This window comes from Pseudomonas sp. GW821-FHT03E01 (genome assembly GCF_059420765.1).
Window position 1 is genome coordinate 168,364 of record NZ_JBWKUI010000010.1, and the last position, 112,501, is coordinate 280,864.

General features: G+C 59.9%; 104 protein-coding genes and 2 tRNA genes (1 of these 106 cut by a window edge). 63 read left to right on the forward strand and 43 right to left on the reverse strand.

The features are described 5' to 3' along the window. The 4 genes from AC07VO_RS18325 to AC07VO_RS18340 all read left to right on the forward strand — a co-directional run. Positions 1–627, forward strand: the 3' end of a protein-coding gene (locus tag AC07VO_RS18325) for a hybrid sensor histidine kinase/response regulator (RefSeq protein WP_086945933.1). It extends 1,755 nt beyond the left edge of the window; the window shows 627 of its 2,382 coding nt (coding positions 1,756–2,382); its start codon lies beyond the left edge, outside the window; its stop codon occupies positions 625–627. 73 nt (positions 628–700) lie between these two features. Then, positions 701–2,350, forward strand: coding sequence for an acyl-CoA dehydrogenase family protein (locus AC07VO_RS18330; protein WP_086945932.1), 1,650 nt, complete (start codon positions 701–703; stop codon positions 2,348–2,350). Between the two features lie 118 nt (positions 2,351–2,468). Next, on the forward strand, positions 2,469–3,968 hold the full coding sequence (amn, locus tag AC07VO_RS18335) for an AMP nucleosidase (protein WP_168206186.1): 1,500 nt from the start codon (positions 2,469–2,471) through the stop codon (positions 3,966–3,968). Positions 3,969–4,114: 146 nt separating this feature from the next. Next, entirely contained in the window at positions 4,115–4,681 is a 567-nt protein-coding gene (locus AC07VO_RS18340) for a pseudouridine synthase (RefSeq protein ID WP_173861150.1), read from the forward strand. Here AC07VO_RS18340 and AC07VO_RS18345 read toward each other — a convergent pair. Beyond that, the gene (locus AC07VO_RS18345) at positions 4,676–4,885 is read right to left on the reverse strand and encodes a DUF2788 domain-containing protein (protein WP_007937369.1); all 210 of its coding nucleotides are present in this window, start codon (positions 4,883–4,885) and stop codon (positions 4,676–4,678) included. The two genes, AC07VO_RS18340 and AC07VO_RS18345, sit on opposite strands and share 6 nt — an antisense overlap. A 226-nt stretch (positions 4,886–5,111) precedes the next feature. Next, positions 5,112–5,591: an Lrp/AsnC family transcriptional regulator gene (locus AC07VO_RS18350; protein WP_007937367.1), complete on the reverse strand. Its 480-nt coding sequence runs from the start codon at positions 5,589–5,591 to the stop codon at positions 5,112–5,114. A gap of 448 nt (positions 5,592–6,039) precedes the next feature. Here AC07VO_RS18350 and AC07VO_RS18355 point away from each other — a divergent pair, with 448 nt between their 5' ends. After that, positions 6,040–7,137: a DUF6515 family protein gene (locus AC07VO_RS18355; protein ID WP_086945931.1), complete on the forward strand. Its 1,098-nt coding sequence runs from the start codon at positions 6,040–6,042 to the stop codon at positions 7,135–7,137. Here AC07VO_RS18355 and AC07VO_RS18360 read toward each other — a convergent pair. Further along, entirely contained in the window at positions 7,131–8,027 is an 897-nt protein-coding gene (locus AC07VO_RS18360; protein WP_018925777.1) for a cation diffusion facilitator family transporter, read from the reverse strand. The genes AC07VO_RS18355 and AC07VO_RS18360 overlap by 7 nt on opposite strands. Positions 8,028–8,056: 29 nt before the next feature. Then, positions 8,057–8,476 carry a periplasmic Zn2+ metallochaperone PmcY gene (gene pmcY, locus AC07VO_RS18365; RefSeq protein WP_018925778.1) on the reverse strand — a complete coding sequence of 140 codons (420 nt, stop codon included), beginning with the start codon at positions 8,474–8,476 and terminating at the stop codon, positions 8,057–8,059. Between the two features lie 97 nt (positions 8,477–8,573). On the opposite strand from pmcY, the gene hrpB reads away from it, so the two are divergent. After that, positions 8,574–11,090 carry an ATP-dependent helicase HrpB gene (hrpB, locus tag AC07VO_RS18370; RefSeq protein ID WP_086945930.1) on the forward strand — a complete coding sequence of 839 codons (2,517 nt, stop codon included), beginning with the start codon at positions 8,574–8,576 and terminating at the stop codon, positions 11,088–11,090. A gap of 149 nt (positions 11,091–11,239) precedes the next feature. Here hrpB and AC07VO_RS18375 read toward each other — a convergent pair whose 3' ends face one another. Both AC07VO_RS18375 and AC07VO_RS18380 read right to left on the reverse strand, forming a co-directional pair. Next, on the reverse strand, positions 11,240–12,319 hold the full coding sequence (locus AC07VO_RS18375) for an endonuclease/exonuclease/phosphatase family protein (protein ID WP_086945929.1): 1,080 nt from the start codon (positions 12,317–12,319) through the stop codon (positions 11,240–11,242). Positions 12,320–12,393: 74 nt separating this feature from the next. Continuing rightward, entirely contained in the window at positions 12,394–13,068 is a 675-nt protein-coding gene (locus AC07VO_RS18380; RefSeq protein ID WP_064620561.1) for a YciC family protein, read from the reverse strand. Between the two features lie 177 nt (positions 13,069–13,245). On the opposite strand from AC07VO_RS18380, the gene AC07VO_RS18385 reads away from it, so the two are divergent. The 3 genes from AC07VO_RS18385 (at position 13,246) to AC07VO_RS18395 (ending at position 15,385) form a co-directional block, all read left to right on the forward strand. Next, complete coding sequence (locus AC07VO_RS18385) at positions 13,246–14,019, forward strand: DUF2076 domain-containing protein (protein ID WP_028938848.1); 774 nt, start codon at positions 13,246–13,248, stop codon at positions 14,017–14,019. Between the two features lie 252 nt (positions 14,020–14,271). Beyond that, complete coding sequence (locus tag AC07VO_RS18390; RefSeq protein ID WP_018925783.1) at positions 14,272–14,751, forward strand: LabA-like NYN domain-containing protein; 480 nt, start codon at positions 14,272–14,274, stop codon at positions 14,749–14,751. Between the two features lie 22 nt (positions 14,752–14,773). Beyond that, positions 14,774–15,385, forward strand: coding sequence for a 3'-5' exonuclease (locus AC07VO_RS18395; RefSeq protein ID WP_018925784.1), 612 nt, complete (start codon positions 14,774–14,776; stop codon positions 15,383–15,385). Between the two features lie 131 nt (positions 15,386–15,516). Here AC07VO_RS18395 and AC07VO_RS18400 read toward each other — a convergent pair whose 3' ends face one another. Further along, the gene (locus AC07VO_RS18400; protein WP_018925785.1) at positions 15,517–15,963 is read right to left on the reverse strand and encodes an Lrp/AsnC family transcriptional regulator; all 447 of its coding nucleotides are present in this window, start codon (positions 15,961–15,963) and stop codon (positions 15,517–15,519) included. A gap of 164 nt (positions 15,964–16,127) precedes the next feature. On the opposite strand from AC07VO_RS18400, the gene yedA reads away from it, so the two are divergent. Beyond that, complete coding sequence (gene yedA / locus AC07VO_RS18405; RefSeq protein WP_086945928.1) at positions 16,128–17,060, forward strand: drug/metabolite exporter YedA; 933 nt, start codon at positions 16,128–16,130, stop codon at positions 17,058–17,060. A 65-nt stretch (positions 17,061–17,125) separates the two neighbouring features. After that, positions 17,126–18,460 (forward strand): RNA helicase RhlE1, encoded by a 1,335-nt coding sequence (rhlE1, locus tag AC07VO_RS18410; RefSeq protein WP_086945927.1) that lies wholly within the window; start codon positions 17,126–17,128, stop codon positions 18,458–18,460. A 36-nt stretch (positions 18,461–18,496) separates the two neighbouring features. On the opposite strand, the gene AC07VO_RS18415 is transcribed toward rhlE1, so the two are convergent. Both AC07VO_RS18415 and AC07VO_RS18420 read right to left on the reverse strand, forming a co-directional pair. Further along, positions 18,497–19,738 carry a TIGR03862 family flavoprotein gene (locus AC07VO_RS18415; protein ID WP_176393362.1) on the reverse strand — a complete coding sequence of 414 codons (1,242 nt, stop codon included), beginning with the start codon at positions 19,736–19,738 and terminating at the stop codon, positions 18,497–18,499. 185 nt (positions 19,739–19,923) lie between these two features. Then, the gene (locus AC07VO_RS18420; RefSeq protein ID WP_018925789.1) at positions 19,924–20,844 is read right to left on the reverse strand and encodes a histone deacetylase family protein; all 921 of its coding nucleotides are present in this window, start codon (positions 20,842–20,844) and stop codon (positions 19,924–19,926) included. A 90-nt stretch (positions 20,845–20,934) separates the two neighbouring features. On the opposite strand from AC07VO_RS18420, the gene AC07VO_RS18425 reads away from it, so the two are divergent. The 3 genes from AC07VO_RS18425 to AC07VO_RS18435 all read left to right on the forward strand — a co-directional run bounded on the left by AC07VO_RS18425 (position 20,935) and on the right by AC07VO_RS18435 (position 23,073). Then, positions 20,935–21,504 (forward strand): GNAT family N-acetyltransferase, encoded by a 570-nt coding sequence (locus AC07VO_RS18425; RefSeq protein ID WP_019581317.1) that lies wholly within the window; start codon positions 20,935–20,937, stop codon positions 21,502–21,504. 109 nt (positions 21,505–21,613) lie between these two features. Further along, the gene (gene tesB, locus AC07VO_RS18430) at positions 21,614–22,483 is read left to right on the forward strand and encodes an acyl-CoA thioesterase II (protein WP_086945925.1); all 870 of its coding nucleotides are present in this window, start codon (positions 21,614–21,616) and stop codon (positions 22,481–22,483) included. Beyond that, on the forward strand, positions 22,480–23,073 hold the full coding sequence (locus AC07VO_RS18435; RefSeq protein WP_086945924.1) for an HAD family hydrolase: 594 nt from the start codon (positions 22,480–22,482) through the stop codon (positions 23,071–23,073). Before tesB ends, AC07VO_RS18435 begins: the two co-directional genes overlap by 4 nt. A gap of 32 nt (positions 23,074–23,105) precedes the next feature. Here the strand turns inward: AC07VO_RS18435 and AC07VO_RS18440 are convergent, their stop codons facing one another. The 3 genes from AC07VO_RS18440 to AC07VO_RS18450 all read right to left on the reverse strand — a co-directional run bounded on the left by AC07VO_RS18440 (position 23,106) and on the right by AC07VO_RS18450 (position 26,869). Next, positions 23,106–24,068: an alpha/beta fold hydrolase gene (locus AC07VO_RS18440; protein ID WP_086945923.1), complete on the reverse strand. Its 963-nt coding sequence runs from the start codon at positions 24,066–24,068 to the stop codon at positions 23,106–23,108. After that, positions 24,068–24,961 (reverse strand): KPN_02809 family neutral zinc metallopeptidase, encoded by an 894-nt coding sequence (ypfJ, locus tag AC07VO_RS18445; RefSeq protein WP_018925794.1) that lies wholly within the window; start codon positions 24,959–24,961, stop codon positions 24,068–24,070. Before ypfJ ends, AC07VO_RS18440 begins: the two co-directional genes overlap by 1 nt. Positions 24,962–25,156: 195 nt before the next feature. Next, positions 25,157–26,869: an FAD-dependent oxidoreductase gene (locus AC07VO_RS18450; protein WP_086945922.1), complete on the reverse strand. Its 1,713-nt coding sequence runs from the start codon at positions 26,867–26,869 to the stop codon at positions 25,157–25,159. A 172-nt stretch (positions 26,870–27,041) separates the two neighbouring features. Here AC07VO_RS18450 and AC07VO_RS18455 point away from each other — a divergent pair, with 172 nt between their 5' ends. The 4 genes from AC07VO_RS18455 to AC07VO_RS18470 all read left to right on the forward strand — a co-directional run bounded on the left by AC07VO_RS18455 (position 27,042) and on the right by AC07VO_RS18470 (position 30,890). Next, positions 27,042–27,818, forward strand: a complete 777-nt coding sequence (locus tag AC07VO_RS18455) for an IclR family transcriptional regulator (RefSeq protein WP_018925796.1) — start codon at positions 27,042–27,044, stop codon at positions 27,816–27,818. A 145-nt stretch (positions 27,819–27,963) separates the two neighbouring features. Then, the gene (locus AC07VO_RS18460) at positions 27,964–29,019 is read left to right on the forward strand and encodes a Gfo/Idh/MocA family protein (protein ID WP_064620539.1); all 1,056 of its coding nucleotides are present in this window, start codon (positions 27,964–27,966) and stop codon (positions 29,017–29,019) included. A 2-nt stretch (positions 29,020–29,021) separates the two neighbouring features. After that, complete coding sequence (locus AC07VO_RS18465) at positions 29,022–29,837, forward strand: sugar phosphate isomerase/epimerase family protein (RefSeq protein ID WP_064620536.1); 816 nt, start codon at positions 29,022–29,024, stop codon at positions 29,835–29,837. Between the two features lie 174 nt (positions 29,838–30,011). Then, a complete protein-coding gene (locus AC07VO_RS18470) occupies positions 30,012–30,890 on the forward strand; it encodes a DMT family transporter (RefSeq protein ID WP_018925799.1) in 879 nt (292 codons plus the stop codon). A 6-nt stretch (positions 30,891–30,896) separates the two neighbouring features. Here AC07VO_RS18470 and AC07VO_RS18475 read toward each other — a convergent pair whose 3' ends face one another. Then, positions 30,897–32,519, reverse strand: coding sequence for a methyl-accepting chemotaxis protein (locus AC07VO_RS18475; protein ID WP_086945921.1), 1,623 nt, complete (start codon positions 32,517–32,519; stop codon positions 30,897–30,899). Positions 32,520–32,616: 97 nt separating this feature from the next. Further along, on the reverse strand, positions 32,617–33,954 hold the full coding sequence (locus tag AC07VO_RS18480; protein ID WP_018925801.1) for an MFS transporter: 1,338 nt from the start codon (positions 33,952–33,954) through the stop codon (positions 32,617–32,619). 490 nt (positions 33,955–34,444) lie between these two features. Here AC07VO_RS18480 and quiC point away from each other — a divergent pair, with 490 nt between their 5' ends. Beyond that, positions 34,445–36,346, forward strand: coding sequence for a 3-dehydroshikimate dehydratase QuiC (gene quiC, locus AC07VO_RS18485; protein WP_064620527.1), 1,902 nt, complete (start codon positions 34,445–34,447; stop codon positions 36,344–36,346). A 103-nt stretch (positions 36,347–36,449) separates the two neighbouring features. Beyond that, entirely contained in the window at positions 36,450–37,127 is a 678-nt protein-coding gene (locus AC07VO_RS18490; protein ID WP_018925803.1) for a TetR/AcrR family transcriptional regulator, read from the forward strand. Between the two features lie 109 nt (positions 37,128–37,236). On the opposite strand, the gene AC07VO_RS18495 is transcribed toward AC07VO_RS18490, so the two are convergent. From AC07VO_RS18495 to AC07VO_RS18505, 3 genes are all read right to left on the reverse strand, one after another. Next, on the reverse strand, positions 37,237–38,091 hold the full coding sequence (locus AC07VO_RS18495; protein WP_019581304.1) for a shikimate dehydrogenase: 855 nt from the start codon (positions 38,089–38,091) through the stop codon (positions 37,237–37,239). A 5-nt stretch (positions 38,092–38,096) separates the two neighbouring features. Further along, positions 38,097–38,537 (reverse strand): type II 3-dehydroquinate dehydratase, encoded by a 441-nt coding sequence (aroQ, locus tag AC07VO_RS18500; RefSeq protein ID WP_086945920.1) that lies wholly within the window; start codon positions 38,535–38,537, stop codon positions 38,097–38,099. A 130-nt stretch (positions 38,538–38,667) separates the two neighbouring features. Then, positions 38,668–39,579, reverse strand: coding sequence for a LysR family transcriptional regulator (locus AC07VO_RS18505; RefSeq protein ID WP_018925805.1), 912 nt, complete (start codon positions 39,577–39,579; stop codon positions 38,668–38,670). Positions 39,580–39,864: 285 nt separating this feature from the next. Between AC07VO_RS18505 and AC07VO_RS18510 the strand changes: the two genes are divergently transcribed. Together AC07VO_RS18510 and AC07VO_RS18515 are read left to right on the forward strand one after the other, a co-directional pair. After that, a complete protein-coding gene (locus AC07VO_RS18510) occupies positions 39,865–40,293 on the forward strand; it encodes a hypothetical protein (RefSeq protein ID WP_026346000.1) in 429 nt (142 codons plus the stop codon). Then, positions 40,290–40,736, forward strand: a complete 447-nt coding sequence (locus AC07VO_RS18515; RefSeq protein WP_086945919.1) for a DUF2442 domain-containing protein — start codon at positions 40,290–40,292, stop codon at positions 40,734–40,736. The genes AC07VO_RS18510 and AC07VO_RS18515 overlap by 4 nt, the downstream gene beginning before the upstream one ends. Before the next feature lie 51 nt (positions 40,737–40,787). Here the strand turns inward: AC07VO_RS18515 and trmA are convergent, their stop codons facing one another. Beyond that, complete coding sequence (trmA, locus tag AC07VO_RS18520) at positions 40,788–41,867, reverse strand: tRNA (uridine(54)-C5)-methyltransferase TrmA (protein ID WP_064620515.1); 1,080 nt, start codon at positions 41,865–41,867, stop codon at positions 40,788–40,790. Further along, positions 41,864–43,159 carry an NCS2 family permease gene (locus tag AC07VO_RS18525; RefSeq protein WP_018925809.1) on the reverse strand — a complete coding sequence of 432 codons (1,296 nt, stop codon included), beginning with the start codon at positions 43,157–43,159 and terminating at the stop codon, positions 41,864–41,866. Before AC07VO_RS18525 ends, trmA begins: the two co-directional genes overlap by 4 nt. Before the next feature lie 226 nt (positions 43,160–43,385). On the opposite strand from AC07VO_RS18525, the gene AC07VO_RS18530 reads away from it, so the two are divergent. Further along, entirely contained in the window at positions 43,386–43,841 is a 456-nt protein-coding gene (locus AC07VO_RS18530) for a DUF4879 domain-containing protein (protein WP_086945918.1), read from the forward strand. A 67-nt stretch (positions 43,842–43,908) separates the two neighbouring features. Further along, positions 43,909–44,460 (forward strand): DJ-1 family glyoxalase III, encoded by a 552-nt coding sequence (locus AC07VO_RS18535; RefSeq protein ID WP_086945917.1) that lies wholly within the window; start codon positions 43,909–43,911, stop codon positions 44,458–44,460. A 9-nt stretch (positions 44,461–44,469) separates the two neighbouring features. On the opposite strand, the gene AC07VO_RS18540 is transcribed toward AC07VO_RS18535, so the two are convergent. Next, positions 44,470–45,708, reverse strand: coding sequence for an MFS transporter (locus AC07VO_RS18540; protein ID WP_019650936.1), 1,239 nt, complete (start codon positions 45,706–45,708; stop codon positions 44,470–44,472). Positions 45,709–46,234: 526 nt separating this feature from the next. Here AC07VO_RS18540 and AC07VO_RS18545 point away from each other — a divergent pair. Genes AC07VO_RS18545 through AC07VO_RS18555 form a run of 3 tightly spaced genes read left to right on the forward strand, consistent with a single transcriptional unit; the run spans position 46,235 to position 48,910 of the window. Further along, positions 46,235–47,674 carry a cytochrome ubiquinol oxidase subunit I gene (locus tag AC07VO_RS18545; protein WP_018925813.1) on the forward strand — a complete coding sequence of 480 codons (1,440 nt, stop codon included), beginning with the start codon at positions 46,235–46,237 and terminating at the stop codon, positions 47,672–47,674. A gap of 3 nt (positions 47,675–47,677) precedes the next feature. After that, positions 47,678–48,685 (forward strand): cytochrome d ubiquinol oxidase subunit II, encoded by a 1,008-nt coding sequence (gene cydB, locus AC07VO_RS18550; protein WP_018925814.1) that lies wholly within the window; start codon positions 47,678–47,680, stop codon positions 48,683–48,685. 57 nt (positions 48,686–48,742) lie between these two features. After that, the gene (locus AC07VO_RS18555) at positions 48,743–48,910 is read left to right on the forward strand and encodes a DUF2474 domain-containing protein (RefSeq protein ID WP_081625770.1); all 168 of its coding nucleotides are present in this window, start codon (positions 48,743–48,745) and stop codon (positions 48,908–48,910) included. Between the two features lie 70 nt (positions 48,911–48,980). On the opposite strand, the gene AC07VO_RS18560 is transcribed toward AC07VO_RS18555, so the two are convergent. Both AC07VO_RS18560 and AC07VO_RS18565 read right to left on the reverse strand, forming a co-directional pair. After that, positions 48,981–50,105 carry a methyltransferase gene (locus tag AC07VO_RS18560; RefSeq protein WP_086945916.1) on the reverse strand — a complete coding sequence of 375 codons (1,125 nt, stop codon included), beginning with the start codon at positions 50,103–50,105 and terminating at the stop codon, positions 48,981–48,983. A gap of 184 nt (positions 50,106–50,289) precedes the next feature. After that, positions 50,290–51,000 (reverse strand): autoinducer binding domain-containing protein, encoded by a 711-nt coding sequence (locus AC07VO_RS18565; RefSeq protein ID WP_064620506.1) that lies wholly within the window; start codon positions 50,998–51,000, stop codon positions 50,290–50,292. 291 nt (positions 51,001–51,291) lie between these two features. Between AC07VO_RS18565 and AC07VO_RS18570 the strand changes: the two genes are divergently transcribed. After that, on the forward strand, positions 51,292–52,068 hold the full coding sequence (locus tag AC07VO_RS18570) for a ferredoxin--NADP reductase (RefSeq protein ID WP_086945915.1): 777 nt from the start codon (positions 51,292–51,294) through the stop codon (positions 52,066–52,068). A gap of 44 nt (positions 52,069–52,112) precedes the next feature. Here the strand turns inward: AC07VO_RS18570 and mscL are convergent, their stop codons facing one another. After that, the gene (gene mscL / locus AC07VO_RS18575; RefSeq protein ID WP_018925819.1) at positions 52,113–52,526 is read right to left on the reverse strand and encodes a large-conductance mechanosensitive channel protein MscL; all 414 of its coding nucleotides are present in this window, start codon (positions 52,524–52,526) and stop codon (positions 52,113–52,115) included. 285 nt (positions 52,527–52,811) lie between these two features. Between mscL and katB the strand changes: the two genes are divergently transcribed. From katB to radA, 3 genes are read left to right on the forward strand one after another with little or no spacing between them, the layout of a single operon-like run. Next, positions 52,812–54,353, forward strand: a complete 1,542-nt coding sequence (katB, locus tag AC07VO_RS18580) for a catalase KatB (RefSeq protein ID WP_018925820.1) — start codon at positions 52,812–52,814, stop codon at positions 54,351–54,353. A gap of 57 nt (positions 54,354–54,410) precedes the next feature. Further along, the gene (locus AC07VO_RS18585) at positions 54,411–54,965 is read left to right on the forward strand and encodes an ankyrin repeat domain-containing protein (RefSeq protein WP_018925821.1); all 555 of its coding nucleotides are present in this window, start codon (positions 54,411–54,413) and stop codon (positions 54,963–54,965) included. A 45-nt stretch (positions 54,966–55,010) separates the two neighbouring features. Further along, positions 55,011–56,378 (forward strand): DNA repair protein RadA, encoded by a 1,368-nt coding sequence (radA, locus tag AC07VO_RS18590; RefSeq protein ID WP_019581287.1) that lies wholly within the window; start codon positions 55,011–55,013, stop codon positions 56,376–56,378. Positions 56,379–56,441: 63 nt separating this feature from the next. On the opposite strand, the gene AC07VO_RS18595 is transcribed toward radA, so the two are convergent. Continuing rightward, entirely contained in the window at positions 56,442–56,810 is a 369-nt protein-coding gene (locus AC07VO_RS18595; protein WP_064620492.1) for a PilZ domain-containing protein, read from the reverse strand. Between the two features lie 160 nt (positions 56,811–56,970). Between AC07VO_RS18595 and AC07VO_RS18600 the strand changes: the two genes are divergently transcribed. From AC07VO_RS18600 to yjiA, 3 genes are all read left to right on the forward strand, one after another. Then, positions 56,971–59,037, forward strand: coding sequence for a carbon starvation CstA family protein (locus AC07VO_RS18600; RefSeq protein WP_086945914.1), 2,067 nt, complete (start codon positions 56,971–56,973; stop codon positions 59,035–59,037). Positions 59,038–59,052: 15 nt separating this feature from the next. Next, on the forward strand, positions 59,053–59,250 hold the full coding sequence (locus AC07VO_RS18605) for a YbdD/YjiX family protein (RefSeq protein WP_007937254.1): 198 nt from the start codon (positions 59,053–59,055) through the stop codon (positions 59,248–59,250). Between the two features lie 121 nt (positions 59,251–59,371). Then, on the forward strand, positions 59,372–60,343 hold the full coding sequence (yjiA, locus tag AC07VO_RS18610; protein WP_026286390.1) for a GTPase: 972 nt from the start codon (positions 59,372–59,374) through the stop codon (positions 60,341–60,343). Between the two features lie 118 nt (positions 60,344–60,461). Here yjiA and AC07VO_RS18615 read toward each other — a convergent pair whose 3' ends face one another. The 5 genes from AC07VO_RS18615 to AC07VO_RS18635 all read right to left on the reverse strand — a co-directional run bounded on the left by AC07VO_RS18615 (position 60,462) and on the right by AC07VO_RS18635 (position 68,872). Then, positions 60,462–61,151, reverse strand: a complete 690-nt coding sequence (locus AC07VO_RS18615) for a GntR family transcriptional regulator (protein WP_086945913.1) — start codon at positions 61,149–61,151, stop codon at positions 60,462–60,464. Between the two features lie 26 nt (positions 61,152–61,177). Continuing rightward, positions 61,178–61,882: a FadR/GntR family transcriptional regulator gene (locus tag AC07VO_RS18620; protein WP_018925864.1), complete on the reverse strand. Its 705-nt coding sequence runs from the start codon at positions 61,880–61,882 to the stop codon at positions 61,178–61,180. Positions 61,883–61,935: 53 nt separating this feature from the next. Next, on the reverse strand, positions 61,936–63,249 hold the full coding sequence (locus AC07VO_RS18625) for a C4-dicarboxylate transporter DctA (RefSeq protein ID WP_495007656.1): 1,314 nt from the start codon (positions 63,247–63,249) through the stop codon (positions 61,936–61,938). A gap of 255 nt (positions 63,250–63,504) precedes the next feature. Next, positions 63,505–64,758 (reverse strand): serine hydroxymethyltransferase, encoded by a 1,254-nt coding sequence (glyA, locus tag AC07VO_RS18630; protein ID WP_018925867.1) that lies wholly within the window; start codon positions 64,756–64,758, stop codon positions 63,505–63,507. 265 nt (positions 64,759–65,023) lie between these two features. Beyond that, positions 65,024–68,872, reverse strand: coding sequence for a sensor domain-containing protein (locus AC07VO_RS18635; RefSeq protein ID WP_064620477.1), 3,849 nt, complete (start codon positions 68,870–68,872; stop codon positions 65,024–65,026). 286 nt (positions 68,873–69,158) lie between these two features. On the opposite strand from AC07VO_RS18635, the gene ettA reads away from it, so the two are divergent. Continuing rightward, on the forward strand, positions 69,159–70,823 hold the full coding sequence (gene ettA / locus AC07VO_RS18640) for an energy-dependent translational throttle protein EttA (protein ID WP_018925869.1): 1,665 nt from the start codon (positions 69,159–69,161) through the stop codon (positions 70,821–70,823). Positions 70,824–70,952: 129 nt separating this feature from the next. On the opposite strand, the gene AC07VO_RS18645 is transcribed toward ettA, so the two are convergent. From AC07VO_RS18645 to AC07VO_RS18660, 4 genes are all read right to left on the reverse strand, one after another. Next, a complete protein-coding gene (locus AC07VO_RS18645) occupies positions 70,953–71,447 on the reverse strand; it encodes a GreA/GreB family elongation factor (RefSeq protein ID WP_018925870.1) in 495 nt (164 codons plus the stop codon). Positions 71,448–71,517: 70 nt separating this feature from the next. Next, positions 71,518–71,874 carry a hypothetical protein gene (locus AC07VO_RS18650; protein ID WP_018925871.1) on the reverse strand — a complete coding sequence of 119 codons (357 nt, stop codon included), beginning with the start codon at positions 71,872–71,874 and terminating at the stop codon, positions 71,518–71,520. A gap of 84 nt (positions 71,875–71,958) precedes the next feature. Continuing rightward, a complete protein-coding gene (locus tag AC07VO_RS18655) occupies positions 71,959–73,812 on the reverse strand; it encodes an Lnb N-terminal periplasmic domain-containing protein (RefSeq protein WP_086945912.1) in 1,854 nt (617 codons plus the stop codon). Between the two features lie 105 nt (positions 73,813–73,917). After that, positions 73,918–74,406: a DUF3015 domain-containing protein gene (locus AC07VO_RS18660; RefSeq protein WP_018925873.1), complete on the reverse strand. Its 489-nt coding sequence runs from the start codon at positions 74,404–74,406 to the stop codon at positions 73,918–73,920. A gap of 275 nt (positions 74,407–74,681) precedes the next feature. Here AC07VO_RS18660 and AC07VO_RS18665 point away from each other — a divergent pair, with 275 nt between their 5' ends. Both AC07VO_RS18665 and AC07VO_RS18670 read left to right on the forward strand, forming a co-directional pair. Next, positions 74,682–77,120 carry a Lon protease family protein gene (locus AC07VO_RS18665; protein ID WP_018925874.1) on the forward strand — a complete coding sequence of 813 codons (2,439 nt, stop codon included), beginning with the start codon at positions 74,682–74,684 and terminating at the stop codon, positions 77,118–77,120. Positions 77,121–77,448: 328 nt separating this feature from the next. Then, the gene (locus AC07VO_RS18670) at positions 77,449–77,790 is read left to right on the forward strand and encodes a PA4575 family protein (RefSeq protein ID WP_019581273.1); all 342 of its coding nucleotides are present in this window, start codon (positions 77,449–77,451) and stop codon (positions 77,788–77,790) included. Positions 77,791–77,796: 6 nt separating this feature from the next. Here the strand turns inward: AC07VO_RS18670 and AC07VO_RS18675 are convergent, their stop codons facing one another. Beyond that, positions 77,797–79,626: a hypothetical protein gene (locus AC07VO_RS18675; RefSeq protein WP_086945911.1), complete on the reverse strand. Its 1,830-nt coding sequence runs from the start codon at positions 79,624–79,626 to the stop codon at positions 77,797–77,799. A gap of 160 nt (positions 79,627–79,786) precedes the next feature. Here AC07VO_RS18675 and AC07VO_RS18680 point away from each other — a divergent pair, with 160 nt between their 5' ends. The 3 genes from AC07VO_RS18680 (at position 79,787) to bamJ (ending at position 81,451) form a co-directional block, all read left to right on the forward strand. Then, complete coding sequence (locus AC07VO_RS18680; protein WP_007938436.1) at positions 79,787–80,275, forward strand: TIGR00645 family protein; 489 nt, start codon at positions 79,787–79,789, stop codon at positions 80,273–80,275. Between the two features lie 134 nt (positions 80,276–80,409). Next, the gene (locus AC07VO_RS18685; RefSeq protein WP_018925878.1) at positions 80,410–80,703 is read left to right on the forward strand and encodes a DUF6482 family protein; all 294 of its coding nucleotides are present in this window, start codon (positions 80,410–80,412) and stop codon (positions 80,701–80,703) included. 130 nt (positions 80,704–80,833) lie between these two features. After that, entirely contained in the window at positions 80,834–81,451 is a 618-nt protein-coding gene (gene bamJ / locus AC07VO_RS18690; RefSeq protein WP_007938433.1) for a BamJ family beta-barrel-assembly machinery protein, read from the forward strand. A gap of 61 nt (positions 81,452–81,512) precedes the next feature. On the opposite strand, the gene AC07VO_RS18695 is transcribed toward bamJ, so the two are convergent. The 3 genes from AC07VO_RS18695 to AC07VO_RS18705 form a co-directional block, all read right to left on the reverse strand. After that, positions 81,513–81,770 (reverse strand): PA4570 family protein, encoded by a 258-nt coding sequence (locus AC07VO_RS18695; protein WP_018925879.1) that lies wholly within the window; start codon positions 81,768–81,770, stop codon positions 81,513–81,515. Between the two features lie 204 nt (positions 81,771–81,974). Further along, the gene (locus tag AC07VO_RS18700) at positions 81,975–82,316 is read right to left on the reverse strand and encodes a zinc ribbon domain-containing protein YjdM (RefSeq protein ID WP_018925880.1); all 342 of its coding nucleotides are present in this window, start codon (positions 82,314–82,316) and stop codon (positions 81,975–81,977) included. Positions 82,317–82,473: 157 nt separating this feature from the next. After that, positions 82,474–83,442, reverse strand: a complete 969-nt coding sequence (locus AC07VO_RS18705; protein WP_018925881.1) for a polyprenyl synthetase family protein — start codon at positions 83,440–83,442, stop codon at positions 82,474–82,476. Between the two features lie 240 nt (positions 83,443–83,682). On the opposite strand from AC07VO_RS18705, the gene rplU reads away from it, so the two are divergent. From rplU to AC07VO_RS18730, 5 genes are all read left to right on the forward strand, one after another. Then, positions 83,683–83,997: a 50S ribosomal protein L21 gene (gene rplU, locus AC07VO_RS18710; RefSeq protein WP_007901869.1), complete on the forward strand. Its 315-nt coding sequence runs from the start codon at positions 83,683–83,685 to the stop codon at positions 83,995–83,997. A gap of 33 nt (positions 83,998–84,030) precedes the next feature. After that, positions 84,031–84,288, forward strand: a complete 258-nt coding sequence (rpmA, locus tag AC07VO_RS18715) for a 50S ribosomal protein L27 (RefSeq protein WP_003228360.1) — start codon at positions 84,031–84,033, stop codon at positions 84,286–84,288. A gap of 195 nt (positions 84,289–84,483) precedes the next feature. Further along, the gene (gene cgtA, locus AC07VO_RS18720) at positions 84,484–85,707 is read left to right on the forward strand and encodes an Obg family GTPase CgtA (RefSeq protein ID WP_018925882.1); all 1,224 of its coding nucleotides are present in this window, start codon (positions 84,484–84,486) and stop codon (positions 85,705–85,707) included. A 137-nt stretch (positions 85,708–85,844) separates the two neighbouring features. After that, on the forward strand, positions 85,845–86,963 hold the full coding sequence (gene proB, locus AC07VO_RS18725) for a glutamate 5-kinase (protein WP_007938428.1): 1,119 nt from the start codon (positions 85,845–85,847) through the stop codon (positions 86,961–86,963). Positions 86,964–86,975: 12 nt separating this feature from the next. Beyond that, positions 86,976–87,440: a CreA family protein gene (locus tag AC07VO_RS18730; protein WP_018925883.1), complete on the forward strand. Its 465-nt coding sequence runs from the start codon at positions 86,976–86,978 to the stop codon at positions 87,438–87,440. A gap of 123 nt (positions 87,441–87,563) precedes the next feature. On the opposite strand, the gene rpsT is transcribed toward AC07VO_RS18730, so the two are convergent. Further along, on the reverse strand, positions 87,564–87,842 hold the full coding sequence (gene rpsT / locus AC07VO_RS18735) for a 30S ribosomal protein S20 (RefSeq protein WP_007901883.1): 279 nt from the start codon (positions 87,840–87,842) through the stop codon (positions 87,564–87,566). A gap of 387 nt (positions 87,843–88,229) precedes the next feature. On the opposite strand from rpsT, the gene murJ reads away from it, so the two are divergent. The 6 genes from murJ (at position 88,230) to ispH (ending at position 95,727) form a co-directional block, all read left to right on the forward strand. Continuing rightward, positions 88,230–89,768, forward strand: coding sequence for a murein biosynthesis integral membrane protein MurJ (gene murJ / locus AC07VO_RS18740; protein ID WP_086945910.1), 1,539 nt, complete (start codon positions 88,230–88,232; stop codon positions 89,766–89,768). A 129-nt stretch (positions 89,769–89,897) separates the two neighbouring features. Next, complete coding sequence (gene ribF, locus AC07VO_RS18745; RefSeq protein ID WP_018925885.1) at positions 89,898–90,848, forward strand: bifunctional riboflavin kinase/FAD synthetase; 951 nt, start codon at positions 89,898–89,900, stop codon at positions 90,846–90,848. Beyond that, positions 90,849–93,680, forward strand: coding sequence for an isoleucine--tRNA ligase (ileS, locus tag AC07VO_RS18750; protein WP_086945908.1), 2,832 nt, complete (start codon positions 90,849–90,851; stop codon positions 93,678–93,680). It begins immediately after the preceding gene. Further along, the gene (gene lspA / locus AC07VO_RS18755; RefSeq protein ID WP_019581266.1) at positions 93,673–94,185 is read left to right on the forward strand and encodes a signal peptidase II; all 513 of its coding nucleotides are present in this window, start codon (positions 93,673–93,675) and stop codon (positions 94,183–94,185) included. The genes ileS and lspA overlap by 8 nt, the downstream gene beginning before the upstream one ends. 7 nt (positions 94,186–94,192) lie before the next feature. After that, positions 94,193–94,630, forward strand: coding sequence for an FKBP-type peptidyl-prolyl cis-trans isomerase (gene fkpB / locus AC07VO_RS18760; RefSeq protein ID WP_173861149.1), 438 nt, complete (start codon positions 94,193–94,195; stop codon positions 94,628–94,630). A gap of 149 nt (positions 94,631–94,779) precedes the next feature. After that, entirely contained in the window at positions 94,780–95,727 is a 948-nt protein-coding gene (gene ispH, locus AC07VO_RS18765) for a 4-hydroxy-3-methylbut-2-enyl diphosphate reductase (RefSeq protein WP_064620456.1), read from the forward strand. Here the strand turns inward: ispH and AC07VO_RS18770 are convergent. Beyond that, positions 95,696–96,253: a GspH/FimT family pseudopilin gene (locus AC07VO_RS18770; protein ID WP_064620453.1), complete on the reverse strand. Its 558-nt coding sequence runs from the start codon at positions 96,251–96,253 to the stop codon at positions 95,696–95,698. The genes ispH and AC07VO_RS18770 overlap by 32 nt on opposite strands. A gap of 131 nt (positions 96,254–96,384) precedes the next feature. On the opposite strand from AC07VO_RS18770, the gene AC07VO_RS18775 reads away from it, so the two are divergent. Genes AC07VO_RS18775 through thiO form a run of 7 tightly spaced genes read left to right on the forward strand, consistent with a single transcriptional unit; the run spans position 96,385 to position 103,186 of the window. Then, the gene (locus AC07VO_RS18775) at positions 96,385–96,858 is read left to right on the forward strand and encodes a GspH/FimT family pseudopilin (protein WP_064620450.1); all 474 of its coding nucleotides are present in this window, start codon (positions 96,385–96,387) and stop codon (positions 96,856–96,858) included. Beyond that, on the forward strand, positions 96,855–97,304 hold the full coding sequence (gene pilV, locus AC07VO_RS18780; RefSeq protein WP_086945906.1) for a type IV pilus modification protein PilV: 450 nt from the start codon (positions 96,855–96,857) through the stop codon (positions 97,302–97,304). Before AC07VO_RS18775 ends, pilV begins: the two co-directional genes overlap by 4 nt. Beyond that, a complete protein-coding gene (locus AC07VO_RS18785) occupies positions 97,301–98,014 on the forward strand; it encodes a PilW family protein (protein ID WP_019650968.1) in 714 nt (237 codons plus the stop codon). The genes pilV and AC07VO_RS18785 overlap by 4 nt, the downstream gene beginning before the upstream one ends. An 11-nt stretch (positions 98,015–98,025) precedes the next feature. Beyond that, complete coding sequence (locus tag AC07VO_RS18790) at positions 98,026–98,505, forward strand: pilus assembly PilX family protein (protein WP_086945905.1); 480 nt, start codon at positions 98,026–98,028, stop codon at positions 98,503–98,505. Continuing rightward, entirely contained in the window at positions 98,492–101,614 is a 3,123-nt protein-coding gene (locus tag AC07VO_RS18795) for a pilus assembly protein (protein WP_086945904.1), read from the forward strand. Before AC07VO_RS18790 ends, AC07VO_RS18795 begins: the two co-directional genes overlap by 14 nt. Positions 101,615–101,627: 13 nt before the next feature. Further along, a complete protein-coding gene (locus AC07VO_RS18800) occupies positions 101,628–102,029 on the forward strand; it encodes a type IV pilin protein (protein WP_018925895.1) in 402 nt (133 codons plus the stop codon). 56 nt (positions 102,030–102,085) lie between these two features. After that, positions 102,086–103,186, forward strand: a complete 1,101-nt coding sequence (gene thiO / locus AC07VO_RS18805) for a glycine oxidase ThiO (RefSeq protein ID WP_064620442.1) — start codon at positions 102,086–102,088, stop codon at positions 103,184–103,186. A 19-nt stretch (positions 103,187–103,205) separates the two neighbouring features. Here thiO and AC07VO_RS18810 read toward each other — a convergent pair whose 3' ends face one another. From AC07VO_RS18810 to AC07VO_RS18825, 4 genes are all read right to left on the reverse strand, one after another. Beyond that, entirely contained in the window at positions 103,206–104,552 is a 1,347-nt protein-coding gene (locus AC07VO_RS18810; protein WP_018925897.1) for a sigma-54-dependent transcriptional regulator, read from the reverse strand. Then, the gene (locus AC07VO_RS18815; protein ID WP_064620435.1) at positions 104,549–106,138 is read right to left on the reverse strand and encodes a sensor histidine kinase; all 1,590 of its coding nucleotides are present in this window, start codon (positions 106,136–106,138) and stop codon (positions 104,549–104,551) included. The genes AC07VO_RS18810 and AC07VO_RS18815 overlap by 4 nt, the downstream gene beginning before the upstream one ends. Next, the gene (locus AC07VO_RS18820) at positions 106,128–106,361 is read right to left on the reverse strand and encodes a PP0621 family protein (protein WP_064620433.1); all 234 of its coding nucleotides are present in this window, start codon (positions 106,359–106,361) and stop codon (positions 106,128–106,130) included. The genes AC07VO_RS18815 and AC07VO_RS18820 overlap by 11 nt, the downstream gene beginning before the upstream one ends. Positions 106,362–106,497: 136 nt before the next feature. After that, positions 106,498–107,514, reverse strand: coding sequence for an outer membrane protein assembly factor BamD (locus AC07VO_RS18825; protein WP_086945903.1), 1,017 nt, complete (start codon positions 107,512–107,514; stop codon positions 106,498–106,500). A gap of 151 nt (positions 107,515–107,665) precedes the next feature. Between AC07VO_RS18825 and rluD the strand changes: the two genes are divergently transcribed. The 5 genes from rluD (at position 107,666) to AC07VO_RS18850 (ending at position 112,500) form a co-directional block, all read left to right on the forward strand. Then, positions 107,666–108,628, forward strand: coding sequence for a 23S rRNA pseudouridine(1911/1915/1917) synthase RluD (gene rluD, locus AC07VO_RS18830; RefSeq protein ID WP_007901932.1), 963 nt, complete (start codon positions 107,666–107,668; stop codon positions 108,626–108,628). Then, positions 108,625–109,347 (forward strand): peptidoglycan editing factor PgeF, encoded by a 723-nt coding sequence (gene pgeF / locus AC07VO_RS18835; RefSeq protein ID WP_086945902.1) that lies wholly within the window; start codon positions 108,625–108,627, stop codon positions 109,345–109,347. Before rluD ends, pgeF begins: the two co-directional genes overlap by 4 nt. 130 nt (positions 109,348–109,477) lie before the next feature. Then, a complete protein-coding gene (clpB, locus tag AC07VO_RS18840) occupies positions 109,478–112,042 on the forward strand; it encodes an ATP-dependent chaperone ClpB (protein WP_086945901.1) in 2,565 nt (854 codons plus the stop codon). Between the two features lie 299 nt (positions 112,043–112,341). Beyond that, positions 112,342–112,417, forward strand: a tRNA-Asn gene (locus AC07VO_RS18845). Positions 112,418–112,426: 9 nt separating this feature from the next. Beyond that, a tRNA-Pro gene (locus AC07VO_RS18850) sits at positions 112,427–112,500 on the forward strand. Position 112,501: the final 1 nt, after the last annotated feature.

Sequence of the window (112,501 nt, forward strand, 5' to 3'; positions counted from 1 at the left end):
GGGGAGGCGACGCTGTACCAGCGCTTCTTCCAGCTCGACGGCTCGATGACCCGTGAATATGGCGGTCTTGGCGTTGGCCTGGCGATCTGTCGGCAGTTGGTCGAATTGCTCGGGGGGCGCCTGAGCCACCGTTCCGAACCAGGCCGTGGAAGCCGCTTCCAGCTGGACGTCGAATTCGAGCTGTCGTTGGTGGAGCCTGCTCCCTCGATCACCCGGCAGACCACCGGCCTGCGCTTGCCCCAGGAGTGCACGGTATTGCTGGTCGATGACAACAGCATCAATCAATTGGTGATGCGCGGCATGTTGCTCAAGCTCGGGTTCCGGGTACGCACCGCTGACAATGGCCTTGCTGCGCTCGATCAATTGCAATGTGAAGCCGTTGACGCTGTATTGCTCGATTGCCAGTTGCCGCCAGTGGACAGCGCCTCCATCTGCCGCCGGATCCGTGCGTTGCCGGGTTGCGCCGAATTACCCGTGTTCATGATTGCCCTGAGTGCGGACCGAGTGCACTGCCCGAGCGACACCGTGGTCGACTACCTGAACAAACCGGTGAAATTCGAGGACTTGCAGGCCGCGCTCTATCGACGGGTGCTCTGTTCTGGACAAGGCGAAAGCGCCGACATTTAGGCAGATATGCCACTTTGTTCAGCCTCGGGGCGGTGCTTAACTGAAGCCCTTGGCTGACCAAAGGAGTCCCGTCATGAACCTGCATCAGTTCGCCGAAACCCACGAAGTCACCAACCAGCCACCGTCGCTGGATGGCATCAACCTCTATCGCATCGACCTGCCTTTGCAGGAATGGTCGCGACGGTTCGATGCCGGTTGGGCCGAGTCGCGGATCGACGCTTACGGCGCATTGGCCGGCGGGCCGCTGATGGAGGCCGGGTTTGCGGCCAATCAAAACAAACCCGTGTTCGTCAGCCATGACCGTTACGGCCATCGCATCGACCTGGTGGAGTTTCACCCGGCTTATCACCAGTTGATGCACACGGCGGTGGAGCATGGCCTGACAGGGTTGCCCTGGACCGATCCGCAACCGGGCGCTCATGTGGCTCGCGCGTCCATGACGTATTTGCACAGTCAGGCAGAGGCCGGTAGCGGTTGCCCGTTGACCATGACTTTCGCCAGCGTCCCGGCGATGCGCCTGCAACCGGATCTGGCCCGGCAATGGCTGCCGAAAATCCTCGCCACCGAGTACGACCCGCGCAATGTCGGTATGGCCCATAAGGCCGGAGTCACCATCGGCATGGCGATGACCGAGAAACAGGGCGGCACCGATGTGCGGGCCAACACCACCAAGGCGTTTCCGGTGGGGGGCGGTGGGCCGGGCCAGGCGTATGAACTGGTGGGCCACAAGTGGTTCTGCTCGGCGCCAATGTGTGACGCCTTCCTGACCCTGGCCCAGACCGACAAAGGGCTGACCTGTTTCCTGCTGCCGCGTCATCGTCCGGATGACACGCGCAATCAGTTCTACATACAGCGGCTGAAAAACAAACTCGGCAACTGGTCCAACGCCTCCAGCGAGGTGGAGTTCCGTGGCGCCCTGGCCTGGATGGTCGGCGAAGAGGGCCGGGGCGTTCCGACCATTATCGAAATGGTCGCCATGACCCGTTTCGATTGCATGGTCGGCTCCAGCGCGCTGATGCGCCAGGCCCTGACCCAGGCCAGCCATCACTGCGCCCACCGCCAGGTCGGTGGCAAGTTGCTCAGCGAACAACCCTTGATGCAAAACGTGCTGGCCGACCTGGCCCTGGAAAGCGAAGCCGCCCTGGCGTTGAGCCTGCGCATGGGGCGAGCGCTGGATCATCTGGATGACGACCACGAAGCGAAATTCGCTCGATTGGTGACGGCAGTGGGCAAGTACTGGATCTGCAAACGCGCGCCCGCGATGATCAACGAAGCGGCCGAATGCATGGGCGGCGCCGGTTACGTCGAAGAAAGCATCTTGCCGCGACTGTACCGTGAGGCACCGGTCAACTCGACGTGGGAAGGTTCCGGCAACGTGCAATGTCTCGACGTGTTGCGCGCGTTGTCGAAAGAACCGGGCGTGCTCGATGTGCTGTTCAACGAGTTGGGCGATGGCCATGGCGACAAACGCCTGGCCACACACATCGGCCAGTTGCAGAAGGCGTTCAAGGACACCGACGACATTCAATACCGCGCCCGCCAGCTCACCGAAGACATCGCCTTGGGGCTTCAGGCCAGGCTGTTGCTGGAGGCGGGTAATGCGGCGGTCAGTGATGCGTTCATCGCCAGCCGCCTCGGTTCGGCCGGTCGGGTGTATGGAACGTTGCCGCGAGGGCTGGATGTGGAAGCGATTGTGGCCCGCTCGACACCGCAGGGCTTCTGAAGGGCGAAAAGATCGCAGCCTTCGGCAGCCTCTTACAGGTGTACGACGACCCTCTGTAGGAGTTGCCGAAGGCTACGATCTTTTTTCACTGTTCCCGTGAAGCGATGATGCAGGCAAGATGAAGGTCTGCAAGCCAGAACACAGGAAGCTGATCGTGACCGAAGCGTTTATTGTCGTTCAAACCGCCGAGCAAGCCGTTGATCGGCTTGCTGTCTTGCACGAGCGTGCAACCACAGCGCTGAATCAAGCGCTCAAGCGTTATCTCAAGGATCGCGTCGAGCCGGACGCTGAACAGCGTGCCCTGTTTCGTTATCCCGAGTTGCGTCTGACCTACCTCTGCCAGGGCGAAGTCCCACAGACCACTCGCGCCTATGCCAAGGTTCAATTGCCGGGGACCTACAGCGTCACCGTCACTCATCCGGCAGCCTTTCGCAAATACCTGCTGGAGCAACTCGTTCCGTTGATGCACGACTTCACCGTGACCGTGGAAGTCGGCGTCAGCCAGCAAAACATTCCTTATCCGTATGTGGTCGAGCAGGGCGATGAACTGGCCGGCTCTGGCGTTACGGCGGCGGTACTGGCGCGGGTGTTCCCGAGTACGGATCTGTCGGCCGCCACCGATGGCATCGCTGATGGCTTGTACGATTGGGAAAACACCGATCCGCTGCCATTGGCCCTGTTCGATGCCGCGCGGGTGGACTTCTCCCTGCGCCGACTGGTGCACTACACCGGCAGCGACTGGCGGCATGTGCAGCCGTGGATTCTGCTGACCAACTACCACCGTTACGTCGACCAGTTCATCGTTCATGGCCTGGAACAACTGCGCAAAGACCCGCGTTTTGTACGCATGGTGTTGCCGGGCAACGTGATCATCGAAAAGGGCATGGACCACGGCGAAGCCTCGGCGATTGCCGCTGGCGTGGTCTGGCATCGTTACCAGATGCCGGCCTATCACCTGATCGCCAGCGACGGCCATGGCGTGACCTTGGTGAACATCGGCGTCGGCCCGTCCAACGCCAAGAACATCACCGACCATTTGGCCGTGCTGCGTCCGCATTGCTGGCTGATGATCGGCCACTGCGGCGGCTTGCGTCAGTCGCAGACCATTGGCGATTACGTGCTGGCACACGCTTACATGCGTCGCGACGGGATTCTCGACCGGGTGGTGCCACCGAACATTCCGATTCCGGCCTTGGCCGAAGTGCAGTTGGCGTTGCAGCAAGCGGCGGCCAACATCACCGGTGAGAAGGGCGACGAACTGAAGAAACGCCTGCGTACCGGCACCGTGTTGACCTACGACGACCGTAACTGGGAGCTGCGCTGGGCGCAGGAGCGTCCGCTGATCAACCTGTCCCGCGCCGTGGCGGTGGACATGGAAAGCGGCACGATTGCGGCCCAGGGTTATCGCTTGCGGGTGCCCTATGGCACGTTGCTCTGTGTGTCGGATAAACCGCTGCACAGCGAAATTAAACTGCCGGGGTCGGCCAACGCGTTCTATGAGCGCGCGGTCAGCCAGCACTTGAAGATCGGCATCGAGGCGGTGGATCTGTTGCGCACCGAGCTCAACTCGCTGCACTCACGCAAACTGCGCAGCTTCGACGAGCCGCCGTTCCGCTGATTGTTCTCATGGTCATTTGACGGTTGGGGCACTAGCATTAGCAGCCCTGACCGTTAGATGTTCTTCTCGCCATGTCCCGTCCTCAACGTCCCGTTTCCCGCCGCCCTGGCGTGAAGCCTGTGTCATCTTCTTCCGCCCCGCGCCGTATCGCCAAAGCGCCCCCGGCCGAGCCGAAGCTGATTCTGTTCAACAAACCTTTCGATGTGCTGACGCAATTCAGCGACGGCGAAGGGCGGGCGACGCTCAAGGACTTTATCGAGATTCCGGGGATTTACCCGGCAGGACGGCTGGACCGCGACAGCGAAGGCTTGTTGCTGCTGACCAACGACGGCCAGCTGCAGGCGCGGATTGCCGACCCGAAACACAAATTGGCCAAGACTTACTGGGTGCAAGTGGAAGGCGAGCCAACCGCCGAGCAGTTGCAGCGCTTGCGCGAGGGCGTCGAGCTGAACGATGGTATGACCTTGCCGGCCGAAGCGCGACAACTGGATGAGCCGCAACTGTGGCCACGCAACCCGCCGGTGCGCTTTCGCAAAAGCGTGCCGACGAGTTGGCTGGAATTGGTGATTCGCGAGGGGCGCAACCGTCAGGTGCGGCGCATGACCGCGGCGGTCGGCTTGCCGACGTTGCGCCTGGTGCGGGTCAAAATCGGTGACTGGTCGATCGAAGGGCTCGATCAGGGACAGTGGAAGGAAGTGCCGGCGCGTTTATAGCGTGCCGGATTCGATCAGGCCGATGACCACGCTTTTGATCACGAATGCGGCCACACCCAACCCCAGCACAAAGAACAGAATGAACGAGCCGAAGCGTCCGGCTTTGGATTTTTTTGCCAGATCCCAGACGATGAAACCCATGAAAATGATCAGGATGCTGACCAGGCCAGTCATCATCCACTCTTCGAAAACAGCAGGATCCATTGAACATCTCCAGCGCGGGCGGGGCTAAAAAGGCGGGAGGAGTATACGCCAAGGGGGATTGGCGGGGTATTGACCTGCGTCGGATTGTGGCGAGGGAGCTTGCTCCCGCTGGGGCGCGAAGCGGCTCCAAAATCAGCGACCGGGTTTAATCTGGCACACTGCGTTCACTGGTTTTGCGACTGCTTCGCAGCCGAGCGGGAGCAAGCTCCCTCGCCACAAAGCATTCTCAGCTGCGCAAATGAGTTAAAGGCAACTCCGTGCTGTTAAGCACCTGGTTCAACACGAAACTCGACCGTACACTCGTCACCCCTTCAATCCGGGTCAGATGCCCCAGCAGCAGCTTCTGATAGTGATCCATGTCCGGCACCACCACCTTGAGCTGATAATCCGCATCCATCCCGGTCACCAGGCTGCATTCCAGCACTTGCGGTAATGTGCGAATGGCGGCTTCGAAGTTCTCGAAACGCTCGGGTGTATGGCGGTCCATGCCGATCAGCACGTAGGCGGTCAGGCTCAGGCCGAGCATCTTGCGGTCCAGCAAGGCGACCTGGCGGGAGATGTAGCCGTCGTCTTCCAGTTGCTTGACCCGTCGCGAGCAAGGCGAAGGCGACAGGCCGATGCGTTCGGCCAGCTCCTGATTGGAGATGCGCGCGTCGCGCTGTAATTCCGCCAAAATACTCAGGTCGTATCGGTCGAGTTTGCTCATCAATCAGGCCTTTGTCATAACTATTGCGGCAGATTATCTATCCTGAGTTAAAAATTGCGCAAGTGATGTTTATTTGAGCAATCTTCGCAATCCTCTGTCGGTGCTCCGGGCCTATTCTTATCACCAGAATCACTGCTCGGACAAACAGTCCAGTGCGGCTCGCCCAATCAGGCCAGCTGCGGTCGCCACCCCCACCGGGGATGCGTCGGCCCCCGAGCTACACACTGTCCAGAAGACGGCGTGAGGTGAGCCGACGTCATAAGCGTCGAGCACGGACGAAGTTCTCAAAGGGAGGCCGACGGGTCTCCCTTTTTTCTTGCCCGCAATTTGGCATGCCCTTAATAAAAAGCCGCTCAATAAAAAAGTTACGTGACTGATAACCTGTTGCAGAACCGGCCTGCGCTTTCCCAGTCTTACGTACAGGCCCTAACCCGCCGTGAGGAAAAGCATGAAATCGCGCATCTGGCGTTTGGCCGGTGTTGGTTTGCTGTGTGTAAGTGTCACTGCACAATCGCTTGCCGATGAACCACAGAACCGCGGCCCCGATGGCGGGCAGCGTGGGCCTGATCATCGGGGCAATGAACAGGGCCAGGGCCGTGGCGGCAGCAATCAGCCACACCCGCAGAACACCGAAATCATTCGTGGCGACAACAGCCGCCAATTTGAGCGCCACGACCAGAATCAGGGTGGCCAGTGGCAGAACCGGGCGCCGCACGAGTCCAACAATCAGGGCGGCCAGTGGCAGAACCGTACGCCGCACGACTCCAGCGTTCAGGGTGGCCAGTGGCAGAACCGTCCGCTACACGATCCAAACGTTCAGGAGCGAGCGCCGCAACAACCGAGTAATAATCTGCCAATCCAGAGTCGGCCCGATACCGTGCGCCAGACCCAGGAACCGCGGCGTGGCTACTATCAGGACGAACCGTGGCGTAACAATCACAACCAGCCATGGCAGACCGGGGGGCGGGAGCCGCGTCACGATGACCGTCGCTGGCCCGGTCGTCCGGAGGGGCACGGCACAGGCTGGGGCCCCGGCCCGCAGTATCGTCCTGGGTACGTGATCGACCGCTTCCCGGAGGAGCGTCACTTCCGCGTGCCGTATCGTGGCCAGGATTATTTCTATTCCGGTGGCTACTGGTATCGCCCGCAAGGCCCGCGTTATGTGGTGGTTCAGCCGCCTCGCGGGATTCGCGTCAGCTACTTGCCCGATTACGCCCGTGAAGTGTGGATCGGCGGCACGCTGTTGTTCCTGGCGGCCGGCGCATATTACGCCTATCAGGAGAACACTCAGGATTACGTCGTGGTCGACCCTCCTGTGCAGCCGCCACCGGTGAGCAATGGTTATGACGTGGTGGCGTATCCGGCCAACGGCCAGTCGCCGGAGGAAGTCAGCCGGGACGCTTATGAATGTTATCGCTGGGCCGTGCAACAGAGCGGTTTCGATCCACGTACTGCCACCTACCGACCGGATCCGTCGGTGGTGCAAGTTTACCGACAGGCCCAGGGCAACTGCCTGAGCAGTCGCGGTTATCAGGTGAGTTACTGAGCCTTGGCGGTCTTTACCACTTCCTGCGGGTCGGCGTGCACCAGCACTTCGGCTCGCGGGTAGACGGCATGAATCGCATCGGCGGCTTGATCGCTGATGCCGTGGGCGACTGACAGGGTCAAGTCCCCCGGCAATTCCAGATGCAATTGCACGAACCACTGGTTGCCGGAAATCCGCGTGCGCAAGTCGTGGGCACCCAGAACGCCGGGTACGCTGCAGGCCAGTTCGAGCATGTGCTGGCTGACATCGGTCGGCAATTCTTCATCCATCAGCACTGCAAAACTATCCCGGGCGATTTGAATCGCGCTCCAGAGGATGTAAGCAGCGATCCCCAGGCCGAACCACGGGTCGACTTGCTGCCAGCCAAACCCTGCCAGCACCAGCGCTACGAGAATGCCGCCGTTGAGCAGCAGGTCCGAGCGGTAATGCAAGGAGTCGGCGCTCACCGCGTTGGAGCCGGTAGCCTTGATTACCCGGTGCTGCAACATCAGCAGGGCCACGGTCAGGACGAGGGAGAACACAATCACCCCGATACTGAGCCACGCTGCGCCTATCGGTTCCGGATGTTTCAACCGTTCGATCGCCTGCAGGGAAATCAGCACGGCACTGCCACCAATGAACAGCGCCTGAGCCATGCCCGCCAGTGATTCGGCCTTGCCGTGCCCATATCGATGATCATCGTCGGCCGGGCGCAAGGCGTAATGCACGGCCATCAGGTTGAGCAGCGAGCTAATGCCGTCGAGTGCCGAGTCGGTTAACCCGGCGAGCATGCTCACCGAGCCGCTCAGCCACCAGGCGATGGCTTTGGCGATGATCAATATGCACGCGACCGCCACCGAGGCGCGCGTCGCCAGCCGCAGCAGGCGGGCGTGGTCGGTAGGGGTCGTCATCAGTGCTGTGGTTCCTTCAAATGCACGAATTATGCAGCCGGTTGCAGGCCGAACATAGCCAGTTGCTGGGCGCTGCCCTTGTGCTGGATCAGACGCGGATCGTCCAGCGGGAAGCTGCGGCCCAGTTCACTTTCGAGAATAGTCTGCAACTTGTGGTTATCGACCTTGCCGTCGGCGCCGATGGCTTCCTTGAGTTTTTCCGGCGCCACCTGGGCGGTCCGGCCGGGCTCGAAGTAAATGGCACCCGTGGTGAAGTCCACTGCAAAGGCGATCAGGCCGGGGATGATATAGAACAGCAGGCCCACTGCATCCAGCGCGGCAATGGCCGGGTCAATCTTGCCGTCAATCTGGCCGCGACGATCCGGGTAGAAAATCGAACCGCAGGCGGTCATTTGGGTCAGCAAGGACGCGATCAATACACCGCCGATCAAGCGAAAGGGAGCACGCATTTGAAATCTCCTGGGTTATCTGGAAACGAAGCATCGTCGATATGAATTAGGACCGCGCTGAACGCCGTTATACTCGGCCCTCTGTTTGGGAGCCAGCATGATTTCTTTGCCAATTGATGAAGTTTTACCCGCCCTGCGTGAAGCCCTCGCTACACGCCACGAAGCCGTGCTCGAAGCACCGCCCGGTGCCGGTAAAACCACCCGGGTGCCGTTGGCCTTGCTCGATGAGCCGTGGCTGGCCGGGCAGACCATTCTAATGCTCGAACCGCGCCGGTTGGCAGCGCGGGCGGCGGCGGAGCGCTTGGCCAGTGAATTGGGCGAGAAGGTCGGCGAAACCGTGGGTTATCGCATTCGTCTTGACAGCAAGGTCGGCCCCAATACCCGCATCGAAGTGGTCACCGAAGGCATCCTCACCCGGCGCCTGCAGGATGACCCGGCGCTGGAAGGCGTGGGGTTGCTGATTTTCGATGAATTCCACGAGCGCAGCCTCGATGCCGACCTGGCGCTGGCCCTGAGCCTGAATGGCCGGGAGCTGTTCCGCGACGATCAACCGCTGAAGATCCTCTTGATGTCGGCAACCCTGGAAGGCGAACGCCTGGCCGGGTTACTGGATGACGCGCCAATCCTGCGCAGCGAAGGTCGCATGTACCCGGTGGCGATGCGCTGGGGCCGGCCGTTTCAGCCCGGTGAGTTCATCGAGCCAAAGGTGGTGCAGACCATCCTCGACGCGCTGAACGATGAAGCCGGCAGCCTGCTGGTGTTCCTGCCGGGGCAGGCGGAAATTCGGCGGGTGCATCAACAATTGGCCGATGCCTTGGGCGAGGGCACGCCGGTATTGCTGTGCCCGCTGCACGGCGAACTGGACCTGGCGGCGCAGCGGGCGGCGATTGACCCGGCGCCTGCGGGCAAGCGCAAAGTGGTGCTGGCCACCAACATCGCCGAAACCAGCCTGACCATCAATGGCGTGCGCGTGGTGATCGATGCCGGGTTGGCGCGCGTGCCGCGCTTCGACCCCGGCAGCGGCATGACTCGCCTGGATACCCAACGGATTTCCAAAGCCAGTGCCACGCAGCGCGCAGGCCGGGCCGGGCGTTTGGAGCCCGGCGTGTGTTATCGCTTGTGGTCGCAGGATCAACACGAGCAACTGGCGGCTTACGCCAGTGCGGAAATCCTCTCGGCGGACCTTGCCGGGCTGGCCTTGCAACTCGGTCGTTGGGGCGTGACGCCGGGGCAGTTGGTCTGGCTGGATGTTCCTCCGGCGGCGGCTTATGCACAGGCCCAGGATCTGCTTGAGCGCTTGGGCGCGCTGGAGGGCGAAGCGCTGACCCGTCACGGTCAGGCCATGGCCGAACTGCCGGCCCATCCACGAATCGCCCATTTGCTGTTGCGTGGCCAGGCGCTCGGCCTGGCCGACATGGCCTGCGATGTCGCGGCGCTGCTTGGTGAGCGCGATATCTTGCGTGGTGCTGGCGCGGACCTGCACAGCCGACTGGTGCTGTTATCCGGTGAAGAACGGGCCGCTCGCGGTGCGCAGGGCGGTGTTCAACGAGCTCGGCAGCTGGCGCGACAGTATCGCGGTTATTTGCGCGGCAAAGCGTCGGAGCCGGTCAGCGACCCCGAACATCCGCGTTGGCTCGGTGCGCTGCTGGCATTGGCTTATCCCGATCGGGTCGCCCAACAGCGGCGGGCCGGTGGCGCGGAGTATCGCCTGGCCAACGGTCGTGCGGCGCTATTTGCCGAGGCGGACAGCCTGATGAAGCAACCGTGGCTGGTGATCGCCGATCTGGGCAGTCGTCAGGGCCAGCGTGAAGAACGGATTTATCTGGCGACGGATTTTGATCCGGCGCTGTTTGATTCGGTGCTGGCCGAACAGGTGCGGTGTGTCGATCAATTGGATTGGGATGAGCGCGAAGGTGTGCTGCGGGCCGAGCGTCAGCGCAAGGTCGGCGAGTTGATCCTCAGCCGCGAACCGCTGACCGGGCTCGATGAAAGTGCTCGCAGTCAGGCGTTGGTGAATCTGGTGCGGCGCAAAGGTCTGGAGCTGTTGCCCTGGACGCCAGAGCTGCGTCAGTGGCAGGCGCGGGTGGCGTTGTTGCGGCAGTTGGATCTCGCGGGTAAAGGCGAGAGCGAATGGCCGGATGTCAGCGACGCAACATTGCTCAAAAGCCTCGAACACTGGCTGATGCCCTATCTGGGGAAAGTCTCGCGGCTCAGTCACTTCGCCAATCTGGACCTGTCGAGCATCGTTCACAACCTGCTGCCGTGGCCGTTGCCGCAACGGCTGGATGAGCTGGCGCCGCATCATTTGAGTGTGCCGTCGGGTTCATCGATTCGTCTGGATTACAGTGAACAGCCACCGATTCTGGCGGTGCGGTTGCAGGAGTTGTTCGGCTTGGCCGAGACTCCGCGGATTGCCGGCGGCCGGCAAGTGGTGAAACTGCATCTGTTGTCCCCGGCGCGGCGGCCAGTGCAGGTGACGCAGGACCTGGCGAACTTCTGGCGCAGCACCTATGCCGAGGTGAAGAAGGATTTGAAGGGGCGGTATCCGAAGCACTACTGGCCGGATGATCCGCTGGTGGCCGAGGCGACGGCGCGGGTTAAGCCTCGTAAGTAGGGCACGGATTTTTGTGGCGAGGGAGCTTGCTCCCGTTGGGCTGCAAAGCAGCCCCAAATTCTGTCACATCATTTTTCAGGTGAGTGGTGTCAATCGGTTTACGACTGCTGCGCAGTCGAGCGGGAGCAAGCTCCCTCGCCACAGGTGTTTTATGGCACGGCCGGCAACAGAAACCGCGCAATCACCGGCAAATGATCGGAAATGCGCAACGTATCGTCCTGCCGCACCCGCGCTTCGACCCGTTTGATGCGAGGGCTGTAAAACAGGTAGTCGACGGTCCGGTCCGGCCCGTTCAAGCCGGGATCATTCGGGTAATGGGTCAACCATTGTGCCCGGTCGATACCGCTGGCTTCGTTGTTGGTGGGGATCATCGGGTATTTGTCCCACAGCACATGCAGCGCGCTGTCGGCAGAGTAGGGCGTGCGTTGCTCGGCGGGCAGGCGTTGATACTGGCCCAGCGGCAACAGGTTGAAATCTCCACCGATCAACCACGGCGTGCCTTGGCTTTCGAACTTGTCGAGCACCTTGGCCACGGCGGTCACCTGGGATTGCAAGGTATCGTCGAGCTGGCTGGTGCGGTCCAGATGGGTGTTGAGCACGGCCATCTGGCCACCGTCGTTCAATGCCAGGTACGTGACCAGCAAGGCGTCTTTCGGCTTGAACTGACGGCTGATGACATTGGCCGGCGCGACCGGCAATTGCAGGCGTTCGGCGTGTTCGATCCGGTAGCGGCTCAGGGTTGCCAATTGCCGGCCAACGCTGCCGAAGATGTGGGGTTCAGGTACGAAGTCGGCTTTCCAGTCGAAGGCCTGAGTGGTGCACGGATACAGGTCGGTGACCCGATCCTGAAGTAATTTGAACTGGTTCTGGTAGTCGCTGGCCTTGGCACCGTCATCGAGTTCCTGCAACAGCACGATGTCCGGTTGCTCGTCGCGAATCACCCGCGCCACTTCGTCGAGGCTGAAGGCCATGTCTTCAGGTGTAGGGGATTCGTCGTCTCCTGCGGCCAGGTCGTTCCAGAACACGTAGCGCTTGCCGGCCAGATACTGGACGTTCCAGGTCATCACCTTCAACGCCTGACCGGGCACCAGCGTCGGCGCCTGGGCGTTGCAACTGACCGGCAGCGCTTCCTTGGCGTCGGGGCGCCAGGTCAGGCTGTAGATCAGCATTGCAATCAGGCTGATGGCGATCAGCAGGCCCAGCAGGGTGTAGCGCAGTAGACGGGGCATAGCTCGGCTTATCGCGTTACAAGATTGACCCCGAGCATAACCGAGAGCAGCGCCAAAGCCCAAGGGTAGAGCGGTCAGAGCCGCTCATCAGATTTCTCGGGTGCATCGGCGATCAGCATGAACAAACGGAACAGCACCACGCTGGTGAACAGCTGCAGGAAGCTGTGGGCGCTGTCGATCAGCAGCGAGATCACCGGGTTCTGCGGGTCAGGGTAAACCGCCAGCGTCGCTCCCTTGAGCACCCACAGCGGGCCCATCACGCACAGAATGCACACCAGAATGCGTATGAAATGCCCGCGGGTCATGCGCAGGCTTTCCTTCATCGCCGCCAGCGGTGCCAGGCCGCGCAGCACCAACAGGTACTCGCCGAACGCCAGCGTCACCATCAGCCAGATGCCCGGCAGGAAATACAGCGACAGGCCGATCAGGATCAGCAGGGTATTAAGGGCGGTCAGCACGGCGAAGCGCGGCCACAGGGTCGCCGCGGCTGCCAACAGGTCGCGGGTACGCGGCGATTCTCCTCGGCTGCGGGCATCGAGAAACAGGATCAGCGCGGCGGTGTACAGCGGATACACCAGCAAGCCGACAATTACACTGATGCCGGCGAAACTGTCCGGCCCGGTGGAGCGGTCGACCACTTGTTGCAGCAGCGCCTCGACAATCACCAGCGGCAGGCATAGCTGCACGATCTGGCCCAGATTGCGCTTGAAAAAATACAGAGAGTCACGCAGTACATCGAACGAATTCATCAGTCGGTATCGCAGGTTGAAAGCAGTGCCTCACTTTAACCGATCAACCCCTTCGGGGCACAAACGTAAACGTTCGGTAAAGGTCATTGAAACATCCTGTATCAGCCCCATTACTGGTGAGCACCTTATCCACTGTGGGTGAGGGCACTGATATTCCCGGCAATCTACGAGGTCGCCATGAACAGCGAAGAACAAACCCTGATCGATGGACTGTTTTCCCGGCTGCAACAGGCCGAAACGGACTCAGCCCCGCGCGACGCCCAGGCCGAGACGCGGATCAAGGAACACCTGACTCGCCAGCCAGCGGCGGGCTATTTCATGACCCAGGCGATTCTGGTGCAAGAGGCAGCCATCAAGAGCCTCGACGAACAGAACAAGCAACTCACCCAGCAAGTGCAGCAATTGCAGGCCGAACTGCAACAGGCCAAGGCGCAGACAGCGGCGCCGGCGCCAAGCGGCGGCTTTTTGTCGAGCATTTTCGGCGGCGCTTCCCGTGATCCGCAGCCTGCGCCGACTCAAAGCGCAGCCCCCTCGAATGGCGGCTGGCGTGAACCAGGACGGCCGTCGTTCAACTCGCAGCCGCAGCAAAACTTCGGTGCACCGCCTGCTCAGCAGAGTTTCGGAGCGCCGCCTCAGCAGAATTACGCACCGCAACAGCCTGTCGGCAGCGGTTTCCTCGGCGGTGCATTGAAAACGGCAGCGGGTGTGGCCGGTGGCGTGATGCTGGCGCAAGGCATCAGCAGCCTGTTCCATCACAATCAGCAGCCGGAAGTGGTTGAAGTCATCAAGGAAGAACCGGCCAAGGTCAACGATCAGAGCGATAGCAGCGGTTGGGGCAATGATCAGCGCGTGGCTGACAACTCCAGCGATCAGGGCGGTTTCACCGACGCGGATTACGATGATGACAGTTCATCGTTCTTCGGCGGCGATGACGACGACTCCTTCATCTGACACATCTGTGGCGAGGGAGCTTGCTCCCGCTGGACTGCGTAGCAGGCCCCTTGGGTTTCAAAGCAAGGGGGCCGCTTCGCACCCTAGCGGGACGCTGCGGCGTTCCGACAAGCTCCCTCGCCACACGGCCGATTATTCGCGGAACAATCCTTCTGGCTGGCATACTGGGCGACTTTTCGGGCCTGGAGCCTGATCCAGCCCGCGCGCCTGTGCGCCACGACCCCGCGCGCCAACGCGCAGAGAGGATGTACGGTGAAAAAAATCGCAGTGTTCGCCGATGTCCAGAACCTCTACTACACCGTGCGTCAGGCCTATGGTTGCCACTTCAACTACGCCGCTTTGTGGGCTGACGTCAGCAAGCAGGGGCAGATCGTCGAGGCCTATGCCTATGCGATCGATCGTGGCGACAGCAAACAGCAGCAGTTCCAGCAGATCCTGCGCAACCTCGGCTTCGTCGTGAAGCTCAAGCCCTACATCCAGCGCAGCGACGGTTCGGCCAAAGGCGACTGGGACGTGGGCATCACCCTCGACATCATGGACGCCGCCGATCATGTCGACGAAGTGGTGCTGGCCTCTGGCGACGGTGATTTCGACATGCTGCTGGAGCGCATCATCGCCAAGCACGGTGTGCAGGCGGTGGCCTACGGCGTGCCGGGCCTGACGGCCAACTCGCTGATCCGCGCCGCCAGTCGTTACGTACCGATCGAAGGCGCGTTGCTGCTCAAGAATTGATTTTTACGGAGTTGAAACAGGTTTGGAACGCATAGCAGTCATCGACTTTGAAACCACCGGGATCTCCCCGAGCAGCAGCTGCCGGGCCACGGAAATTGCCGTGGTGATTCTTGAACAGGGGCGCATCGTCGAGCGTTACCAAAGCCTGATGAATGCCGGCGTGCGGGTGCCGGCGTTCATCGAACAACTGACCGGCATCAGCAACGCCATGCTGCGCACCGCCCCCTCGGCCGAGCAGGTGATGAACGAGGTCAACGAATTCGTCGGCATCACGCCGCTGCTGGCGCACAACGCTGCGTTCGACCAGAAGTTCTGGGACTACGAGCTTGGGCGAATCAAACGTACACGCTTGCAGAACTTTGCCTGCTCGCTGTTACTCGCCCGCCGCCTGATGCCCGCTGCGCCGAACCACAAACTCGGCACCCTCACCACCTTCGCCAGCCTGCCCAATACCGGCAAGGCTCACCGGGCCATGGCCGATGCGGAAATGGCCGCCAACCTGACGGCGCATCTGGCGCAAGAGCTGCGGCAAAAGCATGGATTGCGCGAGTTGTCCCATGATCTGTTGTGCAGCCTGCAGAAAGTACCGGCGGCGAAGATCAATGAGCATTTGAAGCGGTATCGCGGGTTTTAAGGTCTTGTAGTGTTTCTACTGGCCTCTTCGCGGGCAAGCCTCGCTCCTACGGATTTATGGGCGCCCCGACATTGGGGTCGCCTCAAAAACCGTAGGAGCGAGGCTTGCCCGCGAAGGCGTCAGTCGCCTCACTATTTCCCCTCCAGTTGACCCAACGGCACGCGCTTTTCGATGGCACTCGACAACACAATCGAGGTCTTGCTGAACCCGAACGTGGCGATCCGGTTGATCAACTCTTCCAGCTCCGGCATCGAGCCCACCGCCGCTTGCATGATCACGCACGGATCGCCGGTGACGCGATGGCATTCGGTGAGCTGTGGGATTTTGATCAGTTCGTCGTAGGTTTTCTGATTACCGTGCTGGTTCAGGCGCAGTTCGATGACGCACTGGATCGGCAGGCCGATTTTGGACAGGTCGACTTTCGCCTGGTAACCAGTGATCACCCCGCAGGCTTCAAGTTTGGCAACGCGTTCGGCCACCGCCGGAGCGGACAGGTTCACCTTGCGCGCCAGATCGGCGTAGGACGCACGACCGTTTTCCAACAGGGCGCTGAGGAGCATGCGGTCGTATTTGTCCATCGTGGCCTACCTGAAAAATGACTGACTTTCGAAAGCACGGTTTATAGCGTCGAACTCCGTGTTTTGAAAAGTGTACCGGCGCTATAAACAGGTTTTGTAGCTTATTTTCCGCTGTTGGCCTTTCTAGAATAGCGGCTCTCCTTGTCTTGTTCATCGAGCTGCCCATGTCTGGTCTACGCCGTTTTTCCTTACCGCTGATCGCTGCTTTTTTCGCGTTGTACGTGATTTGGGGGTCGACCTACCTGGTGATTCGCATTGGCGTGCAGTACTGGCCGCCGTTGTTGCTCGCCGGTATCCGCTTCGTGCTCGCCGGGACGTTGATGTACGCGTACCTGCGCTGGCGCGGGGCGCCGGCGCCGACCTGGGCACAGTGGAAAGCGGCGGGGATCATCGGGATTTTGCTGCTGACATGCGGTAACGGTGCGGTGAGCGTCGCCGAACACACGGGCGTGGCCTCTGGCGTGGCCGCGTTGGCGGTGGCGACGGTGCCGCTGTTTACCTTGTTGTGCGGATATTTCTGGGGCGCGCGTAATACCCGTCTCGAATGGGCCGGGATTGTGCTTGGGCTGATCGGTATTGCCATGCTCAACCTCGGCTCCAACCTGCAATCGAGCCCGTTGGGCGCAGCGTTGCTGGTGTTCGCGGCGGCGTCCTGGGCCTTCGGCTCGGTGTGGAGCAAACACTTGCCGTTGCCTCAGGGCGCGATGGCCAGTGCCGTGGAAATGCTGGTGGGCGGCGTGGTGTTGCTGATCGGCAGTGCGGTGAGTGGCGAGCGTCTGGAAAGTCTGCCGCCGATCGAAGGCTGGGCGGCGCTGGCGTACCTGACCCTCTTCGGTTCGATCATCGCCTTCAACGCCTACATGTACCTGTTGAAACACGTGCGGCCGGCCGCAGCCACCAGTTATGCCTACGTCAACCCGGCGGTGGCGGTGTTGCTGGGGATCGTATTCGTTGGCGAGACCATCGGTGTCGAGGAAGCGCTGGCCATGGCGGTGATCATCAGTGCCGTGGTGTTGATCGGGATGCCGCAGTGGCGCCGTGGCACGGATCGGTCGGCCCCTGCCGTAGTGGTGCCGACAGAATCCCGAGCGAATTAGGGTAAACTGCGCGCCATTGCACACTTGTTTCGCACAATCGCGCTGAATTTTCCTACGGTACTCCCATGACTTTCGCCACCCTTGGCCTGATCGAACCCTTGCTGCGCGCCCTCGAGACGCTCGGCTACCAGACCCCGACGCCGGTTCAGGCGCAAGCGATTCCGGCGGTGCTGGCCGGTCGCGACCTGATGGCCGCGGCCCAGACCGGCACCGGCAAAACCGCCGGTTTCGCCTTGCCGCTGCTGCAATTGCTGGCCATGGAAGGGCCGAAAGTCAGCGCCAACTCCGTGCGCGCGCTGATTCTGGTGCCGACCCGCGAACTGGCCGAACAGGTTCACGAAGCCGTGCGCCAGTATGCCGAGAACCTGCCGTTGAGCACCTACGCGGTGTACGGCGGCGTCAGCATCAACCCGCAAATGATGAAACTGCGCAAAGGCGTCGACCTGTTGGTGGCGACCCCGGGCCGTTTGCTCGACCTGTTCCGTCAGAACGCGCTCAAGTTCAACCAGCTGCAAACCCTGGTGCTGGACGAAGCCGATCGCATGCTCGATCTGGGCTTTTCCGAGGAGCTGGGGAATATCTATAAAGCCCTGCCCTCGAGACGTCAGACGCTGCTGTTCTCCGCGACCTTCTCCGATGCGATCCGCATGCTGGCCGGGCAAATGCTCAACGACCCGCTGAGCATCGAAGTCAGCCCGCGTAACGTGGCCGCCAACACCGTCAAGCAATGGGTGGTGACGGTGGATAAAAAGCGCAAGCCGGAGCTGTTCATTCACTTGATGCGCAAGGGCAAGTGGAAGCAGGTGCTGGTGTTCGCCAAGACCCGTAACGGCGTAGACGCGTTGGTGGAAAAACTCCAGGGCCTGGGCGTCAATGCCGACGGCATCCACGGCGACAAACCCCAGGCAACTCGCCAGCGGGCGCTGGATCGCTTCAAGGCCAGCGAAGTGCAGATCCTCGTGGCCACCGACGTGGCTGCCCGTGGCCTGGATATCGAAGATTTGCCATTGGTGGTCAACTTTGACCTGCCGATCGTGGCAGAAGACTACATCCACCGCATCGGTCGTACCGGCCGTGCGGGCGCAACCGGGCAGGCTATTTCGCTGGTCTGCGCTGATGAAGTGAATCAACTGTCAGCCATCGAGATGCTGACCCGTCAGACGTTGACTCGCCAGATGGAGCCGGACTTCGAACCTGAACACCGCGTGCCGGATACCGATGCCAGCGGTCAGGTGATCAAGAAGCCGAAAAAACCGAAGAAGCCCAAAACCTCTGGTGGCGGCAAGCGCAACCTGGGTAAATGGGTCGAGAGCGGTGAGGCGTCGGCGCCGGAGCCTTCGATCAAGCCGGTGCGTAAAGTGCCGGTGTTCAATACCGGGCCGCGTAAGCGTAAGCCTTGATCCTCTGAAGATTGTTCCCACGCAGTGTGGGAACGATCAGTGTCGGTGCTTCAACCACTCCACCATCCCCAACCCCGCCGCTCGCCCACTGGCGAAACACGCGGTCAGTAGATAGCCGCCGGTCGGCGCTTCCCAATCGAGCATTTCCCCTGCGCAGAACACGCCGGGTAGTTGCTTGAGCATCAAACGTTCATCCATCGCCTCGAACATCACGCCACCGGCACTGCTGATGGCTTCGTCCAATGGCCGGGTTTTCACCAGCGTCAGCGGCAATGCCTTGATTGCTTTGGCCAGCAGGGCCGGATCGGCAAAACAGTCAGCCGGTGTCAATTCCCGCAACAATGCTGCTTTCACGCCATCTAGCCCAAGCTGACTGTGCAGGTGTTTGGCCATGGAGCGTGAGCCGCGCGGTTTGCTCAGCGCCGCCTGGATTTTATCCACAGGCTTGCCCGGCAACAGATCGAGGTGAACGGTTGCCGAGCCATGTTGATTGATCGCTTCGCGGATCGCTGCCGACAGGGCGTAGATCAAGCTGCCCTCAATTCCCGTGGCAGTGATCACACACTCGCCGAGTCGCGGTACGTCGTCATTGAGGCCGATGGCGATGTTTTTCAGCGGGCTGCCGGCGAATTTGCTGACCATCAATTCGCTCCAGGCCTGCACCTCGAAGCCGCAATTGCTCGGTTGCAATGGCGCCAGCCCTACACCGCGCTGTTCCAGCGGCAGCATCCAGGCACCGTCCGAGCCGAGACGCGACCAGCTTCCACCGCCGAGTGCCAGCAGGCTCGCATCCGCGTGAACGGTTTTTTCGCCTTCGGGGCTGTCGATTAGCAAATCACCGTTGTTATCCCAACCGAGCCAGCGATGGCGGGTGTGGATAACTACGCCGGCATCGCGCAGGCGTTTGAGCCAGGCACGCAACAGGGGCGCGGCTTTCATGTCGGTGGGAAACACCCGGCCGGAGCTGCCGACAAAAGTTTCGATGCCCAGGTCATGAATCCATTGGCACAAGGCTTCGGCGCCGAACGAGCGTAACAGCGGGGCGATCCGCGGCGCCCGTTCGGCATAGCGTGAGAGAAATGCCGGGTAGGCCTCGGAGTGGGTGATGTTCATGCCGCCGACCCCGGCGAGCAGGAATTTTCGCCCCACTGAAGGCATGCCGTCGTACAGGTCGACCTTGATCCCGGCCTGGCTCAACACTTCAGCCGCCATCAAGCCGGCGGGGCCGCCGCCGATGATGGCGACGTGAGGGGGGAGGGAAGTGGAGGGCTGGGTCATGGCGAGAGCTGCGGCGTGGCGGAATAAGCCGCGCATTCTACCAGCCCTGCTCCCTGTGGGAGGATTCGAGGGCTGGTTAAAAAACAACCACCGCTCTGTAACCTATACCCCGCATGGGCTGCAGGCCCTTTCACTCAGGTTATCCACAGGCGGTTCCACAGGCATTGTGGGTAAAGACTCACACATCAATGACAACCTGATGACTGCCACACCCGTTGGGCGCTGTGATGGAGGATGCCATGACGGCGCGCCAGAGCCTTGCGGTCCTTGCTGTAGCCGCCGCCGATCACGCCGACCACCGGAATATCCCGGCCCAGGCAATGGCGCATCACGCTTTCATCACGAGCGGCGACGCCTTCGTCGGTCAGCTTCAGATAACCCAGGGCGTCGTCCTTGTGCACATCGACACCGGCGTCGTACAGCACCAGATCCGGTTGATAGAGCGGCAGCAAATAGTTGAGCGCATCGTCCACCACCTTCAGGTAATCGGCGTCGCCCATGCCCATCGGCAACGGGATGTCCCAGTCGCTTTCGGCTTTGCGTGCAGGAAAATTCTTTTCGCAGTGTAGGGAAACGGTCACCGCTTCCGGGGTGTTGTGCAGGATTCGTGCAGTCCCGTCGCCCTGATGCACATCGCAATCGAAGATCAACACCCGATTCACCCGGCCACTTTCCAGCAGGTAATGGCTGATCACCGCCAGGTCATTGAAGATGCAGAACCCGGCAGGGTGATCGTAATGCGCGTGGTGCGTGCCGCCGGCCAGGTGACAAGCCAAGCCATGTTCCAGCGCCTGTTCGGCCGCCAGCAGCGAACCGCCGACCGCCCGCACGGTGCGCCGGGCCAGTGCTTCGCTCCAGGGCAGGCCGAGGCGCCGCTGGTCTTCGCGGGACAACTCGCCACCCATGTAGCGTTCGATGTACGCAGGGTCATGAGCGAGGGCGAGAATATCCGCCGGGCACAGGTCCGGGCGCAGCAGATCGGCGTCGCGGGTCAGGCCACTGTCCACCAGGTGATCGCGCAGCAGGCGAAACTTGTCCATGGGGAAGCGGTGATCCGCCGGGAACTCGGGACTGTAGTCTTCGTGGTAGATCAGGGGCAGGGGCATGGCTGATTTATCGGGGAAGCATGTAGGAATGAGTGAACGATCCTACCAGCGATGTAGACTTGCGGCATGGAAACCGAGGGGAGGGGCACGATGGAGCCGATACTGGAACTCGAAAGCGCGCGACTGTCATTACGGCAGTGGCGCGATGAGGATTTGCCGGCGTTTGCGGCGATGTGCGCCGATCCACAGGTGATGCGTTATTTTCCGGCGCCCTTGAGTCGGCTGGAAAGTGCCTCGCTGATAGGGCGGGTTCGCGGGCATTTTGCCGAGTATGGCTTCGGCCTCTGGGCACTGGAGCGCAAGGACACCGGAGCGTTCATCGGGTTTACCGGGCTGAGTGTGGTCGGCTTTGACGCACCGTTCACGCCAGCCATCGAAATCGGCTGGCGCCTGGCGCGCGAGCACTGGGGCCTGGGTTATGCCAGCGAGGCGGCATGGACCGCTCTGCGTTGCGGGTTTGATCGCTTGGCGCTGCAAGAGGTCGTGGCGTTCACCACCGAAACCAACCTGCCTTCGCAAAAAGTCATGCAGGCGATCGGCATGCACCATGCCCCCGCCGATGACTTCGAGCACCCGCGGCTTGCAGAGGATCATCCGCTGCGCCCGCACGTGTTGTATCGCATCACCCGTGAGCAATGGCTGCAAACCTTGCATGGATAAGCAGGCACGGACGTTTACAATGGCCCTCATGTTGAGCCGGGCCATAAACTGAATCGACCGCCGCAGCCAAGACTGCGCGGCATTATTGCTCTGTGTGAGGAGAGTCTGAATGAGCCAAGTGTTGGAAGATCTGGTAGACCTGCTGACCCTGGAACCGATTGAAGAAAACCTGTTCCGTGGCCGCAGCCAGGACCTGGGTTTCCGTCAGTTGTTCGGCGGCCAGGTGCTCGGCCAGTCCCTGTCGGCGGCCAGTCAGACAGTCGAAGAGACACGCCATGTGCACTCGATGCACGGTTACTTCCTGCGTCCGGGCGATGCGAAGTTGCCGGTGGTGTATCAGGTCGATCGGGTGCGCGATGGCGGCAGTTTCAGCACGCGCCGGGTGACGGCGATCCAGAAGGGCAACCCGATTTTCACCTGCAGCGCCTCGTTCCAGTACGACGAAGAGGGCTTCCAGCATCAGAGCCAAATGCCGCAAGTGGTCGGCCCGGAGAACCTGCCGTCGGAGCTGGAACTCACTCAGCAGCGCGCACACCTGATCCCGGAGCACATGCGCGAAAAACTGCTGTGCCCGAAACCGATCGAATTCCGGCCGGTGACCGAAAAAGACCCCTACAACCCGCAGCCTGCCGATCCGGTCAAATACGTCTGGTTCCGCGCCGATGGTGCGTTGGCTGACACTCCAGCGCTGCACAAATACCTGCTGGCCTATGCGTCGGACTTCGGCCTGTTGACCACCTCGATGCTGCCCCATGGCAAATCGGTCTGGCAGAAAGACATGCAGGTCGCCAGCCTTGATCATGCGTTGTGGTTCCACGCCGACCTGCGCGCCGATGACTGGTTGCTGTACGCCATGGACAGCCCGTGGGCCGGTAACTCGCGTGGATTCTCCCGTGGCAGCGTGTTCAACCGTGCCGGGCAACTGGTGGCCTCGGTCACTCAGGAAGGCCTGATTCGTCATCGCAAGGACTGGATATGAGCCTGGCCGAAGTGCGGCACTGGGTGTTCGACATGGACGGCACCCTGACCGTGGCCGTGCATGACTTCGCGGCGATCCGCGTGGCGTTGGCGATTCCTGCAGAGCACGACATCCTGACCCACCTCGCGGCGTTGCCGGCCGAAGAAGCGGCGGCCAAACATGCGTGGCTGCTGGAGCATGAGCGGGATCTGGCGCGGGGTTCGAAACCGGCGCCGGGTGCGGTGGAACTGGTGCGTGAGTTGGCCGGGCGTGGCTATCGCCTGGGCATTCTCACGCGCAATGCCCGTGAGCTGGCCCATGTCACGCTGGAGGCGATTGGCCTGGCCGATTGCTTTGCGGTGGAGGATGTATTGGGCCGCGATGAAGCGCCGCCCAAACCGCATCCCGGTGGTTTACTGAAACTGGCCGAGGCCTGGAAGGTGCCGGCGAGTGAAATGGTGATGGTCGGTGATTACCGCTTCGACCTGGATTGCGGCCGGGCGGCGGGGACGCGGACGGTGTTGGTGAACCTGCCGGATAATCCGTGGCCGGAATTGACTGATTGGCATGCGCGCGATTGCGTGGAATTGCGGCAGCTGCTTTCGGCTTGAGAGATTGGGCGTCCGATCAGACGCCCCAAAACTCACTGCCCGAACAACGCCTTCTGCCCCTCGGGCGAGGTAAACATCCCGTCCCCATTGTGCCCGACGCCGGGCACTTCGATCAGCTGCTGACTCAACCCTTGAGGATGGCGCCGTTTCAGATAATTGAAATAATTGCGCCCGCGAATCAAACGAGAAGCGCCCTGGGCTTTGGCTTCGCAACTTTTATCCAGCGCCGGGTGATTCGGGTCGATGTCCTGCTGCCCGAGCAAATAAACGATGTCGCGTTTGACGTAGTTTTCTTCCATCTGCGCAGGCGTTTGCCCATTGGCATAGGCGGGCAAGTCCGCCAGCCCATACTTCCAGCGATTGAAGTTCGGACACCCCGCGTGACTGAACGCCACTGGTCGTTGCTCATTGAAATAGGCATACGACGAAGGATTGGCGATCACATAACGCACCTTTACCCCTGCTGTGTCGAGGGCTGGCTGAGGGTGGCTCAACATGGCGTAACGCTGAACTACCTGGGCGCCGCCCGAGTGACCGGCAATGACGATTTGCTTCACGTCCGGAAACTGTCGCCGATCACCCAGGCGAGCGATGATTTCGTCGAGCGCCGCGTAGGAGCTCAGCGTAAACGGCGCGGTGGATAACCCGCCAGCCATCCAGTCATTGCCGTGCCAGCGTAAAACGCTGTCAGGCACCGGGTGGCTCGCGATGTCGGTTTCATTGAGAAACTGTGGGGCGAGCACCAGGGTGTTATCGCTTTGCCCGGCTTGCTGGGCCGCGTGCTCGGCGCTCTGGCGGTAGGTTTCAGCGTTGCGCAAACGACCATGAATGATGATCAGCACTCGTTCGATATTCTTCGCCGGTGTCGGGCCGATGCCCACCGCGATTTCGCCGGCGCTCAACAGCAGGCGCCCGGAACTGATCTCCTTGACCCCCTGCTCGGCAGCCTGGGCGCTTGTGCAGGTGATCAACAGAGCTAACAACCACTTGTGCATTACAGATTCTTCGCGGCAAAGGTATCGCACTGGCCAACCTGGCCTTGTGCAAATCCGGCTTTGAACCAGCGCACCCTTTGCGCTGACGTACCATGAGTGAACGAGTCCGGTACCACGCGGCCCTGACCTTGCTGCTGCAAGCGGTCATCGCCGATGGCGTTGGCGGCGTTCAAGGCTTCTTCGATGTCACCGGGTTCCAGCCAGTTCAGGCGCTTCTGCGCAATGTTGGCCCAGACCCCGGCCAGGCAATCGGCCTGCAGTTCCTGACGCACCAGCAAACCACCGTCGCCCTCCATTTGCCGGCCCTGCTGCCGGGCGGTCTGAATCTTCGCCGAAACGCCGAGCAAGGTCTGCACGTGGTGTCCGACTTCGTGAGCGATCACGTAGGCCTGGGCGAAATCACCTGCGGCGGAAAAACGCTGGGACATTTCCTGGAAGAAACCCATGTCCAGGTAGACCTTCTGGTCTGCCGGGCAATAGAACGGACCAGTCGCCGATGTCGCCAATCCGCACGCCGAGTTCACCTGATTGCTGAACAGCACCAGGGTCGGGTCTTTATATTGCCGACCGGCCTGCTGGAAAATCTGGCCCCAGGTGTCTTCGGTGTCGCCGAGGATCGAGCGCACGAATTCGGCGTTTTCATCATTGGCCGGCGGTGCCTTGCGGGTGTGGGTGGTGGCCGGAGCCGATTGCTCGCTCATTTGTCCGGTCAATTGACCGAGGATCTGCATCGGGTCCTGGCCGGTGATCCAGCCGATCCCGACGATCAACAGGATCGCGGTCAGGCTCAGGCCCTTGCCCCCGCCGAAGCGCATCCCGCCACCCCCACCGCCGACATCATCGCCACGGGCATCGACCACGTTGTCGCTGCGTCGGCCTTTTTTCCATAGCATGGGGGTGAGTCCTCGTTGGAATATGGTGATGAGTGTTGCTGGTCAGAGAGAGCGGCGCCAGTCCGGTCGTCTGTCTTTTACTGCGCACGGAACATTTCAGACTTGTATTGAACACGGATAGCCCAGCGAATTCCTTCAGGGCGACAGGTTTTTACCGAGTGGGCGAATGCTTGTCTCGAGAATCACTGATCAAACTCACTCTATATCGGCGATATGCCGGGCAGCGATGTAGCCGAAGGTCAGCGCCGGGCCGAGATTGATACCGCCGGCGGGATAGTGCCCGCCCATGATGCTGGCCATGTCGCCGCCCGCTGCATACAACCCGGCGATGGCCTGCCCCGACTCGCCAAGAACCTGGGCATGTTCATTGACCTTGAGCCCGGCGAAGGTGCCAAAGCAGCCAGGCTGGACCTTCACGGCGTAGAACGGGCCTTGTTCAATCGGCGCGACGCACGGGTTGGGTTGCTGCAACGCATCGCCCTGTTTGCGGTTGTAGGGCGTCGAGCCACGACCGAACAACGGATCTTCGCCGTTGCGCGCACACCGGTTGTATTCATCCACCGTGCTGCGCAATCCGTTTGGGTCGATGCCGCAGGCCAGGGCCAATTCCTCGACAGTGTTGCCGGTTTTCAGATAACCGCTGCGGATAAAGGATGACAGCGGCACCGGAAACGGCCGAGAAATTCCCAGGCCATAACGCCGTTGAAAACCATGAGTGCAGATCAGCCAGGAGGCGACTTCTTCGCCCAGCGGTGCGGCGGCGACCATGGCCGTCACGTAGTCGTAGTAGCCGTCGGCTTCGTTGACGAAGCGCCGGCCGTTGCTCAGCACACCGATGATCCCCGGTTTGCCGCGTTCGATGATGTGCGGGAAGTGGCCGATGCTGCCGTCACTGTGCGGCACTTGCGAAACCGGCGCCCAGGCCACGGGCGATGCCATGTCGGTGTTGACCCGCGCACCGGCGCTTTCGCCCAATCGCAAACCATCACCGGCGACGCCGAGAGGCGGCAGCGCCAGGTGTTCGTTGCCGGTTGGTGTGCGGGGGAACAATGCCTTGCGTCGCTCGATATCATTGGCGAAACCTCCGGTCGCGAGCACCACGGCCTTGCGTGCATGGATGCGGATATTGCCTTTGGCGGTACTGACGATCGCGCCTTGCACCTGATCGCCTTCGCGAAGCAACTCGGTCACCGGTGCCGATTCCCAGAGCAAGACGCCCAGGTCTTCGGCGGACTTTGCCAACCGCGCAACCAGCGCCACGCCGTTGACCAGTTGCATCGCCCGACCATGAACAACGAGGTCGAACAAGTGCCGGGTGAAGCGCCGGGTCACGTGCCATGCCGCGGGCAAAGAGCGCGTCAGGTTGAGAAATGCGCTCAGGTCCGCCCCCGCCATGATCGGCATGCCCATGAACGAAGTTTCCCGCATGGTTTTGCGAAGGCGCTTCAGTAGCTTGCCGACTTTTCGTCCGTCATAAGGCGCAGCGATCACCGACCGTCCGCCGGTGCCGGCGCCCGGCGTGTCGCCATGAATGTCGGCGATGGCGTTGCCATCGGCGAATTGCAGGGCAGTGTGTTGCTCGAAGAACGCGACCATTCGCGGGCCAGCCTCAAGGAACGCGTCGATCATCGCCGGATCGTAACGCTCACCCAATTCGTGCTTCAGGTAAGTGCGCGGTTGCTCGACGTCTTCAACGATGCCGGCACGACGCGCCAGAGGATTGCACGGCACCCAGGCCCATCCGCCGGACCACGCCGTGGCGCCGCCGAACACCGGGTCTTTCTCGACCACGATCACTTTCAAGCCATGCCAGGCTGCGGTTACAGCTGCGGACAATCCGGCCGCACCGGAGCCGACGATCAGCACATCGCATTCGATGTCCGCAAGGAGGGGAGAGTCGGCAGGCATCGTTTAAAAGCTCCAGGTTATTTTTGGAATTTGATTCCAGAAAATATAAAGGCTTGATTGATCCCGGCAACCATTCACTGCGTAAAGAGGGCGGTTATCGGACAGCGGGTTCCAGATTTCGCATTACGTGGTTTGTCTTTTAGAATCGGCAAAATTTCGAGTGGAACCCCCCATGGCCGGCAGTCAGATCGAACGTGTTTTCAGCGTGCTGGAAAGCCTCACCAGTGACCCTCGCGGCCTGCCGATGCAGACGTTGGCGGAGCAACTGGACATCCCCAAAAGCGCGACCCACCGTCTGCTCACCGAGCTGATTCGGCTGGGTTACGTGCGACAGAATCCGGAGAACCTGCGCTATCACCTGTCAACCAAACTGGTGGCGATGGGTTTCCGTTACCTGTCGAGCAGCGGCGCCGATATCGTGCAACCGGTGCTCGATCGCCTGGCCGAGGAAACCGGCGAGCTGGTGCGCCTTGGCGTTATTGAAGGCGAGCGCCAGGTCTGGATCGCCAAGTCTCAGGGTGCCCGCTCGGGCCTGCGCTACGACCCGGACATGGGCCGTGATGCGCCCTTGTTCTACACCGCGTCGGGCCATGCATGGCTGGCGTGCATGAGCGATGCCGAAGCGTTGTCGCTGGTGGAGCGTCAGGGGAGCGAACGGCCGAAAGACCTGGGGCCGAACGCGCCGCGTTCCAACATTGAGTTACTGGAGCGCCTGCGTCTGGCGCGAGAGCAGGGCTACGCCTGGGTCGAAGAGAGTTCGGCAGTGGGCACCTCGGCGATTGCGGCGGTGGTGCGCCACCCAGGCGACGGTCGAGTGATCGGTGTGCTGAGCATTGCCGGGCCAAGCGCGCGGATGCCGGGGGCACGGTTGCATGAACTGGCGCCGCTGTTGTTGAAGTTCACTGAGGAGCTGTCTGCCGCAAGCCTGGCTTCGGAGTTGTTCGTCTAATTCTGCCCGCACAAACCCATATGTGGGCTATGCGAATCTGTGCGTTGTTCGAACACAAGTTGCCGTTACTCCTGTAAGAATCTGGAACCAGGTTCTAAATTATTGGAATTCATCCCTCCGACAATAATCACAAGAGGACCGCAGCATGACTTCGCCCCTTCGCATCGCCCTGATCGGTGCCGGCAACATGGGCCAGCAGCATTACCGGCATCTGCAAACCCTGACGCAAGCGACGTTGTGTGCGGTAGCCGATCCCGGGCCACAAGCGGCAGGCCTCGCGGGCGAATGGGGCGTGGGGTATTTCGCGGATCACCGTCAGATGCTGGAGCAGGCGAAGCCAGACGCGGTGATCGTCGCCAACCCGAACACGCTCCACGTCAGCACGGCGCTCGATTGCCTCGCCGCCGGCGTGCCGGTGCTACTGGAAAAACCGGTGGGTGTGCACCTGGATGAAGCGCGCGAACTGGTGGCCGCGTCAAAAGCCACCGGAGTTCCCGTGCTGGTCGGCCACCATCGCCGGCATAATCCGTTGATCGTCCGCGCCCATGAACTGGTGCAGGGTGGCGCTTTGGGGCAGCTGACGACGGTGACGGCGCTCTGGCAGTTGCGCAAACCCGACAGCTATTTCGAAACGTCGTGGCGCCGCGAGCCCGGTGCGGGGATGTTGTTGACCAACCTGATTCACGACCTCGACCTGCTGCGGCATCTGTGCGGCGAAGTGCGCCAGGTGCAGGCAATCACCAGCAATGCGGTGCGCGGGTTTGCCAACGAAGATTGCGCGGCGGTGTTGCTGCAGTTCGACAACGGTGCGCTGGGCAGCCTGACCGGTTCCGACGCGGTGGCGGCGCCCTGGAGTTGGGAGCTGGGTTCCGGGGAGAATCCGGCCTATCCGCGCCAGGCCGATCAGCCCTGTTACTTGCTGGCCGGGACGGGCGGTGCATTGAGCATTCCGCAGCTCAAGCGCTGGCACTACGCCGACGTCGATGGCGGATGGCATCAACCGTTGCTGGCGGAACAGGAACGCTTCAGCGTCGATGAAGCATTGCGTTTGCAGTTGCAGCACTTCGTGCGCGTGGCGCGTCGGGAAGTCGAACCCTTGGTGAGCGCGGCCGATGCTGCGCGCACCCTGGCGCTGGTTGAGGCGATTCGCGAGGCCGCCGAAACCGGTCGTGCCTGCACCCCGATGTCAATCGAGGGATGAGCATGAGTGAGCGAATCTTTTCCCTGGCCAGCCTGACGGTGCTGGAGTTGTCTCCGCCGGAGATGGTCGAAGTCGCAGCACGGGCAGGATACAGCCATGTCGGACTACGCCTTGAACCGGCGACAGCCGAAGAACATCACTTTGCGCTGGTAGCCGATGTCGGTTTACGGCGTGAGACGCTGGCGCGGCTGCACGACACCGGCATTCGTGTGCTGGATGTTGAAATCCTGCGTCTTAAACCGCAAACCGTCGTCGCCGACTTCGAGAAGATTCTGGCGGTCGGGGCGCAATTGGGTGCCAGTGAATTGCTGGTGGCCGGTAACGATCCCGACGAACAACGACTCACCGAGAACTTCGCCCGGCTGTGTGATCTGGCGGCACCTTACGGGCTGCATCCGCATCTGGAGTTCATGCCATGGACCGATGCACGCAATCTCGAACAAGCGGTGCGCGTCGTCGAAAACGCTGACCGTGAAAACGGCGCGGTGTTGGTGGACGCGTTCCATTTCGACCGATCGGGTTCGCGGTTGGAAGATCTGGCCAAAGTTGCCCCGTCACGGTTACGGTACACGCAGTTATGCGATGTCGCGGGGCCACGGCCAACGGACATGGCGGAGATTTTGCGTCAGGCGCGTAACGAGCGGCGTTTTCCGGGCGATGGTGATTGTGATCTGGCGGGGTTGTTGCAGTGTTTGCCGGCCGATATCCCGTTAAGCCTGGAGATTCCCACCGTGAAGTTGCTGGAGCAGGGCGTGAGCGGGTTGCAGCGGGCGCAGATGGCGTTGGATAAGACTCGGGAATTGTTGGCGCGCCTTTGAACCTGTGGCAAGGGAGCTTGTCGGACCGCCGCACCGTCCCGTTCGGCAGCGAAGCGGTCGTCAACGACCTGTTATATGCAGTGACGGAACACCTTTGCTGATTTGGGGACTGCTGCGCAGTCCAGCGGGAGCAAGCTCCCTCGCCACATTCTGATTTGATTACAGAGGCCTTGCATGACCATCAGCACCCCGCTCTCTGGTGTAAACCAACCCTTCAAAGGGATTCTGCTGATCGTTGTCGCGACCTTTCTGTTTTCCAGTCACGACGCCTTGTCGAAATATCTATCGGGGTTTTATCCGATCGTCATGGTGGTCTGGGCCCGTTATGTGGTTCACACTTTGCTGATGGCCGGGATTTTCCTGCCGCAATCGGGGTTGCGAGTCCTGCGCACCAAACGGCCGTTGCTGCAGCTATTCAGGGCGTTGTGCCTGTTGGGCACCAGTTTGTTTTTCACCACTGGTTTGCAGTACATCCCGTTGGCCGAAGCCACGGCGGTCAACTTTCTCGCTCCGGTTCTGGTCACCGCGCTGTCGGTGCCACTGCTGCGTGAGCGGGTCACTCGTGGCCAATGGATCGCAGTGATTTGCGGATTTGTCGGCGTATTGATCATCGTCCATCCCGGCGGTGATCTGTTCACGCCAGCAGTCTTGCTGCCGCTCTGCTCGGCACTGTTTTTCTGCTTCTATCAATTGCTCACCCGCAAGCTCAGTGAAGTCGACAGCCCGACCACCAGTAACTTCTTCGCCGGCCTGTGCAACACCCTGGTGATGAGCGCATTGGTGCCGTTTTTCTGGAAAGTGCCAAGCCTTGGGCATGGATTGATGATGGTTGCACTGGGCGCCTGCGGGATGACGGCGCACCTGTTTCTGACCCAGGCGTTCCGCCATGCCGCCCCCGCGCTGCTGGCACCGTTCGGCTATTGCCAGATTGTCTTTGCCGGTTTGCTCGGCTGGTTGCTGTTTTCTCACACGCCGACCCTGACCACGGTGGTCGGGATCGCGGTGATTTGCTGCAGCGGGTTGGCGGCGGCGTGGCAACAAAGCCGCCGCTGAACCCGGTCAAAATTTGAAACGCACCACCAGGTTTTGCAGGCCTGCCGCCAGTCGCGACAACTCCTGGCTGGTGGCGCTGGTCCGGGTCGCGGCGTCGGCGCTTTCCAGCGACAGGTCGCGGATGTTCAGCAGATTACGATCCACCTCACGGGCCACCTGCGCCTGTTCTTCCGAGGCGCTGGCGATCACCAGGTTACGTTCATGGATCTGCTCCATCGCCCGGGTGATTTCTGCCAGTGCCAGTCCGGCCTGTTCAGCAATCGACAAGGTTTCGGCGACACGCTGACTGTTGTCGTGCATCGACATCACCACACCGTTGGTATCGCCCTGAACCCGGCCAATGATCTGTTCGATCTCCCGGGTTGATTGCTGAGTGCGATGCGCCAGCGCCCGAACTTCATCGGCCACCACCGCGAAGCCACGTCCGGCTTCACCGGCTCGCGCAGCCTCGATGGCGGCATTGAGCGCGAGCAGGTTGGTCTGTTCGGCGATGGCGCGGATCACGTCCAGCACCTTGCCGATTTCCCGGGACTGCTCGGCCAGGGTCTGAACCTGTTGCAGCGCGATGCCCGCATTGCCGCTCATCGCCTGAATCGAATCCAGGGTTTCAATCACCCGGGCCTGGCCCTGATTGGCTTGCTGTGTGGACTGTCTGGTGCTGTCGGAAGTCGACACCGCGTTGCGTGCCACTTCTTCCACCGCGACGGTCATTTCGTTGACGGCCGTGGCGGCCTGTTCGATTTCATTGTGCTGCTGTTGCAGCCGACTGGAATCCTGCTGAGTGCTCTGATTCATCTGCTGGGCGGCGGCCGCCAGTTGGGTCGACGTGCCGCTGATCAGTTGCAGGGTTTCCCGCAGGCTGGTCTGCATGGCCGACAGTGCCTTAAGCAAGCGTGCGGTTTCATCGGCGCCGTGGCTGCGGATCGGTTGACTCAGGTCACCGGCGGCCACTTGCTCGGCCACGTCGACCGCCTGACGGATCGGCAGGACGATGCTGCGAATCAACAGCCAGGCCAGGCACAGGGTCAGGAGTGCGACCGCTATCAGCGCACCGATCACGGTGATTTTTACCTGGTTGTAGAGCGAGTCAGCCTGGTTGGCTGACAGGCTGACTTCGTTGGCGGAAAGCGCCATCAATTCGGCGAACTGGTCACCGGTCTGGGTCGAGTAGTCCTGGATTTTTCCATTGAGCAACGCGGTCATTTCTTCGCTGCGGTTCTCCCGCGACAGCGCTTCGTATTGCGCCAGCGCCTGGCGGTAGCTGGTGACGGTGGCGACGAACTTTTCGTACGGCCCCCGGTTGTAATCACCGACCAGCGGAGTGAATTTTTCCAGCGTCTCTGCAAGCCAACCCTGCACTTGGTGCAGGCGTGTGACGGTGGCATCGAGCACCTTTGGATCGCGGTTGAGCGCCATGCGCAGGCTGAGCACGCGAATACTCAGGATGTAGTCGCGGATTTCACCCAGGTGGCGAATGCTGGGCAGGGAGACGTTTTCAGTGTGCTGGCCGGTGGCGCGAACCTGCGCGACCTGTTTAAGGGCGAACAGCCCCTGCAACAGGACCAGCAGGGCGATGACGCCGAAGCTGATCACGGCACGTTTGGCGATGCTCAAGTTACCTGGCGACATGGTGTGCCTCTGTGGCTGTGAGAAAAAAAGGGTGAAATGGATAAATCGCGGCCATAAAAAAACGCAGGCCCGGGATCAGGCCTGCGTTTGTGGTGTATCAATCTTTTACGGTCGGAATCTTGCGCGGTGCCATGAAGTACATCCAGGTCAGCGCGATGAAGTACATCGCCGGAATGATGGTGAACAACACGGTGTAGTTGTTGTTGGTGATGGTCAGAATGTGGCCGACCAACTGGGTCATGAACATCCCGCCGATCGCCGCGCACATGCCACCGAAGCCGAACACCGTACTCATCATGTGTTTAGGCGTGTAGTCCATCACCAGGCTCCAGATGTTCGCGGTCCAGGCCTGGTGCGCGCCAATGGCTAGGGAGATGGCGAAGACTGCGAGCCACAGGCTGCTCGAACCGGCGGCCATGACCACGCCGATGATGCAGCAGGCGAACAGGAACATGGACATCAGTCGGGCCTTGATCGGGTTGATCCCGCGACCGATCAGGAACGAAGACAGGATCCCGCCGCCGACGCTGCCGAAGTCAGCCGTGAGGTAGATGATGATCAGCGGAATACCCATCTGGGTCACGTTGATCCCCAGGTTGTATTGCTGATTGAGGAACGGCGGCAGCCAGTACAGGTAGAACCAGAACACCGGCGCGGTGATCGAGTAGGCGAGGGCGAAGGCCCAGGTGCCACGCATGCGCAGGATTCGCGAGAACGGTACGCGGGATTGTTCTGGTTCGACTTCCTTCTGGATGTAGTCCAGTTCCGATTGTTTAACGCTCGGGTGATCTTCCGGGTTGAAGTACTTCAGGCCCCAGAACAGCAACCAGATGCCGCCCAGCGCCGCCATGCACAGGAACGCGGCTTGCCAGCCCCAAGCGTGAAGAATCAGTGGCAGCAGCATCGGTGTGAACATCGCACCGACGTTGGTCCCGGCGTTGAAAATACCGGTGGCCACGGCGCGCTCGCCAGCCGGGAACCACAACCGTGTGGTTTTTACGCAGGCCGGATAGTTGGCGGCTTCGGTCAGACCGAGAATGAACCGGCAGACCATGAAACCCGCCGCCGAAGTGGCCAGGCCATGAGCGCCGGTGGCCAGGCTCCAGAGCAGTACCGCGAAGAAGAACACGCGCTTCACGCCGACCCGGTCGATCAACCGGCCTTGCAGCACGAAACCGACGGCGTAGCCGACCTGGAACCAGAAGTTGATGTTGGCGTAGTCCATCGCCGTCCAGCTCAGTTCCTTGGCCAGGATCGGCTGCATGACGCCCAGGGCGGCGCGGTCGATGTAGTTCAGGGTGGTGGCGAAAAATACCAGCGCCAGCATTCCCCAGCGGGTTTTGCCGACGGCCATGGCGCCGCGGATTTTGTCGCCGATGCCGCCAGTGGCGACGCTTTGGGCCGAAGCCACGCGAGAGCTTTGAGAAGGAAACATGTGTGTGCCATCCGTTCAATGACTGACAAGCGAGGCTTGTCGGGACTTCAAGGGCGCGTGATCAATCGATGGCGACGGGCGCGGGTGAGATTGATCGGCTGAGGTGTTTTCGTCAGGCGACGACAACGTTTTATTCAGCGAGCGGCGCAGTTCGGCCGAGTGGGCGCAAGGTTCGGATGGACACCAGGTCTGGCGTGAGATCGGTGGAGCAAGCAAACAAGGCGTTGAATGAGCGCATGAGCGTGTACCCGTTTTTTGAAATTTTTATGTGGTGTTCAGGGTCTTTGGTAACCGAGTCCATGGGGTCGTGACCGGACTCAATGTGGTGTCGATGGTGCGCAGTGGACGAAAAATCGTCAATTCGCCAACCGCCATTGTGTTCGATAATCGCCCGCAAAACTAACCGGGTAGTACACTTTGAATTGCTGTGCGGATTCGTCAAGCCAATAATTTGCCCAACAAGAATGTCCCCACCACCGGGAGTCGACACATGCAGCGTTCCATTGCCACCGTTTCCTTGAGCGGTACCCTGCCGGAAAAACTAGAAGCCATCGCCGCCGCCGGTTTTGACGGGGTGGAAATTTTCGAGAACGACCTTCTCTACTACGACGGCAGCCCTCGGGAAATCAGGCAGATGTGCGCTGATCTCGGGATTGCGATCACACTGTTCCAACCCTTTCGGGATTTCGAAGGTTGCCGCCGCGATCGCCTGCCGCGCAATCTGGAGCGGGCCGAGCGCAAGTTCGATTTGATGCAAGAGCTGGGCACCGACCTGGTGCTGGTGTGCAGCAACGCCTCGGCCGACTCCATCGGCGATGAGCAGATCCTGGTCGACGACTTGCGCCTGCTCGCCGAACGGGCCGGCGCTCGTGGTTTGCGGATCGGTTACGAAGCGCTGGCCTGGGGCCGCCACGTGAACACGTATCAACAGGTGTGGAACATCGTTCGCCAGGCCGATCATCCGAACCTCGGCGTGTTGCTGGACAGTTTCCATACGCTGTCGCTCAAGGGCGACCCGACGGCGATCGCCGAGATTCCCGGTGACAAGATCTTCTTCGTGCAAATGGCCGATGCACCGATCCTGGCCATGGACGTGCTGGAGTGGAGCCGGCATTTCCGTTGTTTCCCCGGCCAGGGCGAGTTCGATCTGCCGGGGTTCCTCGCGCCGATCATCAAGAGCGGCTATACAGGCCCGCTGTCGCTGGAGATCTTCAACGACGGTTTCCGCGCCGCGCCACCCCGGGCCAACGCCGCCGACGGCTTGCGTTCGTTGCTGTACCTGGAAGAGAAAACCCGCGAGCGTCTGGAGCAGGAAGCCACGCCTGTGGCCAATCGCGACATTCTGTTCGATACCCCAGGCGCCAGCGAATACAACGGCATCGAGTTTCTTGAGTTCGCCGTGGACGAAAGCCTCGGCGCGAAGTTGTCCCATTGGCTGGAGCGACTGGGTTTCGTCAAGGCTGGGCAACACCGTTCCAAGAGTGTCAGCCTGTTGCGTCAGGGCGATATCAACCTGATCCTCAACTCCGAACCTTATTCCTTCGCCCACAGTTTTTTCGAGGCCCATGGGCCATCGCTGTGCGCCACCGCCGTGCGGGTCAAGGACAGCGCCAGTGCGTTGGCCCGAGCCGTGGCTTACAAAGGCCAGCCGTATCGCGGGCTGGTAGGCCCCAATGAGCTGGAACTCGCCGCCGTGCGTGCGCCGGACGGCAGTCTGATTTACCTGGTAGACCAGGACGCCGACGTCTATGGCACCGACTTCAATCTGCAACCGGCGGCCGTGGCCAGCGGTGGCCTCAAGCGCATCGACCACATGGCCATGGCACTGCCCGCCGACAGCCTCGACAGCTGGGTGTTGTTCTATAAAAGCCTGCTGGATTTCGAAGCCGACGATGAAGTGGTGCTGCCCGACCCGTATGGTCTGGTGAAGAGCCGTGCCTTGCGCAGCCGTTGCAGTTCGATCCGCCTGCCGCTGAACATTTCCGAGAATCGCAACACCGCGATCTCACACGCACTGTCGAGTTATCGCGGTTCCGGTGTGCATCACATCGCTTTCGATTGCGACGACATCTTTGCCGAAGTCAGCCGTGCCAAGGAGGCGGGCGTGCCGCTGCTGGATATCCCGCTCAACTACTACGATGACCTCGCCGCGCGCTTCGATTTCGACGACGAGTTCCTCAGCGAGCTGGCGTATTTCAACGTGCTCTACGACCGTGATGCCCAGGGTGGCGAGCTGTTTCACGTGTACACCGAGCCGTTCGAAGGGCGGTTTTTCTTTGAAATCATCCAGCGCAAAAACGGCTATGCGGGGTACGGCGCGGCCAACGTAGCCGTGCGACTGGCGGCCATGGCCAAATCCCGAAGTGGTGGCGTACGTCAGACAAAGTTGTAGGAAAATCGTAAACACGGGTACAAAACCGCTGCCGCGTGGCTTCCTTCACTGTGCGCAGCGGCCCATAATCGCCTACTTGTGCAGTGATGGCCGTGAGCCCGCAATGACAATAATTTCAAAACTCTCCGTAGCGCCCGAAAAGCCAATTGCCGAGCCTCGCAAGAGTCGCAAGAACAACCCGGAAAAAACCCGCGAGAACATCCTTCAAGAGGCCATTGTCGAGTTCGTCCAGCAGGGGCTTTCCGGTGCGCGCGTCGATGCGATCGCCGAGCGCATCCACACCTCCAAACGCATGATCTATTACTACTTCGGCAGTAAGGAACAGCTCTACGTCGAGGTGCTGGAAAAACTCTACGGAGATATCCGCAGCACCGAAAGTCGCTTGCACCTGGCCGAGCTGGCGCCGGTGGAGGCGATTCGGCGGTTGGTGGAATTCACCTTCGACCACCATGATCGCAACGTTGATTTCGTGCGTATCGTCTGCATCGAGAACATTCACAACGCTGAGTATGTGAAGCGCTCCGATGCGATCAAGGCGATGAACAACACCATCCTCGATTCACTGGGCGAGATTTTGCGTCGCGGGGCCGCAGAGGGTGTATTCCGCGCCGGCCTCGATCCGCTGGATGTGCACCTGCTGATCAGTTCGTTTTGCTTCTATCGCGTGTCGAACCGTCATACCTTTGGTGAGATCTTTCAGATCGACTTGCCGGACGAAAGTATCAAGCAGCGTCATCGGGAAATGATCTGCGAGTCGGTGTTGCGGTATCTGCAGGCCTGATTTGCAGGGCCCTTAAAAGATCGCAGCCTCGTTTCACTCGACAGCTCCTACAAGTACCCATACCCCTGTAGGAGCTGTCGAGTGAAACGAGGCTGCGATCTTTTGCATTTCAACCATTCATGCTTTGAAAATGCGCCAGCATCCGCTGGGCATCCGGCACCACGCCGCTGAATAATTCAAACGCCTTCACCGCCTGAAACACCGCCATGTTGCCGCCGTCCAGGGTTCGGCAACCCAGCGCGCGAGCGTTGCGCAGCAGTTCGGTTTCCAGCGGGAAGTAAACGATCTCCGCCACCCACAACTGCGGCCGAAGTAGCTCTACCGGCACTGGCATGCCCGGCAGCTTTTTCATGCCCATGGGCGTGGTATTTACCAGCCCGTCAGCCTGACCCAGCGTGCCTGGCAAGTCGTGACCGGCCACGGCGCGGCCAAAACCGAAATGCTGATTGAGGTTGTCCGCCAAAGACTGAGCCCGGCTGTGATCCACATCGAAAATGCTCAGCAGTTGTACGCCTTCGCTCAATAACGCGTGGGCCACCGCTGCGCCTGCGCCACCGGCGCCCATTTGCACCACTCGTTCACGGGCAACGTCCTGCAGGCCGCGACGAAACCCTTCGGCGAAGCCCAGGCAATCGGTGTTGTGGCCGATGCGTTTCCCGTCCTTCAACACCACCGTGTTCACCGCGCCAATGCCGCGGGCTTCCGGAGACAATTCGTCGAGCAACGGGATGATTGTCTGCTTGCACGGAAAGGTGATGTTCAGCCCGGTGAAATTCATCCGCTCGGCGGCCATCAGCAGGTCGGGCAGGGCGCCGCTGTCGAGTTTCAGCTGATCCAGATCGATCAGTCGATACAGGTAGCGCAGACCCTGCGCATCGCCTTCGTGCTCGTGCAGCGCCGGAGTGCGGGAAGCCTGAATGCCGGCGCCGATCAGCCCGGCCAATACCACGGTGTTCTGTGTCATCACGCTTAACCTTTCAAACGTTGGCTGAAATGCTCCAGCGCCAAACGATAGCCGTGGCTGCCGAAACCGCACATCACCGCCGTGGCGATGGACGAGACAAAGGAGTGATGCCGGAAGGGTTCGCGGGCATGGACGTTGGACAGGTGCACTTCGATCACGGGCAGTTCGCTGGCGACCAGCGCATCGCGAATGGCGACCGAGGTGTGGGTCCAGGCAGCCGGATTGATGACGATCCCGGCGCAGCGGCCACGGGCGGCATGAATCCAGTCGAGCAGTTCGCCTTCATGGTTGGTCTGGCGAAACTCCACCTTCAGGCCGAACTCTTCGGCGGCGCGACCGCACAGCGCTGAAATATCCGCCAGGGTTTCGTGGCCATAAGTCTCCGGTTCACGGGTACCGAGCAGGTTCAGGTTCGGGCCGTTGAGCACCAGAACGATAGGGGACATCGGGTCTCTCCACTTATTATTGTTGGCATTGGCCGAGGGTCTCAGCCTGTGGAGATAAATTGTACTAACTGGTTAATAAGGTCAATTGAAGAGGCGCCGGCCCTGGATTATCTGTGCGGTGATCGAACATTCAGCGCGGAAGACGCTCAACCAGAAAATCGATAAACGCCCTGAGCCGCAACGGCACATGGCGGCTTTGCGGATACAGCAAAGTGAAGGGGCGGGAGCGCCCGCCATAGGGCTTGAGCACTTCCACCAGCGAGCCATCCGCCAGTTCGTTTTCGACGATGAAGCGATAGGTTTGAAACAGCCCGGCGCCGTGTTTCGCCAGCGTCACGCCGCCCAATACATCATCGGAACAGCAGTAATTACCTTCGGCCAAAATCTCCAGCGGCACGCCGTTATCGTTGAACAGCCAGGCAATCCGCCGCCCGCTGCTGGGTAGCTCGAACTGGATGCATTCGTGGTGCGCCAGGTCGTCCAGGGTTTGTGGCATGCCGGCACGCTTCAGATAGTCAGGGCTGGCGATCATCACCAGCGCGGCGTCTTCCAGTGGCCGGGCAATCAGTCCGGAGTCGGGAATCGCCCGCACACGGATGGCCATGTCATAGCCTTCGCCGACGAAATCGATGTTGCGATTGCTGATGTGCACCTCGACTTTCACGGCGGGAAAACGCGCCCGGAACGCCGGCAGCAGCGGCAGGATGCGGTGGTGGGCATAGGTGGTGGGAATGCTGATACGCAAGGTGCCGGAGGGTTCCTGCTGTTGACCCATGACTTCGCGCTGAGCCTCGACCAGTTGCGCAAGGGCCAGGCGACACTCCTCAAAATAGCGCCGGCCACTGTCGGTCAGCTTGACGCTGCGGGTGGTACGCGCGAACAGCCGCACACCCAGACGTTCTTCCATCCGCGACACCGAGCGGCTGACCGCGGCCGGGGTCACACCCGCCACCAGGGCCGCGGCGGTAAAGCTGCCCGCTTCGGCGGCCAGGCAAAACAGTTCGATGCTGCCGAGCTGAAGATCGTCGAAATGTCGCTGCATGATTGATTACACCAAGAATCAAATGGGATGCCTGAGGTGGTATTTATCAAATGCAGGCGTACAAATACAGGATTCGTTTCAACCACCAGCGCCGTTGAGTTCATCACCGGCCAGATATTGGCAGTGAAAGGATTGCTTACTCTTTTTTGCCCTGATTGGCAGGGGACGGTCGACCTGAAACGCTAGGCTCAAACGTGGTCAGCTGATCGAACGGTTAGCGCCAGTTATCGGGTTTTTCAAGGAATGGCGAATCTTCGGATTCTATAACCTAACGGATGGGTTAGCATGAATGTATGCCGCTACAAGGGATTGTCACTGGTAGTCATGTTGCGTGACGAGCATTGCCCACCACACGTTCACGTCGATGGAGGCACATGGAGCGCACGCTTTCGGTTCAGCTTCTGGCACAACGGCGTAGAGCTCTGGGATGTCATTCCTCATTCGCATCGACCTCCTCTGGCCATGCTGGAGGGGTTACGCCAGGCGCTCAGGCAACCTGCCCATTTGCGGCGAGCCCGTGGCATCTGGTGGAGCAAATTGCAGACGGCCTGCCTCGACAATCAGTTATGGGATTGGCAGGGCAATGAAGTGGTCGTGATGAAGAGGGTTGCCAGCACGACTTACATGATTGGTTCGGCTCGCTATGAGCCTGAAGGAAACAAGACCTTATTGACGCTGATGGGAGCACCGGAGGGCGTGGAGATCGAATTATGAAAACGATAAGTGCAAAAATGCAGGTAGATCACCCTGTGACCGAAGGCGTTTTGGACGAAGCGATCGAGAGTGGCGAGTTACGCCGTCGCAGTGGATTGAATGCAACGACGGTGATCTTTCTCGATCCATGTCTCGCCGTCGGTTTCGAGGATGGCAGCGGTGTGTTGTTGCCAGTGAAAAACTATCCAGAGTTCGATGGTTTTGAGACCGAGGATTTCGCCGGTTTGAAAATCGGTTTCGCCGGAGCCGCGCTTTGCCATGAAGGCAAGGACCTGCAGGTGTCCATCGCCGGTTTGATTTCGGCGAGCAAACCGCTGATGGATATGGCGGCCTCGGTGATCGCCTCGCGCAATGGTCGTCAGAGCAGCGCCGCCAAAGCCGAGGCAGCTCGGGCCAACGGCAAGAAGGGCGGTCGCCCACGCAAGGTCGATACGGCTCTTTGATCGCCCACAAAAAAGCCGTCCCAGGGACGGCTGATTTGTAGGGGGAAGCAATCAACGACGGGTCAACAACACTCCGGATTCCATGTGATGGGTCCACGGGAACTGGTCGAACATCGCGCATTGAGTAATGCGGTGAGTGTCGTTCAGTTGGGCGATGTTGGCCGCGAGGGTTTCCGGGTTGCAGGAAATGTAGAGGATGTTGTCGAAGCGCCGGGTCAGTTCGCAAGTATCCGGGTCCATGCCGGCGCGGGGCGGATCGACGAACACGCTACCGAACTCGTAGCTCTTGAGGTCGATGCCGTGCAGGCGACGGAACGGGCGAACTTCGTTCAGGGCTTCGGTCAATTCTTCGGCAGACAAACGCACCAGCGTGACGTTATCCACCGCGTTTTCGCTCAGGTTGCTGAGCGCTGCGTTGACCGAGGTCTTGCTGATTTCGGTGGCCAGCACTTTGCGCACGCGCGTAGCGAGCGGCAAAGTGAAGTTGCCGTTGCCGCAATACAGCTCCAGCAAGTCGTCGGAACGATCGCCAAGGGCGTCATACGCCCAGTTGAGCATCTTCTGGTTCACCGTGCCGTTGGGTTGGGTGAACGCGCCTTCCGGCTGGCGATAGCTGAAGGTGCGGCCGCCGACTTCAAGTTGCTCGACCACGTAATCGTGACCGATCACTTCGCGTTTGCCCTTCGAGCGACCGATGATGCTGACGTTCAGGTCGGCTGCCAGCTTCGACGCCGCCGCGTGCCAGTGCTCGTCCAGCGGGCGGTGGTAGCACAGGGTGATCATCGCATCGCCGGCCAGCGTGGTCAGGAACTCCACTTGGAACAGTTTGTGGCTCAGGGCTGCACTCGCTTGCCACGCCGCCTTGAGCTGCGGCATCAACTGGTTGATGCGCAGGCTTGCGATCGGGAACTCTTCGATCAGGATCGGCGTGCGTTTGTCTTCCTGGGAAAACATTGCGTAGTGGCGCTCGCCGGCTTCACGCCACAGGCGGAATTCGGCACGCAGGCGGAAGTTTTTCAGCGGCGAATCGAACACCGCAGGCTCGGGCGCACCGAACGGGGCCAGCAGATCACGCAGGCGCGTGACCTTTTCTTCGAGCTGAACGGCGTAGGCCTGGGAATCAAAAGTCATGCGTTGAACCAACCTAACTTGATCACGAACAGAATCGACAAAACCACCAACGCCGAGTTCAGCTCACGGCCACGGCCGGACAGCAACTTGATGGCGGTCCAGGAAATGAATCCGAACGCGATGCCGTTGGCGATGGAGTAAGTGAATGGCATAGCCAGCGCGGTGACTACCACTGGCGCGGCAACGGTGATGTCGTCCCAGTCTATTTCCGCCAGCCCCGAGGTCATCAATACGGCGACGAACAGCAAGGCAGGTGCGGTGGCGAAGGCCGGTACGCTGGCGGCCAGTGGTGCGAAGAACAGCGCCAGCAGGAACAGAATCGCCACCACGACGGCGGTCAGGCCGGTGCGGCCACCGGCACTCACGCCGGCTGCGGATTCGATATAGCTGGTGGTAGTCGAGGTGCCCAGCAACGAGCCGGCCATGGCCGCGGTGCTGTCGGCGATCAGGGCACGACCCATTTTCGGCATGTGGCCGTCCTTGCCCATCAGGCCGGCGCGCTTGGCGACGCCGATCAGGGTGCCGGAGTTGTCGAACAGATCGACAAAGAGGAACGCGAAGATCACGCTGACCAGACCGATGTCCAGTGCGCCTTTGATGTCCAGTTGCAGGAAGGTCGGTGCCAGCGACGGTGGCATCGACATCACGCCGCCGAACGGGCTGAAGCCCAGCAGGATGGAAACGATGGTCACCGACAGAATGCCGATCAGCACCGCACCGCGCACTTTCAGGGCCTCCAGGGCAACGATCAGGGCAAAGCCCAGGGTTGCGAGGATCGGCGCCGGTTGCTTCAGGTCGCCGAGGCCGACCATGGTCGCCGGGTTGCTGACGACGATGCCAGCGTTGTGCAGGGCGATCAGTGCCAGGAACAGGCCGATGCCGGCGGCAATCGCCGAACGTAGCGCCAACGGGATGCTGTTGATGATCCATTCACGGATGCGGAAAATCGACAGCAGGAAAAACATCACCGCCGAGAGGAATACCGCACCCAGCGCCACTTGCCAGGTGTGGCCCATGTGCAGGACCACGGTGTAGGTGAAGAAGGCGTTCAGGCCCATGCCCGGTGCCAGGGCGATCGGGTAGTTGGCGATCAGGCCCATGGTCGTCGAGCCGATGGCGGCTGCCAGGCAGGTGGCGACAAACACCGCGCCTTTGTCCATGCCGGTCTCGCCGAGGATGCTCGGGTTGACGAACAGAATGTAGGCCATGGCCAAAAAGGTCGTGACGCCCGCCAGAATCTCGGTCCGCACGTTGGTGTTGTGTGCCTTGAGTTGAAACAGCCTTTCCAGCATGTCTGCTCCCCGTGGCGCGCCCGGCGCCGTGAATGTATCGACCTCAACAGCAAAGCACAGACCGCCGTAGGCGCCTGGGAATTTTCTGTGGGTCGGAAAAAGCCGCGCATCATACCAGCAGCGTGGAGCCATGGCTGCTTATGGCTGCGATCGTCGTCGATGTTTTGCCAAAAAGGGAAGTGCGCCATACTGCGCGCTGTTTTTTTAGGGCAGGGAAGGGCGGAATATGAAGTACATGAGCACGCGCGTGGTTGCCGCATTCACGATGTTGATCGCGTTGTTCCTGGGTGCCCAAACCGCCTCGGCAGCGACGGCCCCACCACTGAGTCAGGTCAAGGTGCTCAAGGTCGAGTCGCCCAATTGTGGCTTTGAAGATATTGCGGACAAGCAGGAGCAGACCCGTTGCGATCATCAGGGGCCGAACATCAAGGTGTACGTACTGGAAGTCGGTTACGGTCGCGAAGCCCATGTTGCCCTGGACGGTTTCGAAGTGGATGGCACCCGGACCCCTGTCTGTGCTTTTGATACCGGCAACCTGACCGAGTGCTCAGCCGGGAAAAAAACTGTCGGCTATCTGTACATCTTTAACCTGGCAGGCAAGCAGGACGGCATCTTCACATTCAGCAACACCTCCATCAACGCGCCGGGCAACACGATGTCGACGCAGCTTTACATCAAGTAACGGCCAGGCTCGAACAAGGGGCAGGAAAGCTGACTACGCTTTAAAGATCATTCTCTGGACTGCGCCCATGACCTTTAGAGCCCTGATTACCCTCGCCGAGGGCATCGACGATCTGCAAACCGTGACCCTGATCGATGTTCTGCGCCGCGCCAAGGTTGAAGTGGTGGTGGCCAGTATCGAGTCGCGGCGCATGCTGACCTGCGCTCGCGGCACCCGCCTGACCGCTGATGCGATGCTGGTCGATTTGCTGGCCCAACCCTTCGACTTGATCGTTTTGCCCGGCGGCGCCGTGGGGGCGCAGCATTTGGCGGCCCACCAACCCCTGCAACAATTGATCAAGGACCAGGTCGCCGCCGGGCGCTTGTTCGCCGGCATTGCCGAAGCGCCGGCGCTGGCGCTGCAGACTTTTGGCGTGCTGCGTCAGCGGCGCATGACGTGCCTGCCTTCCGTCAGCCATCAATTGTCGGGCTGCAACTTCGTCGATCAACCGGTGGTGGTCGATGGCAACTGCATCACCGCCCAGGGTTCGGGCGCCGCGCTGGAGTTTGCGCTGACGCTGGTGGAGCAACTCTGCGGCAAAACCACGCGGTCGGCGGTGGCGGGGGAATTGCTGGTGTAGAAGACTGCTTCAGGCCCTGACCTCTTCCACCGGCACATGCATGCGGTCGCGGTTGGCCAGGGTCGGGAACAGTTTGACCCAGACCCCGGTCACCATCAGTGTGCCGATGCCGCCCATCACCACGGCCGGTACGGTGCCGAACCAGTGGGCCGTCAAGCCAGACTCGAATTCGCCGAGCTGATTCGAAGCACCGATGAACAAGCCATTCACGGCACTGACCCGGCCGCGCATCTCGTCCGGAGTTTCCAGCTGCACGAACGAGGCGCGGATCACCATGCTGATCATGTCTGCCGCGCCTAAAACCACCAACACAGCGAGAGAGAACCAGAACGAAGTCGACAGGCCGAAAGCGATGGTTGCCACGCCGAATACACCCACGGCGGTAAACATCACCCGTCCGACGTTGCGTTCCACGGCAAATCGCGCCAGAAACAGCGACATCAGCAGTGCGCCCACCGCCGGGGCCGAACGCAGCAGGCCCAGACCCCAAGGACCGGTCAGCAGAATATCTTTGGCGAACACCGGCAGCAGCGCAGTCGCGCCACCCAGCAAGACGGCAAACAGATCCAGGGAAATCGCCCCGAGAATATCCGGACGGCTGCGAATGAAGCGGATGCCTGCGAGCAGCGAATCCAGGGTTGCCTTGCCCTTGTTCAACGGTGTCTGCCGAGCCGGTAGGTTAAGCATCAGCGCACAGGCGATGAGGTAGAGGATCACCGTCGGGCCATACACCCAGACGCTGCCGAAGGCGTAAAGCAAACCGCCCAGCGCCGGGGCAACGATGGTGGCCGACTGCTGCGCAGATTGCGCGGCAGCAACCGCGCGCGGGAATAAGGCACTGGGCACGATGCTCGGCAGCAAGGCCTGGGTGGTTGGCATCTCGAAGGAGCGGGCGGCGCCGAGCAGGAATGCGAGGATGAAGATCATCTCCCGGGTGACATGGTCAGTCGCGCTGCCGATGGCCAGCGACAGGGCGATCAGCGCTTGCACGGACTGACAGATCGCCGCGACCTTGCGCCGGTCATAGCGATCCGCCACATGCCCGGTGTGCAGCATGAACAACACCCGCGGGGCAAATTCCACCAGACCCACCAGACCCAGATCGAGCACGTTGCCGGTCAGTTGATACAGATTCCAGCCGATGGCCACGGTCAGCATTTGAAAACCGCTGGCGGTAAATACCCGAGCCAGCCAGAACGCAATAAAAGGGCGGTGATGACGTAACAGCAGGGGCGCTTGGCTGGGCATCTGAAGGCAAGTCTGGGTGAGGGGAAGGGCGAGATTATCACCAACCTGTAACCAGGAGTTGCGAGCACGGAAAATTTAGTTAGCTAGACACCGATCTCTCAGAACATACAAATTCCCTGTGGCGAAGGAGCTTGCTCCCGCTGGGATGCGAAGCAGCCCCGAACCTGCTACCCCACACCACAGGCACATCGCGTTACCCGATTTTACGACTGCTGCGCAGCCGAGCGGGAGCAAGCTCCCTCGCCACAGGGAATGCATTGCAACGCATGACCAAACCCGTGAGGCAACCTGTCACGCGGCAATAGACCACACCGTCCATCGGTAAAAATGCGACTACTCTTTCAACGTTGCTTGATCCAGATCAAGACCCTTCGTGGAAATGATCCGGAGGCCAGATGGCCAGATTCCCTACGTTGTGATGATGGTAGAAAAAGAACGAGTTCAAATTCGCCACACTCCATAACCGTGGGGGCAGTGGGTGCAGGCCGCGAGCCTTCAGCCAGTATTACCTGACAGAGGAAGACTTATGTTCGGTTTGGAGGCGCTTGATCTCGCCCGGATTCAGTTCGCGTTCACCATTTCGTTCCACATCCTGTTCCCGGCCATCACCATTGGCCTGGCGAGTTACCTGGCGGTACTCGAAGGCCTGTGGCTGAAGACGCACAACGACACCTACCGCGATCTGTACCATTTCTGGTCGAAGATCTTTGCCGTCAACTTCGGCATGGGCGTGGTGTCCGGCCTGGTCATGGCCTATCAGTTCGGCACCAACTGGAGCCGCTTCTCGGATTTCGCCGGTTCCGTGACCGGGCCGTTGCTGACCTACGAGGTACTCACTGCGTTCTTCCTCGAAGCCGGCTTCCTCGGCGTCATGCTGTTCGGCTGGAACAGGGTCGGGCGCAAGCTGCACTTCTTCGCCACCGTCATGGTCGCCATCGGTACCCTGATCTCGACCTTCTGGATTCTCGCCTCCAACAGCTGGATGCAGACCCCGCAGGGCTACGAAATCGTCAACGGCCAAGTCATTCCAGTGGACTGGCTGGCGATCATTTTCAACCCGTCGTTCCCTTACCGCCTGATGCACATGGCCACGGCGGCGTTCGTCGCTACCGCCTTCTTCGTCGGTTCGTCGGCGGCCTGGCATTTGCTGCGCGGCAAGGACAACCCGGCCATCCGCACCATGCTCTCGATGGCCATGTGGATGGCACTGATCGTGGCGCCGATTCAAGCCGTCATCGGTGACTTCCACGGCCTCAATACCCTCGAGCACCAGCCGGCGAAAATCGCTGCGATTGAAGGTCACTGGGAAAATGTCGGCGATGAGCCGACCCCGTTGATCCTGTTCGGCTGGCCGGACATGAAAGCCGAAAAGACCAAATTCGCGGTCGAGATTCCGTACCTGGGCAGCTTGATCCTGACCCACACCCTGGACAAACAGGTGCCGGCGCTCAAGGAGTTCCCGCCTGAAGACCGGCCGAATTCGACCATCGTGTTCTGGTCGTTCCGGGTCATGGTCGGCCTGGGTTTCCTGATGATCTTCACCGGTTTGTGGAGCCTGTGGCTGCGCAAGCGCGACACGCTGTATACCTCGCGTCCGTTCCTGTATCTGGCACTGTGGATGGGCCCATCCGGCCTGATCGCGATTCTCGCTGGCTGGTTCACCACTGAAATCGGCCGTCAGCCGTGGGTGGTCTACGGCTTGATGCGCACGGCGGATGCGTCCTCCGGGCACAGCTTCGTGCAGATGAGCATCACCTTGATCATGTTCGTCGTGGTGTATTTCGCGCTGTTTGGTGCCGGTCTTGGCTACATGATGCGCCTGGTGCGCAAAGGGCCGAAGATCGACGAAGGCAAGGAAACCAACGAAGGCGGTCCTGGCCAGAAGCGCACGCCGGCCCGTCCGCTGTCCGCCGCCGACGACAACGGTGACGGCGATCACAACCACAGCCTGACCAAGGAGATTTGAATCATGGGTATTGATCTTCCGCTGATCTGGGCCGTGATCATCATCTTCGGCATCATGATGTACGTGGTCATGGACGGCTTCGACCTGGGGATCGGGATTCTTTTTCCGTTCATCAAGGGCAAGACCGACCGTGACGTGATGATGAACACCGTCGCCCCGGTCTGGGACGGCAACGAAACCTGGTTGGTATTGGGCGGCGCGGCATTGTTCGGCGCCTTCCCGCTGGCCTATTCGGTGGTGCTCTCGGCGTTATACCTGCCGCTGATTTTCATGCTGATCGGGCTGATTTTCCGTGGCGTGGCCTTCGAGTTTCGCTTCAAGGCCAAGGACGCCAAGCGCCACTTGTGGGACAAGGCATTCATCGGTGGTTCGATCGCCGCGACCTTCTTCCAGGGCGTGGCATTGGGTGCGTTCATCGATGGGCTGCCGGTGGTCAATCGTCAGTTTGCCGGTGGTTCACTCGACTGGCTGACGCCGTTCACGATGTTCTGTGGCGCGGCGCTGGTCGTGGCTTATGCGCTGCTCGGTTGCACCTGGCTGATCATGAAGACCGAAGGCAAGCTGCAGGAGCAGATGCATGACCTGGCGCGACCATTGGCCTTCGTGTTGCTGGCGGTGATTGGCATCGTCAGCGTCTGGACGCCGTTGGCCCACGCCGAGATCGCCGCACGCTGGTTCACCCTGCCTAATCTGTTCTGGTTCCTGCCGGTGCCGATTCTGGTGCTGGTAACCCTGTACGGTCTGATTCGCGCGGTGGCTCGCAATGCGCATTACACGCCATTCCTGTTGACCCTGGTGCTGATCTTCCTCGGCTACAGCGGTCTGGGTATCAGCCTGTGGCCGAACATCGTGCCGCCGTCGATCTCGATCTGGGACGCTGCCGCACCGCCGCAGAGCCAGGGCTTCATGCTGGTGGGCACGCTGTTCATCATCCCGTTCATCCTGGGTTACACCTTCTGGAGCTACTACGTGTTCCGCGGCAAGGTCACCCATGAAGACGGTTACCACTAGCCCATACGAATACGGCGCAAGGTTGATACCTGCGCCGTTGCAGAGGAGAACGCGATGATGGCTGGCAAACCTGATTTGCAGGAAATCGAAGCCGCAGAGAAAAAGCCGCTTTGGCAACGACTCGGCTGGCTGGCGTTGATCTGGGCCGGCAGCGTTGGGGCACTGTTCATCGTGGCCACGCTGATGCGCATGTTCATGAATGCCGCGGGCCTGAGCACCCACTGAAATTCCCATCCCGTTGCCTTGCGGCACGGATTTTTAACCCTCCTGCGACGGAGGGTTTTTTTGCCTGCTTTTATTTGCGTGCCTTGAGAATCACGAACTTGGGAGTAGCGGCTACTTGTTCGACGCCGCGGAACAGCCGCGCAAGCTTGCTGTGATAGCCCAGATGACGGTTGCCGACGATGTACAGCGCGCCGCCCACCACCAGCGCTTCGCGCGCCTGCTGGAACATCCGCCAGGCCAGGAAATCGCCGACCACTTGTTGTTGGTGGAATGGCGGATTGCACAGCACCACGTCGAGGGATTGGGGTTCCTGCCCCGCCAACCCATCGCCGGCACGCACGATCACGTCACGGTCACCCAGCGCCGCGCGCCAGTTTTCAGCGGCCGATTGCACGGCCATGAATGACTCGTCCACCAATGTGTAATGGGCCTCGGGGTTTTGCAGGGCGCTGGCGATCGCCAGCACGCCGTTGCCACACCCCAGATCGGCGACCCGCGCTGTGCCGAGGTTGTTCGGCAAGTGCGGCAGAAAGGCTCGTGTGCCGATATCCAGCCCTTCGCGACAGAACACGTTGGCGTGATTGAGCAGTTCGATTGCAGGCGTGTCGAGTCGATAGCGCGTCGGGTATGGAGAGACAGCGGGGGCTTTGGCTTCGGGCGTGGCGATCAGCAGCCGAGCCTTCTTCACGGCCAGCGAGGCTTGCACCGGGCCGATGTAGCGCTCCAGCAGATCGCCCGCGGCACGTGGCAGGTGCTTGACCATCGCGGCGGCAATCACTTGAGCACCGGGAGCCAATTGACCCTGTAGCCGGATCAGTTGCTCTTCCAGCAAGGCCAGGGTTTTCGGTACCCGGATCAATACTCGGTCAAACGGCCCGACGAACGCTTCGCTGGCTGGTACGCTCGGCACCGCATCAAACGCCTGGCCATTGCGCATGAGGTTTTTTTCGAGCCCCTGAAAGGCCAGAAATGAATCGCCGCTGCTGGTCACTCGGACCTTGCCCGCAAGGCTAACGGCCAATGCGCCGAAGCTGTCGTTGAGCACCAGTACGCGAGTATCTGCCATCGGTTGTTGCCCGGCCAGATGATTGAGCAGGTATTCGTCTGCGGCATCAAACGCTTGCAGTGGTTCGTTCTGCTGTTCTGGCTGGCGGATCAGGTCGAGTTGGGCGAAAGAAGTTTCGAGCAGAGGCATGAGGCGGAGGGCTCTGGGTAGTCAGCGGAGATAATCAACGAGTGGCCGCCGGACGTTGTAGCGGGCGGAGCCATCCGAGCGGACTGCGTCGTGGACGCTTCACACGACATCACTCGGGATGGAGCGCAGATGGTACGTTTTTTTGGTCTGGATTACTTGCAGGGATTACCTGATTCGAACAGTTTCAGATGACGCCAGCTTTCGCTGCCCTGATCACCGCCGCGATCTTGTTATTGACGCCAAGTTTGTGGATGGCGTTCTTTATATGGAAACGCACAGTGCTTTCGCTCACGCAGAGGATGATTGCGATCTCGCAGGCCGTCTTGCCGACGGCTGAGTATTTCAGCACCTCGATTTCTCTGCATGACAAACTCGTTGTGGGCGGCTTTAGCGAGGAGGCCGGCAGGTCTTTCGCGATAATCCCGTGCAGGTGACGGTTGATAAACATCGCGTAGCCCAGATTTTTGTACAGTTCATACGCGGTAATCGGGCAATGGGTTCTGGCCACGCTCAGGATGCTGCAAAGCCCATTCTTATCATGAACGGATTGGGACCAACCGTAGTGCAACCCCTGGTTTTTTTGCGCTTGCCACAGCCGTGGTGTTTTTGAATAGCACTCTTCTTGCCAGAGAATCGGTACTTCGGAGCCGCAGCAGTGGGCTAGTATTGGATCAACCGTATCGTAATGCTCGTTTTGATATTTCGTGTTCCATTCGCTAGGGTAATTATTCAGGATTATCTTATGGCGGTGTGTCCCTGTTGTTGGGGATGTTATTGAAAATGCACAAAAATTAAAGCCCATATTTTTAACGAGGTTAAGCGATATCTCGTACGCGGTCTCTATTTTTTGAGCGCAAGAAAGCTGTGTTAGCTGTGACTCCTTCCACACTTTCATTTGGTAACTCCATGCGGAATTTCTTGGGGGGGTGCCGATTGGATCCAAGATCCGGCACGTCCCAGAGTGTAGGAGAATTCTTACAAGCATGCTGAACTATTTTGCTCTTGAAAAATCCTGTAGCTGCATAACTAGTTCTTAGCGTTGTTTTAGGGTTATACAAAATTAACACTCCGGTACTAGTTCTTTATTGCACTGCCCAAGTCTCTGCACGAATAACACTACAAACCATCGGTGTTTACGTCGTCTGCTTTGGGGGACACTGGTGTCATCTGTTGATCGGAGCGGCCCATGACTGCCAGTGTTGAAAAATTCACTCGTCAGACCTTGCTTGAGGTCCGGCCGTTGACTCCGAACCTGTTCACCCTGCGTACCACCAGGGATGCGGGCTTTCGTTTCCGAGCGGGGCAGTTCGCCCGGCTGGGTGTCACCAAGACAGACGGCAGCACGGTATGGCGGGCTTATTCCATGGTCTCTTCGCCCTATGACGAGTTCCTTGAGTTCTTCTCTATTGTTGTGCCGGGAGGGGAATTCACCAGTGAGCTGAGTCGGCTGGAAGCTGGCGATACGCTGCTGGTCGACCGTCAGGCCTTCGGTTATCTGACGCTGGATCGCTTCGTCGATGGCCGTGATCTCTGGTTGTTATCCACAGGCACGGGCGTGGCGCCGTTTCTGTCGATCCTGCAGGACTTCGAAGTTTGGGAGAAATTCGAACGAATCATCCTGGTCTACAGCGTGCGCGAAGCGCGGGAGCTGGCGTACCAGGCATTGATTGCGGAGCTGGCGCAGCGTGACTACCTGGCCGAGTACGCGCACAAACTGCAATTCATTCCCACCGTCACCCGCGAACAGCATCCGGGTGCCTTGAACGGGCGGATCACCAGCCTCATCGAGAATGGCGAACTGGAACAGACGGCCGGTGTAGCGCTGACAGCCGAGCATTCGCGGGTGATGCTCTGCGGTAACCCACAGATGATCGATGAGACGCGCAAGCTGCTGAAACAACGGGACATGCACTTGAGCCTCAGTCGCCGACCTGGCCAAGTGGCGGTGGAAACCTACTGGTAAACGAACGGCGCCCCGAAGGCGCCGTTTCTCTGGGCAATCAGCGATCAGGGCCGATTGTTCTGAGCCTTGAGCAGATCGCGGATCTCGCTCAGCAATTCTTCTTCCTTGGTCGGAACCGGCGGCAGGGTTGGCGCAACGGCCTCTTCGCGCTTCAGGCGGTTGATGGCCTTGACGCCCATGAAGATCGCGAAGGCGACAATGATGAAGTCGATCATGCTCTGGATGAACTTGCCATACGCCAGCACCACTGCCGGGACATTACCGTTAGCGGCCTTGAGCGTGATGGCCAGATCACTGAAGTCCACCCCACCGATCAGCAAGCCGATTGGCGGCATCACCACGTCGCCGACAAATGACGTAACGATTTTGCCGAAGGCAGCGCCGATGATGATACCGACGGCCATGTCGACCACATTACCTTTGACCGCGAAGGCCTTGAACTCACTTATCACGCCCATAGGTTATTTCCTTGTTACAGATGAGGTTGGTGAACGCAGTGTAAATCAGCAAAGCGCCCCTTGCTTGAAACGCCTTCTTACAATGCCCGTGTCTATCGACACAACTTCCGGTTATTAGTTTACAAAATTCCACTCTTCGCGCGCGTCTACCCGCTCTAGACCGGGCTTTCCAGAACCTTTTCGCTATCGGCCCGGTACGGGATTTCTATTTATGTTTTGGCCTTTGAGTCACTAGCCTCTGCGGTGCGCACCAGGATGCGCTTAATAAAACCAGAGGAAACTTCCATGACAACTCCCCTTGGCCTCGGGGCTTTTCCCCTCCGTCGTACCTTCGGCGTTCTGAGCGTCAGCCTGCTGTCCTTCTCCATCAACGCTGCGACGTTGACCCGTGATAATGGTGCCGCTGTCGGCGATAACCAGAATTCGCAAACCGCCGGCGCGACCGGGCCGGTGCTGTTGCAAGACGTACAGTTGATTCAGAAGCTCCAGCGTTTCGACCGTGAACGCATTCCTGAGCGTGTGGTGCATGCCCGTGGCACTGGCGCCCATGGCACGTTCACCGTGACTGACGACCTCAGTGACTTGACCAAGGCCAAGGTATTCGCCGGCGGCCAGAGCACGCCGGTATTTGTGCGTTTCTCCGCGGTGGTCCATGGCAACCACTCCCCGGAAACCCTGCGTGACCCGCGGGGGTTCGCCACCAAGTTCTACACCGCCGACGGTAACTGGGACCTGGTCGGCAACAATTTCCCGACCTTCTTCATTCGGGACGCCATCAAGTTTCCGGACATGGTCCATGCCTTCAAGCCGGACCCGCGCACCAATCTTGACGATGACTCCCGTCGTTTCGATTTCTTCTCTCATGTTCCGGAAGCCACTCGCACCTTGACCGAGTTGTATTCCAACTCCGGCACCCCGGCCAGTTATCGGGAGATGGACGGCAACAGTGTGCATGCCTACAAGTTGGTTAACGCCCAGGGCGAAGTTCACTATGTAAAGTTTCACTGGAAAAGTTTGCAGGGAATAAAAAATCTCACTCCTAAAGAAGTCGCCAATGTTCAAGGTCAAGATTACAGTCATATGACCAACGACTTGGTTGCTCATATCAACAAGGGGGACTTTCCGAAGTGGGACTTGTACGTCCAGGTTCTAAATCCTCAAGATTTGTCCAAGTTTGATTTCGATCCATTGGACGCCACCAAGATCTGGCCCGGTGTTCCTGAGCGAAAAGTTGGACAGATGGTATTGAACCGTAATCCGGCGAATGTATTCCAGGAAACCGAACAAGTGGCGATGGCACCGGCCAACTTGGTTCCGGGTATCGAGCCTTCGGAAGATCGCTTATTGCAGGGGCGAGTGTTCTCGTATGCCGATACCCAACTGTATCGCCTGGGGGCCAATGCACTGCAGTTGCCGATCAACGCACCGAAAGTCGCCGTGAACAACGGTAATCAGGATGGTGCGATGAACATCGGCGCCAGCAGCACGGGGGTGAATTACCAGCCGAGCCGTCTGCTGTCCCGTGAGGAGCCGCAAACCGCGCGTTACAGCCAGTCGACCCTGTCGGGCAGCACGCAGCAGGCGAAGATTCAACGTGAGCAGAACTTCAAGCAGGCCGGTGATCTGTATCGCTCGTTCAACCAGAAGGAACGTCAGGACCTGATCGACAGCTTCGGCGGCTCCCTGGCCACCACCGATGACGAGAGCAAGCACATCATTCTGTCCTTCCTGTACAAGGCCGACCCGGAATACGGGACAGGCGTAACCAAAGTGGCCAAGGGTGATCTGGCCCGGGTCAAGGCGTTGGCGGCCAAACTGGTCGACTGATCTATCTGCCTGAAGCGGGGCCTCGTACGAGGTCCCGTCTGACCAAGGAGTCCCGTCATGCGTGTTTATCTGTCTGTGTTTTTGGCGTGCGTGTCGTTCGGTGTATTCGCCGGTCCTGACGCGCAAGTCTCGAAGGACCCCGAGGCGCTGAAAGCGCAATTACAGGATTACTATTTCGATGCCGCCCGAAGGGGGGATGTGCCGATGCTCGAGACTTTCATCGAGGCCGGCTATTCCCTCGACACCCGCGACAGCAAGGGTTACACCGCGTTGATACTGGCCGCCTATCACGGTCAGGGGGCTGCCGTGGAGCGCTTGTTGGCGGCCGGGGCGGACGCCTGCGCTCAGGACCAACGCGGCAATACCGCGCTGATGGGCGCGATTTTCAAAGGCGAAGTGCAGATCGCTCGAACCCTGCTGGCCGCCAATTGCAGCCCCGACCAACGCAACGGCGCCGGGCAGACTGCCGCAATGTATGCCGGGTTGTTCAAGCGCGTCGAGTTGCTTGACGCGCTCAAGGCCAAAGGGGCGGACCTGAACGCCGAGGATCCGTTGGGCAACAGTGCCGCGCGTCTGGCCAGCGGTGAAATCCGTACGGCGGCGCCGCGCTGATCCGCGTCAGCTGAGCTATCATCGCGGTTTTTGCCGGGAGTTCAGATGGCCAAGGCCAAGCGCATGTACGGCTGCACCGAGTGTGGCTCAACCTTCCCCAAGTGGGCCGGCCAGTGCGGCGAATGCGGGGCCTGGAACACGCTGACCGAAACCATGGTGGAGAGTGGCGGCGCCGCGGCCCCCAGCGGTCGCACCGGTTGGACCGGCCAGCAGGCACAGATCAAGACCCTGGCCGAAGTCAGCGTCGAAGAAATTCCGCGTTTTTCCACGGCGTCCAGTGAGCTCGATCGAGTTTTGGGTGGGGGCCTGGTGGATGGCTCGGTGGTGTTGATCGGTGGTGACCCCGGCATCGGCAAGTCGACGATTCTGTTGCAAACCTTGTGCAACCTCGCCAAGAGCATGCCGGCGCTGTATGTCACCGGCGAAGAGTCCCAGCAACAAGTGGCCATGCGTGCCCGGCGGCTGGGCTTGCCTCAGGATCAACTGCGGGTGATGACTGAAACCTGTATTGAAACCATCATTGCCACCGCCCGGCAGGAAAAGCCCAAGGTGATGGTGATCGACTCGATTCAGACGATCTTCACCGAGCAACTGCAGTCGGCACCGGGGGGCGTCTCCCAGGTGCGCGAAAGTGCGGCATTGCTGGTGCGTTACGCCAAGCAAAGCGGCACGGCGATTTTCCTCGTGGGCCATGTCACTAAAGAAGGTGCGCTGGCCGGCCCCCGAGTGCTGGAGCACATGGTCGACACCGTTCTGTATTTTGAAGGCGAATCCGATGGGCGCCTGCGTTTGCTGCGGGCGGTGAAAAACCGGTTCGGCGCGGTGAATGAACTGGGCGTGTTCGGCATGACCGACAAAGGACTGAAAGAAGTCTCCAACCCTTCGGCGATTTTCCTGACACGCGCTCAGGAAGAAGTCCCGGGCAGTGTGGTCATGGCCACCTGGGAAGGCACCCGGCCGATGCTGGTGGAAGTCCAGGCGCTGGTAGATGACAGCCACCTGGCCAACCCGCGCCGGGTGACGCTCGGTCTGGATCAGAATCGCCTGGCCATGTTGTTGGCGGTTTTGCACCGCCACGGCGGCATCCCGACCCACGATCAGGACGTGTTCCTCAACGTGGTCGGTGGTGTGAAGGTCCTGGAAACCGCTTCTGATCTGGCGCTGATGGCGGCGGTCATGTCCAGTTTGCGCAACCGGCCGCTGCCGCACGATCTGCTGGTGTTTGGCGAAGTCGGGTTGTCGGGTGAAGTACGCCCGGTACCGAGTGGCCAGGAGCGCTTGAAAGAGGCGGCCAAGCACGGCTTCAAACGCGCCATCGTACCCAAGGGCAACGCGCCGAAAGAGCCGCCGCCGGGGTTGCAGATTATCGCCGTGACGCGCCTGGAACAGGCCCTCGACGCACTGTTCGAATAAACCGTAAACGGGACACAAACCCTGTGGGAGCGAGCAGGCTCCCACAATGGAAGGGGGAGGCCTTCAGGCTTCGATCAGGGCACCCAATTCGCGCTCTAGTTCCCGGGGATCGCCCAGGTTGAACTCAATCAACCGCCGCAGGCGCTCGATGGATTCCAGGCTGATGTGTTTGCAGACGAACCCGAGCTGGCCATGGTCATCGTGGGTCAGTTGCACATCCATCTTGATGGCGAGGTCATCGTTGAGATGAATGTCGACCAGGAAATGCCATTCCCGATTACCCAGCCATGGCTCGGGCTTCTCGACCAGCAGTCCCTTGAGCGATAGGTCAATCAGCCGCACCGGCCAGGTGAATTCCCCTTGGCTCAGCTCGGTTCGGGCATCGAACGCAATACGTCTGAAGCGGCGGCGATCGGCAGGTTGTTCGCTCATGGCGCAATCCTCGTAAAGGTTCGCTGACTATAGACCTGCATTGCCGGAGGCTGCCAGCACAGTGATGGCTCTAGACTGATGTCGAACTATGGTCTTTGCCGCCAGTAGCGCTAAACTCGAGATGGCTGTCTTTCTTGTCCACTCTGGCTGGAATCATAAAATGAAAAATAATAATAGCCCGCTACGCCACTTACCCTGGCTGCTGCTGGCAGTCGTAGGAGCGTGCGCCCTGGGCGTAGTGGCATTGCGTCGAGGCGAGGCGATCAACGCCTTGTGGATCGTTGTCGCAGCCGTCGCTATCTATCTTGTCGCATACCGCTACTACAGCCTGTTCATCGCTAACAATGTGATGCAACTCGATTCGCGTCGGGCTACACCTGCCGTAATCAACAATGACGGTCTGGACTACGTGCCGACCAATAAACACATTCTTTTCGGCCACCACTTCGCGGCCATCGCCGGCGCGGGACCGCTGGTCGGTCCGGTGTTGGCGGCGCAGATGGGTTACCTGCCCGGTACGCTGTGGCTGATTGCCGGCGTGGTGCTGGCCGGTGCGGTTCAGGACTTCATGGTCCTGTTCATGTCTACCCGCCGCAACGGCCGTTCCCTGGGCGACATGGTCCGTGAAGAAATGGGCCGTATCCCCGGGACCATCGCGCTGTTCGGCTGCTTCCTGATCATGATCATCATCCTCGCGGTGCTGGCGCTGATCGTGGTCAAGGCCCTGGCCGAGAGCCCGTGGGGCATTTTCACGGTAATGGCGACCATCCCGATCGCGATGTTCATGGGTGTCTACATGCGCTACATCCGCCCGGGCCGCATCGGTGAAATCTCGGTGATCGGCGTGGCGTTGCTGCTGGGTTCGATCTGGCTGGGCGGGCAGATCGCCGCTGACCCGGTGTGGGCCAAGGCGTTCAGCTTTACCGGGGTCCAGATCACCTGGATGCTGATCGGCTACGGTTTTGTCGCGGCCGTGTTGCCGGTGTGGCTGATTCTGGCGCCTCGCGATTACCTGTCCACGTTCCTCAAGATCGGCACCATCGTCGCCCTGGCGATCGGCATTCTGATCACCATGCCCGTGCTGAAAATGCCGGCATTGACCCAGTTCATTGACGGCACCGGGCCGGTGTGGAAGGGCGGGCTGTTCCCGTTCCTGTTCATCACCATTGCCTGTGGCGCAGTGTCGGGTTTCCATGCGCTGATTGCTTCCGGCACCACGCCGAAGCTGCTGGATAACGAAGTCAACGCTCGCTACATCGGTTACGGCGGCATGTTGATGGAATCCTTCGTGGCGATCATGGCGATGGTGGCCGCTTCGGTGATCGAACCGGGCGTGTACTTCGCCATGAACAGCCCGGCCGCGGTTGTCGGCGGTGATGTGGTGGCGGTAGCGACAGCGGTCAGCAATTGGGGCTTTGCCATCACGCCGGAAGCGTTGCAGGCGGTGGCCAAGGACATCGGTGAAACCACCGTCCTGGCCCGTGCCGGCGGTGCGCCGACCCTGGCGGTCGGTATCGCGCAGATCCTGCACAGCGTGCTGCCGGGCGAAAACACCATGGCGTTCTGGTACCACTTCGCGATCCTGTTCGAAGCACTGTTCATCCTGACCGCGGTCGACGCCGGTACCCGTGCCGGGCGTTTCATGCTGCAGGACTTGCTCGGCTCCTTTGTACCGGCGCTGAGACGCACCGAATCCTGGACCGCCAACCTGATCGCCACCGCCGGTTGCGTGGCGATGTGGGGCTACCTGCTGTACCAAGGCGTGATCGATCCGCTGGGTGGCATCAACACCTTGTGGCCATTGTTCGGTATCTCCAACCAGATGCTGGCCGGTATCGCGCTGATGCTGGCAACCGTTGTGCTGATCAAAATGAAACGCCAACGCTATATCTGGGTCACCATGCTGCCAGCCGTTTGGTTGCTGATCTGCACCACCACTGCAGGCTTCATCAAGCTGTTCGACGCCAACCCGGCGATCGGCTTCCTGTCGCTGGCCAAGAAGTACAGCGATGCCCTGGCCAACGGTCAGATCCTCGCTCCGGCCAAGAGCATCGAGCAGATGCAGCACGTGATCTACAACGCCTACACTAACGCAACGCTGACCGCGCTGTTCCTGTTCGTGGTGTTCAGCATCCTGTTCTATGCGCTCAAGGTCGGTATTGCCGCCTGGGGCACCAAAGAACGCACGGATAAAGAATCGCCATTCCAGGCTCTGCCGGATGCGTAACCTGAGGATTGCAGCATGTTCAATGACCTGAGTCGCCTCGGTAAATACCTCGGTCAGGCCGCGCGCCTGATGGTCGGCATGCCCGACTACGACAACTACGTCGAGCATATGCAAACCAAACACCCGGACAAACCGGTGATGAGTTACGAGGCGTTCTTTCGGGAGCGCCAAGAGGCTCGTTACGGCGGCAAGGGTGGACCGAAGTGCTGTTGATGTACGCGGTTTAGGTAACACACCACTGTAGGAGCAGGGCTTGTCGGCGAAGGCGATCTTCAAGATGCTTTCGCCGGCAAACCTGGCTCCTACAGTTTTTTTGCGTCCGGGAGATCTTATTTTGTTAGCGCCAATCCCTGTCACGATCCTCAGCGGCTTTCTCGGCGCTGGCAAAACCACCTTGTTGCGCCACCTGCTCAAAGCCGAGCACGGCCTGAAAATCGCCGTGATCGAAAACGAGTTCAGTGACGCCGGCATCGACACCCAACTGTTGGGCGACGAGCCAGTGCAAGTGATGACGCTGTCCAACGGCTGCGTCTGCTGCACCATCCACACCGATTTGACCAAAGCGCTGTACCTGCTACTGGAGCGCCTGGACAGTGGCGAAATCGCCTTTGACCGCCTGGTGATCGAATGCACCGGTCTGGCCGACCCGGCCCCGGTGGCACAAACCTTTTTTATCGATGAAGAGCTGCGCGAGCGCTACATCCTCGACGGCATCATCACCCTGGTGGACGCGGCTCATGCCGAACTGCACCTGACCCAGACCATTGCCCAGGCGCAGATCGGTTTTGCCGACCGCTTGCTGGTGAGCAAGCGCGATCTGGTGGATGAGCCGACCTTCACCGCCCTCAGCGAGCGCCTGACCCGGATCAACCGTCGCGCGCCGATTCGTGTGGTCGACCACGGTAAGATTGATCTGGCCGAATTGCTCGATGTGCGTGGCTTCAACCTCAATGCCGACCTCGGTGGTGGCGTGAGTTTGCGCCCGGTGAGCAAGGCGCCCTCCATCGATCGCATTTCCAGCCTGGTGCTGCGTACCGACAAACCGCTGGATATCGACAAGCTCAGCGAGTTCATGAACGAACTGCTGGAAGACCATGGCAAGCAATTGCTGCGCTACAAAGGCGTTTTGAACATTCTTGGTGAGCCGCGGCGCATGGTGTTCCAGGGCGTGCTGAAACTGTACGGCTTCGATTGGGATACCGAGTGGGCGGACGATGACACGCGCGAAAGCGTGATCGTGTTTATTGCCGATGAGTTGCCGGAGGAGAAGATTCGCGAGGGGTTTGCGCGGGTTGCGGCGCAGTAAGCCCCGACATTTTCAGCGGGCCCGATGCCGTCGTCGCAAGCAGGTCGAATCGTCGCACCGTCGCTCCCACAAGGGGATGCATTTCCAGTGTGGGATCGAGCCTGCTCGCGATGGCAATCTACCCGGCAACACGATTCTGGCTGAGTACTGATCCGGAGTGCAGCAGTACCTTCTCAAGATGATCCAGATGCCGGTGCATCAACATTTCGGCCATCACCACATTCCCACGTTCCACCGCATCGACAATCCCCATGTGCTCCTGCCATCCGCAATAATCACCGGTCTGAGCGTCATACTGCGCAATCGCCAATGAAGTCAGCGGCACCAGACTGCCAAGAAAATGCGCCAGCGGTGCATTTCCCGCCATTTCGGCCAGTTGCAAGTGAAACTCCCCCGATAACCGGATCGCTGGACCACGCTCCTTGCATTGGCGTTCGCTTTCGATCAAGGCTCGCAGGCGCTTCAGGTTTTGCGCACGAGGTTGCTGGCAGGCAAGTTTCACTAGCGTGACTTCGGTCAGACGGCGAGCATGTAGCGTCTGACGGGTCTGTTCGGCATCGGGATCGGCGACCCGGGGGCGATGATTGGTCCGCAGGATGATGATCTGCTGATGGGACAGCTGCGTCAGTACTCCACGAATGTCACTGCGCCTGGCACCGAACATCTGCGCCAGGCTTTCTTCGGTAAAGCGACTGGCCGCATTGATGCGCTGTTCGAGAATGGCGTCGAAGATTCGCGAATAGAGATCATCCACCGGCGGGCGAAAGGGCAGGGCAACAAGAGTTTGTGGTGAGGCGAAGCTGTTCATGGCCTGTCTCCAGTTCGAAGAGGGGGTCAACTGCCGAGGTGGTCGTCCGGGATATTCAATTCGATGCCCATCCGTTGACCTTCCCGAAGGATGTGCCGACGCATTTCGGCGCTGGCCTGGGCGCTGTTTTTGCTGCGGATCGCTCGTACCATGGCTTCGCTTTCTTCAAGGCGCTCAGCCAAGTGCTCCGGAGAATTGCGCAGCACGTCGGCGCTTTGCTTGAGGGCATTGCTGGTCTGCTGCACCACGCTCTGGAAAATCGGGTTCGAGGTCAGGGTGAACAACTCTTCGTGGAACGCGATGTAGGCGTTCACACCGGCCTCGCTGTCATTGGCTTCCAGGGCTTCGCGCATGTCCATCAGGGTCAGGCGCAGTTGCCCGACTTCCTTGCTGCTGATGGACTGCGCCACCAGGCCGACGATGAACGGTTCGAGGGTGTAGCGCAGTTGCAGCACGTCTTCCAGGCTGGCCCCGGCGACTGCGCTGTCGTGGCTTTGGCTGTCGCTGAGATTGGCCTCCAGCACCACCACGCCTTTGCCCGGCATCGAGCGCACCAGCCCGAGGGTTTCCAGCACGATCACCGCTTCGCGCAGGCTTGGGCGGCTGATGCCCAGTTGTTCGGCCAGTTCACGCTGGCCCGGCAGCATGTCGCCGGAACGCCACTGACCGCGGGCCAGCGCGGCCCGAAGTTTTTCTACCACTGAATTTACGACGGTTGACGAGGTAATCACTGTTCGCTCCAAATCGCGATAAATGTGCCTGCCCGTGGGCGGGCACACGCTGTTTAAAATTCCTGCTGATGTGCCGGGACCACCGGTTTTCTCGGCTGGAAGGTATAACCCACCTGGCCGGACAACACTTTGTTTGCCCGTTGGATATTGATGTCCTTTTCCCAGCGAGCAATGGCCACCGTGGCGACGCAGTTACCAATCAGATTGGTCAGCGCCCGACCGATGCCCATGAACCAGTCCACCGCCAGCACCAGCACCAGGCCCACCACCGGAATTGCCGGGATCGCCGTCAGGGTGGCGGCGAGAATCACCAGCGCCGAGCCGGGAATCCCGTGGGCGCCTTTGGAGGTGATCAGCGACACCAGCAGAATCGTCAGCAGGTCAGTCATGGCCAGCGGCGTGCCGGTGGCATTGGCGATGAACACGATGGCCAGGGTCAGGTAGATCGAAAAACCGTCAAGGTTGAATGAGTACCCGGTCGGAATCACCAGGCCGACCGTGGAGCTGCCGATGCCCAGATGCTCAAGCTTGCGCATGATTTGTGGCAGCACGGCGTCGGAAGAAGCGGTGCCCATGACGATCAGCAGTTCTTCACGCAGGTACTTGAGCAGTGGCCACATCCGCAGGCCCGAGAGGCGCATCACCAGGCCGAGAATCAGCGCCACGAATGCCGCGCAGGTCAGGTAAAACAGGCCGACCAGGCTGCCCAGGTGTTGCAGCGAGTCCAGGCCATATTTGCTGGTGGTGAAGGCGATGGCGCCGAAGACGCCGATCGGCGCCAGGCGCACGATCATGCCCATGATGCGGAAGATTACATGGCTCAGCTCGTTGATCAGCCGGGAAATACCCGACGCCGCTTCACCCACCAGATTCAGCGCGCTGCCGAACAGCACCGAAAACAGCAGGACTTGCAGGATGTTGTTGTCGGCGAAGGCGCCGATCACCGAGGTCGGAATCAGGTCCATCAGGAACTGCGTGGTGGTGTGCATGTGCTGACCGCGCTGGGCGATGTCGCCCATGTCGGCGGCGGAGAGCTGCTCCAGATGAATGTTCGCGCCGCTGCCGATGCCGGTTGTGAAGGCGAACACCAGGCCGATCACCAGGGCGATGGTGGTCAGTATTTCGAAGTAGATGACCGATTTGAGGCCGATGCGTCCGACCTTCTTCAGGTCACCGGCACCGCTGATGCCGCTAACCACCACGCAAAACACGATCAGGCCAATAAGCATCTTGATCAGTTTGATGAAGCCGTCGCCAAGGGGTTTGAGTTGGGCGGAGTATTCGGGAAGGGTCAGCCCGCAGACGATGCCGAGCACCAGTCCGAGAACCACTTGAAGGAAGATTGAACGCGAGCACCATCTGAGCATGGGAGGAATCCTGGTCGGTGTCCTGGCTGCCGTGCGCCAAGCGCATCAGATTCAGGACTTAATTATTGTGGTCTTACCGGTATGTCCAGTGCAGGCGCAGTCTACGCTGGATTTTTTCAGGATTACAAGGGGATGCAGCAAAATTGGCATGACCGGTCTGACCAGTGGTGCCAACCCCAATTGATCTTTATGGCGGACGAAAAAAAACCGGCCATCACTGGCCGGTTTTTTCATTGCTGCGGTTTAGCGGGGCAATTAAGCGCCGTACACCGGCAGTTTCTTGCAGATGGCCTTGACCTTCTCACGAACGGCGTCGATCACCGCTTCGTTGTTCAGGTCAGCCAGGATGTCGCAGATCCAGCCGGCCAGCTCTTTGCACTCGGCTTCCTTGAAGCCGCGAGTGGTCACAGCCGGGGTACCGAAACGCAGGCCGGAGGTGACGAACGGGGAGCGTGGATCGTTCGGTACCGAGTTCTTGTTCACGGTGATGAACGCTTTGCCCAGTGCAGCGTCGGCGTCTTTACCGGAGATTTCCTGCTTGATCAGCGACAGCAGGAACAGGTGGTTCTGAGTACCGCCCGACACCACGTCGAAACCGCGCTCGATGAACACGCCGGCCATGGCCTGGGCGTTTTTCACTACTTGTTGCTGGTAGGCCTTGAACTCAGGCTGCAGCGCTTCCTTGAAGCAGATCGCCTTGGCAGCGATCACGTGCTCCAGCGGGCCGCCCTGGGCGCCCGGGAATACTGCGGAGTTCAGCTTCTTCTCGATGTCGGCGTTGGCGCGAGCCAGGATCAGGCCGCCACGTGGACCGCGCAGGGTTTTGTGGGTGGTGGTGGTCACCACGTCAGCGAAAGGCACCGGGTTCGGGTAGACGCCAGCGGCGACCAGACCGGCCACGTGGGCCATGTCGACGAACAGGTAAGCACCAACCTTGTCAGCGATAGCGCGGAAGCGTGGGAAGTCCAGAACCTGCGAGTAGGCAGAGAAACCGGCCACGATCATTTTCGGCTTGTGCTCAACGGCCAGACGCTCGACTTCGTCGTAGTCGATCAGGCCATTGGCATCGATGCCGTACTGAACGGCGTTGTACAGCTTGCCGGAGGAAGAAACGCTGGCACCGTGGGTCAGGTGACCACCGTGAGCCAGGCTCATGCCCAGAATGGTGTCGCCCGCTTGCAGCAGGGCCAGGTAAACGGCGCTGTTGGCTTGCGAACCGGCGTGCGGCTGAACGTTGGCGTAATCGGCGCCGAACAGCTCTTTGGCGCGGTCGATGGCCAGTTGTTCGACGATATCGACGAACTCGCAACCACCGTAGTAGCGCTTGCCCGGGTAGCCTTCGGCGTACTTGTTGGTCAGTACCGAGCCTTGAGCTTCCATCACCGCAGGGCTGGTGTAGTTTTCCGAAGCGATCAGCTCAATGTGTTCTTCCTGGCGCTGAGCTTCTTGCTCCATGGCGGCAAAAAGATCGGCGTCGAACTTGGCAATAGTCAAATCACGGCTGAACATGGCGGTCCTCAAGGATCGGGGCAGAAAAGGGAGGCATTCTAACCCAACCGCTTTTAGATGGCATATGAAAGGACATCATGTCGCAGACAAGTGGTGTTCATGCGCAGGATTTGTAGCGTCTGTGGCGAGGGGGCTTGCCCCCGTTCGGCTGCGAAGCAGTCGTAATTTGCGCGAACACGGTTTGTCTGAAGAAATGTCATCGCGGGTTTTGGGGCCGCTTCGCGACCCAACGGGGGGCAAGCCCCCGCGCCACAGAAGTTCCTCTTCAGTCGAACATGAACAACGCATCATTGCTGAACTGCGCTTCGAACCGGCCGGCCGGCATCGGGCGGCCGAACAGGTAGCCCTGAACCTCATCGCAGCCATGCTCGCGCAGGAAGTCGAGCTGTTCGTGGGTTTCCACACCCTCGGCGATTACCGCCAGATTGAGGCTGTGGGCCATGGCGATGATCGCCCGGGCAATCTGCGCATCCTGCTCGCCCGACGGCAGGCCATCAACGAAGGTGCGGTCGATTTTCAGCACATCGATCGGGAATTGCTTGAGGTAGTTGAGCGATGAATAACCGGTGCCGAAGTCGTCGACCGCAATGCTCAGGCCGAGGTTTTTCAGTCCGGCGAGGATCTGCATCGCCTCGCTGACTTCACGCATCAGGATACTTTCGGTCAGCTCCAGCTCCAGGCACGCCGGCGGCAGGCCGGTTTCCCTGAGGATGGTGGCGATCCGCGTGCCGAGCTGCCCGTCGGAGAACTGCCGGGCCGAAATATTCACCGAGACCTTCGGCACCCGCACCTTGGCCTGGTGCCAGGTCTTGAGTTGACGACAGGCCTCACCGATCACCCAGTCGCCGACATCCACCACCAGCCCGAGCTCTTCGAGCACCGGAATGAAGTCCCCTGGCGGCACCAGGCCGCGGCGCGGATGGCGCCAGCGCAGCAGGGCTTCGGCGCCGGTCAGGCGTTTGCCGTCGCCGCTGAATTGCGGCTGGTAGTACAGCACGAATTCGTTTTGTTCCAGAGCGTGGCGCAAGTCGCTTTCCAGCTCCAGACGCTCCAGGGCGCTGGCGTTCATGTCGGCCTGATAGAACTGGAAGTTGTTCTTGCCGCGTTCCTTGGCGTGGTACATCGCGGTGTCGGCGTTCTTCATCAGCTGACTGAGTTCGCTACCGTCCTGAGGACTCAGGGCGATGCCGATACTGGCGGTGACGAAGAACTCGCGGCCTTCGAGCACGAACGGCTTCACCAGGCTGGCGAGGATCTGTTCGGCCACGTGAATGGCTCGGTTCAGCGCGATCTCGCGGTTGACCCGGGGTTGCAGCAGCAATGTGAACTCATCACCGCCCATACGCGCCACGGTGTCGTCATCGTCGACGCAGCCGAGCAGGCGCGTGGCCATTTCCTTGAGCATGCGGTCGCCGGCGGCATGACCCAGGGAGTCGTTGATCGGCTTGAAGCGGTCCAGGTCGAGGAACATCAGCACCACCCAGGACTTCTGCCGTTCGGCCGATTGCAGCGCAGTGTGCAGGCGATCCTGGAACAGCGTGCGGTTGGGCAGGTGGGTCAGGGCGTCGTAATAGGCGAGGCGGTGAATCCGTTGCTCACTGGCCTTGCGTTCGCTGATGTCGCTGAAGAAACACACATAACTGGCCAGATCGCCTTCGTCGTCGAGCACCGCCGTAATCCCGACCCAGGCCGGATAGTGCTCGCCGTTGCGACGCTTGAGCCAGACTTCGCCTTCCCAGGTGCTGTGCTGATGCAATTGCTTGAGCACGTAGCGCAGATGAGTTTCCTGCTGCTCGTCGACGGTGAGCATGTTCGGCAACTGATCGAGCACCTGGGACACCGCATAGCCGCTGACGCGACTGAAGGCCTCGTTGGCCTGGACGATATAGCCGGCCGGGTCAGTGATCAGAATCGCCGAGGTGGAGTGCTCGAATACCGTGGCCGCCATGCGCAGGTCCTTCTCGGCCCGGCGTTGCTGGCTGATGTCGCGACCGACCCCGAGCACACCTTCGAAGGCGCCGTGTTCGTCCCAGACCAACACCAGACGCAACTCGATAGGGATCTTGCGTCCGTCGGCCCGCAGGCAGTCGAACAAAAACAGTTGGGTCTGCACCTGACTGCGCAGCAGTGTCAGTTGATCGGGTTTATCCAGCGCTTTGCTGACCCGGTCCATCAGGCTGTAGATGCCGCTCAGTTGTTGCGGGTTGGCGATGGTCGATTGCCAGCCGTTCTGGAATATCCAGTCGGCGTCGAAGCCCAGCACCGCTTGCACCGAAGGGCTGACGTAATTGAGCGCCATCTTGCTGTCAGTGGAGAAAATCACGTCGCTGATACTTTCGGCGAGCATCCGGTAGCGCTGCTCGCTGTCGCGCAGGGATTCACTGGCTTCGATCTGCTCGGTGATGTCCTTGGCCACACCGATGATGCGCGTGACCTGATCGTGCTTGTCCCGCGCCAGGGCCTGTTCGCGAATATCGAAACGCCGCCATTTGCCATCGCGATGACGGAAGCGCAGCTGGCACTGCAGCAATTGGGTGTAACCCGCCTGACGCTGAGATTGGCGAGAGCGGTGGTAGTAGTCGGCATCTTCCGGGTGCAAGAGGATTTCCCAGAAGTACTCGCCCATCTGGTGCAGCTCGGTGCGGTTGTAACCCAGCGTCTGCCCCAGGTGATGGTTGCTGAAGATCATCCGCTGGCTGATCACGTCTTGCACATACAGGTGATCCGGCACGGTGCGCACCACATCGGACCAGAATCCTTCGCGCTCCAGCAGCGAAAGCTCAATGAGTTTGCGGCTGGTGATGTCGCTGATGCTCAGGATCACCGCTCTATGGTCGGGCTGATCTTCCGGCAGGCGCAGCACGAGCCACAAGTGCTGGTCGCGGCCATTGGCGTCCTGAAGCTTGATTTCCAGCTCAAGCTGTTTCTGCTGGTGGAGCACCGCTTCGAGCACTTGATTGCCGATGGCCGTGCAGTCCAGTGGGCAGCCGTTGATCAGTAGTTTCCAGGCCTGATCGCAGGAATTGACGTTGAGCAGTTGCAGGGCGACCTGGTTGACCTCGGTGATGCGCAGTTCCTGCAACAGTTGCTGGCGTTGCTCCGGTATCCCGAGCCAGGTTCTCAGCTGCTCGCTGCTGGTGAGTTGCGCCTTGTCGAAAAAGCTTTTGAGCCCGGACAGGTCCAGCACGCACAGGGCAACACCGGTGCCTTCGAAGATGTCCTGATAGCGTCGGCGGCCTTCATGCAGTTGGCGTTGGCGGCGACGAATGTTCAGCAAAGCGATGAACGGTAACAGTGAGAAGGCCAGGCCCAGCAGGCATTTGCCGATGAATGCCGGCAGCAGTTGTTCGATCACCCGTTGCCGGTCGAACAGCCCGCGCAGTTGCCAGTCGCTGCTGCTCAGGGGGACGATCAATACGCTGTTGGTCAGTTCGTCGGGTGTCAGCGCTGCGGGTTTGGCTGAAGGCAGGGCGTCATCGCGACTGATGATCTGATGATTGATGCGGTTTTCCACCAGCCACAGGGGGCGAAGGCCGGCGTCGCCCTGTTTGGTCAATGAAGAAAAAAATGTCGGTGTCAGGCGCAGGGCCCAGTAGCCGCGAGTGCTGCCGCTGGCCTGATGCAGGAGCAGGTGCACCACCGAGCCGTCATCGGCATTGCTGAAATAGTGGGCCTGGGCGCGACTGCGCTGGACCAGTTCGCTCAGGTAGTTGGCGTCCTGGCTGTCGACGGCGCTGTCACTCAGGACTTTCCCGGAGGGGCTGAGCAGCGCCAGGCTGCGCAGGTCGGGCAGCGACTGTTGCAGTTTGCGCAGCAATGTCTGCTGTTCGTCGGCGCTTTGCGGTTGTTCGACGATCGGTAGCAGATTAAGGGCGATCTGGGCGTTGAGCGCCATGTTGAGGCTGACTTGCGAAGCCAGGTCGGCGGTGTAGTTGATGGTGTACTGGCGCTGGTTTTTCTGGGTTTCGCGCAGTTGATCCAGCAACTGCCAGAACAGCAGTGCGAGCAGCAACAGCACGAGAGTCGCCAGCGCGCCCTTCAAGCTTCCGCGCAGGGGCGAGCCGAGCCCAGGGTTGAGCACGCTCGCGGACGGTGGCGGAGTGACATTGGACAAACTGTAATCCTGCGGTTTGGCTGGACTGGCGCGGCGTGCACTATAAGCCGGACGCCCGAAGGGCGGCTAGCATGCCTTGAGTTGTGGCGAAGTGCCAGCCCCGCTCGGCTGGACTGCCTTCTGTCAATGAGGTAGCTTTGCCGGTTACGCGGGAGCGTTCCAGCTCCTAGACTCAGGTTTTTTTCAGCGCGCACGCCTTGATACCCATCAAACGAACGACGCGCATGGCCTGGCCGGGCATCGCCTGCGCTCCAATCATTCATCAGTCACTGACCCTAGGTTCTCCATGGCTCAATACGTCTTCACCATGCATCGGCTGGGCAAAGTTGTTCCGCCGAAGCGGGAAATCCTGAAAAACATTTCGCTGTCGTTCTTCCCCGGCGCCAAAATCGGCGTCCTCGGTCTCAACGGTTCGGGTAAGTCCACGCTGCTGAAAATCATGGCAGGCGTCGACACCGAGTTCGACGGTGAAGCCCGTCCGATGCCGGACCTGAACATCGGCTACCTGCCGCAAGAACCGATCCTGGACCCGACCAAGACCGTGCGTGAAGTGGTCGAGGAAGCGGTCAGCGTGATCAAGGACGCCCAGGCGCGTCTGGACGAGGTCTACGCGGCCTACGCCGATCCGGATGCCGACTTCGACAAGCTGGCTGCAGAGCAAGCCAAACTTGAAGCCATCCTGCAGGCCAGCGATGGCCACAACCTGGATCGCCAACTGGAAGTCGCTGCCGATGCGCTGCGTCTGCCGGCCTGGGATGCCAGGGTTGAACATCTTTCCGGTGGTGAAAAGCGTCGTGTGGCCCTGTGCCGCCTGCTGCTGTCCGCCCCGGACATGCTGCTGCTCGACGAACCAACCAACCACCTGGACGCCGACTCCGTCGCCTGGCTGGAGCACTTCCTGCACGATTTCCCGGGCACCGTGGTTGCGATCACGCACGACCGTTACTTCCTGGACAACGTTGCCGGCTGGATCCTCGAACTCGACCGCGGCGCCGGTATCCCGTACGAGGGCAACTATTCGGGTTGGCTCGAAGCCAAGTCCGATCGTCTGGCTGCCGAATCCAAGCAGCAATCGGCTCACGAAAAGGCCATGAAGGAAGAGCTGGAGTGGGTGCGCAAAGGCGCCAAGGCCCGCCAGTCCAAGTCCAAGGCTCGTCTGCAACGCTTCGAAGAAATGCAATCGCAGGAATTCCAGAAGCGCAGCGAAACCAACGAGATCTACATCCCGGCCGGTCCACGCCTGGGCGACAAGGTCATCGAGTTCAAGAACGTCACCAAGGGCTACGGCGATCGCGTGCTGATCGACAACCTGTCGTTCTCCATGCCTAAAGGCGCCATCGTTGGCGTGATCGGTGGTAACGGTGCCGGTAAATCGACCCTGTTCCGCATGCTGATGGGCAAGGAAACGCCGGATTCGGGCAGCATCGAAGTCGGCGAAACCGTGCAACTGGCGTGCGTCGACCAGAGCCGTGAAGACCTGGATGGCAGTAAGACTGTGTTCCAGCAGATCTCCGACGGTTCCGACCAGATTCGCATCGGCAACTACGAGATCCCGTCGCGTACCTACGTCGGTCGTTTCAACTTCAAGGGTGGCGATCAGCAGAAGTTCGTCAAGGACCTGTCCGGTGGTGAGCGTGGTCGCTTGCACCTGGCCCTGACCCTGAAAGAGGGCGGCAACGTCCTGCTGCTCGACGAACCGTCCAACGACCTCGACGTTGAAACCCTGCGTTCCCTGGAAGAAGCCTTGCTGGACTTCCCGGGCGCCGCCATTGTGATCTCTCACGATCGGTGGTTCCTTGACCGCGTCGCGACTCACATCCTGGCGTACGAAGACGACTCGCAAGCGGTGTTCTTCGAAGGCAACTACACCGAGTACGAAGCCGATCGCAAGAAGCGCCTCGGCGAAGCGGCCTCCCAGCCGCACCGGGTACGGCACAAAAAACTGGCCTGATTTCAGGTTGGCTGCATAAAAAAAACGGAGCCTTCGTTCGGGGGCTCCGTTTTTTTATGGGTTTTCAGTGGCACCGCGGTGTGGCCTTCGCGAGCAAGCCTCGCTCCTACAGCGAAGGCGCCATCGGACTCACCCGATCTCTATAGCCAGCACCTCAATCACCATATCCCCCACCGGCCGCTTCCACGACACTTCATCGCCTACGTGCGCACCCAGTAATGCCCGTCCCAGCGGTGAACTCCAATTGATCAGTCCATGGGCGGCATCCGCCTGGTCTTCTCCGACCAATTGCACGCGCTGTTCATGATCGTGCTCGTCGGCAAAGGTCACCCAATTGCCAATCTGCACTTTGTCGGTCGAGGAGGCTTGTGCGACCACCTGTGCGCTTTGCAGGCGCTGCTTGAAGTAGCGCCAGTCGCGATCGAGGTCGGCCTGGCGCTGCTTGTCGGCCAGGTCACCTTTGGCGCTTTCCTCGTCGAGCAGGCTTTGCAGCACGGCGACTTTCGCCTGAAGCTGCATGAGCCCGGCGGGTGTGACGTAATTGGGCTGCGCGCTGACCTGTCGTTCGACTGGCAGGTCGGCTTGCGCGGCAGCGTTATCTTCATTGACGAAGGCGCGACTCATGTTGTTCTCCCGTTATAGGGTTTGGGCCATGGTCGCGTGCTTTAAGTTTCGACGAATGTCTGTAAACGACTTATTGCGAGCGATAGGCTCGCGCGGCGTCCCGGTCTTTCTCTCGTTGCCAGGCCCTTTCGCGCTCATCCCAATGGCGTTCCCTGTACTCGTTGCGATCCTCGCTTTCCCGCATGGCCTGGCATTGACGCAAGCCATCGGTCCAGCCTTCTGCGTATTGCTTGTCCTTGAGGTAGCGTGGGACATTTTTGCGAAATTCACCGGTGATTGCCCCGGCGGCTTGCCGGCCACTGCTGCAACCGTCATCGAAGCCATCGGCGAACGCCGGCGGATACCCTTTGGCGATCAGATCCTCGTGAGTCGACTGGCACCCTGTAACCAATAGCAACAACCCCAACACACCCACGCAACGCCACATCTCGGACTCCAGGGCCGTTCAACGGCCTATAGGGGAAGTCTAGAAGCGGATTTGTCGGATGGGAGTGAAAGAAGGGTCAAAAGATCAATAGTGATACCACTTCACTTCAAGCATCACTTCGTTTTCAGGTGATGCCAGGTGGCTGAATTCGCGTTGGGCACTCAGGCGCAGCCCGAGGTTGCGCGACAACTCCCACTGCTGATTCAGGCTCATGCTCCGGCGCACTTCGCCGTTGGTGAAGTAATCGCCCTTGGCTTCCAGGCTGAAATTCCCCAGCGGGTTTTTCCACAGCAAACCGCTGTTGAAGCCCGCTGCCGGGGCAATGAAGCCCGCGAAGTCGTTGTTGTGCTCCACGCGCACGGTGCCCAAGGCGAACCCGAGCATGTCGTCGCTCAGTTGCCAGGTCCCGCCACCACCACCGTTGACATGACTGACCAGGGTTTCGTCATCATGCTTGCCCGGCACACGCTCCAGGCCGCCGGTGACTTGCCACGACAGCGGCTGCAACAGCGCGTTGCGCGGGGTCAGGGAGCGGATGGTCGCCAGGTCCAGTTGCTGCAACTGCCAGTGATTGCCTTCGTATTGGCGCAGCTTCATCTGCAGGATTTCGATCTGCGCGCCAAGGGGGAAGCTTTCGGCGTTGTCGTTGAGGTCGTGGTAGGCCATGCGCAGGCCATATTCGCCGAAGGCTTGGTCACCCCGGGTGCCGATGCCGGCCTGCCAGGTGCGGGACTCGTGGCCATCCTCGGGCAAGCCAGGTCGCGCAATGTCCAGTTCAGGAGGCGGGTTCTGATTGATCGCGCGCAGCAATTCGAAACTGCGCTGAGCCCGTTGCGGGTCACGTTCCTGGCCGTTGGCGCGATAACGCTCCAGACGATAGGCCGCGTCGATGATCAACGCCTGACGCTCGCGCGGTTGCGCCTTGAACGCCGGTTCCTGCAATTGCTTCTGATCGGCGCTGATTTTCAGCACCCACTGCTGCTCTTCATCGGTCAACGGCTGCGCGCGGCTCAGCAGTTCACGCTCGCGGGACGGGCGATATTCGATCGACTCCACCAGCCCGGCCTGTTTCACCGCTTTGACGGTGTCGGTGGGAATGGCGGTCAACGGGAACTGATCGGTCAGCTTCAGGCCCGGCCGCGCCACCTGCAGCAGCTCAAGCAGGCGATAGGAGCAGTTTTCATCGAAGAAGAAGTAGTCGAACTGGATCTGCTTGAGCTCCCAGACATGCTCGACCATGCGCTCGGTTTCCTGCTGGGTCAGGTTCAGGCGGTATTCCCACAGGTCGCGGTTTTCGAGGTTACGGTATTCCGAGAGTTTTTCCTGATAGGGCACCAGTGCAAACAGCCCTGGATAACCACCCATCAGGCCTTTCCACGCATACAAAATGCTGTTGTCCGACCCTTCGATGTAGGCGCCGAAGTTGATCGCGTAACTGAGCAGCGAGGTCTTGTCGCGCTGCACATCGGCCTGATCGATGCGCAGCAAGGTATGGCCGAACATCGACGACGGGCTGTTCAGGTAAGCGGCCGGGAAAATCATCACCGCACTGTGGGGCGAAACGTCCTTGAACCATTGCTTGAATTCAGCACAGTCCAGCGACGGCAGATCCGTCAGGTCAAGTTGCGCCTTGAGCCAGCGAGTACGGGCCGGATAGACGCATTGCGCATGCTGCTCGCCGGCACTGGCCGGGGCATACAGCGCCTGTACGGTCGCCGCCAGTTCGCGGTCGGGGTGTTCGTTGCCATCGGAGGCGAGAAAGAATTTCTTGTCGCTGACATAGCTGCGCCAGCCACCGAGCTTGGCGGTTTCGTAATGACCCAGGGAAATCCAGAAGGGGTCGTTGGCCAGTTGCTGCAAACGTTGATTGTCGATGTGGGGCGCGGCGGACAGCGGGGCGCAGACACAGAGCGCCAGCCAGGCAAGGCGTTTGAGCATAGTGAGCAACTTAAGTCGAAAGTAACAAAGACCCAAAGGGGCAGGCCAAAAGGGCCGGGGTCAAAAATAAAACCCGCTCCCCAAAGAGAGCGGGACGGGTCGAGCTTAAGCTTGAGTGGCGTACTTGGCCAGACGAGGATCGTTCTTCAATACGGCCAGGGTATTGGTATGCACGTCTTCAGCGGTCACGTCAGCCTTGCTGAAAATTTGCTGGAAGTGTTGATGAGTCACGGCGGCGAAGTGCGCACGGTCTTCCGGCGCCACGCCCAGTACCACGGCGTAAGTGGTCAGCGCTTCGCCCTGACCTTTAGCCATGTCTTCGGACAGCTCGTTCATCATGCCATTCATGGCAATCCAGGATTTGCCGCCATAGGTCAGCGCCGCATTGGTCGAGCAACCGTTGGTGCCGGAGGTCATGCCGAAAGTTGCATTACCGGAGGTGCCGTTGGTGGTGGATGCCAGGAAGTGTGCCGGGGTGCCACGCTGACCTTCGAACAGCATGTTGCCCCAACCGCAGTCCGGACCGCCTGGCGCCTGAGCCATGGCGTTGATGGATACAACGGTGAAGAGAGTACCAAGAAGAATCCGTTTCATAGCTATGTTCTCTTTGTGTGCATACCAATGGACAGGGTGCTGGCCCCTAATGGTGCCAGTGGGCCGGTTATTCGTTCCAGCCGCGCAGTTTGGAGTTTAGGCAGGTTCCAGGGGTTCCGTGATTTTTTGCGAAACATTCCCTGAAAACCTTGATTTTGACCCGCGCGGCCCGTGGATGGGGGCTTGTCTAAGCTTTGGCTTGAGGTGCGCCTTGCCAGTGGGTACGGGCAGCGCCAGAATGCCGTTATCTGCCCCGCCTGATGTAAGGAAGCCCGATGCCTGATCCTGTTGCTGCCAGCTTGCGTCTAGCGCCTGAAGCGCTGACCCGTCCGTTTTCCGCTGAACAGTTCAGCTTCTCTACCACCAATGATCTGGAGCCCTTCCGCGGTGTGCTTGGCCAGGAACGTGCGGTCGAAGCCTTGCAGTTCGGTGTGGCCATGCCGCGCCCCGGTTACAACGTGTTCGTCATGGGCGAGCCCGGCACCGGCCGGTTTTCGTTCGTCAAACGCTACCTCAAGGCCGAAGGCAAACGCCTGCAGACCCCGGCCGACTGGGTCTACGTCAATAATTTCGATGAGCCTCGCGAGCCTCGCGCCCTGGAATTGCCGTCGGGCACCGCCGGCGCTTTTATCGGTGACATCAACGGCTTGATCGACAACCTGCTGGCGACCTTTCCGGCAGTATTCGAGCACCCGTCCTACCAGCAGAAGAAAAGCGCCATCGACCGTGCGTTCAACCAGCGTTATGACCGTGCGCTGGATGTGATCGAGCGTCTGGCGCTGGAGAAAGACGTCGCGCTCTACCGCGACAGCAGCAACATTGCCTTCACCCCGATGAGCGAAGGCAAGGCCCTGGATGAGGCGGAATTCGCCCAGTTGCCGGAAGCCGAGCGCGAGCGCTTTCACGATGACATTTCCGGGCTCGAAGAGCGGTTGAACGAAGAGCTCGCCAGCCTGCCGCAATGGAAGCGCGAGTCGAGCAATCAGCTGCGCCAGCTCAACGAAGAAACCATCACCCTGGCCTTGCAGCCCTTGCTGGCGCCGCTGTCGGAAAAGTATGCGGAAAACGCAGGGGTTTGCGGTTACTTGCAAGCGATGCAGGTGTACCTGCTCAAAACGGTGGTCGAGCAACTGGTGGATGACAGCAAGACCGACGCCATCGCCCGCAAATTGCTTGAAGAGCAATACGCCCCGAGCCTGGTGGTCGGGCATCCGCACAGCGGCGGTGCGCCGGTGGTGTTCGAGCCGCACCCGACCTACGACAACCTGTTCGGCCGCATCGAATACAGCACCGATCAGGGCGCGCTCTACACCACCTATCGGCAGTTGCGACCGGGTGCATTGCACCGGGCCAACGGCGGTTTCCTGATCCTTGAAGCGGAAAAAATGCTCAGCGAGCCATTCGTGTGGGATGCGCTCAAGCGTGCCTTGCAATCGCGCAAGCTGAAAATGGAATCCCCGCTGGGTGAGCTGGGCCGTCTGGCCACCGTGACGCTGACGCCGCAACACATTCCGTTGCAGGTCAAAGTCGTGATCATCGGCGCCCGGCAGCTCTACTACACGCTGCAAGACCTCGATCCGGACTTCCAGGAGATGTTCCGCGTCCTGGTGGATTTCGACGAAGACATTCCGATGGTCGACGAAAGCCTGGAGCAGTTCGCCCAGTTGCTCAAAACCCGTACCTCGGAAGAAGGCATGGCGCCGCTGACCGCGGATGCGGTGGCGCGTCTGGCGACTTACAGCGCACGTCTGGCCGAGCACCAGGGACGTTTGTCGGCGCGAATCGGCGATCTGTTCCAACTGGTCAGCGAGGCGGATTTCATCCGCGACCTGGCGGGTGACGAGATGACTGACGCCGGGCACATCGAGCGTGCGCTCAAGGCCAAGGCTACCCGTACCGGACGAGTTTCGGCGCGGATTCTCGATGACATGCTGGCCGGGATCATTCTGATCGACACCGATGGCGCGGCGGTCGGCAAGTGCAACGGGCTGACGGTACTGGAAGTCGGCGATTCGGCCTTCGGGATACCGGCGCGGATTTCCGCCACGGTGTATCCGGGCGGCAGCGGCATCGTCGACATCGAGCGCGAGGTCAACCTCGGCCAGCCGATTCACTCCAAAGGCGTGATGATCCTCACCGGGTACCTGGGCAGCCGCTATGCCCAGGAATTCCCGTTGGCGATTTCCGCAAGCATCGCCCTGGAGCAGTCCTACGGTTACGTCGACGGCGACAGCGCATCGTTGGGCGAGGCCTGCACGCTGATCTCGGCCTTGTCGAAAACTCCACTCAAGCAGTGCTTTGCGATTACCGGTTCGATCAACCAGTTCGGTGAAGTGCAGGCGGTAGGCGGGGTCAACGAGAAGATCGAAGGCTTCTTCCGGCTCTGCGAGGCTCGCGGCCTGACGGGCGAGCAGGGAGCGATCATTCCTCAGGCCAACGTCGCCACGCTGATGCTTGACGAGAAGGTGCTGGCGGCGGTGCGCGCGGGGCAGTTCCATGTCTACGCGGTGCGCCAGGCCGACGAAGCCCTGAGCCTGCTGGTCGGCGAGCCGGCCGGTACGCCGGATGAGAATGGCGACTTTCCCGAGGGCAGCGTCAACGCGCGGGTGGTGGAACGCTTGCGGGTGATCGCGGAAATGGTCAGCGACGAAGACCTCAAGGAGGCCGAAAAAGAGTTGGCGCAGGAAGCCTTGCTGGAAGTCAAACCGGCCTGAGTCAATCTCGAAACTGAGGAGGCTCCCTGTGGCGAGGGAGCTTGTCGGACCGCCGCACCGCCCCGTTCGGCTGCGTAGCAGTCGTCAAATCGGCGATGAGGTCTGTCTGATTAATTTCGGGGCCGCTTCGCAGCCCAACGGGGCAAGCCCCCTCGTCACATCTCTGGCGTCAATATTTGCACGGCGACCACTCGGCGCCTTCTGGCTGCGGGCCGCGTGCGAGCTGAACTTTTCTTCTATTCTCTGCTCAAGGATATCGACAGTTATCACTGGATCGAGACAGCCTTCCCGTGGAGGCTGAATACCGGATCTACCGAGGGTCGCCGCCATGTCGCGCAACCTCTGCCTCACCCGTCAATGCCTGGGCCTTGTGACCCGTATCGAATGTGCTATCCGCCCGCTGGCGGGAGATACGGGCATGTGGACCTTGCTTTTTGCCGCCGGAATGGCCGGCGAGCAACCTTCAGCCATCAAGGCTCAAGGCCCGTTCCGTGGGCCGGTCGTGGCTGAATCGATCCTCGACACCATCGTCGAAAGTCTGACCCTGCATGGCTACGAGCTGGCCGATGACCCGCAAATCTGGTGCCTGCACCTGCAAGCCCAGTTGCGAGAGATCAACGGTGGCCGTTTCCACAACCTTGCCGGTCCCGGGTTTCGACCTGAAGGCTGATCCAGGCTATTGATCCAGGTTACCTGGCTCGGTCTTGTCGAGTTTGACCTCGAAACCGTATTGCACGGTGGTGAGGTTGGTTCGCTGATAAGTTTCCAGACGTGTGGGCTGGCCGTAGAAGTAATGCACTGCGAATAACCCCGGACCTTGCGCGTTCGCGTCGTGACTGACCGAAAGAATCTCCTTCAGATAGTTGCCACTGTCGTCCTTGGCGAAAAAGCGCCAATCCTGGTCGGGGAACAGCTTCAGATCAACCACCAACTCATTCCCTTTGAGCGTCAGGCCCTTGGGCAGTTGGGGGGCGTCGTAGGTTTGCTTGTCGACAGTCGCCAGGAACAGCGGCATGGAGCCCACCGCGTAGGCCGGAGTTTCTGCAAACAGATTCAGATCGTAGGTGATGCTGCCGCGTAGCGGGTCGACCTGATACGCCTCCGGTGGCAGCTCGATCGGCCCATCGCGCCGGCCATTGCTGTCTTGGGTAAAGAACGTCACGGGACTTTCGCCGGGATTGAACGAGGTGCCGAGCAGTTCATCATTGAAACTTCTGGGGTGATCGAAATCGATGCGCGCGGCGCTCGGGTCGTCGATCGACTGGCTGATACTGATGCTTTTTTTCAGTTGGTTCTCGTCCAGCGTCGCACCCTTGAGCCAGGTCGCAGCCTGGTCGTCGTATACCACCACGGGCAAGGTCAGTGGCTGGATGGTTTTTTCCGTCGTGTGCGGGTCGAAGCGGCGTACTGGCAGGTCCAGGTTCTTGCGGGTCACCGTGACCGCCGAGAAATCCAGCAGGCTGACTTCGAGCGTGTCGATCGGTCCATTGAAGTACACCTTGGCATACTGTCGGGTTTGTTGTTTTTCAAAGGCACGCTGGTCGTCCTCGAGCTGTTTTTCGAACGCTTCGCTCCAGGCTTTCTGCTGTTGCATTTGCGCCAGTTGTTTTTGATAGAACGCAATTTGCGTGGCGGTTTCATTGATCGCGCCCGAGCGCGAGAGGAATTGCCCGGTGCTGTCCCTGGCCTGAACGATCAGCGAGTTGGGCGGTGTATCGCGAACCTCGGGGGCCGGTGGTGCGCTGTTACTGAATTCGATTTCGGCATGGTTTTTTTCAAGTTTCAGCAGCGTGACACTGAGGTTGTCATTGGTGCGCGTCTGGCCGACGTCCTTTTTTGTCAGGTCGAAGCTGTAGATTCGGCGTGGGGCGATGACCTCCACCTTGCCTTGCAGGCTCACTGGTTGTGGCAGGTGCTTTTTGTCCACACCCAGGCCTTCGATGAAGGGGTAGGTCACCGTCAAGTCATCGGGGTTGGTCAGGTTGGAGCTCGACGGGCTCAGCTGAATGCCGGGATCGGTTTCCGACCATTCCGGCTGAAACGCGATGACGCGCTTGTTGCTGAGGGTCACCGATTGCCATTCCAGGTCATGAGGGAAAAGGAATGCGCCAGGGGCGTTGAAGTGGAGGGGGAATACTGGTTGCAGATCGGTCAGGTAATCCGAGCTGGACTCCTTGTGCAGCACGAACAGCCCGTTTATGTAAGTGTCGACCAGCGCCTGGGGCGTGGGGTAGTGCTTGAATACGGCGAGGGCATCTTCGCCGTATTCGGTGACCACCGGTTTACTGTCGAGCTTGAGTTGCGCTCGCTCGAGCAGCAGCAGTGAACCGCCGAGTTCGGTCACGACGTCCTTGAGTTTCGGATCCTTGATCGCCTCCAGAGACTTTTCGAACTGCGCGGTCTTTTCTTCGAGGCTGACCTGGCGTTTCTCATCGCTGGGTGAACAACCACCGAGCAGCAATGCGAGGCAAAGTCCTGCACTCGTTAAGGGCAATCGCACATCCATTTCCAGTTTTCCTGTCCGATGTCGCTGACCTGTCATTGATCTGGACACTAGCAGAAAAACTTTGTCACACACACGCAGGTTGCGGATTTTCCGGCGGTTTCTGGGTGTAACAGGCGGCTGTTATACTCGCCGCCATTTCCAGCCCCTTGTGTGAGATTCAATGGAACGCTTTATCGAAAATACAATGTACGCCTCCCGCTGGTTGCTGGCGCCGATCTATTTCGGTTTGTCGCTGGGCTTGCTGGCGTTGGCACTGAAATTCTTCCAGGAAGTCATCCACGTCATCCCTAACGTGTTCTCGATGGCCGAGTCGGATCTGATTCTGGTGTTGTTGTCGCTGATCGACATGGCGCTGGTAGGCGGCTTGCTGGTGATGGTGATGATCTCCGGTTACGAGAACTTCGTTTCCGAACTGGATATCGACGACAGCAAGGAGAAGCTCAACTGGTTGGGCACCATGGATTCGTCTTCGTTGAAGATGAAGGTCGCGGCTTCCATCGTGGCAATTTCGTCGATCCACTTGCTGCGGATTTTCATGGACGCCAAGAACGTCGATCCTGAGCATTTGCAGTGGTACGTGATCATCCACATGACCTTCGTGGTGTCGGCGTTTGCCATGGGTTATCTGGACAAGCTGACCAAGCACTGATCCGTCCTTACTCGGTCCACCGCACCGCCCGTCTGTTGCGAAACAGACGGGCGGTGTCGTTTGTGGCTTGTACTTTGGCGCGTCGAGGCATATCCCTGTAAGAACCCTGGCTCTCCACTGCGTGAGGTGCGCTCATGAACCTGCAAGAGTTGAATGCGTTTGCCATCGCCGGAAAGATCGATGAGTTGAACCTGATCTCGATGGAAGGCGTGTTCTACGTGCTGGAGGCTCGGATGCATGGTGCGGCGCATCCAGTGCTCGATGCTCATGGCGAGACATTGCAGCTGCGGTCGGTCGAGCATGCGCGTGAAGTGCTTCACGACTGTCCCAAGCCATTCAACGTTGTATGTACCTCGGCCCATGATGAAATGTGCGGTACCAGCGCCGAGGAAAGTCCGAAATTACCGAGCACCTTCCGTTCTGCGTAACAGGGCTGACGCCGCTCATCAACGTGGCGGCATCTGTGCTAGTCTGCTCGCCCTTTTGATTCCGGGCGATCCGGGATGCGCTGTGCACGCACGGCAAGTTCCAGGGCCGTCCGCACAGCGGAGCAGTGTCATGTCCGAAGTAAATCTGTCCACCGATGAAACCCGCGTCAGCTACGGCATTGGCCGTCAGTTGGGCGACCAGCTGCGTGACAATCCGCCACCGGGCGTGAGCCTGGACGCAATCCTGGCTGGTCTGACCGACGCGTTCGCCGGCAAGCCAAGCCGTGTGGGTCAGGAAGAAATGTCCGCCAGCTTCAAAGTGATCCGCGAGATCATGCAAGCTGAAGCGGCTGCCAAGGCTGAAGCTGCTGCTGGCGAAGGCCTGGCTTTCCTGGCTGAAAACGCCAAGCGTGAAGGCATCACTACTCTGGCTTCGGGCCTGCAATTTGAAGTGCTGACTCAAGGTGAAGGCGCCAAGCCAACCCGTGAAGATCAAGTGCGCACGCACTACCACGGCACTCTGATCGACGGCACTGTGTTCGACAGCTCCTACGAGCGCGGCCAGCCTGCAGAATTCCCGGTAGGCGGCGTTATCGCTGGCTGGACCGAAGCCCTGCAACTGATGAACGCGGGCAGCAAATGGCGTCTGTACGTGCCGAGCGAACTGGCTTACGGCGCTCAAGGCGTTGGCAGCATTCCGCCGCACAGCGTACTGGTATTCGACGTCGAACTGCTCGACGTTCTGTAATCCCGGTGTTGGAGCTGGCCCGCTCCTGCAGGGCCAGCTCCGGCATTTTTACAAATGATCTTCATACCTCGAACTTGGTATTCAGATCATGACTCGGGCGCAACGCCCGGGCATAGCAAAACAGAAACAGATTGCGCACCAGTTCCTTGAGCACCACCGGCTCGCTGGAACTCAGGCCGTTGACGTCCAGATCACCCTGATCCTGCAGCTCGTTCAAGGCTTCTTCTTCAAGCACCGCACAGACTTCCCCGGTTTCCCGATGCAGGATTCTGAGGTAGGGATGTGGGCGGTCCAGCCAGGCATCGATCAAATAAGTCATGGGTCTCATCTCCATTGATTGGGTTCAATGAGAATAATTCCTATTCATTAAATAGCAAGGGCCTATTGGCGGTTTGCGTTTTTTATCGGGTAAGGATTGCGTAAGGTCAAAACGGCTGGCGTTTGGCTATTGCGAGGAGTGCTGGGTGAGGCGGGAAGGGCAAAGCACCATCCCACGCAGGGCGCGGGATGGAATACAGCGGGCTCAGACTTTTCTGACGAACTCGGATTTGAGTTTCATCGGGCCGATGCCGTCGATCTTGCAGTCGATGTCGTGGTCGCCATCGCACAGGCGGATGTTCTTGACCTTGGTGCCGACCTTGACCACCAGGGAAGTGCCTTTGACCTTGAGGTCCTTGATCACGGTGATGGTATCGCCGTCCTGCAGCACATTGCCGACCGAGTCCTTTTTCACGGTATCGTCGGACGCTACTTCGGCTTCGCCAGTGGCGGACCACTCATGGGCGCACTCCGGGCAGATCAGCTGTGCGCCGTCTTCGTAGGTGTATTCGGAATTGCATTTCGGGCAGGGTGGCAACGTGCTCACTAAAGCTCCTTGGATTCAGGATGGCTAAAAAGCGCACATTATATAGGGATTTATCGCAGGAGGGAGCGAACAGCAAAAGATCGCAGCCTTCGGCAGCTCCTTGGTGTACCCATGTGGAGCTGCCGAGGGCTGCGATCTTTTGAATTTGCTATGAATATCAGTGCGTGCGAGCGACCGCAAATTCACTCAATTCCACCAGCGCATCGCGGTATTCGCTGGCGGGCAGGGCGCCGAGGCACTTGATCGCACGGGCCACGTAGTCGCGGGCCAGTTGCGCGGTGTAATCCAGTGAGCCGGAAGCTTCGACCGCTTCGCGAATGCTTTCCAGGTCTTCGATGCCACCTTTCTGGATCGCCTGACGAACCAGTGCGGCCTGCTCCGGAGTGCCTTCGCGCATGGTGTAGATCAGCGGCAGCGTCGGCTTGCCCTCGGCCAGATCGTCACCGACGTTCTTGCCCAGGGTCTCGGCGTCGCCACGGTAGTCCAGCAGGTCATCGACCAGTTGGAAGGCCACGCCCAGGTGATCGCCGAAGGTGCGTAGCGCTTCGCTCTGTTCCAGCGAGGCGCCGGCCAGGGCCGCGGCACTGTGGGTCGAAGCCTCGAAGAGCATCGCGGTTTTGCCGCGAATGACTTCCATGTAGGTTTCTTCGGTGGTGCTGGCGTCGCGGACCTTCGACAGCTGTAGCACCTCGCCTTCAGCGATGATGCGCGTGGCTTGCGAAAGGATCTTCATTACCGGCATGGAGCCCAGTTCGACCATCATTTCGAAAGAACGCGAATACAGGAAGTCGCCCACCAGCACGCTCGGCGCGTTGCCCCACATGGCATTGGCGGTCGAACGGCCACGGCGCATGCCGGACATGTCGACGACGTCGTCGTGCAGCAGGGTGGCGGTGTGCAGAAACTCGATGGTCGCGGCCAGCAGGCGCAGGTCATCGCCTTCGCGGCCCAGTGCCTTGCCGCACAGCAACACGAGCAAGGGACGCAGGCGTTTGCCGCCAGCCGAGGTAATGTAGTCGCCGATTTTCGATACCAGCGGCACTCGGGAAGTCAGCTGCTTCTTGATGATGCCGTCGACGGCGCTAAAATCGTCCGCCACCGCGCGGTAGAAAGCTTGGGGTTGCATCAGCGACAGTTGCTCCAGAAGGGTTGCGCGGCATGCTAGGACCCACGTCCGGGCCTGTCAAGGCGCGATGGACGGCCACTTGCAACGCCAGAGTAGCTTGCGTACAATCGCGCACCCTGAACTTCCTGGGCAGCACCTGCCTTACGCAATTGCAAACAGGCCTTCCAGCCTTATGCAGCCATGCCAGCCAATACCTCTTCTTATAAAGAGCTGGGTGAGCAGGATTATCGGAGAAATACCATGTCTTATGCAGTAATCGTTACTGGTGGCAAGCAGTACAAAGTTGCTCCAGGTGAATACCTGAAGATCGAAAAACTGGAAATCGCTACCGGCGAATCCGTAACTTTTGATCGCGTTCTGTTGGTTGCCAATGGCGACGACGTGAATATCGGCGCTCCAGTTGTTCCTGGCGCTACCGTTGTGGCTGAAGTGATCTCCCAAGGTCGTCACGATAAAGTCCGCATCATCAAGTTCCGTCGCCGTAAGCACCACATGAAGCGTATGGGCCACCGCCAGTGGTACACCGAGATCAAAATCACCGGTATTCAGGCTTAATCAGCCTAATTCCTCACTAGGAGAATTGAACTCATGGCACACAAAAAAGCTGGTGGTAGTACCCGTAACGGTCGCGACTCAGAAGCCAAACGCCTTGGCGTCAAGATGTATGGCGGCCAGGTCATCAAGGCCGGTAACATCATCGTGCGTCAGCGCGGCACCCAATTCCACGCTGGCTACGGCGTTGGTATGGGTAAAGATCACACCCTCTTCGCGAAAATCGAAGGCGTGATCAAGTTTGAAGTAAAAGGCGCCTTCGGTCGTCGTTACGTGAGCGTCGTCGCAGCTTAATTGCGCGATCGCTGGAAAAGCCCTGTCTTGCGACGGGGCTTTTTCGTTTGTGGGGTGAGTCTCTTGCAAAGCTGTTTGTGATGGGCTCCAGCGCTGTATTGGCGGTCGTTGATTGAGGTCGCTGCGCTCATTTTTGCAAGAGTCTTATGTCTTGGTTGTTTTTCGGCTCGTCCGTATGGCGAGAGGCGTTTTGTTATGAAGTTTGTTGATGAAGTATCGATTCGAGTAAAGGCCGGCGACGGTGGCAACGGTTGCATGAGTTTCCGTCGAGAAAAATTCATCGAAAACGGCGGCCCGAACGGCGGCGACGGTGGTGATGGTGGTTCCATCTACATGATGGCCGACGAAAACCTGAACACCCTGGTCGACTACCGTTACACCCGCCACTTCGATGCCGAGCGCGGTTCCAACGGTGGTAGTACCGACTGCACCGGCAAAAAAGGTGAGGATCTGATCCTGCGGGTGCCGGTAGGTACCACAGTGATCGACTCTGCCACCCAGGAAGTCATTGGCGACCTGACCAAGGCCGGCCAGAAGCTGATGGTGGTTCAGGGCGGCTGGCACGGTCTGGGTAACACTCGTTTCAAATCCAGTACCAACCGTGCGCCGCGCCAGACTACGCCGGGCAAGCCGGGTGAGCAGCGCGACCTGAAACTGGAAATGAAGGTGTTGGCGGACGTCGGTCTGCTCGGTTTGCCGAACGCCGGCAAAAGTACCTTCATTCGCTCGGTGTCGGCCGCCAAGCCGAAAGTCGCCGACTACCCGTTCACCACATTGGTGCCGAACCTGGGTGTGGTCAGTGTCGATCGCTGGAAGAGCTTCGTGGTCGCGGATATTCCGGGCTTGATCGAAGGTGCTTCCGACGGCGCGGGCCTGGGGATTCGCTTCCTCAAGCACTTGTCGCGTACGCGTCTGCTGCTGCACCTCGTCGACATGGCGCCGCTGGATGACACCAGTGCGCCGGATGCCGCTGAAGTGATCGTCAGCGAGCTGACCAAGTTCAGCCCGTCCCTGGCCGAGCGTGATCGCTGGCTGGTGCTGAACAAGTGTGACCAGATCCTTGAGGAAGAGCACGATGCTCGCGTCAAGGAGATCGTTGATCGTCTGGAGTGGACTGGTCCGGTCTATGTGATCTCGGCGATCGCCAAGCAAGGCACCGAGCGTCTGTGCCACGACATCATGCGTTACCTGGAAGATCGCGCCGATCGCCTGGCTAACGACCCGGCCTACAAGGAAGAGCTGGCTGAGCTCGATCAGCGCATCGAAGATGAAGCGCGCGCCCAGTTGCAGGCGCTGGACGATCAGCGTGCTCTGCGCCGCAGCGGCGTGAAGTCGGTCCATGACATCGGTGACGACGATTGGGACGAAGAAGATGTGGATGACGAAGACGGTCCGGAAATCATTTACGTGCGTGACTGATTCGTTGCGATAAACTTAAGCGCCGCTCACTGGAGCGGCGTTTTAGTATCTGGAAATCGACTGTTGGTCACGAAGAACCACGAATAACGTCACGGGCAGTGCCAGGTCGCGCTGCCCTCAAGCTAAGGTTGAAGATGATGCGGAGCAAGGTGACAGGTGCGCAGCGTTGGGTCGTGAAGATCGGCAGCGCTTTGCTGACGGCGGACGGCAAAGGCCTGGATCGCGCAGCAATGGGTGTCTGGGTCGAGCAGATGGTTGCCCTGCATGAGGCGGGCGTTGAACTGGTGCTGGTGTCCTCCGGGGCAGTGGCGGCGGGCATGAGCCGTCTGGGCTGGACCTCACGACCCAGTGCGATGCACGAGTTGCAGGCGGCTGCCGCCATCGGTCAGATGGGGTTGGTGCAGGCCTGGGAGTCGAGCTTCGCCGAACATGGTCGGCATACCGCACAGATTCTCCTGACTCACGACGATTTGTCCGACCGCAAGCGCTACCTGAATGCTCGTAGCACCCTGCGTGCGCTGGTCGAGTTGAAGGTGATCCCGGTGATCAACGAAAACGACACCGTGGTCACTGACGAAATCCGTTTCGGCGACAACGACACGTTGGCGGCGCTGGTGGCGAATCTGGTCGAAGCCGATTTGCTGGTGATCCTCACCGATCGCGATGGCATGTTCGATGCTGATCCACGCAACAATCCCGACGCCAAGCTGATTTATGAGGCGCGGGCCGACGATCCGGCGCTCGATGCGGTAGCCGGTGGTACTGGTGGTGCGCTGGGGCGTGGCGGCATGCAGACCAAGCTGCGCGCTGCGCGTCTGGCGGCGCGCTCTGGTGCGCACACCATCATCGTTGGTGGGCGTATTGAGCGAGTGCTGGATCGCCTCAAGGCTGGCGAGCGCATCGGCACTTTGCTGTCGCCTGAGCGCGGCATGCTGGCGGCCCGCAAACAGTGGCTGGCCGGGCATCTGCAGACTCGCGGCACGCTGGTGCTGGACGCGGGTGCGGTGACCGCGCTGTCTCAGGGCAACAAAAGTTTACTGCCGGTAGGTGTAAAGCTGGTCCAGGGCAGCTTCCGTCGCGGCGAAATGGTGGTCTGTGTGGCGCCGGACGGTCGTGAAATCGCTCGTGGCCTGGCTAACTACAGTGCTCTGGAAGCACAAAAAATCATCGGTCAGTCGTCTGAGGCGATTATCGGTCTGTTGGGTTACATGGCGGAGCCGGAGCTGGTTCACCGGGATAACCTGATTCTGGTCTGAAGGAATACCTGAATGCGTGTGGCAAAAGGATTATTGGGCTTGTTGTTGGCGATGCCGTTGCTGGCCTCGGCCGAGGAAATTGGCCAGGTGTCGACGGTGTTCAAATTCGTTGGCCCGAACGACCGTATTGTTGTCGAGGCGTTTGATGATCCGAAAGTGGAGGGCGTGACCTGTTACTTGTCGCGTGCCAAGACGGGTGGCGTGAAAGGTGGTCTGGGATTGGCCGAGGATCGCGCCGAGGCGTCTATTGCATGTCGCCAGGTCGGGCCGATCAGCTTCAAGGGTGAGCTCAAGGATGGCGAGGAGGTATTCAAGGAGCGCACCTCGCTGGTATTCAAGACTATGCAGGTAGTGCGATTCCTCGACAAGAAGCGCAATACCCTGGTGTATCTGGTCTACAGCGATCGCTTGATCGAGGGCAGTCCGCAGAATGCAGTGACGGCAATTCCGATTCTGCCGTGGACGCACGCTCAGTAAGATAACGAAGGTCCAGGTGTGGGGGTGAGTCTGCTTGCTCCCACATTTTTTTTGCATTGTATTTAATAAATCGCAGGCAATAAAAAACCGACCCTGAGGTCGGTTTTTTAACGAGCGCGTCGCTTAGGCAGCAGCGGCAACGTTCAGGGCCTTGACGTGGCCATTCAGGCGGCTCTTATGGCGAGCAGCTTTGTTCTTGTGGATGATGCCTTTATCGGCCATACGGTCGATAACTGGCACGGCCAGAACGTAAGCAGCTTGAGCTTTAGCAGCGTCTTTTGCGTCGATGGCTTTAACTACATTCTTGATGTAGGTACGAACCATGGAACGCAGGCTGGCGTTGTGGCTGCGACGCTTCTCAGCCTGTTTTGCACGTTTTTTGGCGGAAGGTGTGTTGGCCACCGTCGAGCTCCTCGAAAGACTTTTTAGGAAATAGCAAACAAAATAGGCCGCGAATCATGCCGATGAGTTGATGTCTTGTCAAGGGCGGAAGAGACGTTCCGCTAAGTGGCCGGTTCCGGCCCCATGAAAACTACTGCGCTCGGCAATACAGCGTTGAAAGCAGACTCGAAATGCTCATTGACTAAAGTCAACTCCGCTTTCTCGCCTGCTTTCGCCTTGTCTTGCCTTCGCTCGCTACGTTTTCAAGGGGACGGTGCGCTGGATATTTCTTTCCGGCGCGCGACCTGTAAACTCGCGAGCTTTGGCTCTGTGCTGTTGCGGCGCGGAGTATCGCATAAGTGGGCGCGTTGTTCGCCTGCTGTTTATCGACAGGCACAAACTCTTTCAATGAATCTGCTCAAATCGTTGGCCGCTGTCAGCTCTATCACGATGCTTTCCCGGGTGTTGGGGTTTGTTCGTGACACTCTAATCGCCCGTGCATTTGGTGCCGGAATGGCGACTGACGCCTTCTTTATCGCCTTCAAGCTGCCCAATCTGCTGCGGCGGATCTTCGCCGAAGGGGCATTTTCCCAGGCGTTTGTGCCGATTCTTGCCGAATACAAAAGCCAAAAGGGCGAGGAGGCGGCGCGAACCTTCATTGCCTACGTCTCAGGCCTGCTGACACTGGTACTGGCGCTGGTCACTGCGTTGGGCATGCTCGCCGCCCCCTGGGTTATCTGGGCCACGGCACCGGGTTTCGTCGATTCTCCTGAAAAATTCCGGCTGACAACCGATCTGCTGCGGGTCACTTTCCCTTATATATTGCTGATCTCCCTGTCGTCGCTGGCCGGGGCGATCCTCAACACCTGGAACCGCTTCTCGGTGCCGGCCTTCGTGCCGACCCTGCTCAATGTCAGCATGATCATCTTTGCGGTATTCCTGACGCCGTATTTCGATCCGCCGGTGATGGCGCTGGGCTGGGCCGTTCTGGTGGGTGGGCTGGCGCAGCTGCTCTATCAACTGCCGCACCTGAAAAAAATCGGCATGCTGGTACTGCCGCGTTTGAACCTGCGCGATAGCGGTGTCTGGCGGGTCATGAAACAGATGCTGCCCGCGATCATCGGCGTTTCGGTGAGTCAGATTTCGCTGATCATCAATACTATTTTTGCCTCGTTTCTGGTGGCCGGCTCCGTGTCCTGGATGTATTACGCCGACCGCCTGATGGAATTGCCATCCGGCGTGCTGGGTGTGGCGCTGGGCACGATTTTGTTGCCGACCCTGGCCAAGACCTATGCCAGCCAGGATCGCCACGAATACTCGCGAATCCTCGATTGGGGGCTGCGCCTGTGCTTCATGCTGGTGTTGCCGTGTTCCCTGGCGCTGGGGATTCTGTCTGAACCACTGACGGCTTCACTGTTCCAGTATGGCCAGTTCAGTGCTTTCGATGCGGCCATGACTCAACGCGCGTTGATCGCTTATTCCGTCGGCTTGCTGGGGATTATCGTGATCAAAGTGCTGGCGCCGGGCTTCTATGCGCAACAAAACATCCGCACTCCGGTGAAAATCGCGATTTTCACCCTGATCGTCACTCAGCTGTTCAACCTGGTGCTGATCGGTCCGCTGGCGCACGCCGGCCTGGCCCTTGCCATCAGCGCGGGTGCCTGCATCAACGCCGGTTTGCTGTTTTATCAATTGCGCAAGCAGCAGATGTATCAGCCGCAACCGGGCTGGGCGAAGTTCGGGCTCAAATTGCTGGTGGCGGTAGCGGTGATGTCTGCAGTATTGCTGGGTGCGATGCACTTTATGCCGGCCTGGGGGCAGGGGCCTATGCTTGAGCGACTGCTGCGTCTGGGTGCATTGGTGATCGCAGGCGTCGTGGCGTATTTCGGCATGTTGCTGTTGATGGGCTTCCGTTTGCGCGACTTCAATCGCAAGGCCTTGAGCTGAAGACGTTATCTCGATAATCATGGGCGAACCGGCAGTTTTGTCGGCTCGATTACTTTGGGTTACGGTGTTGCCTGTCGTCGGCCGCCGGGTGTGGTTATAATCGACCACTTTATGAGCAAGAAGCGCGTTATGCAGCTGGTTCGAGGTCTCCACAACCTGCGCCCCCAGCATCGGGGCTGTGTCGCCACTATTGGCAACTTTGACGGTGTTCACCGTGGCCACCAGGCTATCCTGGTCCGGCTGCGAGAGCGTGCGCTCGAGTTGGGCGTGCCCAGCTGCGTGGTGATTTTCGAGCCGCAGCCGCGGGAGTTCTTCGCTCCGGACACCGCCCCGGCCCGTCTGGCCCGTTTGCGGGACAAACTGCAGCTGCTGGCCGAAGAGGGTGTCGACCGGGTGTTGTGCCTGGCTTTCAACCATCGCCTGAGCAAACTCAGCGCCAGAGAGTTCGTCGATACCATTCTGGTGGACGGCCTCGGGGTGCAGCATCTGGAAGTCGGTGACGATTTCCGATTTGGCTGCGACCGGTTGGGGGATTTCGACTACTTGCAACAGGCCGGCGTCCTTCAGGGCTTTACCGTCGAAGCGGCGCAGACCGTCGAGCTGGACGGCATTCGTGTCAGCAGCACTCAGGTCCGCAATGCCCTGGCCGCTGCCGATTTCGCCTTGGCCGAGCAACTGCTCGGTCGCCCGTACCGGATTGCCGGTCGGGTCCTGCATGGCCAGAAGCTGGCGCGCCAGTTGGGTACGCCCACGGCCAACGTACAACTCAAGCGTCGTCGTGTGCCGTTGAGCGGGGTTTACCTGGTCAGCGTCGACATCGATGGCAAGACCTGGCCAGGCGTCGCCAATATTGGTGTGCGGCCAACGGTCGAAGGGGATGGCAAAGCTCACCTCGAAGTGCACCTTTTAGATTTTGCCGGCGATCTGTATGACCGGCGTTTGACGGTGGTTTTCCACCACAAGCTGCGTGAAGAGCAGCGTTTCGCCTCTCTGGAGGCGCTTAAGACGGCGATCAATGCGGATATCGCCGCCGCCCGTGCCCTGTCGCACCTAGCGCCAATCGCTAATGAAGAGCCTTAAATGACCGACTATAAAGCCACGCTAAACCTTCCGGACACCGCCTTCCCAATGAAGGCCGGCCTGCCTCAGCGCGAACCGCAGATTCTGCAGCGCTGGGACAGCATTGGCCTGTACGGTAAGTTGCGCGAGATTGGCAAGGATCGTCCGAAGTTCGTACTGCACGACGGTCCTCCGTACGCCAACGGCACGATTCACATCGGTCATGCGCTGAACAAGATTCTCAAGGACATGATCATCCGCTCGAAAACCCTGTCGGGTTTCGACGCACCTTATGTTCCGGGCTGGGACTGCCACGGCCTGCCGATCGAGCACAAAGTCGAAGTGACCCATGGCAAGAACCTGGGCGCCGACAAGACCCGCGAACTGTGCCGTGCCTACGCCACCGAGCAGATCGAAGGCCAGAAGTCCGAATTCATCCGTCTGGGCGTGTTGGGCGACTTCGCCAACCCGTACAAGACCATGGACTTCAAAAACGAGGCCGGTGAAATCCGCGCCCTGGCGGAAATCGTCAAGGCTGGCTTCGTGTTCAAGGGCCTGAAGCCTGTGAACTGGTGCTTTGACTGCGGTTCGGCCCTGGCTGAAGCGGAAGTCGAGTACGAGAACAAAAAGTCCGCGACCATCGACGTGGCCTTCCCGATCGCCGACGAAGCCAAGCTGGCTGCCGCGTTCGGTCTGCCGTCGTTGGGCAAACCTGCTTCGATCGTGATCTGGACCACCACTCCGTGGACTATCCCGGCCAACCAGGCGCTGAACGTTCACCCGGAGTTCAACTACGCCCTGGTCGACGTCGGCGACAAGCTGCTGGTACTGGCTGAAGAATTGGTCGAGTCCTGCCTGGCCCGCTACAGCCTGGAAGGTTCAGTGATCGCCACCACCACCGGTAAAGCGCTGGAACTGATCAACTTCCGTCACCCGTTCTACGATCGCCTGTCGCCGGTTTACCTGGCCGACTACGTTGAGCTGGGCGCGGGCACCGGCGTGGTTCACTCCTCGCCAGCCTACGGCGTAGACGACTTCGTGACCTGCAAGAAGTACGGCATGGTCAACGATGACATCATCAATCCGGTGCAAAGCAATGGCGTGTATGTGCCATCGCTGGAGTTCTTCGGCGGCCAGTTCATCTGGAAGGCCAACCCCGCCATCGTCGATAAACTGACCGAAGTCGGCGCGCTGCTGCACACCACCACCATCGAACACAGCTACATGCATTGCTGGCGTCACAAGACCCCGCTGATCTATCGCGCCACCGCGCAGTGGTTCATCGGCATGGACAAAGAGCCAGCAGCGGGCGACACCCTGCGCAAACGCGCGATCAAAGCCATCGAAGACACCAAATTCGTCCCGGCCTGGGGCCAGGCGCGCCTGCACTCGATGATCGCCAACCGTCCGGACTGGTGCATCTCCCGTCAGCGCAACTGGGGCGTGCCGATCCCGTTCTTCCTGAACAAGGAAAGCGGCGAACTGCACCCACGCACCGTCGAACTGATGGAAATCGTCGCCCAGCGCGTCGAAGTCGAAGGCATCGAAGCCTGGTTCAAGATGGACGCCGCTGAGTTGCTCGGTGACGAAGCGCCGCTGTACGACAAGATCAGCGACACCCTGGACGTCTGGTTCGACTCGGGCACCACGCACTGGCACGTCCTGCGCGGTTCGCACCCGATGGGCCACGAGACCGGCCCTCGCGCCGACCTGTACCTGGAAGGCTCGGACCAGCACCGCGGCTGGTTCCACTCGTCGTTGCTGACCGGTTGCGCCATCGACGACCACGCACCGTACCGCGAGCTGCTGACCCACGGTTTCACCGTCGACGAATCCGGTCGCAAAATGTCCAAGTCCCTGGGCAACGTGATCGCGCCGCAGAAGGTCAACGACACCCTGGGCGCCGACATCATGCGTCTGTGGGTAGCGTCTACCGACTACTCGGGTGAGATGGCGGTTTCCGAGCAGATCCTGCAACGCAGTGCGGACGCCTACCGGCGCATCCGTAACACCGCGCGTTTCCTGCTTTCCAACCTGACCGGTTTCAACCCGGCCACCGACCTCCTGCCGGCCGAAGAAATGCTCGCCCTGGACCGTTGGGCCGTGGATCGCACGCTGTTGCTGCAACGCGAGCTGCAGGAACACTACGGCGAATACCGTTTCTGGAACGTTTACTCCAAGATCCACAACTTCTGCGTGCAGGAGTTGGGCGGTTTCTACCTGGACATCATCAAGGACCGCCAGTACACCACTGGCGCCGACAGCAAGGCCCGTCGTTCGTGCCAGACTGCGCTGTTCCACATCTCCGAAGCGCTGGTGCGCTGGATCGCGCCGATCCTGGCGTTCACCGCCGACGAGCTGTGGCAATACCTGCCGGGCGAGCGTAACGAGTCTGTGATGCTCAACACCTGGTACGAAGGCCTGAGCGAACTGCCGGAAGGCTTCGAGCTGGATCGCGCTTACTGGGACCGGATCATGGCGGTCAAGGTTGCGGTCAACAAGGAAATGGAAATCCAGCGTGCAGCCAAGGCCGTCGGTGGCAACCTGCAAGCCGAAGTGACGCTGTTCGCCGAAGACGCGCTGAGCGCCGACCTGGCCAAGCTGAGCAACGAACTGCGTTTCGTGCTGATCACTTCGACCGCCAGTGTTGCGCCATTGGTGCAGGCACCGGCCGATGCCGTGGTCACCGAAGTCAGCGGCCTGAAGCTCAAGATCGTCAAGTCGGCTCACGTCAAGTGCGCCCGCTGCTGGCACTGCCGTGAAGACGTCGGTGTGAACCCGGAACATCCGGAAATCTGCGGTCGTTGTGTCGACAACATCAGCGGCGCGGGCGAGGTTCGTCACTATGCCTAATGCGGCTGGCCGTTTCGGACGGCTGAGCTGGCTCTGGTTGAGTTTGCTGGTCCTGGTCATTGACCAGGCCAGCAAGTTCTACTTCGAAGGCAAGCTCGAGATGTACCAGCAAATCGTGGTGATCCCCGATTTGTTCAGCTGGACCCTGGCCTACAACACCGGTGCGGCGTTCAGCTTCCTGGCTGACAGCTCCGGCTGGCAGCGCTGGTTGTTTGCCTTGATCGCGGTGGTGGTCAGTGCGGTGCTGGTGATTTGGCTCAAGCGCCTGGGGCGCAACGACACCTGGCTGGCGATTGCGCTTGCCTTGGTGCTGGGTGGCGCGCTGGGCAATCTGTACGACCGCATTGCCTTGGGCCATGTGATCGATTTCATTCTGGTGCACTGGCAGAACCGCTGGTATTTCCCGGCGTTCAACTTTGCTGACAGCGCCATTTCTGTCGGTGCCGTAATGCTCGCGCTGGATATGTTCAAAAGTAAGAAGACCGGAGAGACCGTTCATGACTGAACAGGTATTGGCTGAACAACGTATCGGCCAGAACACGGAAGTCACCTTGCACTTTGCATTGCGCCTGGAGAACGGCGACACCGTCGACAGCACTTTCGACAAAGCCCCGGCGACCTTCAAGGTCGGTGACGGCAACCTGTTGCCAGGCTTCGAGGCCGCGCTTTTCGGCTTCAAGGCCGGCGACAAGCGCAGCCTGTCCATCGAGCCGGAAAGCGCCTTTGGCCAGCCTAACCCGCAAAACGTGCAGATCATCCCGCGCTCGCAGTTCCAGGACATGGAACTGTCGCCAGGATTGCTGGTGATCTTCAATGATGCGGCCAATACCGAGCTGCCAGGCGTGGTGAAGGAATTCGATGACGCGCAAGTGACCATCGACTTCAACCACCCGCTCGCCGGTAAGACCTTGACCTTTGACGTCGAGATCATCAACGTCAAAGCGTTGTAACTGACCGAATACGGTCACCTGTAGGAGCAGAGCTTGCTCGCGAAGGCGTCATCACATTCAGCATCAATGTTGACTGACACACCGCTTTCGCGAGCAAGCTCTGCTCCTACAATGATCTAACTTCTTGCGCGCAAGACACGAGGCACAGCATGCAAATCAAACTCGCCAACCCCCGTGGCTTCTGCGCCGGCGTGGACCGGGCGATCGAAATCGTCAACCGCGCCCTGGAAGTCTTCGGGCCGCCAATCTACGTGCGCCACGAAGTGGTCCACAACAAATTCGTGGTCGAAGACCTGCGTGCCCGTGGGGCGATCTTCGTCGAGGAACTGGATCAGGTACCGGATGACGTGATCGTGATCTTCAGCGCCCACGGCGTTTCCCAGGCCGTGCGTACCGAAGCCACAGGTCGTGGCCTGAAGGTGTTCGACGCGACCTGCCCGCTGGTGACCAAGGTGCACATCGAAGTCGCGCGTTACAGCCGCGACGGCCGTGAATGCATCCTTATCGGTCATGCCGGCCATCCGGAAGTCGAAGGCACCATGGGCCAGTACGATGGCAGCAATGGTGGCGCGATCTATCTGGTCGAAGACGAGAAAGATGTCGCCGAATTGCAGGTGAACAACCCTGAAAAGCTGGCTTTCGTTACCCAGACCACCCTGTCCATGGACGACACCAGTCGCGTGATCGACGCCCTGCGTGCGCGTTTTCCGGCGATCGGCGGTCCGCGCAAGGACGATATCTGTTATGCCACGCAAAACCGTCAGGACGCCGTCAAGCAACTGGCGGACGAATGCGACGTGGTGCTGGTGGTTGGCAGCCCGAACAGCTCCAACTCCAATCGTCTGCGTGAACTGGCCGAACGCATGGCCACCCCGGCCTATCTGATCGACGGTGCCGAAGACTTGCAAAAGAGCTGGTTCGACGGTGTCGAGCGTATTGGCATCACGGCCGGTGCCTCCGCTCCGGAAGTGCTGGTACGTGGCGTGATCCAGCAATTGCAGGCCTGGGGTGCCACGGGTGCCGATGAACTGGCCGGTCGCGAGGAGAACATCACCTTCTCCATGCCTAAAGAGCTGCGCGTGCGTTCGCTGCTGTAATACTTTTCGCCTTTCGACACAGCGCCTGCTCAGCCTTACGGTTGGCCAGGCGCACTCGACCGCTCGCCGCCAGCACCACCTGGAGCTGGCTGACCGGCTCGCGAGCCGAGCAAATATGTAGCGTCCCTGCCTGAAATGCCCGCCCGGGCATCAGCGGTTGGCCCAGACTGCTGAACCGCACGAAACGCCTGACCCACCAATTGCCGACAATCGGCGTCCGCGCATCACCTGCGCGCTCGACCAGTAGCGGATTGCTGCTGTCCTCTGGCCCTTTGCCGCTGATGTCCAGAATGATCCGCCAGCCCTGGCTCCAATCGCCGTTGATGCCATGAATGACCACGTTCTGGTTGCGGGTTATGGCCAGGGTTCTGGCCTGGCGAATCCCACTGATCAGCGACTCGGCCGCCTGCTCCCGATGATTCGATTCCGTCAGTGCAGCGAACGCCGGACTGACCAAGTGCAGAACAATCCCGACAATCGTCAGTCCCATGAGCAGTCCGATCAGGCTGAAACCTTGCTGATGCATGTCATCTCCCTCCATGGAGTGCTGCGGCCCGCGCGATCCTTGCGCGAGTAATGGCAAAACAACCGTACATCTGTCGGTCGAATGTTCTAGCGTGTAGAAGCAGGTATAGCCGACGGCAACGGAGGGCACTGATGGATCATCGTACAAAAGGTTTCACGCTGATCGAGCTGCTGGTCACGCTCGCGGTGTTTCTGATCCTGATTACACTGGCCGTTCCGGCGTTCACCCGCTCGGTGCAAAGCAACAAGGCCGACACCGAGGTCGGCGACTTGCAACGGGCACTCAATTACGCACGGCTTGAAGCGATTGATCGGGGCCTCACCACTCGGGTTCGCCCGACGGCCGGCGGCAGTGTCTGGACCGGCGAGCTGAGCGTTTATGACGGTACTGGCAATCCGGCCAATGTATTGCGGGTTGTTCCAGCGATGAGCAGCGGAGCGACTCTGACGCTAACCTCAGGAGTGACCGCGATTGATTTCAACAATCTCGGCGGCTTGGCAGCGCCGTCCACGGCGGTGGTGATCAGTTATGTGCTGGGGGCGCAAAGCAGGACGCTGAATGTGTGTTTGAACGGACGAATTCTATTGGGTGGAAGTTGCGGATGAGGGGTTGGAGCAAGCGTGCACAGGAGGGCATGACGCTGATCGAGGTATTGGTCGCGTTGTTGGTGCTGGCTGTGGGTCTGTTGGGCGCGGCGGCGATTCAGCTCAATGCGCTGAAGTACACCGACAGCTCACGGATGACCAGCCAGGCGAGTTTTATCGCCTACGACATGATGGACCGCATTCGCGCCAATTCCGGCGCCGATTACACCGTCACGCCGCCGACCTCGGGCAACTTGAGCGTGGCCCGGGATCAGGACCTCTACGACTTCACCACCAATATCGTCAATTTCGGCGGCGCCACGGCCACCGGCAGCATCGTCCGCAACCAGCGGGTATACACCATCACCATTACCTGGGACGACTCCCGGGCCGCCAATATCGCCGATTCGCGCCGCAGTTTCGTCCTCACCAGCCGCGCCACCGTTGATCCGGCGACGACACCATGAACAGAACCAGCAGAGGTTTCGGCCTGATCGAATTGCTGATCGCCCTGGCATTGAGCCTGATCGTGATCCTGGGCGTGGCGCAGATTTTCATCGCGGCCAAAAACACCTACGTCAGCCAGAGCACTGCCGCCGGCATGCAGGAAGATGCACGGTTCGTCCTGAGCAAGATGATTCAGGAAATTCGCATGGTCGGCATGTTCGGTTGTCTGGGTACGATTACCGACGCCAGCTCGGCGGGGGATTTCAATGCAAGCCTGCTCACGCCGATCAGTTGGGACAATGCCAACCTCAAATTGACGCTGGTCACCGCAGATGTCGGCGGCAGTGGCGGAGTGCCGACCTGGACGGTGGTTTCCGACTGTCGAAATACCGCGACGGCCTACACCGGTTTACGCACGCCGGCATCGGGGCAGTTGGCGTTTCCGATCAGGCGGCTGATCTACAGCTTCAGCAACAACCAACTGCTGATGGGCACCGGCACCGGCACGCCGACTCAGGCGGTGCTCATCAATAACGTCAGTGCTTTTGGCGTGAGCTTCGGGCTCGCCAGCTCAGCTACGGATACAGCCGCCTCCAGCTATAGCAGCAATCCGTCCGATCCGGCGCGAATCCGCAGTGTGCGGCTGACGCTGACCCTCACCGACCCGAACAACCGGGTCCGCAATCAAACCTTCAACGTAGTTGCCGCCTTGCGCAACCGGTTGCAATGAGGGGAGGGCCGATGAGTCGTGCACCCATGACATCTCACGCCCAGCGCGGCATGGCGCTGTTGGTCAGCCTGGTGTTTCTCCTGGTGCTGACATTGATCGGTCTCTCGTCGATGCAGAGCGCCACGTTGCAGGAGAAAATGACCAGCAGCGTGATCCTGCGCAACCAGTCGTTCCAGGGCGCGGAAGCGGCGTTGCGGGTCGGTGAAAGCGCGGTGCAACTGAACTCCTACTCGTTGCCGGTCTGCAGTGGCACCAGCCAGTGCGCACCGCCGGCCGAGGCGTCGGTCATTACCGCCGCCGGGTTCAACTCCACCTCGGGGGTGAACTGGATCGCCTCCGGTAGCGGCTTTTATGGAGTGCAGAACATCGGCACTACCCTGACTGCCGTGAATGTGCCGAGCAACACATCGGCAACCCTTTATCGGGTGACCGCCGTGGGTATCGCGGGCAGCTCGCGCAGTGTGGTGGAGAGTATTTATGCGAAGTACTGAGACCCGCACAGGCTGGCGCCGTTGGTTACAGCAGCTGCTCTGCGGCGCGGCCTTGAGCCTTTACCTGGCCGCGCCGACCTACGCTTTCACGCCCTCGGACTCTCCGCTGTTGAGCGCCGCCGCCGTGCCTCCCAATGTGATGCTGCTGCTCGATGACTCGGGGAGTATGAACAACATTATCTGGGCGGCCGGCTTCGACCCGACGGTCGTACGCACCCCAGTGACGATTTGCCTCTCCAATGGTTCGTGCAACAAAGGCCGCGACCTGGACATGACCGATAACAATATCGCCTTGTCGAGTTTGAATCATGGAACATGCTCGAAGGCCGGATGGTACGGTTTTTATAAAAACAGCCTTCTCGGTCTGGATTCGCTTTGCCTGAAGCTTCCCGATCCGGTGGGAAGCGAGGACACGCGGTATACGGCGAATTATTTGTCCTACCTGATCAGCCTGGCCAACAATACTGACCGGGACTTCACCGACGGCTCGATCCCCAACGATTACCGGATGAACGTGGCGCGCAACGTTTCCAAGACGTTGGTGGCCAACAACCGTTCGCTACGCATCGGCCTGTCGACATTCAACCTGGCGGTCGGCAACCATAAGAATGACGGTGGTTACATCGCCCGCTCGATCAGCGATTTGTCGGCGGTCAGCGGCACTGTGACTCAGGCTCAAGCCGATACCAATTACACCTCACTGATCGCCGGGATCGACGAGCTGAGTGCGCAAGCCAATACGCCGCTGGCGGAAGCCTATTACGAGATCACTCGTTATTTCCGTGGCATGGCGCCGTACAACAACTCGACGCCCGACACCTATACCAGTCCGATTCAGTACCGTTGCCAGAAGAATTACGGGGTGGTGATCACCGATGGTCTGCCGACCTACGATCGAACCTTTCCGACCGACGATCCGCTGGGTGGCAGCCGGTTACCGAACTGGGACGGGATCAGCAGTAACGATGGTACCGACCCCTCAGGCGATGATGAGGGCGACACCCTGTACCTGGATGACATTGCCAAGTTCGCCTTCGACATCGACATGCGCTCCACGGGAACCGATGCCACGGGCAAAAGCTGGAACGCCCCGGATTTTCCCAGGCAGTACATGAACACCTATACCGTGGGGTTCACCGCGGCAAACCAGATGTTGGCGGATGCCGCGACCTATGGGCAGGGCAAGTACTATCAGGTAAACGACAGCGCGGGACTTGGCAACGCACTGTCTGCAGCCCTGAGCGACATCACTTCCAAGGCCGGCTCAGGTGGCAGTGGCGTAGCCAGCGGCACGACCCTGACCAGCGACTCGAGATATTTCCAGACCAGTTACGATCCCAAGGACTGGCGGGGTACGATCAAGTCCTTCGGCTTCACGTCGGCGGGCGCGGTTAACACCGCCGCCGTGCTGTGGACGACCGACACCACCATCGTGCCCGGCGCCACCGCGCCGACCTACCAGTCCTGGAACACGCAAACCAACGCGGCGGTCACCCTGGCTTACAGCAATTTCTCTACGGCGCAGCAGACCACCCTCAACCAGGGGCTGCCTACTGGCATCAACGGCAACGATCTGGTGGAGTGGAGCAAGGGCATCAACAAAACCGGGCTGAAAGTTCGCAGTGTATTGCTCGGCGACATCATCAATTCGCCACTCGTGCTGGCCTCACCCACGGACAAAACCGCGTCCGATCTGGTGGCAGACACCAGCTACAGCACTTACCTGACCACCAAAGCCGCCAACATGAATGCCAGCCTGGTGGTGAATGCCAACGACGGTTTTGTAAACATCATCAACTCGGCCAATGGTGTCAGGCGTTATGCCTACATGCCCTCCAGCGTGCTGCCATCGCTGAACGACATCGCTGATCCCACTTACATCAACGGTGTGAGCCACAAGTTTCTGGTCGATGGCCAGGTCGGCGTGTTCGATGCTCAGCTCAACAGCGCCTGGAAAACCCTGGCGATTGGCGGAACGGGGGCGGGCGGCAAAACCTTCTATGCGCTGCAATTGTTCGACGCATCGGCTGGTAATGAAACTAAAGCACTGTGGGAAGTCAGTGCGCCGGCCACGGCCAATACAGCGAACGTTTTCAATGATCTGGGTTATGCCTATGCGCGCCCCGAAGTGGCACGCTTGGCCGATGGTCGCTGGGCCGCGTTTATCTCCAACGGCTATGGCAGCAACTCCGGGGTTGCAGCGTTGTATGTGGTGGATATTCGCGACGGCTCGCTGATCAAGAAAATCGTGGTCGACAGTACCGAAACCACCAACGGCCTGTCGTCGGTGAAGCTCAGGGTCAACTCGCAGAATGTGGTGCAGGCTGCCTACGGGGGCGATCTGAAAGGGCGGTTGTGGAAGTTCGATTTGAGTGGCACCACCCCTGACACCTGGGGCGTGGCGTTTTCCGGCAAGCCGTTGTTCACCACTGCAGGTGGCGCGACCCAGCCGATTACCGCGCAACCGTTGCTGGCGGATCACGTGTTGGGCGGCAAGGAGGTGTTTTTCGGCACCGGCAAATTCAATGAGGTTGCCGACAAGACCAATAAGGATCTACAGGCGTTCTACGCGGTATGGGATGCCGAGGGGGGCGCAGGACAAATCACTGTTTCCAGTTTGCAGGCGCAGGCGGTGACCGGCGTGTTTTCGGGCAGTACCGGGCAATTCATCACCACCAGCCAGAACGAGGTGACCTACCCGGCCAAGAAAGGCTGGTACTTGCCCCTGGTATACAACAACGTGCTGACGGGGGAGCGGGTGATCTATCAGGCCAGTCTGGTATCGGGGCGAATTGTTTTTACCACGCTCAGTGTGGATACCGTGGACCCCTGTGCCAGCTTCGGTAGCGGCAAACTGGTCGAACTCGATGCGTTCAGCGGTAAGATGCTCAATTACGCGGTACTCGACACCAATGCCGACGGGGTGGTCGATGGCAACGACACGATTTCCAGTGGGGTGATCTTCACCGGTGGTATCCCGACCCTGAACGCGGTCGTCAATGACGCAACCCGCAAGATTGTGAACGACTCCGGTGGTGGCGTGACCACTCTGGTGGAAAAATCCGGTGGCGGCAGCGGCCGTCGCATCATGTGGCGACAAATACAGTAAGTGAGAGTGAGGCATGCGCAGATCCAACCGAGGTTTTACCCTGATCGAAATCATGATCGTGATTGCGATCATCGGGATCGTCATCACCATTGGCTATCCGAGCCTCACCGAGTACATAAAAAAGGGCCGCCGTACTGAAGTCGCCGGGTTGCTTTCCGAGCAGGCGCAGATCCTCGAGCGTTTCTATTCGAAGAATAATGTCTACACCAATGCCACTGGCCTCAGCGCTGGCAATGATTTCTACACCATCACCCCGACCCTGACCGATCAGACCTTCCTGCTGACGGCAACACGCAAGGCCGGTTCGACCATGGCCAGCGACAAGTGCGGTGATTTCACTCTCACCAATACCGGCGTCAGGAGTATGGTCAATGCCGCGTCCGGCTTGGCCACCAAGGATTGCTGGGGTCGCTGAGTTCCTTTTTCGGGCGCCTTTTGCGCCCTCTGTCTATAGAACGGTTGGATCAGAACATGAGCAGTCAACAGCAAGTGGTGATTGTCGGTGGCGGGGTGATTGGCCTGCTGACGGCGTTCAATCTCGCGTCCGAAGTGCAGAGCGTGGTGCTGCTGGACCGCTCGAACGTCGGTCAGGAGTCTTCCTGGGCCGGTGGCGGGATCGTTTCGCCGCTCTACCCATGGCGCTACAGCCCGGCGGTCACTGCACTGGCTCATTGGTCCCAGGATTTTTATCCACAACTGGCCCAGCGTTTGTTCGCTGCCACCGGTGTCGATCCTGAAGTGCACACCACCGGGTTGTATTGGCTGGACCTGGATGACGAGGCCGAAGCACTCGCCTGGGCCAAACGGGAGAACCGTCCGCTGCGGGCTGTGGATATCTCTGCGGCCCACGATGCAGTGCCGGTATTGGGCGCCGGTTTTTCGCGGGCGATCTACATGGCCGATGTGGCCAATGTGCGTAATCCACGGCTGGTGAAGTCCCTCAAGGCCGCCTTGCTGGCGTTGCCGAACGTGACGATCCATGAACAATGCGAGGTCAGCGAATTTATCCGGGAAGGTTCTGTGGTGGTCGGGGTACAGACCTCGATGGGGGCCATTCGGGGTGATGAGGTGGTTTTGACAGCGGGGGCCTGGAGCGGTGACTTGCTGAAAAAGCTGGGCCTGGAACTGCCGGTCGAACCGGTCAAGGGACAGATGATTCTCTACAAGTGCGCAGCGGACTTCCTGCCGAGCATGGTCCTGGCCAAGGGGCGTTATGCCATTCCCCGGCGCGACGGGCACATCCTGATCGGCAGTACGCTGGAGCATGAGGGCTTCGACAAGACGCCAACCGACACGGCGCTGGAAAGCCTGAAGGCATCGGCGGTGGAATTGATTCCGGCATTGGCGGATGCCGAGGTGGTGGGGCATTGGGCGGGGTTGCGGCCCGGGTCGCCTGAAGGAATCCCCTATATCGGTCGGGTGCCGGGATATGACGGGCTCTGGCTCAACTGCGGGCATTACCGTAACGGGCTGGTGCTGGCGCCGGCGTCATGTCAGTTGTTTGCCGATGTGATGCTGGGGCGGGCGCCGATTATCGACCCTGCGCCGTATGCGCCAGCCGGACGAATCTGACAGAAGAGCTGTTAACGGTTCAATCCAGCCCCAATTTCTTCAGCCTGTAACGCATCGACCGAAATGACAGATTCAATCGCTGGGCCGCCGCCGTGCGGTTCCAGCGGGTTTCTTCCAGGGCCTGGAGGATGAGTTTGCGTTCGACGTTTTCCAGATAGGCTTCCAGATTATCGATCTGTGTCAGGTCTGGCACGCCGCCGTCCGGGTTGCAGTTGCCTTCCGCCAGACGCAGGTCGCTGGCTTCGATCTGTTTGTTCTCGCACAAGGTGTGAGCCCGTTCGAGCATGTTCTCCAATTCCCGCACGTTTCCAGGAAAGCGATAGTTTTTCAGCGCTTCGAGGGCTTGTGGGTGGAGTTTTGCGGGGGGCTGGCCAGTGCTGGCCGCCAGTCGCTTGAGCATATTGTTGGTCAGAAGCTCAATGTCGTCGCGGCGTTCGCGCAAGGACGGTACTCGCAGCTCGATCACGTTCAGGCGGTAGTACAAGTCCTGGCGAAAGCGTTCGGCGGCGACTTCGGCATCGAGGTCTTTGTGAGTGGCGCAGAGGATGCGCACATCGACCACGGTTTCCTGCTGGCCACCGATGCTGCGAACGGCTTTCTCCTGTATGGCCCGCAGCAGTTTGACCTGCATTGCCAGCGGCAGGTCAGCCACTTCGTCGAGGAACAACGTACCGCCATGGGCTGCCTGGAACAGCCCAGGCTTGTCTTCGATGGCGCCGCTGAAACTGCCTTTGCGATGGCCGAAAAACTCGCTTTCCATCAATTCCGACGGGATTGCCCCACAGTTCACCGGGACGAACGGTCGGCTGGCGCGCGGGCCTTGGTCGTGGATAAGTCGAGCGACCAGTTCCTTGCCGCTGCCGGACTCGCCACTGATGTAGACCGGGGCTTGGCTGCGGGCCAGTTTGTCGATTTGTTTGCGCAGGTTGCGCATTGGCAGCGAGTCTCCCAGCAGCCGACGGTCGATGCCGCTGCTGGTGCCGCCTGGCGCTGGCAAGCTCAGGGCGCTGATGACCAGTTCGCGCAGACGGGTGAGGTCGACCGGTTTGGTCAGGAAGTCGAAGGCGCCGGCCTTGAGGGCGTTTATTGCTGTTTCCAGGCTGCCGTAGGCGGTGATCATCGCCACCGGCACTTGTGCATAGCGCTGCTGGATGTGCTGCACCAGCGCCAGACCGGTGCCGTCAGGCAGGCGCATGTCGGTCAGGCACAGGTCGAACGTATCCCGAGCCAGTAGCGCCTGCGCTTCTGCGAGGTTGCGTGCGCTGAAGGTGTCGAGTTTCATCCGTCCCAGGGTGATTTCCAGGAGTTCGCGGATATCCGGCTCGTCGTCGACGATGAGGATTTTTTGCCGTGGGCTCGTGTTCAACTTTGTTTCCGTCCGTGAGCAAAGGTGATGCGAAAGCAGCCGCCGCCTTGGCGTGATTTGAAGTCTAGGCGGGCTTGATTGCTTTCGCACAGCTCACGGGACAGATAAAGCCCCAGGCCAGTACCCTGGCTGCTGGTGGTGAAGAACGGTTCGAACAAGTGAGTACGTTGGTCCGGTGCAACGCCAGGGCCATCGTCCAGGACTTCCAGGGTCGGCAACTGGCTGTCCGGGTCGATAAACAACTCAAGCCAGGCCTGCGCCCGATCATGCTTGAGGGCGCTATGGCGCCAGGCATTGCGCAACAGGTTATCGAGAATCTGGGTCAGCTGATCCGGATCCATCAGGGTTTTGAAGTCTCCCAAGCCGATGCGCAGGTGAATCTGCTGATGTTCTTTCGAGCCTTCGCGGGTTTCGGCGACGAAATGCTCCAGCCACGGCTTCAAATCGAGCCGTTGCGGCACGGTTTGCTGGCGACGGGACAATTGCAGGACGTTTTCGATTACCCGATTCATGCGCTGAGATTGGTCTTGAATAATCTGGGTCAGACGCCGGTCCGCACCGTTCAGTTCCTCGGATTCCTGCAGTAACTGCGCGGCATGACTAATGGCGCCCAGTGGATTGCGGATCTCATGGGCAATCCCGGCGGTCAGGCGACCGAGGGCGGCGAGTTTCAGTTGTTGGGCCTGTTGGGCGATTTGGGCGAGGTCTTCGAGAAAAACCAGCGTCTGGTGGTGCGGGCTTTGGTCCAGGGCAATGAAGCTTGGTTGCAGCTCGAGGCCGTTGCTGGCGATCTGCAGGCTTTGCGGGCGCAACGTTGGATTGTTGAGCCACAGTTGGAGTCGCTCGACCAACGGTATCGAGTAATCGTCGATCAACTGGCCGTCCAGTTTTTCCTGCCCCAGCAAGGTCAAGGCGCTGTGATTGGCCAGTTGCACCCGCCGTTGGTTGTCGAGCACCAGAATGCCCGTGCGCATGCGTTGCAGGATCAGTGCGTTGAGGGCTTCGAGACCGAGCACTTCACTGGCCCGCTGTTCGGCCAGGGTTTCGCTGACCTCCAATCGTCGGGTCAATCCCTGCACCAGCAGCGCCGCGGCAAAACACAGGGCGCCGAGGGTGCCGATTTGCAGGTAATCACTGGGGCTGGCGGGGTGGTTGAAGCTCAGGATGAAGCTCAAACCCACGATGCCAAGGGCACCGACCGCTGCGATCAGCAGACCGACACGCCCGCGCAGCAAGGTATTGCTGATGGCTACTGAGACGATCAGCAAATTGCCGATGGCACTGGCCATGCCGCCCGCGGCATAGAACAGGCCGCACAGCAGCAGGACATCGACCAGCGCCAGGCCGAACAGCTGCGCGGGGCGTCGGGTGTTCCCCAAAAAGACCACCAGCAGGATATTCAGCACCAGGTACAACCAGCTGCCGTTGCGCAGCAGGTCGTCATTGGCGAACTTCAGCAACTGGTTGTCCATGTTGCTGGAGATCAACAGCACCAGGGTGATGCCGACGCTTAAGCGGTAGAGGTGATAGAGGCGCAGCAGTCGCTGGGCCTGTTTGTTGCCTGGGCTGGGCGTCTCAGCGATCACTTGAGCCCGGGCCTTGCTCAAGGTGAGCCTGGCTGCAATACCACTGTTGTTCGAGTTTCAACGCGCGGTCGCGGGGCAGGTGTACGCCGCAATGAGCACAGCGAACCATGGGCGGAGCATCTTGCTCGCGCGGCATATTGGCGACCGACGTCGGGCCCTTGAACTTGCGCCAGAACCATATGGCAGCGGCAATCAGGGCGATCCAGAACAATAGACGAAGCATGGTGAGCTGCTTTTTGATTAATGAGTTGGCAGTTTAGCCAAGGACGGGTCAAGCGCACAGCGCAATACGTTCACCCAAAAATTCGGCAATAAAAAAGGCGCCTCGAAAGGCGCCTTCCCGGTACAACATCTCTATGTCAGTCGAACAGGCCGAAGGTCATGTGGCTGAACCAGGAACGGTCGGTGTTGCTGGACTCGGGTTCCGGTTCTTCGATCACATCGCCGTTTTCATCTTTAGGCTTGAGCTCGTTCGGAATCGCGTCCTTGGCATCCTGGAACTGCTTCTGCACATCCTGGTTGGCGCGGGTTTCGCCCGGCGGCAGTGGCGGACGGGATTCGATCAGGCCCAGGGTGGCCTTGCTCAGCCACGAACGGTTGTCGGCTTCGGCTACCGATGGCACGAACTGACCGTTCACCAGGCTCGGGTGGTTCGGGTAGTTGAGTTTCAGGGTTTCGAGACTGGTCGCAGCCAGTTCGTCCAGGTGCAGGCGCTGGTAGGCTTCGGTCATCACCGCCAGGCCGTCACCGACCGATGGGGTTTCCTGGAAGTTTTCCACTACATAACGGCCACGGTTGGCGGCGGCAACGTAGGCCTGACGGGTCAGGTAGTAGTCGGCAACGTGGATTTCATAGGCCGCCAGCAGGTTGCGCAGGTAAATCATGCGCTGCTTGGCGTCCGGCGCGTAGCGGCTGTTCGGGTAGCGGCTGGTCAGCTGGGCGAACTCGTTGTAGGAGTCGCGGGCAGCGCCCGGGTCACGCTTGGTCATGTCCAGTGGCAGGAAGCGCGCCAGCATGCCGACGTCCTGGTCAAAAGAGGTCAGACCCTTGAGGTAGTAGGCGTAATCGACGTTCGGGTGCTGCGGGTGCAGACGAATGAATCGCTCGGCGGCGGACTTCGCAGCCTCAGGCTCGGAGTTCTTGTAGTTGGCGTAGATGAGCTCGAGTTGAGCCTGATCGGCATAGCGACCGAACGGATAACGCGACTCCAGGGCCTTCAGCTTGGCTGTGGCGGCGGTGTAGCTATTGTTGTCCAGATCGTGCTGAGCCTGCTGGTACAGCTCGACTTCGCTCAGGTTTTCGTCTACGACTTCCTTCGATGAGCAAGCAGCGGTCAATGCGAGGATGGCGATCAGCAGCAGGTGTTTCACTTGCATGGCGGCTTGCGTCCCTATGACGGCCGCTGTCTTGGGCGGGGCCGTCCTGTTATGATGAGTGCCCCGTTGAAAAGCCTCGGGGCAAAAGACGCCGTATTTAACCACAAGCGCGCAGCCGAAACCAAAGGCTGTGCCGACGCCTAGTCTGAGCATGTCCGATAAAATTGAACTTCGCGCAGAGGTGCCGTCCGAATTGGGCGGCCAACGCCTCGATCAAGTCGCCGCACAATTATTCGCTGAGCACTCGCGCTCGCGCCTTTCCGCCTGGATCAAAGACGGCCGCCTGACTGTGGATGGGGCGGTTATCCGCCCGCGAGACATCGTTCACGGTGGCGCCATTCTTGAATTGACTGCCGAGCAGGAAGCTCAGGGCGAATGGATCGCTCAAGACATCGAGCTGGACATCGTCTATGAAGACGACGACATCCTCGTGATCAACAAGCCTGCGGGCCTGGTGGTGCATCCGGCCGCCGGTCACGCCGACGGCACCTTGCTCAACGCCTTGCTGCACCACGTGCCGGACATCATCAATGTGCCCCGCGCCGGTATCGTGCATCGCCTGGACAAGGACACCACCGGTCTGATGGTGGTGGCCAAGACCATTCAGGCGCAGACACAGCTGGTCACTCAATTGCAGAGCCGCAGTGTCAGCCGGATCTATGAGTGCATCGTAATCGGTGTGGTGACGGCCGGCGGCAAGATCAACGCACCGATCGGTCGTCACGGCCAGCAGCGCCAGCGCATGGCGGTGATGGAAGGTGGCAAGCAAGCCGTCAGTCACTACCGCGTGCTCGAGCGTTTCCGCTCCCACACTCATGTGCGAGTGAAGCTGGAAACCGGTCGTACGCACCAGATTCGCGTGCACATGGCGCACATCAACTACCCGTTGGTCGGAGATCCTGCCTACGGCGGTCGTTTCCGTATTCCACCGGCCGCCAGCGTGACCATGGTCGAATCCCTGAAGAATTTCCCGCGTCAGGCGCTGCATGCGCGGTTCCTGGAGCTGGATCATCCGACCACCGGTAAACGCATGAGCTGGGAATCGCCACTGCCGGATGACTTCGTCTGGTTGCTGTCGCTGCTCAAGCAAGACCGCGAGGCGTTCATCGGATGACCTGGCTGACGCCTGACTGGCCCGCGCCGGCCAGCGTCAAAGCCTGCGTTACCACCCGTGAGGGCGGCGTCAGTCTGGCGCCGTTCGACAGCCTCAACCTCGGCGATCACGTTGACGACAGCCCTGAAGCCGTCGCCGAAAACCGCCGTCGTCTCACCGATCGTTTCTCGATTCAGCCGGCCTGGCTGCAACAGGTTCACGGCATTGTCGTGACCCAAGCGGACCCAAACCTGGTAGCCACTGCCGACGCCAGCTGGACGGCAACACCCGGTATCGCTTGCACAGCGATGACCGCCGACTGCCTTCCTGCGCTGTTTTGCGACCGTGCCGGCACCCGCGTCGCTGCCGCCCATGCCGGTTGGCGCGGGCTGGCGGCGGGTGTGCTGGAAGCGACCCTCGACAGTCTGGCTGTACCGCCCGAAGACGTACTGGTCTGGCTCGGCCCGGCCATTGGCCCTCAAGCCTTTGAAGTCGGCCCGGAAGTGCGCGAAACCTTCGTCCAGCAATTGCCTGAAGCCGACAAAGCCTTCGTGCCGAGCCAGAATGCCGGCAAGTTCATGGCCGACATCTATGAACTGGCGCGTTTGCGTCTGGCCGCTCGCGGTGTCACCGCTGTTTATGGCGGTGGTTTCTGCACAGTGACCGATCCACGTTTCTTTTCTTACCGCCGCAGTCCTCGCACCGGCCGGTTTGCCTCCCTGATCTGGCTCGAACGCTAGACTTCTCTGATCTACATCAACTGCACGACGCTTGAATCTCCCAGAATCGACCACATCTATAGCGGTATCTGGCAGGTTTCTTTATTCGGGATGTTTATAGGTCCGGCCTGCTCAAAAGGAAGGTGAACCCATGCGTATAGACCGTTTAACCAGCAAGCTGCAGTTAGCCTTGTCCGACGCCCAGTCCCTGGCTGTCGGCCTCGATCATCCGGCCATTGAACCGGCGCATTTGATGCAGGCCATGCTTGAACAGCAGGGTGGTTCGATCAAACCCCTGCTGATGCAGGTGGGTTTCGACGTCAACAGCCTGCGTAAAGAGCTGACCAAAGCGCTCGATCAGCTGCCGAAAATCCAGAACCCGACCGGTGACGTGAACATGTCGCAGGATCTGGCACGCCTGCTCAATCAGGCCGATCGCCTGGCCCAGCAGAAGGGTGACCAATTCATCTCCAGCGAACTGGCGCTGCTCGCCGCGATGGACGAGAACAGCAAGCTCGGCAAATTGCTGCTCGGCCAGGGCGTGAGCAAAAAGGCGCTGGAAAACGCGATCAACAATCTGCGCGGCGGTGAGGCAGTTAATGACGCCAACCAGGAAGAGTCTCGGCAGGCGCTGGATAAATACACCATCGACCTGACCAAGCGCGCCGAAGAGGGCAAGCTCGATCCGGTGATCGGCCGTGACGATGAAATTCGCCGCACCATTCAGGTTCTGCAACGCCGCACCAAGAACAACCCGGTGCTGATCGGTGAGCCTGGCGTGGGTAAAACCGCCATCGCCGAAGGCTTGGCTCAGCGCATCATCAACGGTGAAGTGCCGGACGGTCTCAAAGGCAGGCGCCTTTTGTCCCTGGATATGGGGGCATTGATTGCCGGTGCCAAATACCGCGGCGAGTTCGAAGAGCGCCTCAAGTCCCTGCTCAACGAACTGTCGAAGCAGGAAGGGCAGATCATTCTGTTCATCGACGAGTTGCACACCATGGTCGGCGCGGGCAAGGGCGAAGGCTCGATGGACGCGGGCAACATGCTCAAACCGGCATTGGCTCGCGGTGAGCTGCATTGCGTCGGCGCGACCACGCTCAACGAGTACCGTCAATATATAGAGAAGGATGCGGCCCTCGAGCGGCGCTTCCAGAAGGTCTTGGTGGACGAGCCGAGCGAAGAAGACACCATCGCCATCCTGCGTGGTCTGAAAGAGCGCTACGAAGTTCACCACAAGGTGGCAATCACCGACGGTGCAATCATCGCCGCGGCCAAGCTCAGTCATCGCTACATCACGGACCGCCAGTTGCCGGACAAGGCCATCGACCTGATCGACGAAGCCGCCAGCCGCATCCGCATGGAAATCGATTCCAAGCCGGAAGTGCTGGACCGTCTGGAGCGTCGCCTGATTCAGCTGAAGGTGGAATCCCAGGCGCTGAAGAAAGAAAGCGACGACGCGGCGAAGAAACGTCTGGAAAAATTGCAGGAAGAAATCGCCCGTCACGAGCGTGAGTATTCGGATCTCGAAGAGATCTGGAACTCGGAAAAAGCCGAGGTCCAGGGTTCGGCACAGATCCAGCAGAAAATCGAACAGTCCCGTCAGGAACTGGAAGCCGCGCGCCGTAAAGGCGATCTGAACCGCATGGCCGAGCTGCAATACGGGGTGATCCCGGACCTGGAGCGCAGCCTGCAAATGGTCGACCAGCACGGCAAAAGCGAAAACCAGTTGTTGCGCAGCAAGGTGACTGAAGAAGAGATCGCTGAAGTCGTGTCGAAATGGACCGGCATCCCCGTGGCGAAAATGCTCGAGGGCGAGCGCGAAAAACTGATGAAGATGGAAAGCCTGTTGCACCAACGTGTGATCGGTCAGGACGAAGCAGTGATCGCCGTCTCCAACGCAGTGCGGCGTTCCCGTGCCGGGTTGTCCGATCCGAATCGCCCGAGCGGTTCGTTCATGTTCCTCGGCCCGACCGGTGTCGGTAAAACCGAGTTGTGCAAGGCGCTGGCCGAGTTCCTCTTTGATACTGAAGAGGCGATGGTACGGATCGACATGTCCGAGTTCATGGAGAAGCATTCCGTGGCTCGTCTGATCGGCGCGCCACCGGGCTACGTGGGCTATGAGGAGGGCGGTTACCTGACCGAGGCGGTGCGTCGCAAGCCTTATTCAGTGATCCTGCTGGATGAGGTCGAGAAGGCCCACCCGGATGTGTTCAACATCTTGCTGCAAGTGCTCGAAGATGGCCGTTTGACCGACAGCCATGGCCGCACGGTGGATTTCAAAAATACCGTGATCGTCATGACCTCCAACCTGGGCTCGGTACAGATCCAGGAACTGATAGGGGATCGCGAAGCGCAGCGTGCAGCGGTGATGGATGCGATTTCCACGCACTTCCGGCCGGAGTTCATCAACCGGGTCGACGAAGTGGTGATCTTCGAGCCACTGGCTCGGGATCAGATCGCGGGCATTACCGAGATCCAGTTGGGTCGCCTGCGTAGCCGTCTGACCGAGCGCGAGCTGAAGCTTGAGCTGAGTCCGGAAGCGATGGATAAGCTGATTGCTGTCGGTTACGACCCGGTCTATGGCGCACGGCCGCTCAAACGGGCGATCCAGCGCTGGATCGAGAACCCGCTGGCCCAGCTGATTCTATCGGGTCGTTTCATGCCCGGAGAGACCGCCAAAGGTGTGGTGGAGCACGACGAAATCGTCTTTGTCTGATCCCCAGTGGCAACAAAATGAAAGAGGCCTCGCATTGCGAGGCCTTTTTTTCGATAGGCTGTTGAACTCAAAGGAAAATGCTTGTAAAGTGCGCCCCGCAGTAAGTCACCCCGAGAGGGTTTCTGCTCCCCAAGCAGGAATCTGAAATAAGTTGCAAATCATTAACTTGAAAGCAATTTAGGGGGTTGACAGAGGTGCTTAAGATTGTAGAATAGCGCGCCTCAGACACACGAACGCAGCGATGCGAACGGGTCGAAGAGGTGAAGCAAGCTTCACAGTTGTAAATTGAAATATGTAGTTCCGTGATAGCTCAGTCGGTAGAGCAAATGACTGTTAATCATTGGGTCCCAGGTTCGAGTCCTGGTCACGGAGCCAATTTCAAACCGGGGTATAGCGCAGTCCGGTAGCGCGCCTGCTTTGGGAGCAGGATGTCAGGAGTTCGAATCCCCTTACCCCGAC

Coding starts and splice junctions, on each gene's coding strand:
- AC07VO_RS18330 (WP_086945932.1), top strand. CDS start 701: ATGAACCTGCATCAGTTCGCCGAAACCCACGAAGTCACCAACCAGCCA.
- amn (WP_168206186.1), top strand. CDS start 2,469: ATGAAGGTCTGCAAGCCAGAACACAGGAAGCTGATCGTGACCGAAGCG.
- AC07VO_RS18345 (WP_007937369.1), bottom strand. CDS start 4,885: ATGGATCCTGCTGTTTTCGAAGAGTGGATGATGACTGGCCTGGTCAGC.
- AC07VO_RS18350 (WP_007937367.1), bottom strand. CDS start 5,591: ATGAGCAAACTCGACCGATACGACCTGAGTATTTTGGCGGAATTACAG.
- AC07VO_RS18355 (WP_086945931.1), top strand. CDS start 6,040: ATGAAATCGCGCATCTGGCGTTTGGCCGGTGTTGGTTTGCTGTGTGTA.
- AC07VO_RS18360 (WP_018925777.1), bottom strand. CDS start 8,027: ATGACGACCCCTACCGACCACGCCCGCCTGCTGCGGCTGGCGACGCGC.
- pmcY (WP_018925778.1), bottom strand. CDS start 8,476: ATGCGTGCTCCCTTTCGCTTGATCGGCGGTGTATTGATCGCGTCCTTG.
- hrpB (WP_086945930.1), top strand. CDS start 8,574: ATGATTTCTTTGCCAATTGATGAAGTTTTACCCGCCCTGCGTGAAGCC.
- AC07VO_RS18375 (WP_086945929.1), bottom strand. CDS start 12,319: ATGCCCCGTCTACTGCGCTACACCCTGCTGGGCCTGCTGATCGCCATC.
- AC07VO_RS18380 (WP_064620561.1), bottom strand. CDS start 13,068: ATGAATTCGTTCGATGTACTGCGTGACTCTCTGTATTTTTTCAAGCGC.
- AC07VO_RS18385 (WP_028938848.1), top strand. CDS start 13,246: ATGAACAGCGAAGAACAAACCCTGATCGATGGACTGTTTTCCCGGCTG.
- AC07VO_RS18400 (WP_018925785.1), bottom strand. CDS start 15,963: ATGGACAAATACGACCGCATGCTCCTCAGCGCCCTGTTGGAAAACGGT.
- yedA (WP_086945928.1), top strand. CDS start 16,128: ATGTCTGGTCTACGCCGTTTTTCCTTACCGCTGATCGCTGCTTTTTTC.
- rhlE1 (WP_086945927.1), top strand. CDS start 17,126: ATGACTTTCGCCACCCTTGGCCTGATCGAACCCTTGCTGCGCGCCCTC.
- AC07VO_RS18415 (WP_176393362.1), bottom strand. CDS start 19,738: ATGACCCAGCCCTCCACTTCCCTCCCCCCTCACGTCGCCATCATCGGC.
- AC07VO_RS18420 (WP_018925789.1), bottom strand. CDS start 20,844: ATGCCCCTGCCCCTGATCTACCACGAAGACTACAGTCCCGAGTTCCCG.
- AC07VO_RS18425 (WP_019581317.1), top strand. CDS start 20,935: ATGGAGCCGATACTGGAACTCGAAAGCGCGCGACTGTCATTACGGCAG.
- tesB (WP_086945925.1), top strand. CDS start 21,614: ATGAGCCAAGTGTTGGAAGATCTGGTAGACCTGCTGACCCTGGAACCG.
- AC07VO_RS18435 (WP_086945924.1), top strand. CDS start 22,480: ATGAGCCTGGCCGAAGTGCGGCACTGGGTGTTCGACATGGACGGCACC.
- AC07VO_RS18440 (WP_086945923.1), bottom strand. CDS start 24,068: ATGCACAAGTGGTTGTTAGCTCTGTTGATCACCTGCACAAGCGCCCAG.
- ypfJ (WP_018925794.1), bottom strand. CDS start 24,961: ATGCTATGGAAAAAAGGCCGACGCAGCGACAACGTGGTCGATGCCCGT.
- AC07VO_RS18450 (WP_086945922.1), bottom strand. CDS start 26,869: ATGCCTGCCGACTCTCCCCTCCTTGCGGACATCGAATGCGATGTGCTG.
- AC07VO_RS18455 (WP_018925796.1), top strand. CDS start 27,042: ATGGCCGGCAGTCAGATCGAACGTGTTTTCAGCGTGCTGGAAAGCCTC.
- AC07VO_RS18460 (WP_064620539.1), top strand. CDS start 27,964: ATGACTTCGCCCCTTCGCATCGCCCTGATCGGTGCCGGCAACATGGGC.
- AC07VO_RS18465 (WP_064620536.1), top strand. CDS start 29,022: ATGAGTGAGCGAATCTTTTCCCTGGCCAGCCTGACGGTGCTGGAGTTG.
- AC07VO_RS18470 (WP_018925799.1), top strand. CDS start 30,012: ATGACCATCAGCACCCCGCTCTCTGGTGTAAACCAACCCTTCAAAGGG.
- AC07VO_RS18475 (WP_086945921.1), bottom strand. CDS start 32,519: ATGTCGCCAGGTAACTTGAGCATCGCCAAACGTGCCGTGATCAGCTTC.
- AC07VO_RS18480 (WP_018925801.1), bottom strand. CDS start 33,954: ATGTTTCCTTCTCAAAGCTCTCGCGTGGCTTCGGCCCAAAGCGTCGCC.
- quiC (WP_064620527.1), top strand. CDS start 34,445: ATGCAGCGTTCCATTGCCACCGTTTCCTTGAGCGGTACCCTGCCGGAA.
- AC07VO_RS18490 (WP_018925803.1), top strand. CDS start 36,450: ATGACAATAATTTCAAAACTCTCCGTAGCGCCCGAAAAGCCAATTGCC.
- AC07VO_RS18495 (WP_019581304.1), bottom strand. CDS start 38,091: ATGACACAGAACACCGTGGTATTGGCCGGGCTGATCGGCGCCGGCATT.
- aroQ (WP_086945920.1), bottom strand. CDS start 38,537: ATGTCCCCTATCGTTCTGGTGCTCAACGGCCCGAACCTGAACCTGCTC.
- AC07VO_RS18505 (WP_018925805.1), bottom strand. CDS start 39,579: ATGCAGCGACATTTCGACGATCTTCAGCTCGGCAGCATCGAACTGTTT.
- AC07VO_RS18510 (WP_026346000.1), top strand. CDS start 39,865: ATGAATGTATGCCGCTACAAGGGATTGTCACTGGTAGTCATGTTGCGT.
- AC07VO_RS18515 (WP_086945919.1), top strand. CDS start 40,290: ATGAAAACGATAAGTGCAAAAATGCAGGTAGATCACCCTGTGACCGAA.
- trmA (WP_064620515.1), bottom strand. CDS start 41,867: ATGACTTTTGATTCCCAGGCCTACGCCGTTCAGCTCGAAGAAAAGGTC.
- AC07VO_RS18525 (WP_018925809.1), bottom strand. CDS start 43,159: ATGCTGGAAAGGCTGTTTCAACTCAAGGCACACAACACCAACGTGCGG.
- AC07VO_RS18530 (WP_086945918.1), top strand. CDS start 43,386: ATGAAGTACATGAGCACGCGCGTGGTTGCCGCATTCACGATGTTGATC.
- AC07VO_RS18535 (WP_086945917.1), top strand. CDS start 43,909: ATGACCTTTAGAGCCCTGATTACCCTCGCCGAGGGCATCGACGATCTG.
- AC07VO_RS18540 (WP_019650936.1), bottom strand. CDS start 45,708: ATGCCCAGCCAAGCGCCCCTGCTGTTACGTCATCACCGCCCTTTTATT.
- AC07VO_RS18545 (WP_018925813.1), top strand. CDS start 46,235: ATGTTCGGTTTGGAGGCGCTTGATCTCGCCCGGATTCAGTTCGCGTTC.
- cydB (WP_018925814.1), top strand. CDS start 47,678: ATGGGTATTGATCTTCCGCTGATCTGGGCCGTGATCATCATCTTCGGC.
- AC07VO_RS18555 (WP_081625770.1), top strand. CDS start 48,743: ATGGCTGGCAAACCTGATTTGCAGGAAATCGAAGCCGCAGAGAAAAAG.
- AC07VO_RS18560 (WP_086945916.1), bottom strand. CDS start 50,105: ATGCCTCTGCTCGAAACTTCTTTCGCCCAACTCGACCTGATCCGCCAG.
- AC07VO_RS18565 (WP_064620506.1), bottom strand. CDS start 51,000: ATGAAAGTGTGGAAGGAGTCACAGCTAACACAGCTTTCTTGCGCTCAA.
- AC07VO_RS18570 (WP_086945915.1), top strand. CDS start 51,292: ATGACTGCCAGTGTTGAAAAATTCACTCGTCAGACCTTGCTTGAGGTC.
- mscL (WP_018925819.1), bottom strand. CDS start 52,526: ATGGGCGTGATAAGTGAGTTCAAGGCCTTCGCGGTCAAAGGTAATGTG.
- katB (WP_018925820.1), top strand. CDS start 52,812: ATGACAACTCCCCTTGGCCTCGGGGCTTTTCCCCTCCGTCGTACCTTC.
- AC07VO_RS18585 (WP_018925821.1), top strand. CDS start 54,411: ATGCGTGTTTATCTGTCTGTGTTTTTGGCGTGCGTGTCGTTCGGTGTA.
- radA (WP_019581287.1), top strand. CDS start 55,011: ATGGCCAAGGCCAAGCGCATGTACGGCTGCACCGAGTGTGGCTCAACC.
- AC07VO_RS18595 (WP_064620492.1), bottom strand. CDS start 56,810: ATGAGCGAACAACCTGCCGATCGCCGCCGCTTCAGACGTATTGCGTTC.
- AC07VO_RS18600 (WP_086945914.1), top strand. CDS start 56,971: ATGAAAAATAATAATAGCCCGCTACGCCACTTACCCTGGCTGCTGCTG.
- AC07VO_RS18605 (WP_007937254.1), top strand. CDS start 59,053: ATGTTCAATGACCTGAGTCGCCTCGGTAAATACCTCGGTCAGGCCGCG.
- AC07VO_RS18615 (WP_086945913.1), bottom strand. CDS start 61,151: ATGAACAGCTTCGCCTCACCACAAACTCTTGTTGCCCTGCCCTTTCGC.
- AC07VO_RS18625 (WP_495007656.1), bottom strand. CDS start 63,249: ATGCTCAGATGGTGCTCGCGTTCAATCTTCCTTCAAGTGGTTCTCGGA.
- glyA (WP_018925867.1), bottom strand. CDS start 64,758: ATGTTCAGCCGTGATTTGACTATTGCCAAGTTCGACGCCGATCTTTTT.
- ettA (WP_018925869.1), top strand. CDS start 69,159: ATGGCTCAATACGTCTTCACCATGCATCGGCTGGGCAAAGTTGTTCCG.
- AC07VO_RS18645 (WP_018925870.1), bottom strand. CDS start 71,447: ATGAGTCGCGCCTTCGTCAATGAAGATAACGCTGCCGCGCAAGCCGAC.
- AC07VO_RS18650 (WP_018925871.1), bottom strand. CDS start 71,874: ATGTGGCGTTGCGTGGGTGTGTTGGGGTTGTTGCTATTGGTTACAGGG.
- AC07VO_RS18655 (WP_086945912.1), bottom strand. CDS start 73,812: ATGCTCAAACGCCTTGCCTGGCTGGCGCTCTGTGTCTGCGCCCCGCTG.
- AC07VO_RS18660 (WP_018925873.1), bottom strand. CDS start 74,406: ATGAAACGGATTCTTCTTGGTACTCTCTTCACCGTTGTATCCATCAAC.
- AC07VO_RS18665 (WP_018925874.1), top strand. CDS start 74,682: ATGCCTGATCCTGTTGCTGCCAGCTTGCGTCTAGCGCCTGAAGCGCTG.
- AC07VO_RS18670 (WP_019581273.1), top strand. CDS start 77,449: ATGTCGCGCAACCTCTGCCTCACCCGTCAATGCCTGGGCCTTGTGACC.
- AC07VO_RS18675 (WP_086945911.1), bottom strand. CDS start 79,626: ATGGATGTGCGATTGCCCTTAACGAGTGCAGGACTTTGCCTCGCATTG.
- AC07VO_RS18680 (WP_007938436.1), top strand. CDS start 79,787: ATGGAACGCTTTATCGAAAATACAATGTACGCCTCCCGCTGGTTGCTG.
- AC07VO_RS18685 (WP_018925878.1), top strand. CDS start 80,410: ATGAACCTGCAAGAGTTGAATGCGTTTGCCATCGCCGGAAAGATCGAT.
- bamJ (WP_007938433.1), top strand. CDS start 80,834: ATGTCCGAAGTAAATCTGTCCACCGATGAAACCCGCGTCAGCTACGGC.
- AC07VO_RS18695 (WP_018925879.1), bottom strand. CDS start 81,770: ATGACTTATTTGATCGATGCCTGGCTGGACCGCCCACATCCCTACCTC.
- AC07VO_RS18705 (WP_018925881.1), bottom strand. CDS start 83,442: ATGCAACCCCAAGCTTTCTACCGCGCGGTGGCGGACGATTTTAGCGCC.
- rplU (WP_007901869.1), top strand. CDS start 83,683: ATGTCTTATGCAGTAATCGTTACTGGTGGCAAGCAGTACAAAGTTGCT.
- rpmA (WP_003228360.1), top strand. CDS start 84,031: ATGGCACACAAAAAAGCTGGTGGTAGTACCCGTAACGGTCGCGACTCA.
- cgtA (WP_018925882.1), top strand. CDS start 84,484: ATGAAGTTTGTTGATGAAGTATCGATTCGAGTAAAGGCCGGCGACGGT.
- proB (WP_007938428.1), top strand. CDS start 85,845: ATGCGGAGCAAGGTGACAGGTGCGCAGCGTTGGGTCGTGAAGATCGGC.
- AC07VO_RS18730 (WP_018925883.1), top strand. CDS start 86,976: ATGCGTGTGGCAAAAGGATTATTGGGCTTGTTGTTGGCGATGCCGTTG.
- murJ (WP_086945910.1), top strand. CDS start 88,230: ATGAATCTGCTCAAATCGTTGGCCGCTGTCAGCTCTATCACGATGCTT.
- ribF (WP_018925885.1), top strand. CDS start 89,898: ATGCAGCTGGTTCGAGGTCTCCACAACCTGCGCCCCCAGCATCGGGGC.
- ileS (WP_086945908.1), top strand. CDS start 90,849: ATGACCGACTATAAAGCCACGCTAAACCTTCCGGACACCGCCTTCCCA.
- lspA (WP_019581266.1), top strand. CDS start 93,673: ATGCCTAATGCGGCTGGCCGTTTCGGACGGCTGAGCTGGCTCTGGTTG.
- ispH (WP_064620456.1), top strand. CDS start 94,780: ATGCAAATCAAACTCGCCAACCCCCGTGGCTTCTGCGCCGGCGTGGAC.
- AC07VO_RS18770 (WP_064620453.1), bottom strand. CDS start 96,253: ATGCATCAGCAAGGTTTCAGCCTGATCGGACTGCTCATGGGACTGACG.
- AC07VO_RS18775 (WP_064620450.1), top strand. CDS start 96,385: ATGGATCATCGTACAAAAGGTTTCACGCTGATCGAGCTGCTGGTCACG.
- pilV (WP_086945906.1), top strand. CDS start 96,855: ATGAGGGGTTGGAGCAAGCGTGCACAGGAGGGCATGACGCTGATCGAG.
- AC07VO_RS18785 (WP_019650968.1), top strand. CDS start 97,301: ATGAACAGAACCAGCAGAGGTTTCGGCCTGATCGAATTGCTGATCGCC.
- AC07VO_RS18790 (WP_086945905.1), top strand. CDS start 98,026: ATGAGTCGTGCACCCATGACATCTCACGCCCAGCGCGGCATGGCGCTG.
- AC07VO_RS18795 (WP_086945904.1), top strand. CDS start 98,492: ATGCGAAGTACTGAGACCCGCACAGGCTGGCGCCGTTGGTTACAGCAG.
- AC07VO_RS18800 (WP_018925895.1), top strand. CDS start 101,628: ATGCGCAGATCCAACCGAGGTTTTACCCTGATCGAAATCATGATCGTG.
- thiO (WP_064620442.1), top strand. CDS start 102,086: ATGAGCAGTCAACAGCAAGTGGTGATTGTCGGTGGCGGGGTGATTGGC.
- AC07VO_RS18820 (WP_064620433.1), bottom strand. CDS start 106,361: ATGCTTCGTCTATTGTTCTGGATCGCCCTGATTGCCGCTGCCATATGG.
- AC07VO_RS18825 (WP_086945903.1), bottom strand. CDS start 107,514: ATGCAAGTGAAACACCTGCTGCTGATCGCCATCCTCGCATTGACCGCT.
- rluD (WP_007901932.1), top strand. CDS start 107,666: ATGTCCGATAAAATTGAACTTCGCGCAGAGGTGCCGTCCGAATTGGGC.
- pgeF (WP_086945902.1), top strand. CDS start 108,625: ATGACCTGGCTGACGCCTGACTGGCCCGCGCCGGCCAGCGTCAAAGCC.
- clpB (WP_086945901.1), top strand. CDS start 109,478: ATGCGTATAGACCGTTTAACCAGCAAGCTGCAGTTAGCCTTGTCCGAC.